The 108,748-nt window shown below is 67.2% G+C and carries 112 protein-coding genes and 1 pseudogene (1 of these 113 cut by a window edge); 53 read left to right on the top strand and 60 right to left on the bottom strand.

Features of this window, described 5'->3' with window-relative positions; translation table 11 throughout:
- A protein-coding gene (locus AC07PF_RS12020) for a sigma-54-dependent Fis family transcriptional regulator (RefSeq protein ID WP_494611984.1) crosses the window boundary here: on the top strand, positions 1–1,195 show its 3' portion. 695 nt of this gene lie to the left of the window's left edge; the window shows 1,195 of its 1,890 coding nt (coding positions 696–1,890); the start codon falls outside the window, past its left edge; the stop codon is at positions 1,193–1,195.
- A gap of 12 nt (positions 1,196–1,207) precedes the next feature.
- Here AC07PF_RS12020 and AC07PF_RS12015 read toward each other — a convergent pair whose 3' ends face one another.
- Both AC07PF_RS12015 and AC07PF_RS12010 read right to left on the bottom strand, forming a co-directional pair.
- The gene (locus tag AC07PF_RS12015) at positions 1,208–2,005 is read right to left on the bottom strand and encodes an isocitrate lyase/PEP mutase family protein (protein ID WP_494611983.1); all 798 of its coding nucleotides are present in this window, start codon (positions 2,003–2,005) and stop codon (positions 1,208–1,210) included.
- A gap of 21 nt (positions 2,006–2,026) precedes the next feature.
- Positions 2,027–2,764 carry an SDR family NAD(P)-dependent oxidoreductase gene (locus AC07PF_RS12010; protein WP_494611982.1) on the bottom strand — a complete coding sequence of 246 codons (738 nt, stop codon included), beginning with the start codon at positions 2,762–2,764 and terminating at the stop codon, positions 2,027–2,029.
- A 107-nt stretch (positions 2,765–2,871) separates the two neighbouring features.
- Here AC07PF_RS12010 and AC07PF_RS12005 point away from each other — a divergent pair, with 107 nt between their 5' ends.
- Positions 2,872–3,465, top strand: coding sequence for a TetR/AcrR family transcriptional regulator (locus tag AC07PF_RS12005; protein WP_494611981.1), 594 nt, complete (start codon positions 2,872–2,874; stop codon positions 3,463–3,465).
- Positions 3,466–3,504: 39 nt separating this feature from the next.
- On the opposite strand, the gene AC07PF_RS12000 is transcribed toward AC07PF_RS12005, so the two are convergent.
- Together AC07PF_RS12000 and adh are read right to left on the bottom strand one after the other, a co-directional pair.
- Positions 3,505–3,924, bottom strand: coding sequence for a DUF779 domain-containing protein (locus tag AC07PF_RS12000; protein WP_494611980.1), 420 nt, complete (start codon positions 3,922–3,924; stop codon positions 3,505–3,507).
- A gap of 11 nt (positions 3,925–3,935) precedes the next feature.
- On the bottom strand, positions 3,936–5,456 hold the full coding sequence (adh, locus tag AC07PF_RS11995; protein WP_494607418.1) for an aldehyde dehydrogenase: 1,521 nt from the start codon (positions 5,454–5,456) through the stop codon (positions 3,936–3,938).
- Between the two features lie 334 nt (positions 5,457–5,790).
- On the opposite strand from adh, the gene AC07PF_RS11990 reads away from it, so the two are divergent.
- Positions 5,791–7,131, top strand: coding sequence for a protein kinase domain-containing protein (locus tag AC07PF_RS11990; protein ID WP_145696471.1), 1,341 nt, complete (start codon positions 5,791–5,793; stop codon positions 7,129–7,131).
- Here the strand turns inward: AC07PF_RS11990 and AC07PF_RS11985 are convergent.
- Both AC07PF_RS11985 and AC07PF_RS11980 read right to left on the bottom strand, forming a co-directional pair.
- Positions 7,106–8,488: an MATE family efflux transporter gene (locus tag AC07PF_RS11985; protein WP_494611979.1), complete on the bottom strand. Its 1,383-nt coding sequence runs from the start codon at positions 8,486–8,488 to the stop codon at positions 7,106–7,108. The genes AC07PF_RS11990 and AC07PF_RS11985 overlap by 26 nt on opposite strands.
- Positions 8,489–8,490: 2 nt before the next feature.
- The gene (locus AC07PF_RS11980) at positions 8,491–8,934 is read right to left on the bottom strand and encodes a VOC family protein (protein WP_494607422.1); all 444 of its coding nucleotides are present in this window, start codon (positions 8,932–8,934) and stop codon (positions 8,491–8,493) included.
- 79 nt (positions 8,935–9,013) lie between these two features.
- Here AC07PF_RS11980 and AC07PF_RS11975 point away from each other — a divergent pair, with 79 nt between their 5' ends.
- A complete protein-coding gene (locus AC07PF_RS11975) occupies positions 9,014–9,667 on the top strand; it encodes a TetR/AcrR family transcriptional regulator (RefSeq protein WP_494607423.1) in 654 nt (217 codons plus the stop codon).
- A 6-nt stretch (positions 9,668–9,673) separates the two neighbouring features.
- Here AC07PF_RS11975 and AC07PF_RS11970 read toward each other — a convergent pair whose 3' ends face one another.
- Together AC07PF_RS11970 and AC07PF_RS11965 are read right to left on the bottom strand one after the other, a co-directional pair.
- On the bottom strand, positions 9,674–11,245 hold the full coding sequence (locus tag AC07PF_RS11970; protein ID WP_494611978.1) for an EAL domain-containing protein: 1,572 nt from the start codon (positions 11,243–11,245) through the stop codon (positions 9,674–9,676).
- 442 nt (positions 11,246–11,687) lie between these two features.
- Entirely contained in the window at positions 11,688–12,395 is a 708-nt protein-coding gene (locus AC07PF_RS11965) for an HAD family hydrolase (protein WP_494611977.1), read from the bottom strand.
- A 189-nt stretch (positions 12,396–12,584) separates the two neighbouring features.
- Here AC07PF_RS11965 and AC07PF_RS11960 point away from each other — a divergent pair, with 189 nt between their 5' ends.
- From AC07PF_RS11960 to AC07PF_RS11950, 3 genes are read left to right on the top strand one after another with little or no spacing between them, the layout of a single operon-like run.
- Complete coding sequence (locus AC07PF_RS11960) at positions 12,585–13,085, top strand: DUF2753 family protein (protein WP_007858861.1); 501 nt, start codon at positions 12,585–12,587, stop codon at positions 13,083–13,085.
- A gap of 57 nt (positions 13,086–13,142) precedes the next feature.
- Positions 13,143–13,766, top strand: coding sequence for a superoxide dismutase (locus AC07PF_RS11955; protein ID WP_494611976.1), 624 nt, complete (start codon positions 13,143–13,145; stop codon positions 13,764–13,766).
- 57 nt (positions 13,767–13,823) lie between these two features.
- Entirely contained in the window at positions 13,824–14,756 is a 933-nt protein-coding gene (locus AC07PF_RS11950) for a ZIP family metal transporter (protein ID WP_494611975.1), read from the top strand.
- A gap of 59 nt (positions 14,757–14,815) precedes the next feature.
- Here the strand turns inward: AC07PF_RS11950 and AC07PF_RS11945 are convergent, their stop codons facing one another.
- Positions 14,816–15,712, bottom strand: coding sequence for an NmrA family NAD(P)-binding protein (locus tag AC07PF_RS11945; RefSeq protein WP_494611974.1), 897 nt, complete (start codon positions 15,710–15,712; stop codon positions 14,816–14,818).
- A 121-nt stretch (positions 15,713–15,833) separates the two neighbouring features.
- Between AC07PF_RS11945 and AC07PF_RS11940 the strand changes: the two genes are divergently transcribed.
- Positions 15,834–16,805: an AraC family transcriptional regulator gene (locus AC07PF_RS11940; RefSeq protein ID WP_494611973.1), complete on the top strand. Its 972-nt coding sequence runs from the start codon at positions 15,834–15,836 to the stop codon at positions 16,803–16,805.
- Between the two features lie 146 nt (positions 16,806–16,951).
- Here the strand turns inward: AC07PF_RS11940 and AC07PF_RS11935 are convergent.
- From AC07PF_RS11935 to AC07PF_RS11925, 3 genes and pseudogenes are all read right to left on the bottom strand, one after another.
- Positions 16,952–17,139, bottom strand: a pseudogene (locus tag AC07PF_RS11935) (transposase); the annotation flags it as partial.
- A gap of 255 nt (positions 17,140–17,394) precedes the next feature.
- The gene (locus tag AC07PF_RS11930) at positions 17,395–19,689 is read right to left on the bottom strand and encodes an endonuclease (RefSeq protein ID WP_494611972.1); all 2,295 of its coding nucleotides are present in this window, start codon (positions 19,687–19,689) and stop codon (positions 17,395–17,397) included.
- Positions 19,690–20,021: 332 nt separating this feature from the next.
- Positions 20,022–21,251 (bottom strand): nucleoside recognition domain-containing protein, encoded by a 1,230-nt coding sequence (locus AC07PF_RS11925; protein ID WP_494611971.1) that lies wholly within the window; start codon positions 21,249–21,251, stop codon positions 20,022–20,024.
- A gap of 118 nt (positions 21,252–21,369) precedes the next feature.
- Between AC07PF_RS11925 and AC07PF_RS11920 the strand changes: the two genes are divergently transcribed.
- The 7 genes from AC07PF_RS11920 to AC07PF_RS11890 all read left to right on the top strand — a co-directional run bounded on the left by AC07PF_RS11920 (position 21,370) and on the right by AC07PF_RS11890 (position 26,130).
- Positions 21,370–21,762 (top strand): SMI1/KNR4 family protein, encoded by a 393-nt coding sequence (locus AC07PF_RS11920; RefSeq protein ID WP_494611970.1) that lies wholly within the window; start codon positions 21,370–21,372, stop codon positions 21,760–21,762.
- Between the two features lie 161 nt (positions 21,763–21,923).
- Positions 21,924–22,637 (top strand): YebC/PmpR family DNA-binding transcriptional regulator, encoded by a 714-nt coding sequence (locus tag AC07PF_RS11915; RefSeq protein WP_007858853.1) that lies wholly within the window; start codon positions 21,924–21,926, stop codon positions 22,635–22,637.
- 64 nt (positions 22,638–22,701) lie between these two features.
- Positions 22,702–22,986 carry a DnaJ domain-containing protein gene (locus AC07PF_RS11910; protein WP_007858846.1) on the top strand — a complete coding sequence of 95 codons (285 nt, stop codon included), beginning with the start codon at positions 22,702–22,704 and terminating at the stop codon, positions 22,984–22,986.
- Entirely contained in the window at positions 22,983–23,558 is a 576-nt protein-coding gene (locus tag AC07PF_RS11905; RefSeq protein WP_007858843.1) for a hypothetical protein, read from the top strand. Before AC07PF_RS11910 ends, AC07PF_RS11905 begins: the two co-directional genes overlap by 4 nt.
- A gap of 2 nt (positions 23,559–23,560) precedes the next feature.
- Positions 23,561–24,319, top strand: coding sequence for a hypothetical protein (locus AC07PF_RS11900; protein WP_494607442.1), 759 nt, complete (start codon positions 23,561–23,563; stop codon positions 24,317–24,319).
- 8 nt (positions 24,320–24,327) lie between these two features.
- Entirely contained in the window at positions 24,328–25,599 is a 1,272-nt protein-coding gene (locus AC07PF_RS11895; protein WP_494611969.1) for a hypothetical protein, read from the top strand.
- 45 nt (positions 25,600–25,644) lie between these two features.
- A complete protein-coding gene (locus tag AC07PF_RS11890) occupies positions 25,645–26,130 on the top strand; it encodes a DUF2199 domain-containing protein (RefSeq protein WP_494611968.1) in 486 nt (161 codons plus the stop codon).
- 47 nt (positions 26,131–26,177) lie between these two features.
- Here AC07PF_RS11890 and AC07PF_RS11885 read toward each other — a convergent pair whose 3' ends face one another.
- Positions 26,178–26,927 carry an AAA family ATPase gene (locus AC07PF_RS11885; protein ID WP_494611967.1) on the bottom strand — a complete coding sequence of 250 codons (750 nt, stop codon included), beginning with the start codon at positions 26,925–26,927 and terminating at the stop codon, positions 26,178–26,180.
- A 239-nt stretch (positions 26,928–27,166) separates the two neighbouring features.
- Here AC07PF_RS11885 and AC07PF_RS11880 point away from each other — a divergent pair, with 239 nt between their 5' ends.
- Complete coding sequence (locus AC07PF_RS11880) at positions 27,167–28,330, top strand: GGDEF domain-containing protein (protein WP_494611966.1); 1,164 nt, start codon at positions 27,167–27,169, stop codon at positions 28,328–28,330.
- A 30-nt stretch (positions 28,331–28,360) separates the two neighbouring features.
- Here AC07PF_RS11880 and AC07PF_RS11875 read toward each other — a convergent pair whose 3' ends face one another.
- The 4 genes from AC07PF_RS11875 to AC07PF_RS11860 all read right to left on the bottom strand — a co-directional run bounded on the left by AC07PF_RS11875 (position 28,361) and on the right by AC07PF_RS11860 (position 32,142).
- Positions 28,361–29,635: an amidohydrolase family protein gene (locus AC07PF_RS11875; protein ID WP_494611965.1), complete on the bottom strand. Its 1,275-nt coding sequence runs from the start codon at positions 29,633–29,635 to the stop codon at positions 28,361–28,363.
- An 82-nt stretch (positions 29,636–29,717) separates the two neighbouring features.
- Positions 29,718–30,164, bottom strand: coding sequence for a hypothetical protein (locus AC07PF_RS11870; RefSeq protein WP_494611964.1), 447 nt, complete (start codon positions 30,162–30,164; stop codon positions 29,718–29,720).
- A complete protein-coding gene (locus AC07PF_RS11865; protein WP_494611963.1) occupies positions 30,161–31,084 on the bottom strand; it encodes an ABC transporter permease in 924 nt (307 codons plus the stop codon). Before AC07PF_RS11865 ends, AC07PF_RS11870 begins: the two co-directional genes overlap by 4 nt.
- Positions 31,081–32,142: an ABC transporter permease gene (locus AC07PF_RS11860; protein ID WP_494611962.1), complete on the bottom strand. Its 1,062-nt coding sequence runs from the start codon at positions 32,140–32,142 to the stop codon at positions 31,081–31,083. The genes AC07PF_RS11865 and AC07PF_RS11860 overlap by 4 nt, the downstream gene beginning before the upstream one ends.
- A 137-nt stretch (positions 32,143–32,279) precedes the next feature.
- On the opposite strand from AC07PF_RS11860, the gene AC07PF_RS11855 reads away from it, so the two are divergent.
- Positions 32,280–32,819: a hypothetical protein gene (locus AC07PF_RS11855; protein ID WP_494611961.1), complete on the top strand. Its 540-nt coding sequence runs from the start codon at positions 32,280–32,282 to the stop codon at positions 32,817–32,819.
- A gap of 37 nt (positions 32,820–32,856) precedes the next feature.
- On the opposite strand, the gene AC07PF_RS11850 is transcribed toward AC07PF_RS11855, so the two are convergent.
- From AC07PF_RS11850 to AC07PF_RS11830, 5 genes are all read right to left on the bottom strand, one after another.
- Positions 32,857–34,425 carry an ABC transporter ATP-binding protein gene (locus AC07PF_RS11850; RefSeq protein WP_494611960.1) on the bottom strand — a complete coding sequence of 523 codons (1,569 nt, stop codon included), beginning with the start codon at positions 34,423–34,425 and terminating at the stop codon, positions 32,857–32,859.
- An 8-nt stretch (positions 34,426–34,433) separates the two neighbouring features.
- Positions 34,434–35,384: a 5'-methylthioadenosine/S-adenosylhomocysteine nucleosidase gene (locus tag AC07PF_RS11845; protein WP_494611959.1), complete on the bottom strand. Its 951-nt coding sequence runs from the start codon at positions 35,382–35,384 to the stop codon at positions 34,434–34,436.
- A 94-nt stretch (positions 35,385–35,478) separates the two neighbouring features.
- On the bottom strand, positions 35,479–36,489 hold the full coding sequence (locus AC07PF_RS11840; protein WP_007858824.1) for a BMP family protein: 1,011 nt from the start codon (positions 36,487–36,489) through the stop codon (positions 35,479–35,481).
- 202 nt (positions 36,490–36,691) lie between these two features.
- Entirely contained in the window at positions 36,692–37,333 is a 642-nt protein-coding gene (gene upp / locus AC07PF_RS11835) for a uracil phosphoribosyltransferase (RefSeq protein WP_494607467.1), read from the bottom strand.
- Between the two features lie 180 nt (positions 37,334–37,513).
- Complete coding sequence (locus AC07PF_RS11830; RefSeq protein ID WP_145696498.1) at positions 37,514–38,488, bottom strand: threo-3-hydroxy-L-aspartate ammonia-lyase; 975 nt, start codon at positions 38,486–38,488, stop codon at positions 37,514–37,516.
- 182 nt (positions 38,489–38,670) lie between these two features.
- Here AC07PF_RS11830 and AC07PF_RS11825 point away from each other — a divergent pair, with 182 nt between their 5' ends.
- Both AC07PF_RS11825 and AC07PF_RS11820 read left to right on the top strand, forming a co-directional pair.
- On the top strand, positions 38,671–39,438 hold the full coding sequence (locus tag AC07PF_RS11825; RefSeq protein WP_007858814.1) for a basic amino acid ABC transporter substrate-binding protein: 768 nt from the start codon (positions 38,671–38,673) through the stop codon (positions 39,436–39,438).
- A 102-nt stretch (positions 39,439–39,540) separates the two neighbouring features.
- Positions 39,541–40,311 carry an amino acid ABC transporter permease gene (locus AC07PF_RS11820; RefSeq protein WP_494611958.1) on the top strand — a complete coding sequence of 257 codons (771 nt, stop codon included), beginning with the start codon at positions 39,541–39,543 and terminating at the stop codon, positions 40,309–40,311.
- On the opposite strand, the gene AC07PF_RS11815 is transcribed toward AC07PF_RS11820, so the two are convergent.
- The 4 genes from AC07PF_RS11815 to AC07PF_RS11800 form a co-directional block, all read right to left on the bottom strand.
- A complete protein-coding gene (locus tag AC07PF_RS11815; RefSeq protein WP_494611957.1) occupies positions 40,308–41,159 on the bottom strand; it encodes an enoyl-CoA hydratase-related protein in 852 nt (283 codons plus the stop codon). The genes AC07PF_RS11820 and AC07PF_RS11815 overlap by 4 nt on opposite strands.
- A gap of 105 nt (positions 41,160–41,264) precedes the next feature.
- On the bottom strand, positions 41,265–42,587 hold the full coding sequence (locus tag AC07PF_RS11810) for a hemolysin family protein (protein WP_007858800.1): 1,323 nt from the start codon (positions 42,585–42,587) through the stop codon (positions 41,265–41,267).
- 128 nt (positions 42,588–42,715) lie between these two features.
- Complete coding sequence (locus AC07PF_RS11805) at positions 42,716–43,552, bottom strand: glycine-rich domain-containing protein (protein ID WP_494611956.1); 837 nt, start codon at positions 43,550–43,552, stop codon at positions 42,716–42,718.
- Positions 43,553–43,775: 223 nt separating this feature from the next.
- Entirely contained in the window at positions 43,776–45,296 is a 1,521-nt protein-coding gene (locus AC07PF_RS11800; protein WP_494611955.1) for a helicase HerA-like C-terminal domain-containing protein, read from the bottom strand.
- An 80-nt stretch (positions 45,297–45,376) separates the two neighbouring features.
- Here AC07PF_RS11800 and AC07PF_RS11795 point away from each other — a divergent pair, with 80 nt between their 5' ends.
- From AC07PF_RS11795 to AC07PF_RS11760, 8 genes are all read left to right on the top strand, one after another.
- Entirely contained in the window at positions 45,377–46,096 is a 720-nt protein-coding gene (locus AC07PF_RS11795) for a YebC/PmpR family DNA-binding transcriptional regulator (RefSeq protein WP_007858792.1), read from the top strand.
- 81 nt (positions 46,097–46,177) lie between these two features.
- Positions 46,178–47,458, top strand: a complete 1,281-nt coding sequence (gene purD / locus AC07PF_RS11790) for a phosphoribosylamine--glycine ligase (RefSeq protein ID WP_035205688.1) — start codon at positions 46,178–46,180, stop codon at positions 47,456–47,458.
- A 199-nt stretch (positions 47,459–47,657) separates the two neighbouring features.
- Positions 47,658–48,617: an oxygen-dependent coproporphyrinogen oxidase gene (gene hemF / locus AC07PF_RS11785; RefSeq protein WP_494611954.1), complete on the top strand. Its 960-nt coding sequence runs from the start codon at positions 47,658–47,660 to the stop codon at positions 48,615–48,617.
- 182 nt (positions 48,618–48,799) lie between these two features.
- The gene (rsfS, locus tag AC07PF_RS11780) at positions 48,800–49,624 is read left to right on the top strand and encodes a ribosome silencing factor (RefSeq protein WP_494611953.1); all 825 of its coding nucleotides are present in this window, start codon (positions 48,800–48,802) and stop codon (positions 49,622–49,624) included.
- Positions 49,625–49,680: 56 nt separating this feature from the next.
- Positions 49,681–50,148: a 23S rRNA (pseudouridine(1915)-N(3))-methyltransferase RlmH gene (rlmH, locus tag AC07PF_RS11775; protein ID WP_007858784.1), complete on the top strand. Its 468-nt coding sequence runs from the start codon at positions 49,681–49,683 to the stop codon at positions 50,146–50,148.
- A 91-nt stretch (positions 50,149–50,239) separates the two neighbouring features.
- The gene (locus AC07PF_RS11770; protein WP_007858781.1) at positions 50,240–50,854 is read left to right on the top strand and encodes a Maf family protein; all 615 of its coding nucleotides are present in this window, start codon (positions 50,240–50,242) and stop codon (positions 50,852–50,854) included.
- 28 nt (positions 50,855–50,882) lie between these two features.
- Positions 50,883–52,370: a ribonuclease G gene (rng, locus tag AC07PF_RS11765; protein ID WP_007858779.1), complete on the top strand. Its 1,488-nt coding sequence runs from the start codon at positions 50,883–50,885 to the stop codon at positions 52,368–52,370.
- A 22-nt stretch (positions 52,371–52,392) separates the two neighbouring features.
- Positions 52,393–52,722 (top strand): SHOCT domain-containing protein, encoded by a 330-nt coding sequence (locus tag AC07PF_RS11760; protein ID WP_494611952.1) that lies wholly within the window; start codon positions 52,393–52,395, stop codon positions 52,720–52,722.
- A gap of 6 nt (positions 52,723–52,728) precedes the next feature.
- On the opposite strand, the gene AC07PF_RS11755 is transcribed toward AC07PF_RS11760, so the two are convergent.
- Complete coding sequence (locus AC07PF_RS11755) at positions 52,729–53,598, bottom strand: SHOCT domain-containing protein (RefSeq protein WP_494611951.1); 870 nt, start codon at positions 53,596–53,598, stop codon at positions 52,729–52,731.
- Positions 53,599–53,714: 116 nt separating this feature from the next.
- Between AC07PF_RS11755 and AC07PF_RS11750 the strand changes: the two genes are divergently transcribed.
- Complete coding sequence (locus AC07PF_RS11750) at positions 53,715–54,245, top strand: SHOCT domain-containing protein (RefSeq protein ID WP_494611950.1); 531 nt, start codon at positions 53,715–53,717, stop codon at positions 54,243–54,245.
- 24 nt (positions 54,246–54,269) lie between these two features.
- Here the strand turns inward: AC07PF_RS11750 and AC07PF_RS11745 are convergent, their stop codons facing one another.
- Positions 54,270–55,205, bottom strand: coding sequence for an SHOCT domain-containing protein (locus tag AC07PF_RS11745; protein ID WP_494611949.1), 936 nt, complete (start codon positions 55,203–55,205; stop codon positions 54,270–54,272).
- Positions 55,206–55,223: 18 nt separating this feature from the next.
- Here AC07PF_RS11745 and AC07PF_RS11740 point away from each other — a divergent pair, with 18 nt between their 5' ends.
- From AC07PF_RS11740 to AC07PF_RS11730, 3 genes are read left to right on the top strand one after another with little or no spacing between them, the layout of a single operon-like run.
- A complete protein-coding gene (locus tag AC07PF_RS11740) occupies positions 55,224–55,709 on the top strand; it encodes a RidA family protein (protein WP_494611948.1) in 486 nt (161 codons plus the stop codon).
- Between the two features lie 49 nt (positions 55,710–55,758).
- Complete coding sequence (locus AC07PF_RS11735; protein ID WP_494611947.1) at positions 55,759–56,634, top strand: AraC family transcriptional regulator; 876 nt, start codon at positions 55,759–55,761, stop codon at positions 56,632–56,634.
- 52 nt (positions 56,635–56,686) lie between these two features.
- Positions 56,687–57,607, top strand: a complete 921-nt coding sequence (locus AC07PF_RS11730) for an SDR family oxidoreductase (protein WP_494611946.1) — start codon at positions 56,687–56,689, stop codon at positions 57,605–57,607.
- A gap of 22 nt (positions 57,608–57,629) precedes the next feature.
- Here AC07PF_RS11730 and AC07PF_RS11725 read toward each other — a convergent pair whose 3' ends face one another.
- The 6 genes from AC07PF_RS11725 to lptF form a co-directional block, all read right to left on the bottom strand.
- Positions 57,630–58,802: a pyridoxal phosphate-dependent aminotransferase gene (locus AC07PF_RS11725; protein ID WP_494611945.1), complete on the bottom strand. Its 1,173-nt coding sequence runs from the start codon at positions 58,800–58,802 to the stop codon at positions 57,630–57,632.
- A 56-nt stretch (positions 58,803–58,858) separates the two neighbouring features.
- On the bottom strand, positions 58,859–59,746 hold the full coding sequence (locus AC07PF_RS11720) for a class I SAM-dependent methyltransferase (RefSeq protein ID WP_494607489.1): 888 nt from the start codon (positions 59,744–59,746) through the stop codon (positions 58,859–58,861).
- 12 nt (positions 59,747–59,758) lie between these two features.
- Positions 59,759–60,700 (bottom strand): CysB family HTH-type transcriptional regulator, encoded by a 942-nt coding sequence (locus tag AC07PF_RS11715; protein ID WP_007858766.1) that lies wholly within the window; start codon positions 60,698–60,700, stop codon positions 59,759–59,761.
- Positions 60,701–60,773: 73 nt separating this feature from the next.
- Positions 60,774–61,148 carry a sirohydrochlorin chelatase gene (locus AC07PF_RS11710; protein WP_494611944.1) on the bottom strand — a complete coding sequence of 125 codons (375 nt, stop codon included), beginning with the start codon at positions 61,146–61,148 and terminating at the stop codon, positions 60,774–60,776.
- Positions 61,149–61,156: 8 nt separating this feature from the next.
- A complete protein-coding gene (lptG, locus tag AC07PF_RS11705) occupies positions 61,157–62,263 on the bottom strand; it encodes an LPS export ABC transporter permease LptG (protein ID WP_007858764.1) in 1,107 nt (368 codons plus the stop codon).
- Complete coding sequence (gene lptF / locus AC07PF_RS11700) at positions 62,260–63,354, bottom strand: LPS export ABC transporter permease LptF (RefSeq protein ID WP_145696513.1); 1,095 nt, start codon at positions 63,352–63,354, stop codon at positions 62,260–62,262. Before lptF ends, lptG begins: the two co-directional genes overlap by 4 nt.
- A gap of 23 nt (positions 63,355–63,377) precedes the next feature.
- Between lptF and AC07PF_RS11695 the strand changes: the two genes are divergently transcribed.
- From AC07PF_RS11695 to AC07PF_RS11680, 4 genes are all read left to right on the top strand, one after another.
- A complete protein-coding gene (locus AC07PF_RS11695) occupies positions 63,378–64,871 on the top strand; it encodes a leucyl aminopeptidase (RefSeq protein WP_494611943.1) in 1,494 nt (497 codons plus the stop codon).
- Between the two features lie 6 nt (positions 64,872–64,877).
- Positions 64,878–65,312, top strand: coding sequence for a DNA polymerase III subunit chi (locus tag AC07PF_RS11690; protein ID WP_145696515.1), 435 nt, complete (start codon positions 64,878–64,880; stop codon positions 65,310–65,312).
- Positions 65,312–66,031 carry a hypothetical protein gene (locus AC07PF_RS11685; RefSeq protein ID WP_494611942.1) on the top strand — a complete coding sequence of 240 codons (720 nt, stop codon included), beginning with the start codon at positions 65,312–65,314 and terminating at the stop codon, positions 66,029–66,031. The genes AC07PF_RS11690 and AC07PF_RS11685 overlap by 1 nt, the downstream gene beginning before the upstream one ends.
- Positions 66,032–66,162: 131 nt before the next feature.
- On the top strand, positions 66,163–67,293 hold the full coding sequence (locus AC07PF_RS11680; protein ID WP_007858759.1) for a branched-chain amino acid ABC transporter substrate-binding protein: 1,131 nt from the start codon (positions 66,163–66,165) through the stop codon (positions 67,291–67,293).
- A gap of 201 nt (positions 67,294–67,494) precedes the next feature.
- Here AC07PF_RS11680 and AC07PF_RS11675 read toward each other — a convergent pair whose 3' ends face one another.
- From AC07PF_RS11675 to lexA, 3 genes are all read right to left on the bottom strand, one after another.
- Positions 67,495–68,502, bottom strand: a complete 1,008-nt coding sequence (locus AC07PF_RS11675) for a D-2-hydroxyacid dehydrogenase family protein (protein ID WP_007858757.1) — start codon at positions 68,500–68,502, stop codon at positions 67,495–67,497.
- A gap of 216 nt (positions 68,503–68,718) precedes the next feature.
- Positions 68,719–69,120 (bottom strand): hypothetical protein, encoded by a 402-nt coding sequence (locus AC07PF_RS11670; protein ID WP_494611941.1) that lies wholly within the window; start codon positions 69,118–69,120, stop codon positions 68,719–68,721.
- Positions 69,121–69,258: 138 nt separating this feature from the next.
- Complete coding sequence (gene lexA / locus AC07PF_RS11665) at positions 69,259–69,933, bottom strand: transcriptional repressor LexA (RefSeq protein WP_007858753.1); 675 nt, start codon at positions 69,931–69,933, stop codon at positions 69,259–69,261.
- 83 nt (positions 69,934–70,016) lie between these two features.
- Here lexA and AC07PF_RS11660 point away from each other — a divergent pair, with 83 nt between their 5' ends.
- From AC07PF_RS11660 to AC07PF_RS11645, 4 genes are all read left to right on the top strand, one after another.
- Positions 70,017–70,970 (top strand): asparaginase, encoded by a 954-nt coding sequence (locus tag AC07PF_RS11660; RefSeq protein WP_494611940.1) that lies wholly within the window; start codon positions 70,017–70,019, stop codon positions 70,968–70,970.
- A gap of 38 nt (positions 70,971–71,008) precedes the next feature.
- On the top strand, positions 71,009–71,428 hold the full coding sequence (locus AC07PF_RS11655; RefSeq protein WP_471638512.1) for a hypothetical protein: 420 nt from the start codon (positions 71,009–71,011) through the stop codon (positions 71,426–71,428).
- 20 nt (positions 71,429–71,448) lie between these two features.
- Complete coding sequence (locus tag AC07PF_RS11650) at positions 71,449–71,928, top strand: DUF6152 family protein (RefSeq protein WP_494611939.1); 480 nt, start codon at positions 71,449–71,451, stop codon at positions 71,926–71,928.
- 120 nt (positions 71,929–72,048) lie between these two features.
- Positions 72,049–72,543, top strand: coding sequence for a DUF3617 domain-containing protein (locus AC07PF_RS11645; RefSeq protein WP_007858745.1), 495 nt, complete (start codon positions 72,049–72,051; stop codon positions 72,541–72,543).
- A gap of 90 nt (positions 72,544–72,633) precedes the next feature.
- Here AC07PF_RS11645 and adk read toward each other — a convergent pair whose 3' ends face one another.
- From adk to AC07PF_RS11615, 6 genes are all read right to left on the bottom strand, one after another.
- Positions 72,634–73,290 carry an adenylate kinase gene (gene adk / locus AC07PF_RS11640; protein WP_007858743.1) on the bottom strand — a complete coding sequence of 219 codons (657 nt, stop codon included), beginning with the start codon at positions 73,288–73,290 and terminating at the stop codon, positions 72,634–72,636.
- A gap of 320 nt (positions 73,291–73,610) precedes the next feature.
- Positions 73,611–74,405, bottom strand: coding sequence for a 3-deoxy-manno-octulosonate cytidylyltransferase (gene kdsB, locus AC07PF_RS11635; protein WP_494611938.1), 795 nt, complete (start codon positions 74,403–74,405; stop codon positions 73,611–73,613).
- On the bottom strand, positions 74,402–74,584 hold the full coding sequence (locus tag AC07PF_RS11630) for a Trm112 family protein (protein ID WP_007858740.1): 183 nt from the start codon (positions 74,582–74,584) through the stop codon (positions 74,402–74,404). Before AC07PF_RS11630 ends, kdsB begins: the two co-directional genes overlap by 4 nt.
- A 39-nt stretch (positions 74,585–74,623) precedes the next feature.
- Positions 74,624–75,694 carry a tetraacyldisaccharide 4'-kinase gene (gene lpxK / locus AC07PF_RS11625; RefSeq protein WP_494611937.1) on the bottom strand — a complete coding sequence of 357 codons (1,071 nt, stop codon included), beginning with the start codon at positions 75,692–75,694 and terminating at the stop codon, positions 74,624–74,626.
- Positions 75,695–75,699: 5 nt separating this feature from the next.
- Positions 75,700–76,143 (bottom strand): ExbD/TolR family protein, encoded by a 444-nt coding sequence (locus AC07PF_RS11620; RefSeq protein WP_494611936.1) that lies wholly within the window; start codon positions 76,141–76,143, stop codon positions 75,700–75,702.
- Positions 76,144–76,153: 10 nt separating this feature from the next.
- Positions 76,154–76,795, bottom strand: a complete 642-nt coding sequence (locus AC07PF_RS11615; RefSeq protein ID WP_007858736.1) for a MotA/TolQ/ExbB proton channel family protein — start codon at positions 76,793–76,795, stop codon at positions 76,154–76,156.
- Positions 76,796–77,148: 353 nt separating this feature from the next.
- Here AC07PF_RS11615 and xseA point away from each other — a divergent pair, with 353 nt between their 5' ends.
- Positions 77,149–78,462 (top strand): exodeoxyribonuclease VII large subunit, encoded by a 1,314-nt coding sequence (gene xseA, locus AC07PF_RS11610; protein WP_494611934.1) that lies wholly within the window; start codon positions 77,149–77,151, stop codon positions 78,460–78,462.
- 171 nt (positions 78,463–78,633) lie between these two features.
- Positions 78,634–79,215 carry a superoxide dismutase gene (locus tag AC07PF_RS11605; protein WP_007858734.1) on the top strand — a complete coding sequence of 194 codons (582 nt, stop codon included), beginning with the start codon at positions 78,634–78,636 and terminating at the stop codon, positions 79,213–79,215.
- A gap of 84 nt (positions 79,216–79,299) precedes the next feature.
- Here AC07PF_RS11605 and AC07PF_RS11600 read toward each other — a convergent pair whose 3' ends face one another.
- Positions 79,300–79,797 (bottom strand): DUF192 domain-containing protein, encoded by a 498-nt coding sequence (locus tag AC07PF_RS11600; protein ID WP_007858733.1) that lies wholly within the window; start codon positions 79,795–79,797, stop codon positions 79,300–79,302.
- 128 nt (positions 79,798–79,925) lie between these two features.
- Positions 79,926–80,138, bottom strand: coding sequence for a hypothetical protein (locus AC07PF_RS11595; protein WP_007858730.1), 213 nt, complete (start codon positions 80,136–80,138; stop codon positions 79,926–79,928).
- Between the two features lie 196 nt (positions 80,139–80,334).
- Here AC07PF_RS11595 and icd point away from each other — a divergent pair, with 196 nt between their 5' ends.
- On the top strand, positions 80,335–81,594 hold the full coding sequence (gene icd, locus AC07PF_RS11590; RefSeq protein WP_145696526.1) for an NADP-dependent isocitrate dehydrogenase: 1,260 nt from the start codon (positions 80,335–80,337) through the stop codon (positions 81,592–81,594).
- Positions 81,595–81,723: 129 nt separating this feature from the next.
- On the opposite strand, the gene AC07PF_RS11585 is transcribed toward icd, so the two are convergent.
- Positions 81,724–82,677, bottom strand: a complete 954-nt coding sequence (locus tag AC07PF_RS11585; protein WP_494611933.1) for an aldo/keto reductase — start codon at positions 82,675–82,677, stop codon at positions 81,724–81,726.
- Between the two features lie 312 nt (positions 82,678–82,989).
- Between AC07PF_RS11585 and AC07PF_RS11580 the strand changes: the two genes are divergently transcribed.
- The gene (locus AC07PF_RS11580; protein WP_494611932.1) at positions 82,990–84,009 is read left to right on the top strand and encodes a hypothetical protein; all 1,020 of its coding nucleotides are present in this window, start codon (positions 82,990–82,992) and stop codon (positions 84,007–84,009) included.
- Here AC07PF_RS11580 and AC07PF_RS11575 read toward each other — a convergent pair.
- Positions 83,997–84,596, bottom strand: coding sequence for a chromate transporter (locus AC07PF_RS11575; RefSeq protein ID WP_494611931.1), 600 nt, complete (start codon positions 84,594–84,596; stop codon positions 83,997–83,999). The two genes, AC07PF_RS11580 and AC07PF_RS11575, sit on opposite strands and share 13 nt — an antisense overlap.
- Positions 84,593–85,195 (bottom strand): chromate transporter, encoded by a 603-nt coding sequence (locus AC07PF_RS11570; protein WP_494611930.1) that lies wholly within the window; start codon positions 85,193–85,195, stop codon positions 84,593–84,595. Before AC07PF_RS11570 ends, AC07PF_RS11575 begins: the two co-directional genes overlap by 4 nt.
- A 137-nt stretch (positions 85,196–85,332) precedes the next feature.
- Here AC07PF_RS11570 and AC07PF_RS11565 point away from each other — a divergent pair, with 137 nt between their 5' ends.
- The 4 genes from AC07PF_RS11565 to AC07PF_RS11550 all read left to right on the top strand — a co-directional run bounded on the left by AC07PF_RS11565 (position 85,333) and on the right by AC07PF_RS11550 (position 89,643).
- A complete protein-coding gene (locus tag AC07PF_RS11565; RefSeq protein ID WP_494611929.1) occupies positions 85,333–86,178 on the top strand; it encodes a fumarylacetoacetate hydrolase family protein in 846 nt (281 codons plus the stop codon).
- A gap of 83 nt (positions 86,179–86,261) precedes the next feature.
- The gene (locus tag AC07PF_RS11560; protein ID WP_494611928.1) at positions 86,262–88,157 is read left to right on the top strand and encodes a CHASE2 domain-containing protein; all 1,896 of its coding nucleotides are present in this window, start codon (positions 86,262–86,264) and stop codon (positions 88,155–88,157) included.
- A gap of 38 nt (positions 88,158–88,195) precedes the next feature.
- On the top strand, positions 88,196–88,717 hold the full coding sequence (locus AC07PF_RS11555; RefSeq protein WP_145696532.1) for an SH3 domain-containing protein: 522 nt from the start codon (positions 88,196–88,198) through the stop codon (positions 88,715–88,717).
- Positions 88,714–89,643 (top strand): M48 family metalloprotease, encoded by a 930-nt coding sequence (locus AC07PF_RS11550; protein ID WP_007858716.1) that lies wholly within the window; start codon positions 88,714–88,716, stop codon positions 89,641–89,643. The genes AC07PF_RS11555 and AC07PF_RS11550 overlap by 4 nt, the downstream gene beginning before the upstream one ends.
- A 94-nt stretch (positions 89,644–89,737) precedes the next feature.
- Here the strand turns inward: AC07PF_RS11550 and AC07PF_RS11545 are convergent, their stop codons facing one another.
- On the bottom strand, positions 89,738–90,022 hold the full coding sequence (locus tag AC07PF_RS11545) for a 7(1) septoil knot domain-containing protein (protein WP_145696533.1): 285 nt from the start codon (positions 90,020–90,022) through the stop codon (positions 89,738–89,740).
- A gap of 170 nt (positions 90,023–90,192) precedes the next feature.
- Positions 90,193–90,810, bottom strand: a complete 618-nt coding sequence (locus AC07PF_RS11540) for a hypothetical protein (protein WP_494611927.1) — start codon at positions 90,808–90,810, stop codon at positions 90,193–90,195.
- 161 nt (positions 90,811–90,971) lie between these two features.
- Between AC07PF_RS11540 and AC07PF_RS11535 the strand changes: the two genes are divergently transcribed.
- Positions 90,972–92,342 (top strand): PQQ-dependent sugar dehydrogenase, encoded by a 1,371-nt coding sequence (locus AC07PF_RS11535; RefSeq protein WP_494611926.1) that lies wholly within the window; start codon positions 90,972–90,974, stop codon positions 92,340–92,342.
- A gap of 45 nt (positions 92,343–92,387) precedes the next feature.
- Here AC07PF_RS11535 and AC07PF_RS11530 read toward each other — a convergent pair whose 3' ends face one another.
- From AC07PF_RS11530 to AC07PF_RS11520, 3 genes are all read right to left on the bottom strand, one after another.
- The gene (locus AC07PF_RS11530) at positions 92,388–93,428 is read right to left on the bottom strand and encodes a phytanoyl-CoA dioxygenase family protein (protein ID WP_494611925.1); all 1,041 of its coding nucleotides are present in this window, start codon (positions 93,426–93,428) and stop codon (positions 92,388–92,390) included.
- Positions 93,429–93,511: 83 nt separating this feature from the next.
- Positions 93,512–94,495 (bottom strand): tripartite tricarboxylate transporter substrate-binding protein, encoded by a 984-nt coding sequence (locus tag AC07PF_RS11525; protein WP_494611924.1) that lies wholly within the window; start codon positions 94,493–94,495, stop codon positions 93,512–93,514.
- Positions 94,496–94,534: 39 nt separating this feature from the next.
- On the bottom strand, positions 94,535–95,203 hold the full coding sequence (locus AC07PF_RS11520) for a DJ-1/PfpI family protein (RefSeq protein WP_494611923.1): 669 nt from the start codon (positions 95,201–95,203) through the stop codon (positions 94,535–94,537).
- 105 nt (positions 95,204–95,308) lie between these two features.
- Here AC07PF_RS11520 and AC07PF_RS11515 point away from each other — a divergent pair, with 105 nt between their 5' ends.
- A complete protein-coding gene (locus AC07PF_RS11515; protein WP_494611922.1) occupies positions 95,309–96,319 on the top strand; it encodes a GlxA family transcriptional regulator in 1,011 nt (336 codons plus the stop codon).
- Between the two features lie 99 nt (positions 96,320–96,418).
- Here the strand turns inward: AC07PF_RS11515 and AC07PF_RS11510 are convergent, their stop codons facing one another.
- The 3 genes from AC07PF_RS11510 to AC07PF_RS11500 all read right to left on the bottom strand — a co-directional run bounded on the left by AC07PF_RS11510 (position 96,419) and on the right by AC07PF_RS11500 (position 98,812).
- Positions 96,419–96,622 (bottom strand): YjfB family protein, encoded by a 204-nt coding sequence (locus tag AC07PF_RS11510; protein WP_007858707.1) that lies wholly within the window; start codon positions 96,620–96,622, stop codon positions 96,419–96,421.
- A gap of 93 nt (positions 96,623–96,715) precedes the next feature.
- The gene (locus tag AC07PF_RS11505; protein WP_494611921.1) at positions 96,716–98,131 is read right to left on the bottom strand and encodes a dihydrolipoyl dehydrogenase; all 1,416 of its coding nucleotides are present in this window, start codon (positions 98,129–98,131) and stop codon (positions 96,716–96,718) included.
- Between the two features lie 90 nt (positions 98,132–98,221).
- Entirely contained in the window at positions 98,222–98,812 is a 591-nt protein-coding gene (locus tag AC07PF_RS11500; protein ID WP_494611920.1) for an IMPACT family protein, read from the bottom strand.
- A gap of 243 nt (positions 98,813–99,055) precedes the next feature.
- Here AC07PF_RS11500 and AC07PF_RS11495 point away from each other — a divergent pair, with 243 nt between their 5' ends.
- A complete protein-coding gene (locus AC07PF_RS11495) occupies positions 99,056–99,262 on the top strand; it encodes a hypothetical protein (protein WP_494611919.1) in 207 nt (68 codons plus the stop codon).
- 36 nt (positions 99,263–99,298) lie between these two features.
- On the opposite strand, the gene AC07PF_RS11490 is transcribed toward AC07PF_RS11495, so the two are convergent.
- A complete protein-coding gene (locus AC07PF_RS11490; protein WP_494611918.1) occupies positions 99,299–99,856 on the bottom strand; it encodes a GNAT family N-acetyltransferase in 558 nt (185 codons plus the stop codon).
- A 259-nt stretch (positions 99,857–100,115) separates the two neighbouring features.
- Complete coding sequence (locus AC07PF_RS11485) at positions 100,116–101,060, bottom strand: bifunctional helix-turn-helix transcriptional regulator/GNAT family N-acetyltransferase (protein ID WP_007858680.1); 945 nt, start codon at positions 101,058–101,060, stop codon at positions 100,116–100,118.
- A gap of 172 nt (positions 101,061–101,232) precedes the next feature.
- Here AC07PF_RS11485 and AC07PF_RS11480 point away from each other — a divergent pair, with 172 nt between their 5' ends.
- The 3 genes from AC07PF_RS11480 (at position 101,233) to AC07PF_RS11470 (ending at position 105,435) form a co-directional block, all read left to right on the top strand.
- The gene (locus AC07PF_RS11480) at positions 101,233–103,620 is read left to right on the top strand and encodes a YgiQ family radical SAM protein (protein ID WP_494611917.1); all 2,388 of its coding nucleotides are present in this window, start codon (positions 101,233–101,235) and stop codon (positions 103,618–103,620) included.
- Between the two features lie 21 nt (positions 103,621–103,641).
- Positions 103,642–104,412, top strand: coding sequence for a helix-turn-helix transcriptional regulator (locus AC07PF_RS11475; RefSeq protein WP_494611916.1), 771 nt, complete (start codon positions 103,642–103,644; stop codon positions 104,410–104,412).
- 63 nt (positions 104,413–104,475) lie between these two features.
- Positions 104,476–105,435 carry an EamA family transporter gene (locus AC07PF_RS11470; protein ID WP_494611915.1) on the top strand — a complete coding sequence of 320 codons (960 nt, stop codon included), beginning with the start codon at positions 104,476–104,478 and terminating at the stop codon, positions 105,433–105,435.
- Here AC07PF_RS11470 and AC07PF_RS11465 read toward each other — a convergent pair.
- Positions 105,384–107,804, bottom strand: coding sequence for an EAL domain-containing protein (locus AC07PF_RS11465; protein WP_494611914.1), 2,421 nt, complete (start codon positions 107,802–107,804; stop codon positions 105,384–105,386). The genes AC07PF_RS11470 and AC07PF_RS11465 overlap by 52 nt on opposite strands.
- A 295-nt stretch (positions 107,805–108,099) precedes the next feature.
- On the bottom strand, positions 108,100–108,564 hold the full coding sequence (locus AC07PF_RS11460) for a hypothetical protein (RefSeq protein WP_007851301.1): 465 nt from the start codon (positions 108,562–108,564) through the stop codon (positions 108,100–108,102).
- Positions 108,565–108,748 lie beyond the last annotated feature (184 nt).

Here is a 108,748-nt window from a genome sequence, read left to right as displayed (position 1 = left end):
CCAGTTCCAGCTGGGCCTGTCGCACAGCGCGCTGCAGGCCCATACCTTCGGCTCGCTGTTCGGTATCGACCTGGGGCAGGTGCTCGACCACAGCCGCAGGGACCCCACCGCGCTGCTCACGCTGCGCCTGCCGGGCGGCGTGACGGTGATGGCACGGCCCGCCTACCGGCCCCAGGCCGAGCGGCTATGGGTCGCCAGCCGGCCGGCCGAACCCGCGCGCGGCGCCGCCCGATCCTCCGGGCTCTCGGGCCTGCGCTACCTCAACACCGGCGACCCCGCGCTGGCCCTGGCCATAGCCCGCGTCACCAAGCTGTTGGGCCGCGATATCGCCACCTTGATCCAGGGCGAGACCGGCACCGGCAAGGAACTGCTGGCCCGCGCCATCCACCACGACGGGCCGCGCCGGCAGGCGCCCTTCGTTGCGGTCAACTGCGCATCCATTCCCGAGTCGCTGATCGAGTCGGAGCTGTTCGGCTACGAGGAGGGCGCCTTCACCGGCGCGCGGCGCAAGGGCAGCCCGGCCAAGATCGTGCAGGCCCATGGCGGCACCTTGTTCCTCGACGAGATCGGCGACATGCCCCTGGCCCTGCAGGCCCGCCTGCTGCGCGTGCTGCAGGAGCGCAGCGTGGCTCCGTTGGGCGGCACGCGCCAGGTCGAAGTGGACATCCAGGTGGTCTGCGCCACCCACCGCAACCTGCGCGAGATGATGGCCGAGGGCAGCTTCCGCCAGGACCTGTACTACCGCCTGAACGGCCTGGTGGTGCGCCTGCCCGCGCTGCGCGAGCGCAGCGACCTGGCGGCCATCGTGCAGCGCATCCTGCAGGCGGGCGCCGAGGGCGGCTCACCACCGCTGCCCGTGCGCCCCGAGGTCATGGATCTTTTCGCGCGCTGCGCCTGGCCGGGCAACCTGCGCCAGCTGACCAATGTGCTGCGCACGGCGGCGCTGATGGCCGAGGGCGATACGGTCATCCGGCGCGAGCACCTGCCCGAGGATTTTCTGGAAGCGTGCGAAGAGGTTGCCGCCATGCCCCCGGGGCCTGCAGCGGCACCGGCTGCGCAGCCCCTGCAGGCCATCACCGCCGCGGCCATCGCCCAGGCCCTGGCCGCGCAGGGCGGCAATGTGTCGGCCGTGGCGCGTGCGCTGGGCGTGTCGCGCAATACCGTGTACCGGTACCTGCGCGCCCAGGCCGCGTGATCGCAGTCCAGGTCAGCTGAACAGGCCCTGCATCTGCGCATAGGGGATCTGCCCCTGCAGCTTGTCCGATTCGCCGCCCTGCAGGAAATCCGTCGCCAGCTTCGCGGCCTGCCCCCACAGCACCTGTGGAATGCCCGATCCCGCGCTGAGCCGCTTCACGCCCAGGGCCTGCAGTTCGGTGGCATTGGCCAGGCCGCCCCAGGCCATCAGGTTCAGCGGCAGGTCGACACCGGCCACGATGGCCCTGATCTGCCCAGCATCGGTGAGCCCGGGGACGAACAGGCCGTCGACGCCCGCCTTGCGGTACAGCTGGCCGCGTGCGGTGGCTTCCCCGGCCTGGCTGCCCTCATCGACCAGTCGCTGCAGGACCACGTCCGTGCGCGCATTGACGAACAGGTCCAGCCCGTCCTTGGCCAGCCGCTCGCGGATCGCCTCGGCCTTGCGCGCCAGCAGCTCGGGGGGCTTGCGCCCGTCTTCGAGGTTGATGCCCGCAACGCCTTCGCCCGCCAGGCGCGCGGCCAGGTCGGCGACCTGGGCCGGGTCGTCGGAATAGCCGTCTTCCATGTCCACCGACAGGGGCACCTTGAGCACCCGCACCAGGTTCTTCGCGTACGCCAGCACCACGTCGACGGGCATGGCGTAGCCATCGGGGTAGCCCTGGGACCAGGCCACACCGGCGCTGGTGGTGGCGATGGCCGTGGCACCCAGGCTCTCGAAGAGCCGGGCGCTGGCGGCATCCCAGGCATTGGGCAGGCGCAGCAGGGTCGGGCTGGCATGCAGCGCGCGGAAAGTGGTGGCGGGTGCGGTCAAGGGGTCTCCTCCATTAAATCTTTACGCGAGCATACCGCCGTCGACCGTGAGCGCGGTGCCGGTGATGTACTGCGCCTTGGCGCTTGCGAGGAAGGCCACGGCGTGGGCGATGTCCTCGCCGCTACCGTACTTGCCGACCGCGATGGGCTGGCGGATCAGGTCGGACAGCGGCCCGGCGGCCGGATTCATGTCGGTGTCGATGGCGCCCGGCTGCACCAGGTTCACGGTGATCCCCTCGGGCCCGAGCTCGCGCGCGAGGCCCTTGGTGAACGAGGCCAGTGCGGACTTGGACATCGCGTAGATGCTCAAGCCCGGCCATTGCACCTGCTCGGCGAACCAGCTGCCGATGTGGATGATGCGCCCGCCCTGGCCCAGGTGGGGGATGGCCGCCTGGCTGGCGATGACCGGTGCGCGCACGTTCACGTTCAGGATCGCGTCGATGTCCGTCAGCGCGGCGTCCTTCACCGGGCCCATGTGGAAGATGCCCGCGTTGTTGACCAGGATGTCGATTCCGCCCAGGAAGGCCACCGCCTTCTGTACCGAGGCCTGCACGGCCGCAGCGTCGGCACTGTCGGCCTGGATGGCGGTGCCTCGTCGCCCCAAGGCCTCGATCTCGCGGACGACGCCAGCAGCCAGGTCGGCCGACTTTTCGTAGGTGATGGCGACGTCGGCGCCCTCGGCGGCCAGGGTCTTTGCAATCGCGGCGCCGATACCGCGGCTGGCCCCTGTGACGAGGGCGCGTTTGTTGGAAAGCAGCATGAATTGCCTTTTTGTGTTGATCGATACAGAATGATTGCGGCATTGATCTTTGCTGTCAATCGATTTATTGTGTCGATCAACACAAAAATGACGAAAGGATGGATTCCATGCCGGTTCTGGGCCGACCGAGAGCGTTCGACCGCGATGCCGCCCTGCAGGCGGCCGTGGAGGTTTTCTGGCGCCAGGGCTTCCTGGCCACCTCGATGAACGACCTGTGCGCAGCCATGGGCATCCGCTCGCCCAGCCTGTACGCGGCGTTCGGCAGCAAGGAGGCGCTGTATGCCGAGGCCATCGACCGCTACAGCGCGGCCGCCAACGAACTGATCTGGGACCGCATCGATGACGGCCCCACGGTGCGGGCGGGCATGCAGAAGGTGCTGCTGGCGGCAGCCCAGGTGGTGGCCGGCCGCGACGACATGCCTTCGGGTTGCATGGTGACGCTGGCCACAGGCGAGGAGTGCCCGGGCGGCTCGCCCGATACCGCCCGGCACGCCCGCGAGGGCTCATTGGCCAAGCTGCGCGCGGGGCTCCAGCGGGCGGTGACTGCGGGTGAGCTGCCGCCCTCCAGCAGCATCGACCGCCTGGCGCGCTTCTACCTGGGCGTGGTGCAGGGCATGGCCATCCAGGGGCGTGATGGCGCGGACCTGGCGGACCTGGAAGACATGGCCCGGACCGCCATGGCGGCCTGGCCGGAAAAATGAAGTCCCCCTGCGCCGCAGCGCGCGCCAGGGGGACTGGCGTCAAGCCACCGGGTGCAGCCTCAGTGCCTGCGACTCTTCGTCGGTGAACAGCCGCGAGCGGATCAGAAAGCGCAGGCCCGTGGGCCGCTCCAGCGAGAACATGCCGCCCCCGCCGGGCACCACGTCCACGGTGATCTGGGTGTGCTCCCACACCGCGAACTGCGGGCGGCTCATGTAGAAGGGCTCGCCGCCGATGTGGCCGAGCAGCACGTCCGAGTCGCCCACCAGGAACTCACCGCGCGCAAAGCACATGGGGGCGCTGCCGTCGCAGCAGCCGCCCGACTGGTGGAACATCAGCGGGCCGTGCTGCGCCTGCAGCCGGGCGATGAGTTCCAGGGCCTCGGGCGTGGCCAGGACGCGGGCCGGTGGGTCCGTGTCCTGGCCTTGCAAGGTGGCTTCGTGGGCCAGGGTGTCGGCCATGCCGCGCGTGCTCAGAAGAAGCCCAGGGGCGCCTGGGTGTAGCTCACCAGCAGGTTCTTGGTCTGCTGGTAGTGGTCCAGCATCATCTTGTGGTTCTCGCGGCCGATGCCCGACTGCTTGTAGCCGCCGAAGGCCGCATGCGCCGGGTACTGGTGGTAGCAGTTGGTCCACACGCGCCCGGCCTGGATGCCCCGGCCCATGCGGAAGGCGCGGTTGCCGTCGCGGCTCCAGACGCCCGCGCCCAGGCCGTACAGCGTGTCGTTGGCGATCTCCAGGGCTTCTTCCTCGGTCTTGAAGGTGGTGACCGACAGCACGGGGCCGAAGATCTCTTCCTGGAAGATGCGCATCTTGTTGTGGCCCTTGAACACGGTCGGCTGGATGTAGTAGCCGCCGGCCAGGTCGCCAGCGAGGTGGTTGCGCTCGCCGCCGATCAGGCACTGCGCGCCCTCCTGCTTGCCCAGGTCGAGGTAGGAGAGGATCTTCTCGAGCTGCTCCTGCGAGGCCTGCGCGCCGATCATGGTGCTCTTGTCCAGCGGGTGGCCCTGCTTGATGGCGGCTACGCGCTTGAGGGCGCGCTCCATGAAGCGCTCGTAGATCGATTCCTGGACCAGCGCGCGGCTCGGGCAGGTGCAGACTTCGCCCTGGTTCAGCGCGAACATGGCAAAGCCTTCGAGCGCCTTGTCGAAGAAGCCGTCGTCGGCATCCATCACGTCCTCGAAGAACACGTTGGGGCTCTTGCCGCCCAGCTCCAGCGTCACGGGGATGATGTTCTGGCTGGCGTACTGCATGATCAGCCGGCCTGTGGTGGTCTCGCCCGTGAAGGCGATCTTGGCGATGCGCGGGCTGCTGGCCAGCGGCTTGCCGGCCTCCAGGCCGAAGCCGTTGACGACGTTGAGCACGCCGGGCGGCAGCAGGTCGGCCACGATCTCCAGCAGCACCAGGATGGAGGCGGGCGTCTGCTCGGCGGGCTTCAAGACCACGCAGTTGCCGGCGGCCAGGGCCGGGGCGAGCTTCCATACCGCCATCAGGATGGGGAAGTTCCAGGGAATGATCTGCCCGACCACGCCCAGCGGCTCGTGGAAGTGGTAGGCCATGGTGTCGTGGTCGATCTCGCTGATGCCGCCTTCCTGCGCGCGGATGGCGCCCGCGAAGTAGCGGAAATGGTCGATGGCCAGGGGAATGTCGGCGGCCATGGTCTCGCGCAGCGGCTTGCCGTTGTCGATGGTCTCGGCCACGGCGATGGTCAAGAGGTTGGCCTCCATGCGGTCGGCGATCTTGAGCAGGATGTTGGCGCGGTCGGTGGTCGAGGTCTTGCCCCAGGCCGTTTTCGCCTTGTGGGCGGCGTCCAGCGCGGCGTTGATGTCCTTGTCGTTGGAGCGCGGGATGGCGGTGAACACCTGGCCGTTGATGGGCGAGCTGTTCTCGAAATACTGTCCGTCGATGGGGGCCACCCACTGGCCGCCGATGTAGTTGCCGTACTGCTTCTTGTAGGGGTTGGCGATGCCGAGGCTCGCGATTTCTGCCATGTTCATGCGTTTGTCTCCTGCGGTGGTTGGGTTGTGCCAGGCCCTGTCGTGGGGCCTGCAGCAGTAGATGGGCGCAATGCCCGTGCCAGCCGCAGCATGGGAGCGCTGGCAGCGCGCAAACCCAGCATCCATGCGGCTTTGGCCCCATCTGCCGCCAGCGCCCAGGCCGTGTGCACGGTGTGCCATGGCACAGCCCTTGTTCAGAAATGGAACAGCGGGCGGGACACTTGCGGCACACCACGGACCGCTGCCGGCGTGCAAAAAGCCACGCGTGGGGATGCCGCATGCGGTTGCAGGCCGCGGCTTTTGCCACAATGCGGGCATCGCCACCCGGATGCCCATGACCGCCACGCCCACCCTCATCCCCCCGACCATCGGCAAGTACCGCATCGAGCGCGAGCTTGGGCGCGGCGCCAGCGGCATCGTGTACCTGGGGCTCGACGGGTTCCGCGGCAAGCGCGTGGCCATCAAGCAGATGCACGCCCACCTGCTGGCCCAGCCCGACCAGGCCGAGCGCTACCGGCGCCTGCTGCGCAACGAGGCGGCCATGTCCGGCCGGCTCAAGCACCCCCACATCGTGCGCCTGCTCGACGCCGACGAGGACGCCGCCCAGCCCTACCTGGTGCTCGAATACGTGGACGGCCAGCCCCTGGCGGCCCATGCCCGGGCGGATGCGCTGCTGCCCGTGCCCCAGGTGCTGGACATCGCCTTCAAGTGCTGCAATGCGCTCGAATACGCCTACCGCGAAGGCCTGGTGCACCGCGACATCAAGCCCGCCAACCTGATGCTGGCCGCCAACGGCGACGTCAAGCTCACCGACTTCGGCGCCGCGCTGTCGCTGCGCAGCGATGCCACGCAGCTCTCGGGCATGGTGGGTTCGCCCTCCTACATGTCGCCCGAGCAGGTACGCGAGGAAGACCTCACACACCACAGCGACATGTTCTCGCTGGCCATCGTGGTGTACGAGCTGCTCACCGGCCGCCGCCCCTTCGATGGCGAGACCGACTTCGCCACGCTCTACAAGATCAGCCACGAAGAGCCCACGCCCCCGAGCCTGCTGCGCGTGTCGCTGCCCGGGCATGTGGACGCGGTGCTGCTGCGCGCCATGGCCAAGAAGCCGACCGACCGCTTTGCCACCTGGGGCGACTTCGCCCAGGCCCTGCTCGACGCCCACCGCGACCTGCCGCGCCAGCGCTCGCAGGACACCGAGGCCGAGCGCTTCGGCCGGCTGCGCGAGCTGCCCTTCTTTGCCGACTTCCACGACGTGGCGCTGTGGGAGCTGATGCGCCTGGGCAACTGGCGCCGGCTGGAGCAGGGCACGGTGCTCATGCGCGAGGGCCAGCCCGGCGACTCGTTCTGCATCCTCATCGAGGGCCAGGTGACCGTGAGCCGCCAGGGCTGGACGCTGAGCACCCTGGGCCCGGGCGTGACCCTGGGCGAGATGACCTACCTGCGCCCCGACAACCGCCTGCGCACGGCCACCGCCGTGGCCGAGACCGAGGTGCTGGTGCTCAAGATCCGCAACCCCGCGCTGCGCGAGGCGTCCGAAGACCTGCAGTCGCGCTTCGACAAGGCCTTCATCAAGCTGCTGGTGGGCCGGCTGGTCGCCGCCAACGAGCAGATCGCCGAATGGGACATGGTGGCCGGCCAGGTGTTCACGCCGGACGACGAGCAGGGCTGACGCTCTCCTGGAAACCCCGCAGCACCCACCGCAGCCTTGCGTGAAAGGCCGCAGCCAGCACCGCGCTGAGCAGCGCCGCCGCCATCCAGCCACCCCATGCGCCCCAGCCCAGGGCCGGCACGCTGGCGCCCAGCGCATCGAGTGACAACCATGCCGCCAGCGGCACGAACAGCAGCAGCGAGCACACGGTGTTGACGGTACTGGCCCAGCGCACGTCGCCCAGGCCGCGCAGGGCAAAGGCACTGCCCAGGTTGATGGCATCGAGCACCTGGTACGCGGCCACCAGCCCGAGCAGCGAGGTGGCCAGGGCCAGCGCGGCCTGGCCGCCGGCCCCGGCATCGCTGCCCAGCAGCGCCGCCAGCAGGGGCGGGCCGGCGAGCACCATGGCGGCGCCCACCAGGGCCATCCAGCCCGCCATCAGCCACAGGCTGGCGCGCACCAGGGGCGCTATCTGGTGGCGCTGGCCCGCTCCCATGGCATGGCCCACCAGCGTGGCACTGCCCGTGGCCAGGCCCAGCGCCGGCCAGAAGGCCAGGCCGGTGAGCGACAGCAGCAGCAAGGTGGCCGCACCCTCGGCGGGGCCGATGTGCGACATCAGGAGCTGGAACAACGCCATCGCCAGCACATCGGCCGCGGCGGCCACGCCGATGGGCAGGCCGGTGCGCAGCAGCTCCACGGTGCGGGCCCGCAGGGAGCCGAGGGACGATCTCCAGCCCGCGCGGGGAACCATGCCCAGCCCTGCCGCTACACCGACCAGGTTGGCCAGCGTGGATGCATGGGCAGAACCTGCGAGGCCCAGGCCCGCATCGAAGATCAGCCACTGGTTGAGCGGCACATTGGCCACGGCCGCCGCCAGGTTGGCCCCCAGGCTGGCCCGCGTGCGGCCCAGGCCGGCCAGGTAGCTCGACAGCGCAAACAGCAGCACCACCGATACCCCGCCCGCCATGCGCGGCTGCCAGTACTGCACGGCCTGCGCGGTGGACTCCGCGGGCAACTGCCACAGGGCAAACAGCCAGGGCCCGGCCCAGGCCAGCGCCCAAAAGCAGGGCAGGGTCAAGACGGCGGCCAGCAGGCCCGCGGGCAGGTAGGCCCGTGCGGCCTGCACCTGGCCGGCACCCAGGGCCTGGGCCACCGGCACCTGCACGGCAAACGCCACGCCGCCCAGCCCTACGAAGACCGCCAGGTTCAGAAAGGTCTGCGCCCCCAGCCCGGCCAGGGCATCGGCCGAGATGCGGCCGGCGAACCAGGTATCCGTCACGCCGACCACGGCCTGCAGCGAGTAGGTGGCGATCAGTGGCCAGGAGATGGCCAGCAGGGCACGCACGGGGCCCCGGGTGGTGCTGCTTGCTTCAGCCATGGTCAGCCAGCCATGTACGGGTCCCAGAAGCCCTCGGCGGGCTCGGCCTGCTCCACGATGTCGAGCACCAGGCCCGACGGGTCGCGCACCTGGAAGCGCACCTGGCCCCAGGGCTCGTGCTGCACGGCGTAGACGATTTCCACGCCGGCCGCGCGCAGGCGGGCTTCTTCGCGGCGGGCATCGTCCACCTGCAGGGTCAGCAGCAGGCCCTGGCCGCTGAAGACCTCGGGGCCCGGCGGGCGCGAGGGATGGTCGGGCGCCATGAAGGCGATGGACGCCGCACCGCCCTCGCTGCTGGTGCGCGACAGCAGCACGAACCACGAGGCTTCGAAGACCACCTCGAAACCCAGGTGCTGCACGAAGAAGTCGCGCGAGGCCTGGACGGTGGCCGTGGTGACCAGGGGATAGGCGGATGTCAGTTGCGAAAGGGGGGACGGGGTTGGCATGGTGGCTCCTGTTGCATCGGATGAACGCTGAGTACATACTGTCTGTATGTTCAATGAAATATAGATACGTACAGTCTGTATGTCAACAGGAAAATCCATTCCCAGCCCCGCCGCGGGCAATCGGCGCCTGGAGCAGGGCGCCCAGTCGCGCACCAAACTCATTGCGGCGGCGCGCGCGCTGTTCGAGAGGGACGGCTATGCCGCCACCTCCACCGAGGCGCTGCTGGTGGCCACAGGCCTCACGCGCGGCGCGCTGTACCACCACTTTCGCGACAAGAAAGACCTGTTCGTGGCCGTCTGCGAGGCCGTGCATGCCGAGCTCAGTGCCGCCATCGACGGGGCGGCCGATGCACAGGCGACCCCGCCGGACCAGTTGGTGGCGGGTGCATTGGCCTGGATCGATGCGGTGTCGCGGCCCGGCCCGCGCCAGGTGCTGCTGATCGACGGCCCCTCGGTGTTGGGCGCCCAGGCCTGGGCGGAACTCGACGGGCGCCATGGCTACCAGCAGCTGCATGCCGTGGTCGCCGAGATCCTGGCGCCCGCGGGCCTGGCACCGCTGGAGGTCGATGCCTGCGCCTCGGCCTTGAACGGTGCCATCAACGAGCTGGCGCGCTGGCTCGCGCGCCACCCTGCCGACGAGCACCCCGGCGCGCGCGATGCTGCCATCGCTGCGCTGCAGCGGGTGTGCGTGAGCGTGCTGCCGTCCGAAGGAAACGCGGGGAGGGGCGCCTGAGCGCGTCTATCCTTTGGCCTGGGCTTTCAGCCCCGCCAGCAGTTCGGCCAGTGGCATGGCCTTGGCAAACAGCCAGCCCTGCGCATGCCGCACGCCGCGCTCGCGCAGGAAGTCGGCCTGGAACTGGGTTTCCACGCCCTCGGCGATCAGGTCCAGCCCCAGCTTCTGCGCCATCTCGATGATGTGCGTGGTGACCGGGCTGATGGCGGCCTGCGCGCCGATGCTGGCGATGAAGATGCGGTCGATCTTGAGCGTGTCGATGTCGATGGATTCGAGCATGGACAGGCTCGAATAGCCGGTGCCGAAGTCGTCCATGGCGATGGACGCGCCGATCTGCCGGCCCGCCTGCAATGCGGGCCTGGCGGCCTCGACGTCCACCAGGCCGCGCTCGGTCACCTCCAGCATCAAGGCCCCCGGTGGCAGGTCCTGGGCGTCGAAGCGCTGCTGCAGGTATTGCACGGGCCCGTCGGCCACCAGGTCCTGGGGCGAGAGGTTCAGGCTGACGTGAAAGCCCGGGCTGGCCTTGAGCACATCGGGCAGGTCTTCGAGCACGCGGTCCATCACGTAGCGGGTGATGTGCGCCACTACGCCGGTGCGCTCTGCCTCGGCGATGAATTCGTCGGGCGGCACCAGGGTGGCGTTGGCCTTGCCGTTGCCACGGCGCCAGCGCAGCAGGGCCTCTGCGCCCACCCAGCGGCGGGTCTGCAGGTCCACGATGGGCTGGTACAGCACGAAGAACTCGCGCCGCCTGAGGCCCGCACGCAGCCGGGACCGGGAGGACAGCGTCCAGCGCGTGAGCGCCGCCACCCCCAGCGCCAGGGTGGCGCTAGCCACCAGCCCCAGCGGCGCCAGCACCAGCGCCTGGGCCGCCAGGCCCTCGTAGGCCAGGGCCTTGGGCGCGGCGGCCAGGGCCGCGATGTTGTTCTCCTGCGAGCTGCGAAACACGATGTGGTGCGTGTCGCTTTCCACCAGGCTGGGGGCGGGGGCCTGGTAGAGGTCCAGCCAGGCCTCCTGCAGCGGCCCGCGGGAGCGGATCAGTGCCTTGGGCGTGGTGATCGCCAGGCCCAGCGACACATCGGCATGCAGCACCGGCATGTCGATCACGATGCCGGGGTGGATGATCACCGCATGGCCGTTGCGCGCATAGATGTGGAAGGGCTGCTCGGGCGCGAAGGGCAGCCGCGCCCCGATCCAGCTGGAGATGCCCGAGGAGGTGACCATGGGCTTGCCGGCCAGTGCCACCGGACCGCTGCCCAGGGTGAGCGTGCTGCAGACCAGCATCCCATCCACCACCGAACCCATGCCCTGCAGGTAGAACGAGGTGCCCACCATCTGCTGCATGCGTGCCAGGCTGGCCTGGCCGCACGGAGGGCTGGGGTCCTTGTCGAGCTCGTTCAAGGCCGCCACCAGCTGCTGGCGCGAGGCGATGCCCCGGCGCAGCACCTCGTCCGCCAGCGACGTCAGGTAGGCCACCTGGTCATCCCGGGCCTTGCGCTGCGCCAGGTAGAGCGAGGCCGCGATGGGAATCAACGCCGCCAGCAGCAGGGGGACCGAGGCAACGACGTAGAAGCGTTTCATGGGTGCGGCGGTGAGGGGAGGTGCCTTGCAATGAGGGTCGATGCTGGCGTGTTTTGGGGTGGTGGGCAATCGGCCGTACCCTGCCATCGGATGGGTCTCAGTGTCCCGGATCGGCCTCTCACCTGGGCTCGAATGTTACTACTTGTTAATGGATAGGCCTGCTCCATGCCAGGTTTGACTTTCACACCATCAGCCTCAAGAACTTGGGGTGGTGCAGGTGACCCTCTTCGCTGCCGCATGGTCTTTCGTGAGAACCCATGTTCGCTGATTTGGCACCGACCTGGCCTGCGGGCTTTCACTGGGCCCTTGCGCGCCTATGGACCCCATCCAGCGTTGCGAGCACATGTTGGAGGTCAGGCCGGCCAGTTTCGCAACGTCGGATCGCAGCACCATCCGACCTTACCCCGACCTCACCCGGCTGTGAAGGCCTGTCGTCCGGGACTTACCCGCGCGCCGGGGTGGGCACCGCGGTCAGCGCAGCGATCGAGGGTATGCAGAAATCCGCCACATCCGCGCCGCCGCCGCAGGCCGTGACCCAGCAGGTTGCCATCCCCAGCGCCTTGGCTGGAGCAATATCCCGCTCAAGGCTGTCGCCGACGAACAGCACATCCTGGGGCGGCAAGTCCAGCATACCCAGCGCTTGCAGGAGTAGTCGGGGGGAGGGCTTGATGGACCTCGTGTCCGAAGAGAAGACTTGGCATTCCAGCACGGGCGCGACCTTCGACCGGCGCAGCTCGGGCTGCCAGTGGTGGAAGGGCGCCCAGAGGTTGCTCACCAACCCCATCCGGTGGGACCGGGCCAGCGTGAGGAGCACCTGTGCTGCCCATTTCGGGACCACGCCCACCTCGTGCCTTGCAATGACAAGCTCCAGAAGCCGGGCCTCGTGCCTGGACGGTATGCTGTGTTTGGCAAGCGTCTCTCGCAGGGACGGGAAGTCGTCGACAAGGGCAGGGTTGGTGTAGTCGGCAAGAAAGCCCGCCACGGCTGCGCCAACGCAATGCGCAACGGCTTCTGCAGACAGCGCAGCGCCGCCCACAGCGCGGTAGGTGGCATCGAAGTCTTCGCCGGGCCCCAGGCGGTCGCCGCCAAACATGAACGTTTCGTTCATGTCGAACAGCAGGGCCTTGTAGCGATGGAGAGGGGGAACCATGGAGGCAATGGTGCCTGATCCGTGCCACAGGTGGCTCGCAAAGACGGGCCGCACCGGGCTGTGCGCTTTCCCTGATGTGCCCGCCACAAAACCCCTCGCTGGACAATACGAATGAGAATGCATATCATTTTAATTGCCTGAGTACGCTACACCCGTCCACCGCAAAAGGCTCCCACCAGGAGCATTGCCATGGACCTGCGTCACGCATCCAGCCCTTCGATTGCCACCACCGCCCGGGACGCCCTGGCGCCCGAGCCCGCCACGCTGGCGCATTGGGAGCGCACGCTGCAGCGCGCCAATGCGGCGCTGCACATGGAACAGCCCGTGATGGCGCTGGCCTACCAGCAGCAGGCCTTGGTACTGGCGCTGCGCATCGTGCAGGCACCCCCCGCCGGCCGGGAAGACGACTGCATTGCCGCCCTGGTGGTCTCGCACCTGAACCTGGCCGACCTGCAGGCCGAAGCCGGCGCGCTGGACGCGTCTGCGCAGTTGCTGTGCAGCGTGCATGCCACGCTGCTGGGCCTGATGGCCGATGGCAGCCAGGGCACCGCCCTGCAGCGGGCGGCCTGGCGCCACAGCCGCGAATCCCATGCCGCGCTGCTGCGCCACGTGCAGGCCCATGGCCCGCACCCCGACACCACCGCCGTGCTGGCCGCCGCCTCGGGCGTGCTGCAGGGCACGGCGCATTGAGCTTCCCCGATTTTTTCCACTTGGCCATTGACGATTCACCCCACCTGAAAGGAACCCATGCCCTATTCGCTGCCTGCCTTGCCCTATGCCTATGACGCGCTGGAACCCCACATCGATGCCCGCACGATGGAGATCCACCACACCAAGCACCACCAGACCTACATCAACAACCTGAACGCCGCGCTGGACGGAACGCCCCACGCCGGCCTGCCGGTGGACGAGCTGGTGGCCGGCATTGCGCAATTGCCCGAGAACCTGCAGGGCCCCGTGCGCAACAACGGCGGCGGCCATGCCAACCACACGCTGTTCTGGACCGTGATGTCGCCCACGGGCGGCGGTGAACCGCAGGGCGCGCTGGCCGAGGCCGTCCAGGCGGACCTGGGCGGCTTCGATGCCTTCAAGGACGCATTCACCAAGGCCGCGCTCACGCGCTTTGGCAGCGGCTGGGCCTGGCTGTCGGTGAACAGCGCCGGCAAGCTGGTGGTGGAGAGCTCGGGCAACCAGGACAGCCCGCTGATGGCCGGCCTGCTGTCGGGCAACACCCCCATCCTGGGCCTGGACGTGTGGGAACACGCCTACTACCTGCAGTACCAAAATCGCCGCCCTGAGTACATCGCGGCGTTCTATAACGTGGTGGACTGGGCCGAGGTGGCCCGCCGCTACGCCCTGGCGCGCGGCTGAATCGATCCGCATTGCTGCGCCTTGCACCCTGACCCGATGCCTTCCGGAGCCGACACCATGCCCGTTCCCCCGCCGTCACCCGACAACGCCGCCTTGCCCAGCCCCCTGACCGAGACTGCCCGCCAGCCCTTGCACTGGCGCCAGTGGATCGGCCTGGCCATCGTGGTCACGGGGGGCGTGGTCGGCTCCCTGCAGATCTGGCAGTGGATCGCTGGCCAGCCCGTGGTGCTCGATGCCTGGATGGGCGGCATGGTGGCCGCACTGGCCACGGCCCTGGGCACGCTGCCCGTGATGCTCTCGCAGCGCATTTCCGAGCGCACGCAGGACACGCTGTTCGGCTTTGGCGCGGGCGTGATGCTGGCGGCCTGCTCGTTCTCGCTCATCATCCCGGGCATCAATGCCTCGCGCGCCGCCGGGGCCGGGGCCTGGGAGGCGGGTGGCACCATGGGTGCGGCCATCCTGCTCGGTGCGCTGGTGCTGCTGCTCATGGAGCGCCTGCTGCCGCACGAGCATTTCATCAAGGGCGTGGAGGGCCAGACCTCGCGCACGCTGCGGCGCACCTGGCTGTTCGTGTTCGCGATCGCGCTGCACAACCTGCCCGAGGGCTTGGCCATCGGCGTGGGCTATGCCAGCGGCGACACCATGCGGGCCGGCGCCCTGGCCACGGGCATCGCCATCCAGGATGTGCCCGAGGGCCTGGTGGTGGCCGTGGCCCTGCTGGCCGCCGGCTACAAGCGCTGGCTGGCCGTGGGCTTGGGCATGGCCTCGGGGCTGGTGGAGCCCATCGGCGCGGTGATCGGTGCCGCCGTGGTCAGCTACTCGGTGAGCCTCTTGCCCTGGGGCCTGGGCTTTGCCGCTGGCGCCATGCTGTTCGTGATCAGCCACGAGATCATCCCCGAGTCGCACCGCAAGGGTCACGAGGCCTGGGCGACCGGTGGGCTGATGCTGGGCTTCGTGATCATGATGGTGCTGGACACCGCGCTGGGTTGATCCCGCACGACCGTCCCCGAAGGCCACGGCAGTGAAGACTGCAGTGGCCTTTGGTTTTTTCAGGGCAGGGCGCCGTACGCTTCCTTGAGCGCCGGGGCCAGGGATTGCAGTGGGGTGGCGGTGGTATTGCGCGCATTGCGCCCCTCCACCGAGCGCACGCGCCCCTCGTTGAGGGCGCGCGCCATCTCGGCCAGCAGGTGGGCCAGGTCGGGCGCAATGCCGGCCTGGACCATGCCCTGGGCAGCGCCGTCGTAGGGCAGTTGCTGGTACGCCAGTGCGGGCTGGCCGATCACCCCGCCCACGAAAGTGGCGAGCTGCTCGTGGTTCAGGTCCCCGGGGCCCAGCAGCTCGCGCACGCTGTGGCCGGTCCAGCCGCGCTGGTCCAGCGCCGCGGTGGCCGCATCGGCAATATCGCGCGTGGCGATCATGGGGATGGGCAGATCGGGCGCAAAGGCATCGGCCAGGCTGCCGCCGTATTTCACGCCGGGCAGCAGGTTGAACAGGCCCTCGTAGAACATGGCCGGGCGCAGCCTGAGCACATGGCTGTGCTGCAGCGTGGCCAGGCGCTGTTCCTGCTCGTGCAGGCTGACCAGCACACCCGTGCCGGCAGGCTGCTCGGCCCCCAGGCTGCTGAGCGCCACCACATGCGGCACGCGCGCCGCCTGCAGGGCCGCCACGATAGCCTGGCCCTGGGTGCGCTGCAGCGCCACGAAACCGGGGGCCATGGGGTCGAAGGGCATCATGGCGTAGGCGGCGTCGGCGCCTTCGAAAGCGCGGGTGAGGTAGGCCGGGTCGGCGGCATCACCTACGTGCACCTGCGCACCCTGTTGCCGCAAGGCGTCGAGCCGCTCGGCCGAGCGGCCCATGGCGCGCACGCGGTGGCCCAGGGCAAGGAGGTTGCGGGCGATCACGCTGCCCGTGTGGCCGGTGGCACCCATCACTGCGATGTCTGACATGTGGAACTCCGAGGGGTTGTGGAACAAACAGGCGTCCAGTGTCTCGGCCAGCCCCAGGTATGCCAATGATGAATCAACGGTGTTTTTTGATTATTCGTCCAGACCGGATTAGGATGGCGGCATGGACATCCAGGTTGAAGCCGCCTCTGCCGCCACCGACCCGCTGGGCCGGGCCCTGCACCTGTTGCGCATGACGGGCGTGATCTACTGCTACTCCTACCTGCACCCGCCCCTGGGCATTGCGCTGCCGCCGATCCCGGGCTGCCTGATGTTCCACGCCATCACGGCCGGCGAATGCTGGCTGCGCGTTCCGGGCGCCGAGCCCGTGCTGCTGCGGGCCGGTGACTTCGCGCTGGTGCCGCGCGGTGAGGGGCACGACCTGCTGTCCACCGCCACCTCGCAGGCCGACGATTTCTTCGACCTGCCGCGCGTGCAGCTTGGCGGGCGCTTCGAGATCATGCGCCACGGCGAAGGCAGTGCGCCGGTCGCCCTGGTGTGTGGTGCCGTGCGTTTTGACGACGTGCTGGCCCGCCGCCTGGTGCATGCGCTGCCGCGCCAGATCGTGCTGGGCGGGCAGTCGCTGGGCCCATCGAACTGGCTCGCGCCCATCCTGGCGCTGCTGCAGGAGGAGGTCCAGCACCTGCGGCCCGGCGGCGAGGCCGTGGCCACGCGCCTGGCCGACGTGCTGGTGCTGCAGGCCATCCGCACCTGGCTGCAGAACGACCCGGGCGCGCGCACCGGCTGGCTGGGCGCCCTGCAGGACGCCCAGCTCGGGCCGGCCCTGGTGCTCATGCACGAGCAGCCCGGCACGCCCTGGACCCTGGCCTCGCTGGCCAGCGCCGTGGCCATGTCGCGCTCGGCCTTTGCCGCGCGCTTTGCGGCATCGGTGGGCATGCCGGTGATGCAGTACCTGACCCTTTGGCGCATGGCCCTGGCCCAGTCGCGCCTGCAGGAAGGGCAGGTGCGCCTGGCCGAGCTGGCCGACAGCCTGGGCTACCAGTCGGAGGCGGCGTTCAGCCGCGCGTACAAGCGCTGGTCGGGGCGTTCGCCGGGGAGTGAGCGGCGGGTGGAAGCCGCAGCGGCTCTCACTTAGAGAAGGTCGGCAAAACCTTGTTCGCCAGACCAGGGCAGCCCGATAGCCAATCGGCACTCGCCTCAATTCCCGCTCAATCTGCTTGTCCGGGCCAGGTTGCTCCCGTTTGCAGGCCTGTTTCAGGCCCTGGCACTCCTCAGGCGCACTTACCTCTTCATCGCCATGATGCCTTTCCTGGCCGTCCACAGGTTGCTCAGCGCAAACAGCATCGTCAGCCGCGCCGCGTTTTTTCCAACCCACGGTAACGCGCCTTGGCGTAGCCGAACTGCTGCTTGATCAACCGGAATGGATGCGCAACCCTGGCCCGTACGCTGGCCTTCAGTCGCTCGGCCTTGCAAGACTTCCTTGCCTAGCTTTCCGCTATCGGCCAAGACCAGCCAGTGACCACGAAAAGCAGACGCTCGACCTTCCAGTTAACCGGAGCAGGTGGGTGTGACGAATGGCTTTGAGATTTTTAACTGGCTGGCGAAATCGTTTTGCACCGCCAAGCGATCGCCGACTTGACGTCCAAAGCCGAGCCACTAGCGCTGCAAGCGTTGACCAACGCAAGAGCGCGATTGGGCGAGCCTGCAGACGCGCCGAACACAGCTCAGTCTGACAGCCCCATGGAGAAGTCAATATGGTCAATCCACCGGTCGTAATCGATGAGCGGATTGCGGTTGCCCTGGATCTCGAAAATTGCCTGGTTGCGATGCTGTTCGTATTCATCCACCGGATGTGTCTTGTGCCATTGCTTGAGCAGTTCGATTCGACCTGCATCCATCTTGCTCAGTTCGAGGTTAATCTTGCCGGGATACCTGAGCAAGAAATACAAGGTTGCGCGTGCAACTGCGCCCTTGCCCGCGCTGGGCTCGAATTGGTTGTTCTCTCGAACGCCGCAAAAATCTCGCGTGGCTTCGAGAGGAGGAAAATCGTAGTAAGCGTGGTTTCCTCTGAAGGAGTTGCAGCCGGACTCACATGCGAAAAGGTGGTGAATGTCTCCGCGCATGGGTTCACGCTTGCTGAACCACGACTGCGGTACTACGTGCTCGCAGTTGTAGGGCAGGCTTGCTTCCAGCAAACTGTCGATCGCCTGTGCGTCCGGATAAGCCTCCTGTTGCACCAGCATGGATCGCATGTCCTCGCGCCGTGCTTCGAGGGCAAAGGCTTCCTCAATGAAATCGCGTGGATCGTAGGTTTTACCGCTGTAGATACTCTGGATGACCAGGCGGCCGTGGTCTTTGCGAAGCTCAACCCAGGGATAAACATGCGTGGCAGGTTTGTAAGCTGGTTTCGTGGTGTGCGTGGTGGTCAGCAATTGGCTTAGCGCGGTAAAGGCTTGCTGAGGCGAGAGCTGCTCAGGTTCAACCCCTTCATAGTAGGCTTGCTTGTCGCTTTCGTCGCCGGCGTTGTTAAAGTATGGCTTTTGGCGCGAGCGTGCAGCCTCAAGCATCGAAAGCGCGGCGCTGCGCTCGGCAGCAAGCGCGGGCGAAAGCGCTGGTGTCGTCTGCGCGAGAGCGGTCGTCCCGAGCGCGACTTTGGTGCCCTTGAGGGCTGCCTTGTGCGAGCTTGCATCGGTTTGAGCGGTGCCCGTGTCTATTGGCTGCGATGCTTGCTGAGCCGCGGACGCAGTGTCCGACACTTGCGAGGCGCTGCCTCGCTCAGGTACGGCGATACCCGACGCGATACTGGAGATCAGATCGCCATCGAGTTCGATGGTTATCTTCAAAGGCAGTTTGAATTCAATACGGCCGGGCATGGCGCCTCCCATGTGGTGTTGGGGTGGGAGATTGACGGTGTCGGCGCCCGCTTGGCGCAGCATAGCCTCCTTGGCAAGCTGCACATAGTCGGGCCGGGCCGCGTGAAGGATGGTCTGTATCAGTTGAGCCTGCCTTCGGGTTTTTTGAGTGGAGCGGCGCCCTTCGATGTGCTTGACAAGGGCACTGACGCGAATTCCTTCATTACCCACCCAGTTGATGCGGCTGTCGTCCGAACCGAAGTACGGCTTTCCATCGATGTCCAGGATGTTCCCCTTGTCATCGATGTCAGGTATCGCCATATGGTGCAGAGCGAACACCTCCCATAGCTGGCTGCAAGTGGGCGATCCCGATGAGCCTCTGAGCGTGTCTGCCCTGTAGTGGGCAAAGATGGCAGGGTCGCGAAACCAGCCCAGCTTGGGCAAGAGGATCAAAGGGTTGTTGCGCAGCACCCATTGCTTTGGGCCGCCTTCTGGATGCTGGATCACGTTGACGGGATCTTGCACCTTGACCTTGCCTTGCGCTCCCACCAATGGCATCCAGCCGAAGCCCTCGATAGTGCCAGTGCCGCGCAAGCGCTCACCCACAGCGATGAGCGCAAAGTCCAGCTCCTTGTCGCTGATGAAAAGCGCTTCGGGATCCAACGAAAACTCGGTTGTGGGCAAGGGTTGGCCGCGCGAGTCGTTTTGGTAGTCGAAGGTGAGGGTGGCGCGCTGGGCGTCGGCGGCATCGCGAATGACGTGGTAGTTGGTCAGTACCACGCCTGGAGCAACCAGAAAGCCTGTGCCTTTGAAGACTTGGCCACTGCCTGAGTAAGTTACCGTGATCAGGCAGACCGCCCGGCCGATGGCCAGTCCAACTTCCAAAAAGCGCGGCTCATCGAAATCAGGGGCATCGATCAACCTCTCTTGCGCATTGTCTCGAAGCCAATCGGACACACCCTCAAGCCTTGCCTTGAGCGATTCCTGTACCAATGTCGGCGTCAATTCTCTCGCGTGGCGTTCCGCCATCATTTGACGCTCGGGTGTGTCTGGACTTTTGCCAGCGGTGATTACCGTCTGGCTTGCAGCGTGCGCGCTTTTCAGTTGGTGCCATCTCTTTGCGGCATCGAGCCGCATTTCGCGGCGCAGTTCTCCAGCATCGACCATGGCACCCCCTATTTGCGCGTCATGCGCTTGTTGCGGTAAACAGAAAGCTTACATATGCCGGCCTACTTTGACTTCACCCATTCGGACGAGGGTAATCGGGCGCGTGCGACACACGCTCGACACAAAGCCGCATCCTTTTCGATGAACGCTAGGGACGGGAAGCGCATCGTGGCGCTGCGGAGATAGGTGCGCCTGCGGGGTGCCAAAGGGCTTGAAACAGGCCTGCAAACGGGAGCAACCTGGCCCGGACAAGCAGATTGATCGGGCCTAAGGCGAGCGCCGATTGGCTATCTGGCTGCCCTGGTCTGGCGAACAGGGTCTGCAGACCCTCCTTAGCCAAAAAACCAATAGCACACCGCAATGGCGGCGATCACCCCCGCCAACTCCGCCAGCAGCGCACACGCCACCGAATGCCGCGCACGCTGGATACCCACGGCACCAAAGTACACCGCCAGCACATAGAAGGTGGTCTCGGTGCTGCCCTGGATGATGGCCGCCGCGCGTGCTGCAAAGCTGTCCACGCCCTGGGTCTGCATGGTCTCGATCAGCATCGCGCGCGCGGCGCTGCCCGAGAAGGGCTTGACCAGGGCGGTGGGCAGGGCGTCCACGAAGCGGGTGTCGGCACCGACCACCTCCACGCACCAGCGGATGGCATCGAGCACATAGCCCAGCGCGCCCGAGGCGCGGAACACGCCCACGGCGCACAGCATGGCCACCAGGTAGGGCAGCAGGCCCTTGGCCACGTCGAAGCCCTCGCGCGCGCCCTCGATGAAGGCCTCGTACACGGCCACCTTGCGCCAGGCGCCCAGCACCACGAACAGCACGATCAGTGAGAACAGCGTGAGGTTGCCCAGCAGCGAGGACAGGCTGGCCAGGGCCGCGGCGCTCAGCGTGGTCAACAGCGCCATGAAGCCGCCCAGCACCAGCGCGACGGGCAGCAGGTAGGCCAGCACCACGGGGTGCCACAGCGGCAGCCGCTGCACCACGGCCACGGCCAGCAGCCCGACCAGGGTGGAGACGGATGTGGCCAGCAGGATGGGCAGGAAGACCAGGGTCGGGTCCGGCGCGCCCTGCTGCATGCGGTACATGAAGATGGTCACCGGCAGCAGCGTGAGCGACGATGCGTTGAGCACCAGGAACAGAATCTGCGCGTTGGTGGCGGTGTCGGGCCGGGGGTTGAGCTCCTGCAGCGAGCGCATGGCCTTGAGGCCCATGGGCGTGGCCGCGTTGTCCAGCCCCAGCGCGTTGGCGGCGAAGTTCAGCGTGATCAGGCCCAGCGAGGGGTGGCCGCGCGGCACCTCGGGCATGAGCTTGGCGAACAGCGGCGCCAGCCAGCGGGCGAGGGCGTCGACGATGCCGGCCTTCTCCGCGATGCGCAAAAAGCCCAGCCACAGCGTGAGCGTGCCGAACAGCAGCACCATCACCTCGACCGAGAGCTTGGCCATGGCGAACAGCGCCTCGACCATGCTGCCGAAGATCTGCGCATTGCCACCCACCAGCCACTGGGCGAAGGCCGCCACGGCGGCGATGATGAAAAAACCCAGCCAGAGGGTGTTGAGCATCCGGTCTCCAGGAAATTGCAGCTCCCAAGGTTACCTTGGGTCGGTGCGAGCCAGCGGCACGGGCCTTGGCGATTTGCCCGGGTTCCCTGGGCTGGCGCGATCTGGTAGCGTGCCTGCCATGGCGCTTCCCACCACCGAAACCTTTGTCGCGGCCGCAGAGGCCCAATTGGGCCTTGCGCTGCCGCTCTGGCTGCGGGTGCGGCTGATGCAGGCCAATGGCGGCACCCTGGAGGCCGAGGGCGAGTACTGGGAGCTGTTTTCCGTGCCCGACACGAGGGACCGCAAGCACATCACCCGCTCCGCAACCCACATCCTTGGCGAAACGGCTGCGGCCCGCGAATGGACGGGGTTTCCGCCCCAGGCGATCGCCGTTGCCAGCAATGGCGGTGGCGACTACCTGATCCTGCTGCCCGACGAGCAGGCGCCCTCCCGGCTGCACGACAGGCCCTTCATCTGGCTGCACGGCGTGGACGAGGCACCGGTGCAGATCGATGTACCCATGCCCCCATAGTGCTTGCACCTTGGCGACAGTGGTACTCTATAGGGTTCGGCCAGAGACGGGGCTGCGGCGTTTTTGCAACGCTTTCAAGCCCGGATTCCTGGCCTGACAGGGCGCCTGCTTGAAGGGCAGGGCGCCCGACCAACCAAAACTCACCGAGGAAGAGGTCCAACATGGGCGCGCAGTGGAAAGCAAAAGGCAAGGCACAGGTCGCAGATGCCAAGGGCAAGCTGTTTGGCAAGCTGGTCAAGGAAATCATGGTCGCTGCGCGCGGCGGTGCCGACCCGGCCGGCAATGCACGCCTGCGCCTGGTGGTCGAGCAGGCCCGCAAGGTCTCGATGCCCAAGGACACGCTGGAGCGCGCCATCAAGAAGGGCTCCGGCACCGGCGCCGATGCGGTCAACTACGAACGCGTGATCTATGAAGGCTTTGCGCCCCACCAGGTGGCGGTGATGGTCGAGTGCCTGACCGACAACGTCAACCGCACCGCGCCTGAGATGCGCGTGCTGTTCCGCAAGGGCCAGCTGGGCACCTCCGGCTCGGTGGCCTGGGACTTCAACCACGTGGGCATGATCGAAGCCGAGCCCGCCAACGGCGATGCCGACCCTGAAATGGCCGCCATCGAGGCCGGTGCGCAGGACTTCGAGGCCGGCGACGAAGAAGGCAACACCACCTTCTGGACCGACCCGACCGACCTGGACCTGGTGAGCCGCGCGCTGCCGGCCCAGGGCTTCACGGTGCTGTCGGCCAAGCTGGGCTACAAGCCCAAGAACCCGGTGAACCCCGCCAACCTCACGGCCGAACAGCTCGAAGAGGTGGAAAACTTTCTGGCGGCCATCGACTCCAACGACGACGTGCAGAACGTGTACGTGAGCCTGGGCGGCTGAAGAAGCCCGCCGCCCTGGTGCCGGCGCCCGCTGTGCGCGCCGGCCACCGCACCACCTGGATTCCATGACTGCAGACCACTACGCCGCCCTCGGGCTGGCGGCCAACGCCTCGCTCGCCGACATCAAGAAGGCTTACCGCCAGAAGGCGGCCTTCTACCACCCGGACCGCAACCCGGCGCCCGACGCCGCGCAGCGCTTCCAGGCGGTGCAGAAGGCGTATGACGTGCTGTCGGACGATACGGCACGCCAGGCCTACGACGACAACCGCCGCCGCAACCTGCTCGACGACCCGCTGCAGACCGCCCAGGAAATCTGGCACACCTACACCCAAGGCATTCTTCCTTCGTGAAACTCTCTCCCTATTTCTATGACCTGCGTTCGGCCTACCAGGCCGAGCTCGATGACCTGACCCAGGATTCCGAAGGCAAGGACGTGCTGCGCAAGCGGCTGGCGCAAAAGCGCAACGAAATGGCCTTCCTCGTGCAGATGATGGAGCTGGCCCCCGAGATGGTGGCCGTGGTCTTCCACCAGGGCTTTCGCTTTGCGCGCCCCGCGGCGCTGGAGCACCTGATCGGCCGCGGCGTGGACGATCTGCCGGCCTGGAGCACCCTGGCCGATGGCGCCGTGCTGCTCGAGCCCTGGGCTGCCAGCCTCGCCAAGACGGTGCTGGCCGAGCCTGGCGGCGAGCGCTTCATGGCCGTGGCAGCGGGCCTCGAGTACCTGCAGGTGCATTCGCGCCTGGCGCCTGCGGCCCAGCAAGCCGACGCCGAAGATGAAGAGAACGACGAAGACGCCGCCGAGCACGACGACGGCTACGACAACCTGAGCGCCGACGATGCCGCCGACCCGCACAACGCCCGCTCGCGTGAGGAGGCCAGCGACAACTGGCTGTCCGACGTAGGCTTTGACCGCAAGGACTGACCATGAGCAGCAATACCCACCTGGCCCTCATCACCAAGACCACGGCCCTGATTGCGGCCGGTGACATCGTGGGCGCCGAATCGGCGTTGGCCGAACTGGCCGACACCGATGGCGACAACGCCCTGATGGTGGTGCTCGACCAGCTCGCGCCCAAGGACATCCTGGCCGTGATGCGCGAGTACGACGATTCCAAGGCCTCGGTGGTCAACCTGCTGGTCACGCCCGAGCAGTTCGCGCGCGCCATGGTGCTCGAAAAGCAGTACAAGGACCTCACCCACACGCACCTGCGCAACATGGTCAACGCCGTGGTGTTCCGCGACGATGCCGACCCGGTGGCGTTCCTCACCGCCATTGGCGACCTGGAGGGTGGCAGCGAAGCCCTGGCCAATTACTTTGCTGAAAAGTGGAGCCGCATCGAGGCCTTTGCCCGCACCGGCACCTTCGATGCGGTGGAGGACTACGGCCCCACGCTGACCGATGACGAACTGCTGGCTTCGGGCTACGTGCAGCCGCGCATCGACCAGGACGAAGTGGCCGACCGCGACTGGATGCAGATGGCCTGGCTGCTGCGCTACGAATGCCGCGACCTGTTCATCGAAACCCTGCTGGTGCTGCGCGCCAAGGCCCGCGCCTTCGACCTGGGTCTGGACGAAGGCGATGAGCCCGCCGAAGAGGATGACGGCAAGTTCGAGACCAGCGAGACCGACCGCGGCAAGGCCACGCCTGCCGCCCGTGCATCCGACGAAGAGTCGGCCATCTGACTTTCTTCATGTCCGAGCACGAAATGTCTTCTGCGCCGGCGGCCAACGCGCTGCAACTGCACGACGCGCGCCCCTTCTTCGAGAAGGCGCTGGCCCACGGCGTGGCGCACGGCATCATCGATGCGGCCAGGCTGGCCGCGATGAACACCGACGCCCCCAAGGGCATGGTGCAGATCGCGCGCTACTTCGGCAGCGAGTTCCTGCGGCCCGAGCTGGAGAAGGCCCGCGACCGCATGGTCAACCTGATCAGCCTGTACCTGCTGGACACCACGGGGGGTGACCTGCATGAGGCCGCGGTGTCGCTGCGCGACAACTCCTTCCTGTCGCGCTCCAAGGGCGGGTCGGACATGCTCAAGCGCCTGATCGCCATGCCCGAGAGCAGCAACTTCGGCATGGGCGGGTATGCCGATGCCGAAACGCCGCTGCTGGCCGTGTGGTCGCTGCGCAGCCATGCCGATTACCGCGCCGAGCTGGCGCGGCGCACGCAGATCCAGGCGGCCATCCGCGCTGCCCAGTGGCTGGCCGAACAGTACGACCTGGACGACGATGCGCTCGAAGAGTCGGGCGCCGACGCCGAGGCCGTTGTCCGCACCGGCCTGCTGCTGCAGGCCCTGGCCCCCAAGGTGGGCGACTGGCCCAATGCCGTGGTGTTCGAGAAGATCGCCACTGTCCACCGCAAGAAGAAGACCACGGCGGACCAGGTCAGGCTGTCGCTGCCGCCTGGCCTGCCTGCCGACCTGAAGGATGTGGTGGAGGCCCAGCGCGCCACGGTGCTGGCCGACCTGCCCAGGCTGCTCGACGCGGCCACGCCACTGCGCAACCTGCTGCGGCCCACCAGCGGTTTCCGTGCGCGCTACTTCCTGCTCGACGACCCGCTGGCCGAGGTGGACGACTACCACCGCAACCTGGCCGACCTGGACGAAGAGGGCGATGCGCCCCAGCCCGCCAGCAAGACCTGGACCAAGGCCGTGCAGGGCAACGAGGACGAGCCCAGCCTGCTGACCCTGTTCCTGTGCCTGGCCACCGGCACGCCCAAGAAGACGGTGCTGACCGAAAAGACTGCCGCCAGCCTGGTGCGCAAGCTGCGCAAGAGCGGCTGGCAGCCCGAGCTGGCCGCCGATTTCATCCGCGCGCATGCGCCCGGCGTGCGCCAGGCCGACTATGGGGACCTGTGGAACAGCTTCGTGCAGGAGTCGCAGGCCACACTGCTCAGCGACATGGACTACCAGATGCACGATGCCCTGGCGTTGCTGCGCCGGGAATGCAACGTGGTGGGTTGAAATTCCAGGGTTTACATTGCTGTCCTTCTCAATCGGGAGGTTCTGATGGCGTCCATCTGCAGCAGCTGCGGAAAAGTCCATGGCGAGATGTCTCGCTACTTCATGTGGCGTTTGCCCAAGCTGGGGTTCGCGTCTGCGCAGAAGCTGGTATCGGACGATGAGTACATGTGCCGCATCGGCAACAAGCGGCACTTCATCAGCTGCGAGCTGGCGCTGGCTTTCAAGGACCCATCGGAAAAGCCACTGGGCTTCATCGGCTGGGTAGAGGTTTCGCGCGCTGACTACGAGGCTTACCAGCGCTACCGCAGTGACGAGGAGAAACTGCCCCCTATGGCACGTTGGATAGAAGGTCGCCTCGCCAATCCTGTGCCGGCGGTGGCTGAATCGCTGGGTGTTTCGGTGCAATTCGAGGTGCTCTGTGGCGATCCCACGCCCTACATCACCTGGGTGCAGCCGGGTACTGCATTGGCTGCCCGTGTGCAGGAGGGCGCTACCCTGGCGTTCTGGCACGAGGCCGCCGGGCTGGTGTAGCACCCCGCACCTTCCAGGCGTTACGGTCTATGCCGCAGCGTCGGTACTCAGCCCCCGAGGAGCCCCTCCAGCATGCCCTCTGGGTCCATGAGAAAGTCGCGCGTCACCCGAAAGTGTTCGGTGTCCTGGTAAGCGATGGGCGCTATGCCGTCTTGGCCGCAGTGAAAGATGGTCGCGTCCGGGTAGGCCATGAGGATCGGCGAGTGCGTGGCGATGATGAACTGCGATTTCTCCTCCACCAGGTCGCGCATGCGTGCCAGCGCGGCCAGTTGGCGCCGGGGTGACAGCGCGGCTTCGGGCTCGTCCAGGATGTACAGGCCCTGGCCGCCAAAGCGCTCCGTCATCAGTGCCATGAAGGACTCGCCATCCGACTGCTCGTGCAGGGAGCGTCCGCCATAGGAGTTGATGATGGGCGGAGCCGGGCAGGGTATCTTGTCCATTTCCTCGATCTCTGTGGCTACGTTGAAGAAGCTCTCGGCGCGCAGGAAGTAGCCGTCCCTGGGCCGGCGCAGGCCCTTGGCGATGCGCAGGTACCGGTGCAGGTCGGAATGCGATGCGCGCGTGCCGAAGCTGAAGTTCTTCGATCCGCCCTCGGCGTTGAAGCCCAGCGACACGGCGATGGCCTCCAGCAGCGTCGATTTGCCCGAGCCGTTCTCGCCCACGAAGAAGTTCACGTGCGGGTGCAGGTCGATCTGCTCCAGGTCGCGAAGGACGGGCAGTGAGAACGGGTACTGGTCGAAGGACTCGACCTTGTCACGCAGCAGCGTGATCCGGCTGACGAACTGGGACGAGATCATGGCGGCAGGCAGGTAAGGGGGAGGCTGGCTGTACGGCGCGCGCCACACTTCGGGGCTGCTAGCGGGTTTCCTCGGGGCTGTGTCAGCCCTGGGTCATGGGGTAAGAGTAACATTGCCTGCATCCCAGCCTGCACGGGCCTTCCATCGCGCCCAAGAGCGCGCCTACCACCTGCCAGTCAGTTAGTCAGCCAGCTTCAGTGCACAGTCCGACACTCGTCATCCTCGCTGCCATTCTCGCAATGCTGCTCACCCTGGTGGTGTTCACCATGTGGCATTTCAACCGGAACATTCCCGGCCTGGGGTGGTGGATGCTGTCCTTCCTGTCGGCCGGGGTGTTCAGTGTGAGCCTGCTGGCGCGCGAGCACCTGCCCGAGCTGGTGTCGGTGGTCATCTCACAGTGCTGCATCTCGCTGGCGGCCTACATGTGCCTGCTGGGCAGCCGTGCCTACATGGGGCGGCCGCCGGCCTCCCATGCGTATGCGGCAGCCGCCATAGGGGCGCTGGTGCTGGCATCGGCCTACTTCACCGTGGTACAGCCCCACCTGGGCATGCGCTTCGTGTTCGCCGGGCTGGGTGCCGGTGTGTTCTTCCTGTTGACGGCGCGCACCCTGGCGCAAGGGGAGGCGCGGCTGGTGCCTGCGCGCTACCTCTTTGCGCTGGCGGCGGCTGCCCACGGCCTGTTCCTGCTGCTGCGCCCCTTGCTGTTCAGGCTGGGTGCCGGCACGGTGGAAGGCGGGATGGACGCGAGCCTGGTGGCCCGGCTGTCGCAGTTCGTTGTGCTCGAGTCGTTGATCGCGCTGGTGCTGTTCGCCTTCGGCGCGCTGATGCTGGCCAACGAATTCATCGCCAATGAACTGCGCCACCTGGCCGAGGTGGACCCGCTGACCAATGTGTTCAACCGCCGCGCCTTCCTGACGCTGCTGGACAAGGCCATGAGCAATGCCCAGCGCACCAGCGGTGCCGGCCTGCCGGTGCTGGTGATGGACCTGGACCATTTCAAGAAGGTCAATGACACCTGGGGCCACCAGTGCGGCGACGAGGTGCTGCGCCACTTCGTGCTGCTGGCCAACCGCTGCCTGCGCCGCGAGGACGTGCTGGGCCGCCTGGGGGGCGAGGAGTTCGCCATTGCCCTGCCCAACGCGGACCATGACGGTGCCCGCACCGTGGCTGAACGCCTGTGCGCCCTGGTGGCGGCGCAGCCGGCTCCCACCGAGCGCAGCGCCATTCCGATCACCGTGAGCATCGGGGTCACGCTGAGCATGCCGGGTGAAACCCCTGAGTCCGTGCTGCAGCGCGCCGATGAGGCCATGTACTTGGCCAAGAAGCGCGGTCGCAATCGGGTGGAGGTGCTCAGGGCGCCCGAGCGGGCAGTATCGGCCACGGTTGCGGTGCCTGCCCACTGACCCAGCCGCTGCTGTCGCAGCAGCCGATCTTTATTGCGCCAGGAACGCCGCGCTGTCCGGCCGGCCGGGCAGCGCCAGGCGGGCGACGGGGGCGGGGCTGCTGGAGATCTTCTTTCCGCGCCGGTACACCGCCAGCCGCGTGGACCGCAGGCGAATGGCCTCGACCGGGTTGCGCGCGTGCAGCAGCACGAAGTCGGCGTGGCAGCCGGCCGCCAGGCCATAGCTTTCCAGCCCCAGCAGTTGGGCCGGGTTGGTGGTGACCGCCTCGAAGCACTGGCGCATGGCGGCCTGGCTGGTCATCTGCGCCACATGCAGGCCCATGTGGGCCGCCTCCAGCATGTCGGCGCTGCCGCCACCGTACCAGGGGTCCATCACGCAGTCGTGGCCAAAGGCCACGGTGAGGCCCGCCGCCATCAGCTCGGGCACGCGCGTCATGCCGCGGCGCTTGGGGTAGGTGTCGTGGCGGCCTTGCAGGGTGATGTTGATCAGCGGGTTGGCGACCACGCCCAGCTGCGCCTCGGCCATCAGCGGGATGAGCTTGCTCACGTAGTAGTTGTCCATGCTGTGCATCGACGTGAGGTGCGAGCCCGCCACACGGCCGTGCAGGCCCAGGCGGTGGGTTTCGTGCGCAAGGGTCTCCACATGGCGCGAGAGCGGGTCGTCCGACTCGTCGCAGTGCATGTCCACGCGCTTGCCCAGCTGGGCGGCCAGCTCGCACAGGATCTTCACGCTTTCGGCCCCCTGGGCCATGGTGCGCTCGAAGTGCGGGATACCGCCCACCACGTCCACGCCCAGCTCGAGCGCGCGTGTCAGGTTGTCCAGCCCGCCGGGCGAGCGCAGCACCCCATCCTGCGGAAAGGCCACGAGCTGCAGGTCGAGGTAGGGCGCCACGCGCTGCTTCACGTCGAGCAGGGCGCGCACGGGCAGCAAGCTCGGGTCGCTGGTGTCCACATGCGAGCGGATGGCCAGCAGGCCCTGGGCCACGGCCCAGTCGCAGTATTGCAGGGCGCGCTGCACGATGGCCTCGTGCGTGAGCTGGGGCTTGAGCTCGCCCCACAGCGCAATGCCTTCGAGCAGGGTGCCGCTCTGGTTCACGCGCGGCTGGCCGTAGCTGAGCGTGGAATCCATGTGGAAATGGGCGTCCACGAACGGCGGGCTCAGCAGCAGGCCGCCGGCATCCACCGTTTCGTGCGCGGGGGCTGCGAGGCCCTCTGTCACTTCGGTGATGCGGCCATCCTGCACGGCCACGGACATGTGGGTGCGGCCGTCGGGCAGGGTGGCGTTGTGGATCAGCAGGTCGAGCATGGTGGTGCAGGGCGTTGTTCGTGTTCGGCGCGGGTGGGGGTATTTTGTCGCGGATTCGTGCCTGGATCCCGTTCCTGGTGGTTCAGCGCCCGGGGTGCGCGGTGTAGCGGTACACCCCAGGCCGATGGCCGGCGTCGATGGCAATGCTGCGCAGCTTTTCTTCATGCCCCGAGCTGGCCCGCGCCGTGATGCGGATGCCGGTGCGCGTGGCGTGGCAGGCGATGCGGGTCAGCGCGATCTCCGCATGGTCGTTGTTGAGTTCGCGGATGCCCTGGGTATGGACTGCCTGCAGAGTGCCATGGTCATCGCGCTGCATCCACTGCAGGTACAGGAAGGACTGCGCGTACTGCGTGCCATGCACGATGCGGTAGACGCCTTCGTTCTTGCGCACAGGCCATTGGCCGCAGACCTGCACCCAATCCACCGCGTCGGCAGTGGCAAAGCGTTCGTAGGGCACATCCATGCCCAGGGCGTGGGCCGAGGGGGCGCACGCCAGCGCCAGTGCAGCCAGCGCGATCGCTGTTTTCACCGCTCGCCCTTGCGGTAGGGCTTCATCAGCGCCTGCGGATACGCGGCCTTGCGCGCCACCAGCACCAAAGCCAGGATGGACAGCAGGTAGGGCAGCATCAGGTAGACCTGGTAGGGCAGCCAGGCATCGCCGGCCTGCTGCAAGCGCAGCTGGAGGGCGTCGAAGAACGCGAAGAGCAGGGCGCCCAGCAGCGCCTTGCCGGGCCGCCACGAGGCGAACACCACCAGCGCCACGCAGATCCAGCCGCGCCCGTTGACCATGTTGAAGAAAAAGGCGTTGAAGGCCGACAGCGTGAGGAAGGACCCCGCCACCCCCATCAGCGCCGACCCGGCCACGATGGCGCCGGTGCGCGTGGCCGCGACCGACAGGCCCTGGCCTTCGGCGGCCTGTGGGTTCTCGCCCACCATGCGCACGGCCAGGCCCAGCGGGGTGCGCATGAGCACCCAGGCCAGCAGCGGCACCAGGGCCAGTGCCAGCAAGGTGAGCGGCGTCTGGGCCGAGAGGATGGGAATGCCCAGCCATTCCATGGGCGCAAACGGCTCGATGGTGGGCGGTGTGTTCACCTTGGGAAAGCCCACGCGGTAGCCGTAGTAGCTCAGCGCCGTGGCCAGGAGCGTGATGCCCAGGCCCGAGACATGCTGCGACAGCGCCAGCCCCACCGTGAGCCAGGCATGCAGCAGCCCGAACACCGCGCCCGTGAACGCCGCCACCAGCACCCCGGTCCACAGGCCGTAGCCGGCATACACCGCGAGCCAGCCCGTGAAAGCGCCCGCGACCATGATGCCTTCGATGCCCAGGTTGAGCACGCCGGCGCGCTCGCACAGCAACACCCCGAGCGTGCCCAGGATGAGCGGCGTGGCCACGCGCAACGTGGCGATCCAGAAGGCCGGGTTGGCCAGGATGTCGAGCAGCTCGGTCATTTCCACTTCACCCGGTACTGTGTGAGGAGCGTTGCAACCAGTACGGCGATCAGCGAGGTGGCCACGATCACGTCGGCGATGTAGGTGGGTACGCCCACGGCGCGGCTCATGCTGTCGGCCCCCACCAGCACGCCGGCCACGAAGGTGCCGGCTGCTATCACGCCCAGCGGATGCAGCCCGGCCAGCATGGCGATCACGATGCCGCTGTAGCCATAGCCCGGCGACATGTCCAGCGTGACGTAGCCGGTGCGGCCCGCCACCTCGATGGCACCGGCCAGCCCTGCCAGCCCGCCCGAGAGCAGGGCCACCAGCACCACGGTGCGGGTGATGGGCACGCCGGCAAAGGCGGCAGCGCGCGCATTGGCACCGGCCGCGCGGATGTCGAAGCCTGGCACCGTGCGCCGCAGGATCGCCCAGAGGATGAGGGCGAGCCCGATGGCCCACAGTAGGCCCGTGTGCAGGCGCGTCTGTGGCACCAGCTTGGACAGCTCCAGATCGCCTTGTAGCGCGACGCTCTGTGGCCAGCCCATGGAGAGCGGGTCCTTCATGGGCCCGTCGAGCAGGGCGGAGACCAGCAGCAGGGTGATGAAGTTGAGCAGCAGCGTGGTCACCACCTCGTCCACTCCCAGGCGCGATTTCATCAGCGCCGGGCCCAGCAGCAGCAGGGCCCCGGCCAGGGCCGCCGCCAGCATCATCAGCGGGAACAGCAGCCAGGGCGACCATTCCAGCCCCGTGCCCCCATGCAGGCCGCCCACGGCCACGGCGGCCAGCGCGCCGGCGTACAGCTGCCCCTCGGCCCCGATGTTGAACAGCCGCGCGCGGAAGGCCACGGCCGCGGCCAGTCCGGTCAGGATCAGCGGCGTGGCGCGCGTGAGCGTTTCGGTCAGCGCGAAGACCGAGCCGAAGGCCCCCTGCAGCAGCAGCCCGTAGGTGCGGCCCACGGGCGCGCCGGCCCACAGCACCAGCAGGCCGCTGATGAGCAGGGTGAACACCACGGCGCCCACCGGCGCCGCCACGTAGGCGGCGGGGGAGATGTGGTTGCGTTTCTCAAGCCGCATGGGTCATCAGCGTGTGGAGGAGGGTGGGGTGCATCGGATTACCATGTGCAGAGCGGAGGCAGGGCCTGCAGCGCGCGGGGCCGCCAAAAAAAGAGAGGGGACGCATGAACAACCCGGTCCGGAGATGGTTTGGATGCATGGCTGTGGCATTCGCGCGTGGCGCAGCCATGCTGCTGTGTGGCGCTCTGATGCTGCCTTGTGCCGGGGCGGGCGCACAGCCCGGCGCGGCGCCGGCAACGGCTGCTTCGGCCGCCGCGTTGGACCTGCCACTCAAGAACGAAGCGGAATACACGGCCGAGCTCAATGCCGAGCTCCAGGCGGCCCACGAAGACCGGGAGCGGCGCAGGGAGCGGGCACGGTGGATTTCCGCGGTGACGCTGTCGTGCCTGGTGGCCGGCCTTGTCGCATTGGCCTGGTGGGCGCTGCGCAGCCGCCAGCCCCGGGCGGTGCGATGGAGCCGCCTGGCGCTCTGGACGCCCTGCCTGCTGCTTGCCAGCGCCTGGTTCTTCCCCTGGTCGCTGTATGCGGCCGCGGTATTTGCACCGGCCTTTCCGGTCGTGTGGTGGAGGAGGGCGCTGCCCTGGTGGGAGCTGGGCGTGGCATCGGTGCTGTACCTGCCAGCCCTGGTGTTCACCTGGTTTGTCTTCAGGACCTTGGCTGCCATGGGCGCCGGGTAAGGGGGGGTTGGGCGCTGCTGCATCGGCGCCTGCACTGTCACGGAGCCTCCTCCCCAGCTTTGACCGCCCCTGCCATGGCCAGCCCGATGGCCTCGCGGCTCCAGGCTTCGGCCGGCTGGGTGGGGGTGAGGTGCCCCTCGTGCATCACCGCCACGCGGTCGCCCAGGGCCAGCACTTCGTCGAGGTCGTCCGAGATCAGCAGCACGGCCGCGCCGCCGTCGCGGGCGTTGATGAGTTGCTGCTGCACGAAGGTAACGGCGCCGATATCAAGGCCCCAGGTGGGCTGGTGCGCCACGATGAGGCGCGGGGCCGGCGCGCTTTGCTGGGCATCATAGGGCGGCAGAAGGGCGCGGCCCAGGATGAGCTTTTGCATGTTGCCGCCCGAGAGCGAGCGCGCCGGGGTGTCGGGCCCGCCGCCGCGCACGTCGAAGGTTTCGGCCACGCGCTGGGCATGCTGGCGTGCCGCGCCGCGCTTGACCCAGAAGGCCCGGAACCAGCGGTGGGCGAACCAGTGGCTGCGCAGGCGCTCGGACACGGCGTTCTCCCACACCGGCAGGTCGCCCACCACACCCACGGCATGGCGGTCCTCGGGGATGCGGGCCACGCCCTGGTGCACGACCCAGGCTGGCTTGGCCTGCAGCGGTGCGCCGAGCAGCGTCACCTGGCCGGCCGTGGCAGCGCGCACGCCGCACAGCACATCGGCCAGCGCCACCTGGCCATTGCCCGAGACACCGGCAATGGCGACGATCTCGCCCGCATTCAGGGTGAGCGACACGCCCTGCAGCCGGTCGCGCCCGGTGGCGGCGGTGGACACGTCGGCCAGCGTGCACACCGGTGCGCCCACGCTTTTGGCGGGCCGGCGTTCGCTGACCTCGATGGCGTGGCCCACCATCCACTGCGCGAGCTGGCCTTGCGTGGTGCCCTGCGCGGGCGCCTCGGCCACGAGCTTGCCCTGGCGCAGCACGGCCACGCGGTGCGACACGCGCAGCACCTCGGCCAGCTTGTGGCTGATGAAGATGATGGACAGACCCTCGGCCACCATCTGCGACAGGGTGTGGAACAGCGCCTCGCTCTCCTGCGGGGTAAGCACGGCGGTGGGCTCGTCCAGGATCAGGATGCGTGCCCCGCGGTACAGGGCCTTGAGGATCTCGACCCGCTGGCGTTCTCCCACCGAGAGGCTGCCCACCCGCGCATCGGGCTGCACTGGCAGGCCGAACCGGGCGGACACGGCGAGCAGCTTTTCGCGCGCGGCGCTGCGGCGCGAGAAGGGCTGCCACAGCGGTTCGCTGCCCAGCAGCACGTTGTCCAGCACGGTGAGGTTGTCGGCCAGCGTGAAGTGCTGGTGCACCATGCCGATGCCGGCGGCCAGTGCCGCGCGCGGCTGGCCCGGGGGCAGGGGCTGGCCAAAGACCTCGATGCGGCCCTCGTCGGCCACATAGTGGCCGAACAGGATGGACATCAGCGTGGACTTGCCCGCGCCGTTCTCGCCCAGCAGGGCCAGCACCTCGCCGCGCGCCAGCGTGAGGCCGATGCCGTCATTGGCCACCAGCTTGCCGAAGCGCTTGGTGATGCCAGTGAGGCGAAGAACGGTTTCGGACGAGTCCATGGAACGTGCTACTTCCACGCGGCCAGAAAGGCCTGAAGGACCTTGGCCGAGTTGGCGGCCGCCAGGTGCATGAAGGTGTCCATTTCGTTGGCACCGTCGCCGCCGCCTGCCAGGTCGCTCAGCGAGCGGAAGGCGATGTAGGGCACGCCGTTGCTGTGCGCCACCATGGCCGTGGCAGCAGTCTCCATGTCGAGCACATTGGCCTCGAAGGTCTTGAACGCGTATTCGCGGAAGGCCTTGTTGTCCACGAAGGCCTGGCCCGAGACGCCGTTGCCGCCCACGACCATGCGCGGGCGCTCCTTCAGGCAGTGGCTGGCGTGGCAGTGTTCCAGGGGTACGGTGGCCAGGCCGCTGGCCACGGCCAGCATGCGCGGGTCGGCCTCGAACCAGAATTTCTGCGTGAGTTTCGGATTGGCGGCCGAGCGCACCTCCACCGGGCGCGGATGCATCATGCCGAAGGCGGGCAGGGTGAGTTCGGCCTGCATCCAGCCTGGCGCCGAGTACTTTCCAGGCTGGTCCTCGCGCGCCATGAGCCATTCCAGGTACTGGCCCCAGCGCGCGGGCACGGTCACATCGCCGATGTGGAGGCCCGGGTTCACGCCGCCGGCAATGCCGGAGAAGACGATGTGGCTCACGTTGAAACGGTCCAGCACCAGTTGCGTGTTCATGGCCGCATTCGTCATGCTGATGCCCGAGAGGAACACCACCACGGGCTTGCCCTGCAGCGTGCCGGTGGTGAATTCCACGCCATTCACGCTGTGCTTGACCGGCTGCTGCACCTGGGGCAGCAGCACGGTGAGCTCGGGCGCAAAGGCCGAGATCACGGCGATGCGCGGCGTGCTGTCAAGGCGCGTGCCCTGGACTGCGGGGCTGAATGCGCAGCCCGCCAGGGCACCGGCCAGGGCCAGCGTGCCGAGCAGTTGTGCGATGCGACGGGGGAGCAATGCGGTGAACGTCATGGGCAACAGGGTAAGCGATGGACAGTACCAATGAAAAGGGCCACCGCAGTGAAGTAGGTGGCCCCGAATGGCGCACGCAAGCGCCGCCTGCAGCTTACTTGGCCGTGGACTTGGGTTGGCTGTCGTCCACCTTCACGGTGAATTTGCCGGCGAGGATCTCGGCCTCCCTGGCCTTGACCTTGGCCACGATGTCGGCCGGCACCTTCTTCTCGAAGGTGCCCAGGGGCGCGAGTTCCGAGCCCTTGTGCTTCATCATCGAATACGGGCCGTAGTCCTCGGGCGTGAACTTGCCTTCCTTGACCAGCTTGAGCGCGCGGTCGATGCTGGGCTCCATGTGCCACAGGGCCGATGCGACCACCGTGTCGGGGTACTTGTCCTGGGTGTTGATCACGTTGCCGATGGCGAGCTTGCCCTTTTCCTTGGCAGCATCGCTCACGCCGAAGCGCTCGGCGTAGAGCACGTCGGCACCCTTGTCGATCATGGCGAAGGTGGCTTCCTTGGCCTTTGGTGGGTCGAACCAGCTGTTGATGAAGCTCACGGTGAACTCCACCTTGGGGTTCACTTCCTTGGCACCGGCCATGAAGGCGTGCATCAGGCGGTTCACCTCGGGGATGGGGAAGCCGCCCACCATGCCGATCTTGTTGCTCTTGGTCATGCCGCCGGCGACCATGCCCGACAGGTAGGCCGGCTCCTGGATGTAGTTGTCGAACACGCTGAAGTTGGGCGCCTGCGGCTTGCCCGAGGAGCCGAGCAGGAACGAGGTCTTGGGGAAGTCCTTGGCCACCTTGCGGGCGGCGGCTTCCACCGCGAAGGCCTCGCCCACGATGAGCTGGTTGCCGCCGGTGGCGTACTCGCGCATCACGCGCTCGTAGTCGGCGTTGGTCACGTTCTCGCTGGACTTGTACTCGATCTCGCCGCGTGCCTCGGCCGCCTTGAGGGCCTTGTGGATGCGGCTGACCCACTGCTGCTCGTAGGGCACCGTGTAGATCGCCGCCACCTTGGTCTTGGCCTGCGCCATCGCGGCGCCGGGCGCCAGGCCGATCATGGCCGACAGTGCCAGGGAGGTGGAGAACAGGTGGCCGGTGAAGATGCGGCGTGAGGTCATGAGGTTATTCCTTCTTCGGATGGAGGACGGGCGATCGGATCTGGCGTTGTCTCAAGCAATTAGTGCGCCAATGGATGGCAGGCGCTGGCATGCAGTCTGCCAGAAGAAAGCCACCAGTTGGTAAAAATTCGCACCGGCTTGGGGCGTAAAAAAGCCGCCCAAGGACTGGGTCCCTGCGGCGGCTGTTCGATCTGGCCCGCTCTTACTTGGTGCCAAAGATCCGGTCGCCGGCATCACCCAGGCCCGGCAGGATGTAGCCATGGTCGTTGAGCTCGCGGTCGATGGCGGCGGTGAAGATCGGCACGTCCGGGTGCGCCTTCTGCAGCGTGGCCACACCCTCGGGCGCGGCCAGCAGGCAGACGAACTTGATGGAACGCGGGTTGAGCTTCTTGAGCCGGTCCACGCAGGCGGCGGCCGAGTTGCCGGTTGCCAGCATGGGGTCGACCACGATGATGTCGCGTTCGTCCATCTCGGACGGCATCTTGAAGTAGTACTCCACCGGCTGCAGCGTGGCCGGGTCGCGGTACAGGCCGATGTGGCCCACGCGCGCGCCAGGCACCACATTGAGCATGCCGTCGAGAAAACCGTTGCCCGCGCGCAGGATGGAGACCAGCACCAGCTTCTTGCCGTCGATTACCTGGCTGGTCATGGTCTCCAGCGGGGTCTCGATCTCGATGTCCTGCAGCGGCATGTCGCGCGTGACCTCGTAGGCCATGAGCGTGCTCAGCTCGCCCAGCAGGCGGCGAAAGCTGTTGGTGCTGGCGTCCTTCCTGCGCATCAGCGTGAGCTTGTGCTGGACGAGGGGGTGCTTGATAACGGTGACGTTGGTGGTAGCGGGGCTCATGGCGCGGCCTTTGTTATGTGGCGGTGAATGTGAATGGCGGTGACGGTATTTTGACGTCCCTTTGAGCCTGCGGGCGTGGAAACTGGCAAGGCCACATGCCAGAGACCCCGTGGAGCCGGCTTTGCCGGGCCACTGGAGGCGCCACCTGAGGGGGAGGCGACGCAGTCGCTTCGGGGGGAGTCAATCCGCCAGAAAGCGCGCGTACCTTGCCATGTCCACGTTGCCCCCGCTGATGAGGATGCCGACCTTTGCGCCGTGCACGTCCACGCTGCCGTGGCGTGCACCGGCAAAGGCCAGGGCGCCCGTGGGTTCCACCACCAGCTTCATGCGCTCGGCAAAGAAGCGCATGGCCTCGACCAGTTGCTCGTCGGTGGCGGTGACGATGTCTTCCGCCAGGCGCTGGATAATGGGGAAGGGGATCTGCCCGAGCGATCGGGCCTGTGCGCCGTCGGCAATGGTGTGCGGCGTGGGGATCTGCACCAGCTGTCCGCTGCGCAGCGATTGCTGGCCGTCGTTGCCGGCCTCGGGCTCCACGCCGACCACGCGGCAGCTCGGCGCCAGGGCCTCGGCGGCCAGCAGGCTGCCGGCGAGCAGGCCGCCGCCGCCCACGCAGACGAAGAGGTAGTCCAGGTCGGGTACCTCCTCCAGGAATTCCTTGGCGGCCGTGCCCTCGCCGGCGATCACGTGGGGGTGGTCGAAGGGCGGCACCAGTGTCATGCCGCGCTCCTGGGCCAGCCTCTGGCTGATGGCCTCGCGGTCCTCGGTGTAGCGGTCGTAGGTGACGACCTGGGCGCCGTACTCGCGCGTGGCGGCCATCTTGGTCGTTGGCGCGTCCTCGGGCATCACGATCAGGGCCGGCATGTCCAGCAGCCGGGCCGACAGCGCGATCGCCTGCGCATGGTTGCCGGCCGAGAAGGCCAGCACGCCGCGTTCGCGCTGTTCGTCGCTGAACTGCGAGAGGGTGTTGTAGGCCCCGCGGAACTTGAACGAACCCGTGCGCTGCTGGTTTTCGCACTTGAAGAACACCTGGGTGCCCAGCAGCGCGTCGGCCATGTTCGAGCGCAGCACGTGCGTGCGGTGGGCCACGCCAGCGAGCCGCTGTGCGGCAGAAACAACATCCGCGTAGGTGGGCGGGGCAAGGCTGGCGTTGCTCATAGTGGAATCTTTCAGGGATGAATGGGCTCAACTATTCCACCCATCATAAAACTGCCTGACTATTGGCCACAGGGGGCGCGCAAGGCCCAAAAACAGGGCGTGCACCGCTATGAATATTGATGCCTGTGCCCCTGGGGCATGGATATACTGCCCTTTTTCCCGACTTTCCCCAAGAGCCCACCATGTCCATTTCCCGCCGCATTGCCACCCTGGGCCTCGGCCTGGCCGCCTCGTTCGGTGTCTCCCTGGCTGCCCACGCGCAGGCCCGCGAGCTCACCGTGGCCTCCAGCGCGACCTATGCACCGTTCGCGTTCGAGAACAAGGACAAGCAGATCGTCGGCTTCGACATCGACATCATCAACGCCATCGCCAAGCACCAGAACCTCAAGATCAAGGTCGTGAACACGCCCTGGAGCGGTATCTTCGCGGCACTGAACAATGGCGACGTGGACCTGGTGATCTCGGGCGTGACCATCAACGACAAGCGCCGCCAGAGCTACGACTTCTCGGCCCCGTACTTTGCGGCCCACCAGCTCATCGCCGTGCCCAAGAACAGCACCGTGGCCTCGCTCAAGGACCTGGCGGGCAAGAAGATCGCCGTGGTGAACGCCTCCACGGCCGACGACGTGGCCTCGCGCGAATTCGGCAAGACCAGTGCCAACATCCGCCGCTTCGAGAGCACGCCGCTCATCATCTCCGAGCTGGCCGGCGGCGGCGTGGATGCCGCCATCGGCGACAACGGCGTGATCGCCTACCGCGTGAGCCAGAATGCAGCGCTCAAGACGGTGGAAGACCCTTCCTTCCCCGAAGAAGGTTTCGGCATCGTTGTCAAGAAGGGCGACAAGGCCCTGCAGGACAAGCTGAACGCCGGCCTGGCTGCGGTGCGTGCCGACGGCAGCTATGGCGAGATCTACAAGAAGTGGTTCGCAAAAGAGTACAAGGCCCGCTGAGGCCGGTTCTGGCTTGAGTCACTTGCAGCGGCCGCCAGCGGCCGCTTTTTTGTTTTCTGAAGGGTGGCCGCGTGTGCGGCCGTGAAAGAGGGGAGACGACACATGGAACAACCCGAATTGTGGTTTGGCTGGTTCCGGCCAGACATCCTGGTGGAGTACCGCGAGCTGTTCTTCAAGGGCGCGTGGATGACCCTGTGCATGACGGTGGTCTGCGTGCTGATGGGCGGCACCTGGGGCCTGGTGCTGGCCCTGGCGCGGCTGGCGCAGGCGCGCCATGCGCCGTGGAACTGGGTGTGCCGCTTTCTGCTGCGCTGGCCGTCCACGGTGTACGTGAGCTTTTTCCGCGGCACGCCGCTGTTCGTGCAGATTTTGCTCATGCACTTCGCGGTGATGCCGCTGTTCATCCACCCGGTATCGGGCCTGCTGGTGGACGGCGACCTGGCGCGCACGCTCAAGCAGGAGCATGGCGCGCTGATCTCGGGCATCGCGGCGCTCACGCTGAACTCTGCCGCGTACATCTCGGAGGTGTTCCGCGCGGGCATCCAGTCGATCTCGCGCGGCCAGTCCGACGCCGGGCGCTCGCTGGGCCTCACCCCCATGCAGGTGCTGCGCTACGTGGTGCTGCCCCAGGCCTTCAGGCGCATGCTGCCACCGCTGGGCAACAACATGATCGCGCTGCTCAAGGACACCTCGCTGGTCTCGGCCATCGGCCTGGCCGAGATGGCCTACGCCGCGCGCACCGTGGCGGGCGCCTATGCGCGCTACTGGGAGCCGTACCTGGCCATCTCGCTGGCCTACTGGTGCATGACGCTGGCCCTGACCACCCTGCTGCGCCGGCTGGAGCACCACATGGCGCGCAGCGACCGGGGTTAGCCCAGCTCCGAGAAACGCTGCAGCGGGGTGAGGGCAGGGAAGTCCCCCGCGCGCTTTTGCTTCATCGCTGTGACCGACTCCTGCACGTGGCGGTTGCTCCAGATCGCGCCCTGCAGCCAGCCCATCTGGCGCAGGCTGTCTTCCACCGAGTGGTCGCGCGCATAGTTCACGGCCTGCTTGGTGCCCCAGATGGCCACCGGCGGCTTGCTGGCGATCTCCTGAGCGCACTGCAGGGCTGCGGCCACCATCGCCTCCTGCGTGTCGAAGACCTCGTTGACCAGGCCGTAACCCAGCGCTTTCTGGGCGGGCATGCGCCGGCCGGTGTAGGCCAGCTCCTTGACCACGCCCAGCGGCACCAGCTTGGGCAGGCGCTGCAGGGTGCCCACGTCGGCCACCATGCCGATGTTGATTTCCTGGATGCAGAAGAAGGCGTCGGCCGTGGCGTAGCGGATGCAGGCCGCCGTCACCATGTCCACTGCACCGCCGATGCAGCCGCCGTGGATGGCCATGATCACCGGAATGCGCAGCTCCTCCAGCCGGGTGAAGGTGCGCTGCATGTCGGTCAGCAGGTCGAAGATGGCGGCGCGCCCCTCGGGGCTCTGGTCGTCCATGGTGATGGCACCGCCGAAGGTCTCCAGCGCCATGCCCGCGCTGAAGTGCTTGCCGGTGCTGCTGATGACCAGGGCCCGCGCCGCGCCCGCCTGGTGCAGGTGCACCAGCACCGCATCCAGCTCGCGCCAGAACGTCGGGTGCATGGTGTTCATGGCCTCGGGCCGGTTCATCACCAGGTGGGCCACATGGCCGGTGGTGGTCAGGGAAAAGCAGGTGAGGGTGGGAGCAGTGTTCATGGGCGAACACTGTAGGCCGCACGCCCGCGCCGCCATCGTCGCGTGGGTGACTATGCGCGGGTTTTGCCCGAGCCCGCCCCGTGGCAGGTGGGGCAGGGCGGGGGCTCAGCCGTCGGTGGTTTCCGTGGCGTCGGCAATCTCGGGCACGGGCAGGCGGCTGGCCAGGATCTTGTCGATGGTCTTGCCGTCCATGTCCACCACCTCGAGCTTCCAGCCTTCCCATTCCACGGTGTCGGTCACCTTGGGCAGGCGGCCGGTCAGCAGCATGATCATGCCGCTCAGGGTGTGGTAGCGTCCGCGCTCTTCCTCGGGCACGGCGTCCAGGTTCAGCCGGTCCTTGAGTTCGGGCACGGGGATGTGGCCGTCCAGCAGCCAGCTGCCGTCCTCGCGCTGCAGCGCCCACGAGGTCTCGGGGTCGCGTGGCTGGAATTCGCCGGTGATCGCCTCGATCAGATCCTGCAGCGTGACAATGCCCTGCACCTCGCCGTACTCGTCGATCACGAAGGCCATGTGCACGTCCGACAGGCGGAAGTTGTCGAGCAGCTCCATGCCGGTGATGGTCTCGGGCACGTACAGCGCCGTCTGCAGCGGCTGGTCGGAGAGGCTGTGCGCCTTGTCGCGGATGGTGCGCGAGAGCCACTGGCGCGCGTTGAGCACACCGCGGATGTTGTCCATGCCGCCGCGCACCACCGGGAAGCGGGCGTGGTCCGATTCCTCGATGCGCTTGAGGTTCTCCTCGAACGTGAGGTCCAGGTCCAGGCAGACCACGTCGCCGCGCGGCACCATCAGCGAGCCGATCTGGCGGTCGTCCAGGCGGAACACGTTGCGCACCATGGTGTGCTCGTGCGATTCGATCACGCCGGCGGTCGTGCCTTCGACCAGCATGGCGTGGATCTCTTCCTCGGTCACCGGGCTGCCGCTGGTCTCCTTCACGCCCAACAGGCGCAGCAGCGTGCGCGTGGAGGTGGACAGCAGGATGACGAAGGGCTTGGTCGCCACCGCCAGGAAATTGATGGGGCGCGAGACCAGGCGTGCAAAGGTTTCGGGGTGCGACTGGCCGATGCGCTTGGGCACGAGTTCGCCCACGACGATGGAGAAGTAGGTGATCAGCACCACCACCAGGCCCGTGGCGGCATAGCCACCATAGGGGGCGGGCACGCCCAGCGCCGCCAGCCAGGCGGCCAGGGGGGCTGCCAGGGCGGCTTCGCCCACGATACCGTTGAGCACGCCGATCGACGTGATGCCGATCTGGATGGTGGAGAGAAAGCGGGTGGGGTCTTCGCCCAGCTTCACGGCGGCGGCGGCGCCGCTATCGCCCTCATCAATCAGCTTTTGCAGCCGTGCCCTGCGTGCAGTGACCAGAGCGATCTCTGACATGGCGAACAGCCCGTTCAAAAGGATGAGGGCGAACAGTATTGCGATTTCCATAGACAGGGGACACACGGTCCCCTTGAAGTTCAGAAGCTGTCCATTGTAGGGGTGTGGTTATTGCCGTGGTCCCAAACGGCTATTGGGGCCGCACTTCTCGTCAGTTGCCGGTCAGAACCAGCGGGCCTTCAGTCGCCCCCGCCACCACCGCAACCCCCGCCCCCGCAACTGCCCCCATCGCTCCCGCCATCGCTGGAACTGTCACTGCTGCTACTGCTGCTGGAGTGGTCGGCCCCGCCGAAGTCACTCGAGCTGCCGCTGTGGCTGCCGTCGGCAAAACTGGTGCCGCAGTAGGTGCCGCTGGCATCGCCGCCCGCAGCGTTCTTGGCCAAGATGCTGCTGCAGTCGGCCACGTAGGTGAAGCCGCCGGCGATCGCCATCTTGGCGTCCAGCGCAAACAGCAGGGGCAGCCGGCTCGGGGCCTTGGGGTTGATGGCCTCGTCCTTGCAGGCCCAGAACCAGGCGCGGCGCAGGCCGTCGTTGTTCTTGGCCTTGGCACCCAGGGCTTCGGCAGGGGTGTGGTGCAGGAAGAAGCCCAGCGCGTTGTGGCACCAGGTCTTGTAGGCCTGGGTGTGCAGGATGAATTCGTGCCACAGCGCATCCACCGCCTTCGACGGCATGGCCACGAACTGCTTGCGGCTGCGCATGCAGGCCATGAAGAACTGGCGCAGCCCGCGCTCCACGAGCTCGCAGTCCTTCTGGGACAGGTGCGGGTAGGCTTCGCGCAGCTTGCGCTTGAGGTAGGCGGGCAGGCGCGCCTCGCGGATATAGCGCTCGCGCACCGTGCGTGTCCATTGCACCAAGATGGCGGTGACCACCACCGTGCACACCAAATAGGCGGCCCAGCGCCAGTTGGGCCGCAGCAGCCCCGCGAAGGCCGCCACGCCGGCCAGCACCCACACTGCAATCGCCAGTTGCACCACGTTGCCGCCGTAGCGCACCAGCAGCCTGTCGATCTTGCCCATCGGTTTCCCCCTTTGTTGTATGTCTGTTTTCCGGGGTTGTACCTCTTTTTCGAGGCTATGGGATGGCTTTTATCGATCCGTTGCCAGGTTTCACCCGCTTGAATCTGGCGTGGCCCAGGCCAGTGCCCCCGCGCAAGGGTCGCCCCGCCGCGCAGGCGGCGTATCCAGCGCTTGCGCTGGGGGCGTCCCCTTCAAGGGGGAAGGCGCGAAGCGACTCAGGGGGTTACCTTTTCCTGCCACCGAAGACGCTGCCCAGCACGCCGCGCAGGATTTCCTTGCCCAGCGTGGTGCCCATGGTGCGCACGGCGGACTTGGCCATGGTCTGTGCCAGCCCATCGCGCTTGCCGCCGCGCGGGCCGGTGGAGCCAAAGAGCACGTCGTTGAGGCCACCGAGCAGGCCGCCGCCTTCCTCGGCAGGTGCCGCCACGGCGCCGCCCTTGCCGGCAGGGGCCTGGGCGGTGCCCGCATCGGCCGTGCGGCCCTTGAGCTTTTCGTAGGCCGATTCGCGGTCCACCACCTTTTCGTACACGCCCGCCACCAGCGAGCCGGCCATCAGCGCCTGGCGCTGCTGCGGCGTGATGGGCCCGAGCTGGCTGCCCGGCGGCAGCACGAACACGCGCTCGGTCACGCTGGGACGGCCCTTGGCGTCGAGAAAGCTGATCAGCGCCTCGCCCACGGCCAGTTCGGTGATGGCGGTCTCGATATCCAGGCCCGGCTTTTGCCGCATGGTCGTGGCCGTGGCCTTCACGGCCTTCTGGTCGCGCGGGGTGAAGGCGCGCAGCGCATGCTGCACGCGGTTGCCCAGCTGGGCGAGCACGCTGTCGGGGATATCCAGCGGGTTCTGCGTCACGAAATACACGCCCACACCCTTGGAGCGCACCAAGCGCACCACCAGCTCGATGCGCTCGACCAGCACCTTGGGCGCCTCGTTGAACAACAGGTGGGCCTCGTCGAAGAAGAACACCAGCTTGGGTTGCTCGGGGTCGCCGATCTCGGGCAACTGCTCGAACAGCTCGGACAGCATCCACAAGAGGAAAGTCGCGTACAGGCGCGGCGAATTCATGAGCTTGTCGGCCGCCAGGATGTTGATTACGCCATGGCCGTCCACCGTCTGCATGAAATCCTGGATGTTGAGCATGGGCTCGCCGAAGAACTGCGTGCCGCCCTGCTGCTCGATCTGCAGCAGCCCGCGCTGGATGGCGCCCACGCTGGCGGCGCTCACGTTGCCGTACTCGGTCGTGAATTCCTTGCTGTTGTCACCCACATACTGCAGCATGGCGCGCAGGTCCTTGAGGTCGAGCAGCAGCATGCCGTTGTCGTCGGCGATCTTGAACACCAGGTTGAGCACGCCCAATTGCGTCTCATTGAGGTTGAGCATGCGCCCCAGCAGCAGCGGCCCCATGTCCGACACCGTGGCGCGCACCGGGTGGCCCTGCTCGCCGAACACGTCCCACAGCGTCGTCGGGCAGGCCAGCGGGGCGGGCAGCTCCAGGCCGCGCTCCTTGAGCGTGGCGGCCAGCTTGTCACCGATCTTGCCGGGCTGGCTGGCGCCCGTGAGGTCGCCCTTGACGTCGGCCATGACCACCGGCACGCCGATGCGCGAGAAATTCTCGGCCAGCGTCTGCAGCGTCACCGTCTTGCCGGTGCCCGTGGCCCCGGTGATCAGCCCGTGGCGGTTGGCCAGCCCCGGGAGCAGGTGGCATTCGGTGGTGTCGTGCTTGGCTATCAGAAGTGGTTCGGCCATTTCGGGTTTCCTCGGGGATGCTGGGTTCGGCAAAAGTAAAATCGCGTGCAGTAGATTAAATCAAGACCAAAGGACTTCCCGTGGCAGGACACAGTAAATGGGCGAATATCCAGCACCGCAAGGGGCGGCAGGATGAAAAACGCGGCAAGATCTGGACCCGCATCATTCGCGAAATCACCGTGGCGGCCCGTGCGGGCGGCGGGGACCTGTCTGCCAACCCCCGCCTGCGCCTGGCGGTGGACAAGGCCAAGGCGGCCAACATGCCGGCCGACCGCATCAAGTACAACATCGACAAGGCCACGGGCAACGCCGAAGGCCTGACCTACGAGGAAATCCGCTACGAAGGCTATGGCATCGGTGGCGTGGCCATCATGATCGACACCATGACCGACAACCGCGTGCGCACGGTCGCCGAAGTGCGCCATGCCTTCAGCAAGCACGGCGGCAGCATGGGCACCGAGGGTTCGGTGGTGTTCCAGTTCAAGCACTGCGGCCAGCTGATCTTCGCGCCCGGTACCGACGAGGACAAGGTCATGGAGGTGGCGCTGGAGGCCGGCGCCGAGGATGTGCTGACCGATGAGGACGGTGCCATCGAGGTGCTGACCGCACCGGCCGACTTCGAGGCCGTGAAGAACGCCCTGGAGGCCGCCGGCCTGGCGCCGGAGGTGTCCGAAGTCACCATGCGCGCCGAAAACACCATCGAGCTGGAGGGTGACGACGCTGTGCGGATGCAAAAATTGCTCGATATCCTGGAAGACCTGGACGATGCCCAGGAGATCTACCACAACGCTGCGCTCTGAGACGCTGCCACGATTGAATTCACAACATTGTCTCTGTAACGGTGCCTTGCACCCCCTGGAGACAGGTTCTAATAGGCCAGTATGAAGGTTCTTGTAATTGGTGGCGGCGGCCGTGAACACGCAATGGCCTGGAAACTGAGCCAGTCTCCCAAGGTCACGAAGGTGTATGTGGCGCCCGGCAACGGGGGCACGGCCTTGAACTCCAAGCTGGAGAACGTGGCCATCACCGACGTGCGCGAGCTGCGCATCTGGGCGCAGGCCGAGAAGATCGCCCTGGCCGTCGTGGGCCCCGAGGCCCCGCTGGCCGCCGGCGTGGTCGATGAATTCCGCGCGCACGGCCTGCGCGTGTTCGGCCCCACGCAGGCGGCCGCGCAGCTCGAAAGCTCCAAGGCCTTCTCCAAGGCCTTCATGCGCCGCCACGGCATCCCCACGGCGGACTACGACACCTTCACCGACCCGGTGGCAGCCCACGCCTTCGTGGACCGCCTGGGCGCGCCCATCGTGATCAAGGCCGACGGCCTGGCAGCCGGCAAGGGCGTGGTCGTGGCCATGACGCTGAAAGAGGCGCACGATGCCGTCGATTTCATGCTGGTGGACAACAAGTACGGCGTGACCCACAACGAAGGCGGTGCCCGGGTGGTGATCGAGGCCTTCCTCGAAGGCGAGGAAGCCTCCTTCATCGTGCTGTGCGATGGCAAGAACGTGCTGGCCCTGGCCACCAGCCAGGACCACAAGCGCCTGAAGGACGGCGACGAAGGCCCCAACACCGGTGGCATGGGCGCCTATTCGCCCGCGCCCGTGGTCACGGCCGACGTGCATGCCCGCGCCATGCGCGAGATCATCCTGCCGACCATCCGCGGCATGGAAAAGGACGGCATTCCCTACACCGGCTTCCTGTACGCGGGCCTGATGATCGACGCCAAGGGCCAGCCCAAGACGCTCGAGTTCAACTGCCGCATGGGCGACCCCGAGACCCAGCCCATCCTGATGCGCCTGAAAAGCGACCTGGCCGACGTGCTGGGCGCCGGCGTGGACGGCAAGCTCGACCAGATCGAGCTGCAGTGGGACCGCCGCACCGCGCTGGGCGTGGTGATGGCTGCCCACGGCTACCCCGAGAACCCGCGCAAGGGCGACGTGATCACCGGCCTGCCGGCCGATGCGGACGATGCCGTGGCCTTCCATGCGGGCACGGCCCTCAAGGATGGTGTGGTCAGCGTGACGGGTGGCCGCGTGCTGTGCGTGACGGTGCTGGCCGACAGCGTCAAGCAGGCGCAGCAGCGCGCCTACGATGTGGCGCGGGGCATCCAGTTCGACGGCGCCCAGTACCGCCGCGACATCGGCTTTCGCGCCGTCAAGGCCTAAGAAGGTGTGAACGAACCCGCCATGCCCGCTCATGCCGCCAAAACACGCGCGCTCGTCGTTGCAAATGCTCGCCATAGCCCGAGCTATGGCTGTGCTTTGCGCCTAGATCGCACGCGTTTTGGCGGCCTGCTCGGACACGCCGGGTCCCTTCACACCTTCTGAGCGCACACCCATGCATATGACTGCCGGATCTGGGTTGATGCCCACGGATCTCCCTCTGAATGCCGCCGACACGGTGGCGCGGGTGCGCAGCTACCTGCAGGGACTGCAGTTGCGCATCACCGATGCGCTGGAGGCGGTGGAAGGCGAGGGCGGGGCCCGCTTCCTGGCCGATGCCTGGCGCAAGGAGCCCGGCGAGACCCTGCAGGGCGATGGCGTGACGCGCATCCTCGAGGGCGGCCGCGTGTTCGAGCGCGCAGGCTGCGGTTTCTCGCATGTGCGCGGGCCGCTGCTGCCGCCATCGGCCACCCAGCACCGGCCCGAGCTGGCGGGTGCGCCGTTCGAGGCCATGGGCGTGTCGCTGGTGTTCCACCCGCGCAATCCCTATGTGCCCACGGTACACATGAACGTGCGCATGATCGCCGCAGGCCACCCCGGGCAGCACCCGACCTGCTGGTTCGGCGGGGGCATGGACCTCACGCCGTACTACGGCTTCGAGGAGGATGCGGTGCATTTTCACCGCAGCTGCCGCGATGCGCTCGCGCCCTTTGGCGATGACAAATACCCGCGCTTCAAGCAGTGGTGCGATGAATACTTCTTTCTCAAGCACCGCAATGAGCAGCGCGGCGTGGGTGGCGTGTTCTTCGACGACTTCTCCGAGTTGGGCTTCGAGCAGAGCCTGGCCATGACGCAGTCGGTGGGCGATGCCTTCCTGTCCGCCTACCTGCCCATCGTCGAGAAGCGCCGGGGCATGCCCCATGGCGAGCGCGAGCGCGACTTTCAGCTCTACCGCCGCGGCCGCTATGTCGAGTTCAACCTGGTGTGGGACCGGGGCACGCATTTCGGCCTGCAATCGGGAGGGCGCACCGAGTCCATCCTGCTGTCCATGCCGCCGCTGGTGTCCTGGTCCTACCAGCGCCAGGAGGGCGCCGGTTCGCCTGAAGCAGCGCTGGCCGAGCGCTTCCTGGTGCGGCGCGACTGGCTTGCGGATACCGTCTGAAACGGCCGCTGTTCGCAAAAAGCTATAATTTCAATAGCTGCCCGCGCTTTTGGCGCCAGCAGCGAAGGGTTCCAACACCCTTTACCGCCTGAGCGCCACCGCGCAACACCCGAGGCCCAGCCCACTGGCTGCACGCCCGGTTGCGCGCTATATTGATTCCATTCCTTATAAATCACCGCCTGATGACCACATCCACCAAATCGGAAACCGCCGCCAAGAAAGACGTCACCAAACTCCAGCGCGCCATCGTCGATGGCCTGGAAGACGTCAAGGCGCAAGACATCCAGGTCTTCAACACCGAGCATCTCTCGCCGCTGTTTGAACGGGTCATCGTGGCATCGGGTACTTCCAACCGCCAGACCAAGGCGCTGGCCGCCAGCGTGCGCGACGCGGTGAAGGAAGCCGGGTTTTCCAAGCCCCGCATCGAAGGCGAGGACAACGGCGAATGGATCATCGTGGACTGCGGCGCCGCCGTGGCGCACATCATGCAGCCCGCCATCCGCCAGTACTACCGTCTGGAAGAACTCTGGGGCGAGGTGCCCGTGCGCATGAAGCTGGGTGCGGCCAAGCCGGCATCGTCGGCAGCCACCGAGCTGGCCGAGAAGAAGTCGGCGCAGAAGGCTGCGAAGTCCGATGCCAAATCCGCCGCCAAGAGCGGTATCTCGGCCCGCCCCGCGGCCAAGAAGGCGGCAGCACCTGCCAAGTCGTCTGCCCGCCCCGCCGCCAAGTCTGCGGCCAAGCCGGCAGCCAAGGCCCCTGCCAAGGCACCGAGCCGCGCCCCCGCAAAGACCGGCACGGCCTCCAAGGCCGCACCGGCCAAGTCCGCCGTGAAGACCAGCCCTGCAGCCAAGAAGCCCGCTGCCACCAAGGCCCCGATCAAGACCATCGTGGTCAAACCATCGGTGCCGCGCAGCAAGGCCAATGCCGAGGCCGCCAAGCCCGCTTCGCGCGGTGGTGCGCGGCCAGCCGCCAAGGCCCCCGCCAAAAGGGCGCCGGGCCGCAAGTGAGGCGATGGAGGCGGGTTCCGGCCCGTCTCCCGCAATCTCCTGGCGCCTGAATTGCCATGAAACTGCTGATCGTGGCCGTGGGCCAGCGCGTGCCCGATTGGGCGCAGACCGCCTACGACGACTATGCCAAGCGCTTCCCGCCCGAGCTCAAGGTCGAGCTCAAGGCAGTGAAGACCGAGCCGCGCGGCTCCAAGACCCTGGAGACCTTGTACGCCGCTGAGCGTGAACGCATCGAGGCCGCCATCCCGCGCGGTACCCGCGTGGTCGCGCTCGACGAGCGTGGCACGAACCTCACCACCAAGGCCCTGGCCGAGCGGCTCAAGGGCTGGCAATTGGGCGGGGACGACGTGGCCCTGGTCATCGGCGGGCCCGACGGGCTCGACCCGGCCTTTCGCCAGGCGGCGCACGAGCGCATCCGCCTGTCTGACCTGACCCTGCCGCACGCCATGGTGCGGGTGCTGCTCATCGAGCAGCTGTACCGCGCCTGGTCGGTGAACGCCGGCCATCCGTACCACCGCGAGTAGCGGCCCGGCGTGATTTGCTGCGCGCCTGCGCTGCAAACGAGGTAGGCGGGGCCGGATCGATCACTCTTTCTTGGTTATCCTTGATCCCACCATGCCGGACTTCATCTACCTCGCCTCCCAAAGCCCCCGCCGCCGCCAGTTGCTCGACCAGCTGGGTGTGCGCCATGAACTGCTGGTACCCAATGTGGACGGCGACATGGGCGAGGACGCTGAGGCCATCGAGGAAGTGCGCCCCGGCGAGGTGCCGACGGCCTATGTGCAGCGTGTCACCGGCCTCAAGCTCGATGCCGCCATGGCGCGCCGCGCACGCCGAGGCCTGCCCGAGGCGCCCATCCTGTGCTCCGACACCACGGTGGCCCTGGGCCGCGCCATCTACGGCAAGCCCGATGATGCCGCGCACGCCGCGCGCATGCTGGCCGAGCTGGCGGGCCGCACGCACCGCGTGCTCACGGCGGTGGCGCTGCAGATGGGTACGCGCCGCGTGGCGGCGCTGTCGGTGTCGCGCGTGACCTTCGCGGCGCTCACGCCGCAACAGGTCGATGACTACGTGGCCACCGGCGAGCCGCTGGGCAAGGCCGGTGCCTATGGCGTGCAGGGCCGCGCGGCGGCCTTCATTCCCCAGCTGAGCGGCAGCTATTCGGGCATCATGGGGCTGCCCATGTACGAAACGGCGCAGCTGCTGCGCGCTGCCGGCTTCCCCGTCTGAAGAACCAACACAAAAACCGCTGACGACCATGCAACAAGACATCCTCATCAACTGGTCGCCGCAGGAGACACGCGTCGCCATCGTCGAGCACGGCGCCGTGCAGGAACTGCACATCGAGCGCACGCTGGAGCGTGGCCTGGTGGGCAACGTCTACCTGGGCAAGGTCTCGCGCGTGCTGCCCGGGATGCAGTCTGCCTTCATCGACATCGGTCTGGAGCGTGCGGCCTTCCTGCACGTGGCCGACGTCTGGCAGCGCCAGCCCGACGGCGAGCCGCCGGCCTTCGCGCGCAAGGGCGAGCCGCAGGTGCCCATCGAAAAGCAGGTGTTCGAAGGCCAGTCGCTCATGGTGCAGGTCATCAAGGACCCCATCGGCACCAAGGGTGCGCGCCTGTCCACGCAGATCAGCATCGCCGGACGCCTGCTGGTGTTTCTGCCGCAGGACGACCATGTCGGCGTTTCGCAGAAGATCCCCTCGGCCGAGCGCGATGCGCTGCGCGCGCGCCTGCAGGCCCTGGTGGGCGACAAGTCCACGGGCGGTGGCGGCGGCTTCATCCTGCGCACCAATGGCGAGGATTCAACCGACGCCGAGCTGGCCGAGGACATCGCCTACCTGCGCAAGACCTGGGCACGCATCAAGGAGGCATCGCTCAAGCTGCCGCCCATGTCGCTGCTGCACCAGGACCTGGACCTGCTGCAGCGCGTGCTGCGCGACCTGGTGGGCGACCACACGCAGACCATCCGCCTCGATTCGCTGGAGCAGTTCCAGCGCCTGCGCGCCTTCGGGCAGGAATTCATGCCGGCCGCGGCGCCCAAGCTGCAGCACTACAAGGGCGAGCGCCCCATCTTCGACCTCTACTCCATCGACGAGGAAGTCGCCAAGGCCCTGGGCCGGCGCGTGGACCTGAAATCGGGCGGCTACCTGATCGTGGACCAGACCGAGGCGCTCACCACCATCGATGTGAACACCGGCGGCTACGTGGGTGCGCGCAATTTCGACGACACCATCTTCAAGACCAACCTGGAGGCCGCCCAGGCCATCGCCCGCCAGCTGCGCCTGCGCAACCTGGGGGGCATCATCATCGTGGACTTCATCGACATGGTGCAGGCGGGCCACCAGGAGGCCGTGCTCTCCGAGTTCAAGAAGCAGCTGGCACGCGACCGCGTCAAGACCATGGCCGGCGGCTTCTCGCAGCTGGGCCTGGTGGAGATGACGCGCAAGCGCACGCGCGAATCCCTGGCCCACATGCTGTGCGAGCCTTGTGAGGCCTGCCAGGGCAAGGGCAGCGTGAAGACCGCGCGCAGCGTCTGCTACGACATCCTGCGCGAGATCCTGCGCGAGGCACGCCAGTTCAACCCGCGCGAGTTCCGTGTGGTCGCCTCGGCACGCGTGGTGGAACTGTTCCTCGACGAGGAAAGCCAGCACCTGGCAGGGCTGTCGGATTTCATCCGCAAGCCGATCTCGCTGCAGTCCGAAAGCGCGATGGGGCAGGAGCAGTACGACATCGTGCTGCTGTGAGGGCATAGGCGCGGGCTGCGGCATGTCCGCATCCGCTGCATTGCCGAACGGGCTTGCCCGCGTCTCGCAGGCTGTGCGGCCTGTGAACAATCACAACAACAGGGGAGTAGCCATGCCAGCGTTGCGCGTCGGAATTTTTTTGCTGCTTGTCCTCGGGTTGGTCGCCTGCAGGCACCGCGTGCCGCAGACGGTCTCCCGCATGCCCTCCGTGCCGGCAACACAGGCCCCTGCCGTGGCCCCGAAGCCCTCGGTGCAAACCCAGCTCGAAGCGCTGCGGCGCATGCATGCCGACGGACTGATCACCCAGCAGGAGTACGACACCAAGCGCAAGAAAGCCCTGGAAGGAATTTGACAGCCGCTATATCTCCTCGACGATCTTCTTTCGCTTGTCTTCGAATTCTTCAGGGGTGATGAGCCTGCTGTCGAGCAGGTTCTTCAATTGGCGCAGGCGCGCCTCTGCTGATAAAGGCGTGGTGTTGGCGCTGACCGCAGGGGCTTGCATGCGGGCGGCCACCGGTTGCGTGCCCGCAGGGGCTGCCACGAACGCCGGAAGCTCCGGCAGTTTGCCCTGAATGCTCGGCCGGGTGACCATGGCAGAGAGCGAGGCGACCGTCTGGCGCCCCCAGGCTTCTGCGGCAGACGCGGAGCTTGTGTCTCCAGCGAAGTACACATTGAGCCTGAAATAGTCGCCCTGGTGGTGCTTGGTGTAGAACACCCGCAGCATCGAGCGGGGGAGCGCGTACCCATTGTCCTGGGCCCAGCGCACCAGCTCCTTGTGGGTGGCGCTGGCGGCATCGAAAGTGCCTGCGGCCTGGTTGGCAACGACAAAGCACTCGGGCATGTTCACGGTCTGCTGGAGCGTGCTTTTGACGATGAAGGCAGTTTCTTCCTTGCACGGGTCATCTCTCCACCGCGTGACGTAGTAAAAACTGCGTGCGGGCGCACTGAAGACGACGATGGCGGAGAGGGTCTTGTCGTGTATCTGGACAGCGGCAAACCTGTGCCGCGGTGGTGAATCTGAATTGGTCTGGATTCGACCGTTCTCTTCCGTCTTGGCGGCCAGGATCCATTCGCCTGCGGGGAGCTGCATCGACAATTTGCCGATGGTCAATGTGCGATCCGCAATAGGTTGCCCAACGACCGCATCCTTGAATTCAATGGCGTGTGCGGCGGAAAGATGCGCCGCAAGGATGATGGCAGCACCGAGGGCGAGGCGGAATTTCTTCATGAATACAAGTCTACCGTCAGATCCTGCAATGACCCTGGGCCATCACGTCACCTTTGTGCCGGAGCTTGCTTCGCATATGCTCTTGCCATTCAAACATCAACATTCTGGAGGGCTTGATGGTAGTGCTTCGCGTGGGAGTTCTGGGGTTTGCCATTTGCTTGACCGCATGTGCCAATCGGCCGGCCAGCATCAAGCCGTCGTTTGTTTCCCATGAGCGGTTTATCGCGCTGGAATGCCCCGCCATTCAGGAGCGCCTGGTGTCTGCGCGCAGCGATCTGGCCCGCTACTCCGTCATGCAGGAGCAGAAGGCCAACAACGACGCTGTGGGTGTTTTTTTGCTGGGAGTGCCTTTCAGCAAGATGTCCGGAGACCATGAGGCCGATGTCGCACGTGCGAAGGGCGAGATCGAAGCGTTGGAGACCGCGCAGATCAAGAACCGGTGCGACACCTTTGCCGCTCCTCGTATCCAGGCGGCGCCAGCGCCGGCAGCACAAGCTGCCGCAGCACCGATGCAGGCAACCCCGGTTGCAACCTCCCCGTCCTCGGTTCAAACCCAGCTCGAAGCGCTGCGGCGCTTGCATGCCGATGGATTGATCACGCAACAGGAATACGACGCCAAGCGCAAGAAAGTGCTGGACGGACTGTGATGCCGTCTGGCGGTTGAAGCCCGTCTACATCTCGTCGACGATCTTCTTTCGCTTGCCTTCGTACTCTTCGGGGGTGATCAGCTTGCTGTCGAGCAAGGACTTCAGCTGTCGCAGGCGCGCTTCAGCCGAACCGGGGGCGGCAGCGGTCGCGCTGCCGGCCATGGATTGTGCGGCGACAGGTTGTGTGGCCCCTAGAGTGGACGCGAATGCCGGGAGCTCGGGCAACTGTGCCAGGGGAGTGGCCCGGGTGATCATGGCGGTGAGAGACGAGGCCGCCTCGCGTCCCCAGGCTTCTGCGGCAGGTGCGGAGTCGAGGCCTCCCGCGAAGTGCGCGTTGAGTCTGAAGTAGTCGCCCTTGTGGTACTTGGTGTGGTGCACCTGAAGCATGGGGACGGGGAGCGCATAGCTGTTGCTGTGGGCCCAGCGTGCAACCTCCTTGTGGGTGTCCGACAAGGCTTCAAAAGCGCCTGCATTCAGGTTGGCAACCACAAAGCATTCGGGCATGGCCCTGGTCTGGTTCAATGTGCTTTTGACGATGTAGGAGGTCACGTTCTTGCACGGCTCATCGCTCCACTGGGTAACGGCATAGCTCCAGGCGGGCCCGCTGAACATGATGACAGCGGAGATGGTCTTGTCGCGTACCTGCACCACGGCGAACCTGTGCAATGGTGGTGCAGGCATGTTGGGCTGTGATCCGCCTCCCACTTGCGCCTTCGCGGCCAAAATCCACTCGCCGCTCGGGAGTTGCATCGACAATTTGCCCACGGTCAAGGTGCGATCCGCAATGGCCTGGCCAATCACCGCGTTCTTGAACTCGGTCGCATTTGCAGTAGAAAATTGAGCAGCCAGTACGATGGCAGCACCGAAGGCAAGACAGGTCTTTTTCATGCAGGCAAGTCTACCGTCAGACTCTGCAGTTGCTTTGCCTGCCTCCAAGGAGATGACGATGTTGGTCTGCATTCACCCGGAGTACCGTCCATGGCACTGATCGAACAACGCCTCGCGCAACTCGGGCTTCGCCTGCCGGCGCAGATCCAGCCTCCGCCGGGCGTCGCCCTGCCGTTTGCCTTCGTGCAGATCCAGGGCACGCGGGTGCTGTTCTCCGGCCATGGGCCGTTGAACGACGATGGTTCGATTGCCGGGCCGCTGGGCAAGCTGGGTCAGGATTTGACCGTCGAGCAGGGCTATGAGCAGGCGCGCAGGGTGGCGCTGTCGGTCCTGGGGAGCCTGAAGAGGGCGCTCGGCGACCTGGACCGGATCTCGGCCTGGACTCGCGTCTTTGGCATGGTGAATTGCACGCCCGACTTTGCGGCCCAGCCCGCGGTCATCAACGGTTTTTCGCACCTCATCCTGGAGCTGTATGGCGAAGATCGCGGCATGCACACGCGCAGTGCGGTGGGCATGGCGGCGCTGCCGTTCAACATCCCGGTCGAGATCGAAGGGGAAGTGGCGCTCTACGGCTGAGGCTGGCCGACGTGCAGTGGATTAGGATGCGCCATCTGCCGCATCCCCCATGACCGAGCGCCTCTTTCTTCGCCTCGATGGCGACACCGTGCACGGGCCGGAAAGCACCGTACCTGTCGATACGCTGCGCGCCTTTTCGGTGGGCGCGCGCCTGGCGCCCCATGTCTCCCAGATCCTGCGGTACCGCGAAACCTTTGCCGAGGGTGCCGGGGTGGCCGAGCGCGTGCTGCCCGATGGGGCCGTTCGCCTGGTGGTCCATCTGGAGGATGGCACGCCAGCAGGCCCGGCGGGTGAGTCCCAGGGCAGCGTGGCCATCGGTTCCGCCACGGCACCCGTGCTGCTGCGTTGGCGCGGTGGCAGCCGCATGCACAGCATCTCGGTCGCGCTGCGCCCCGGCGCCGCATCGGCCTTGCTCGGGTTGCCGGCCGGGGAGCTGCAGGGCATGGCGGTGCCGCTGGAGGCGCTGTGGGGCAGGGACTTCGCCGAATTGCGCGAGCGCATGGCCGAGCAGCCGGACGATGGGGCACGGGTGGCCGTGCTGCAGGCCGCGCTGGCGCAACGCCTTGCGCGCGGCACCATGCCTGCAAACCCCTGCGCCGCGCAGGCCGCCGCCTTGCTGACGGCATCGGCAGGCCGGATGCGCCCCCGGGAGGTGGCCCGTGCCGTGGGTGTGGGCGAGCGGCGCCTGCAGCAGATCTTCCGTGCCGAGGTGGGCATGTCGCCCAAGGCCTGGGGTCGGCTTGCGCGCCTGCATGCCTGCCTGCGCGCGCTGCGCGGCGGTCCCTCTGCGCCGCCGTGGGCCGCTCTGGCAGCCGATGGCGGTTTCTACGACCAGGCGCACCTGGCCAACGAGTTCCGCGTGCTCTGCGGGCTCTCGCCCACCGAGTTCCTGCAGCGCGGCGTTTCGCTTTCTTCCAAGACATAGACCGCTGGCGTCGGTACCGTGGCATCCATCGAAGGAAAAAAGGACGCAACGCATGAATCCGACACACAACTCCCTCAGGGGAAAAGTCGCCCTCGTGGCGGGAGCCACCCGGGGTGCCGGCCGTGGCATTGCCGTGCAACTCGGAGCGGCAGGCGCCACCGTCTACGTGACCGGCCGCTCATCGGGCGCGCAGCGCTCCGAGATGGACCGGCCCGAGACCATCGAGGAGACCGCGGCGCTCGTGGACCAGGCCGGTGGCCAGGGCATTGCGGTGCGGGTGGACCACCTGGTGCAGGATGAGGTGCGCGCCCTGGTGGCACGCATCGAACGCGAGCAGGGCGCATTGCACCTGTTGGTGAATGACATCTTCGGCGCCACCCATATCGAATGGAACAAGACCGTGTGGGGGTCCGACCTGGACTATGGCCTGCGCACCCTGCGCCTGGCGGTGGACACGCATGCCATCACCAGCCATTTCGCGCTTCCGCTGCTGCTGAAGTCACCCGGCGGGCTGGTGGTGGAAGTCAACGATGGCACGGCCGAATACAACGGCACGCGCTACCGCAACTCCTTCTTCTACGACATCGCCAAGGCTGCGGTGCTGCGCATGGGATTTGCGCTGGGGCATGAGCTGGCGCCGCACGGCGCCACCGCCGTGTCGCTGTCGCCCGGCTGGCTGCGCTCGGAGGCCATGCTGGAGGCCTTTGGCGTCACGGAGGCCACCTGGCGCGATGCGATCACCCGGGTTCCGGGCTTTGCGGTGGCCGAAAGCCCTGCTTATGTGGGCCGCGCCGTGGTGGCCCTGGCGCAGGACCCCGCGGTGGCGCGCTGGAACGGGCAGTCCCTGTCCAGCGGGCAGCTGGCGCGGGTCTATGGCTTCACGGACCTCGATGGCAGCCAGCCCGATGCCTGGGGCCACATGCTGGCCGAGGAGCGGGCGGGCAAGCCGGTGGATGTGGCGGGCTACCGATGACGGCTCGCAGGCCGCCCACAGGTCACAGCTTGCGCAGCCGCTCCAATGCAGCGCGCAGGGTGTCGTCCTTCTTGGCGAAGCAGAAACGCACCACGCGCTGGTCGAAGCCGTCGCCGTAGAAGGCCGACAGCGGGATCGCCGCCACGCCGATCTCGCGCGTGAGCCACTGGCAGAAGTCCGATTCATTGAGATCGCTCACGGCCGAGATGTCCACGCACTGGAAGTAGCTGCCCGTGCTGGGCAAGAGCTTCAGGCGCGAGCCGGCCAGGCCTTCGCGGAACAGGTCGCGCTTGGCCTGGTAGAAGGCGGGCAGCTGCAGGTAGGGGGCGGGGTCCTTGAGGTAGGTGGCCAGGCCGTACTGCACGGGGGTGTTCACCGTGAACACGTTGAACTGGTGCACCTTGCGGAACTCGGCCGTCAGCGCGGCGGGCGCGGCCACCGTGCCCACCTTCCAGCCCGTGACGTGGAAGGTCTTGCCAAAGCTCGAGACGATGAAGGCGCGCGCCGCAAGGCCCGCAAAGCGCGCAGCACTCTGGTGCTGGCCGCCGTCGAACACCATGTGCTCGTAGACCTCGTCGCTGATCAGCAGGATGTCGGTGGGGGCGAGCAGGTCCTGCAAGGCCTGCATGTCCTCGGCGCTCCAGACGGTAGCGCTGGGGTTGTGCGGGGTGTTGATAAGGATGGCACGCGTGCGTGGCGTGATGGCGGCGCTGATCTTGCCGAAGTCGGGCCGGAACGTGCCGGGCGTGAGCGGCACGCGCACCGCGCGGCCGCCGGCCAGCTCGATGTTGGGCACATAGCTGTCGTAGCAGGGGTCGAGCACGATGACTTCATCGCCCGGGTGCACGATGGCCAGGATGGCGGTGATGATGGCCTGCGTGGCGCCGGCGGTGATGGTGATCTCGCTCGCCGGGTCGTAGCGGCGGCCGTGCAGGGCCTCGATCTTGGCCGACACGGCCTCGCGCAGTGCGGGCACGCCGGTCATGGGCGGGTACTGGTTGTGGCCGGCCTGCATGGCGGCGGTAACGGCATCGACCAGTGCCGGGTCGCAGGCGAAGTCCGGAAAACCCTGGCCCAGGTTCACGGCGTCGTGCTCGGCGGCCAGCGCCGACATCACGGTGAAGATGGTGGTGCCCACCTGGGGCAGCTTGCTGGCAAGGGCAGGGGTGCGTGCGGTGTCGGTCGCGAGGGTCATTGGAAGGAACGAAAAGAGAAGAAAAACAGGGAATGGAGGGGGTAAGGAAACAGGACCTACGTGGCCCCTTTGCGGAAGATCACCACGTCGATGTCGCTCGGCGCGCCCCAGCGTACCAGCGGGTAGGCCGCCACGATGGACAGCCAGATCAACGGTGCCAGCCAGCGCAGGCCCGACTTCACATAGGCAATGCGTGCGTACAGGCCGCCCAGGTGGATGCTTGCCAGGTGGGCCGAGTCGACCAGGGTGAGGCCGTGCCGTGCACTCAACTGGGTGAGGTTGCGGGCATGGAAGTAGTGCAGGTGCGGCGAGGGCATGTCTTTTTGCCAGAGCCGGTCGAAGAAGGCACCCGCGCCGAAGCGGTGCAGCAGTTTGCTGGTGCGGTAGAAGATGCCGCGGCTGGAAGGCAGGTTCAGCACCAGCAGGCCCCCTGGGGCCAGCCGTGCCATGCACTGGGCCAGCAGGGTGTCGGAATGCGGAATGTGCTCGAACACGTCGTTGAAGACGATCACCTCGAACTGCTCGCCCTCGGCGAGCACATCGGGAAAGAAGCCCTCGCGCACCAGCGCACCGGTACGCTGCGCCTGCTCGCAGACGGCACGGTCCGGCTCCAGGCCCAGGGCGCTGAATCCCCGGCCTGCTGCGGCCTTCACGAACCAGCCATGGGCCGCACCCACGTCCAGCAAGCGGCTACCCGCAGGGGCGACGTGCTGGCCGATGCGGTCCAGCAGTTGGCGGAAGTTGAGCTCGCGCAGGCTCTTGAGGCCGGTGTCGCGCCGGGCTTCATCGACCTTCTGGTGCGATGCGGCCTGGTTGATCGCTGGCGCGAGCTGCGCGGACTCGTAGCCGCACAGGGCGCACACCTGGTGCCATTTCTCGAGTCCGGCGCGCAGAGCCTGGCCACAGCAGACACAAGGCGGTGCTGCCGAAGAAATAGCATCCATGGTGCCTCCCCATCAGAGTTCGTAGTCGTTCACATGGCCACTCATCGCGCGGGCAATCAACTCGCGGCTCAGGCGGTCGCTCAGCAGTTCTGCGAATTTGTACACGAAATTGCGCAGGTAGGCTCCGCGCTTGAAGGCCACGCGCGCCACGCTCTGGCCGAACAGGTGGCCCACGGGGCGCACCACCAGGTCGCCCACGGGGTCGTCGCGCATGGCCATCTCGGCCACGATGCCGATGCCCAGGCCCAGGCGCACATAGGTCTTGATCACGTCCGAGTCGATGGCCTCGAGCGCGATGCGCGGCTGCAGACGGCGCGCGGCGAAGGCGTGGTCGATCTTGCCGCGGCCGGTGAACGAGGGGTGGTAGGTGATGAGCGCCTCGTGCGCGATGTCATCGAGGCCAATGCGTTCCTTTTGCGCCAGCGGGTGGCCGGGCGGCAGCACCAGCACGTGCTCCCACTCGTAGCAGGGCAGGGTGACGAGTTCGGGGTAGTCGGCCAGGGACTCGGTGGCCATGCCGATCTCGGCCACCTCGTCGATGACCATGCGCGCCACCTGGTCGGGCGTGGCCTGGTGCAGGCTGATGTTGACCTTGGGGTAGGCCTCGCGCAGGCGTGCCACTGGCACGGGCAGCACGTAGCGGGCCTGGGTGTGGGTGGTGGCGATGCTCAGCGTGCCGTTGTCCTGGGCGCTGAACTGTTCGCCGATGCGCTTCAGGTTGCCCACCTCGCGCATGATGACCTCGATGCTCTTGAGCACATGCTGGCCGGGCTCGGTGATGCGCTTGAGGCGCTTGCCGTGGCGCGCGAAGATGTCAACGCCCAGCTCTTCTTCCAGCTCGATGATGGCCTTGGAGACGCCCGGCTGCGAGGTGTGCAGTGCCTTGGCGGCTTCGGTCAGGTTCAGGCCGCGCCGCGCGGCCTCCTGGACAAAGCGGAATTGGTGCAGATTCATATCTGATATCGCCTAAAGAGTTGCATCATTATGCTGCAAGCATCTAAGGGATATGCGGCGAGGTTGCAAAAACTCAGCTCTGAGACGACTCGCAGGCGATTTCCGCCATGAGTGCGGTCATGCGCGGGTCCTCGCCAATGGCCGTCTGCACGTTGAACTGCACGCCCGTGTGGGCGGTGCGCAATTGCTGCACCAGCACGGGCAAGTCCTCGCGCGCATGCTTTCCGGTGCCCAGGAACATGGGCACCACGGTGACCTGCCGGGCACCCTGGGCTACCAGTTGCGCCACGGCATCGGGCAGGGCGGGGGCGCACAGCTCCAGGTAGGCGCAGGCCACGGGCCGGTGGGGTTGCTGCGCCGCTATGCGTGCAGCCACGGCTTCCATGGGCGCGCGCCACAGGGGGTCGCGCGAGCCGTGGGCGAAAAGAACGATGGCGTGGTTGGTCATGGGTGTGGCTAGCGTCTGAGTACCAGCCAACTGAAGGCGCCCAGCGACAGCAGGGAGTAGATCAGCCCCGGCGCCGCAGCCGTGAGCCAGGGCGACCAGTTCTGCAGGTTGCCGGCGTAGCCGAACACGTTGTTGAGCAGGAAGAAGCTGATGCCGGCCATGACGCCGCCGAATACATAGCCGGCGATGCCGCCCGAGCGGAAATGCAGGTAGGCAAAGGGCAGGGCCAGCACCACCATCACCAGGCAGGACAGGGGGTAGAACACCTTGCGCCAGAATTCGATCTCGTAGCGCTGGGCCGACTGGCCGTTGCTGTCCAGGTGGCGGATGTACTGGAACAGGTCCACCGTGGCCATGCGGTCGGGCTTGAGCAGCGAGGCCGCCACCATGTCGGCGCTGATGCGGGTGGGCCATTGCAGTGCGGGCACGTCCAGCCGGTCCACTCGCGCCTGGTCTTCGCCGCGCTGCAAAAAGCTGCTGCGCTGCACGCCGGTGAGCTCCCAGGCACCGCCGTCGCCGAAGCGCCCCGATGCGGCGCGGGTCTGCGAGGCGAGCAGGCCCTTGGCGTTGAATTCGAAGATGCGGATGTCCAGCATGCCGCCATCGGGCGTGAGGGCGCGCACATTGACTGCGTAGGAGTGGTCGTTCTGGCGTTCCTTGAGCCACGCGCCGGTGGCACCCGAGGTGAGGCGCCCCAGGTGGCGCACCTTGATGAGTTGCGCGGCCTTGTCGCTCAGGGGCGCGATGTAGTCGCCCACGGCAAAGGTCAGCACCACGAAGAACCCGCCCAGTGTGAGCAGGGTGCGCATGGCGCGCCAGGGCCCCATGCCGCTGGTGCGCATGATGGTGAATTCGGAGCTCTGCGCCAGGCGCGCCATCACGAAAATGGTGCCGATCAGCACCGTGATGGGCAGCAATTCGTACAGGTGGCTCGGGATGCTGAGCACCACGAACAGCATGGCGTGCGAGAGCTGGTAGCCCTGGGGCCCGGTGCGGCCCACCCAGCGCAGTTCATCGACCAGGTCGAAGAAGAAGAACAGGGCCAGGAAGCCGATGGTGACGTAAGCCACCGCGAAGAAGGCCTCGCGGTGGATCAGGCGGCGGATGGTTTTCATGCGGGGCTCCGGCGCTGCCACAGGCGGCGCAGGCTCCAGTTGTTGTGGCGTGCGGTCAGTACCAGCAGCGAGAAGGCCAGGGTGCCGCCGTGCAGCATGAGCATGAAGCTGCCAAGGCCCAGGCGCCCGGCGCCGACCCAGCTGGTGCCCAGGGTCATGAGGTTGTAGTAGACGATGAAGGCGAAGAGCGCGAACACCAGGCTGGTGCTGCGCCCGGCACGCGGGTTGACCGTGGCCACGGCCAGGCCCAGGACCACGAAGTTCAGCGCCGCCAGGGCCAGGCCGATGCGCCAGCCCAGCTCGGCCCGGTAGGCGGGCAGGGGCTGCATCAGCAGCTCATGGGTGGCACGGGTCTTGACCGACAGCTCCTCGGCGGAGCCGGCGGGGGCCGAGCCGATGCGGGTGGTGTATTCCTCGAACTCGCTGATCTTGAGGCCGGGCTTGTCGTGCTCGGTTTCCAGCCGCTGGCCCTGGACCAGCGTGGCGATGCGCTCGCCGTCCTTGGTTTCCAGCCGGGCGCTGCGCGCGGAGGTGACCGTTTCCTTCTTGGCCACGTTGGTGGCGATGAAGATGTTGTTGCCGGCCAGGTTGTCGGGGCTGTCCTTGTCGATGAAGAACACCCGGCTGCCGTTGGCCGACTCCTGGAACTCACCGGGGGCGATGCGGTCGATGTCGCTGCGCTGCTCGTAACGGGTCTTGAGCTCCTGGATCTGGGTGTTGGCCCAGGGCCATACCAGCAGCGAGAGCACGGAGATCACCAGCATGGACGGCCAGGCAAAACGCAGCAGCGGGCGCAGCAGGCTGGTCAGGCCGCGACCGCTGGCGAACCAGATCACCATCTCGCTGTCGCGGTACATGCGCGAAAGCGTGCTGACCACGGCGACGAACAGGCTCAGCGTCAAAATGGTGGACAGCTGGCCCAGCACGGTGAAGCCCATGACCAGCATCACGTCGGACGGGCTCACGCTGCCACGCGAGGCCTGGCCCAGCGTGCGGATGAGCATCATGGTCATCACCACGGTGACCAGCACCACCAGTGTGGCCCCGAAGCTGCGCGCCAGCTCCTTGCGGATGGATGAATCGAATAACATTGGCTCTGAGGAAAACACCGATTATGAACTTTGATCTGAAGACCCTTGAGTTGCCGGCAGCTGCTTTGGAAAAATGCGACCTGCTGGTCGTGTTGGTTCCGGAGGGCTTCAAGCCCGGGCGCGATGCCCTGTCCACGCTGGCGGCCCTGGCGCTCAAGCAAGGCGATTTTTCCGCCAAGCCCGGCAAGAGCCTGCCGCTGTACCAGGTGCCTGCCGTGGCAGCGCGCCGCGTGCTGCTGCTGGGCGTGGGCGATGGCGCGGCCCGTTCCGTGCGCCAGGCCCTGGGCGCTGCTGCGGGCGCGTTGAAGACACCCCAGACCAAGCGCGTGGTGCTGTGCTTTGCCGGCAGCGCCCAGGCCGACGCGGTGTGCGCCGCGGTGCAGGCCGTGGCCGATGCCAGCTATGTCTACACCACGACCAAGCCCAAGGCCGAGGCGCGCAGCCTCTCCCGCCTGGTGGTGGGCGTGCCCGACCCCTCCGAGGTGCGCGTGGCCTTCTACCAGGGCGTGGCCCTCGTCGAAGGGGTGGAGTTTGCCCGCGAGTGGGGCAACCGCCCTGCCAACCATGCCACGCCCACCCTGCTGGCCAATGCCGCCAAGACGCTGGCCAAGCAGCCGCGCATCCAGTGCAAGGTGCATGGCCCGGCCGAGGTCGAGCGCCTGGGCATGGGTTCCTTCATGGCCGTGGCCAAGGGGTCGGAAGAGCCGCTGCGCTTCATCGAGCTGCGCTACAGCGGCGGTGCCAAGGACCAGGCTCCCGTGGTGCTGGTCGGCAAGGGGATCACCTTCGATACCGGGGGCATCTCCATCAAGCCTGCGGCCGAGATGGACGAGATGAAATTCGACATGTGCGGCGCCGCCAGCGTGCTGGGCGTGTTCCGTGCCCTGGGCGAGCTGCAGCCGGCCATCAACGTGGTGGGCCTGATCCCCGCCTGCGAGAACATGCCCGACGGCCGTGCCGTGAAGCCCGGCGATGTGGTGACCAGCATGAGCGGCCAAACCATCGAGGTGCTCAACACCGACGCCGAAGGCCGGCTGGTGCTGTGCGATGCGCTGACCTATGCCGCACGCTTCAAGCCGGCGGCGGTGGTGGACATCGCCACGCTCACCGGTGCCTGCGTGATCGCACTGGGTGGTGTGCGCAGCGGCCTGTTCAGCAACAACGAAGGCCTGGCCCAGGCGCTGCAGGCGGCGGGTGAGGCGGCGCAGGACCCGTGCTGGCGCATGCCGCTGGATGACGACTACGCCGACGGCCTGAAGAGCAACTTTGCCGACATGGGCAACGTGGCTGGTCGCGCGGGCGGTGCCATCACGGCCGCCAAGTTCCTGCAGAAGTTCGTGGGCGACATGCCCTGGGCGCATCTGGACATCGCCGGTACCGCCTGGAAGGGCGGGGCGGCCAAAGGCTCCACCGGCCGCCCGGTCGGCCTGTTGGTGCAGTACCTGCTGGACCGGGAGGCGCAAGCGTCCGAGGCGCCCAAGCCCGCCGCCAAGCGTGCGCGCGCCAAGGCCGCCTGAGCCCCGATGACCGAGGTCGCCTTCCATTTCAACGCGCCGGACAAGGTGGCCTACGCCTGCCGGTTTGCGCGCAAGGTGCTGCGCAGCGATGCCCGCCTGGTGATCGCCGGTCCGGCCCATGTGCTGGCGGCCCTGGACCGGCAGATGTGGAGCATGGCGCCGCAGGATTTCGTCGCCCACTGCACCGACGCGGCCGACGAGGAGCTGCGCCTGGCTTCGCCGGTGCTGCTCACGTCCGATGTGCAGGGTGCTCCGCACCACGAGGTGCTGTTGAACCTGGGCGCCGAGGTGCCTGAAGGTTTCGGGCGCTTCGAAAAGCTGATCGAAGTGGTCAGCGCCCATGACGAGGAAGACCGGGGGCAGGCGCGCAACCGCTGGCGCCACTACGCTTCGCGCGGCTACGCCATCGTGCGCCACGATCTGGTGCTGAAAGGCGCTTGATGGCCACCATGCCGCCCCGTACGCCGCCCCGTTTCGTACCCACGCTCACTGAAGTGGTGCAGGCGCCGGGTGCCATGCCCGTGCCGCTGGTGGCCAAGCCGCCAGTGCCTTCGGCGGCGCCTGCGCGCCCGCTTACTGCAGCGGCCCCGGATGGCCCCGTTGCCAGCCGCGGCGCCGCGCCGCAGAGCGCTCCGGCGCGCCCGCCTGCCGCCGCCACTCCCGCAGCGTCTTCGCCGGTGGCGCAGGCGGCCGGCCGTGCACTGGAGGCCCTGGCATTGCGGCGCGCGCAGATTGCAGCGGCAGCAGTTGCCCCCCCGGCACCCGTGGTCGCTCCTGTCGCCACGCCGGCTCCCGCGCCTGCAGTACCTGCCGCTTCCGTGCCTGCCAGGCCTTTGGTCGCTGCGCCTGGGCCTGTTGCGGCACCGCTTGGCGTGCCCGCCGCGGCAGCTGCACCTGCCGTGCCGAATGTGGGGCAGCCGGCGGCCGCGCGTGCACTGCCAGAGGGCATGGAGGAGTACATGGTGCACCGGGTCATGCAGCGGGTGGACGTGGCACTGGACCAGCGCCTGCGCGATGCCATCGCCACTGTGGTGCAGGAGCAGACGCGTTCAGTGCTTCCGCGCCTGCGCGAGGAGATCGAATCCGTGGTTCGCCACGCTGTGTACGAGGCTGTGGCCGATGAGCTTGCCGGCGGCCAGCCCACGCCCACCAAGGGATGACAGGGTATTCCCCTGTGGTTTCTCCCACATTTAATCGTGTTCCCTAATGATCTGGCCCGTAAATTGCGATATGTTCGCCTGCGTTGAGACACAAGAACATTTCTCAGCGTTTATCTTTACTGGAGATTGATATGCAATTGAAGTTGAAACTGACCGTGGTTGCTGCTATCGCGGCTGCTGCTGGTGTGGCCTCTGCACAAGAGCAGGTGGTCAAGATCGGCCACGTGGCTCCGGTTTCCGGCGCCCAAGCCCACTACGGCAAGGACAACGAAAATGGCGCCCGCATGGCCATTGAAGAGCTGAACGCACAAGGCGTGACGATCGGCGGCAAGAAGATCAAGTTCGAGCTGCAGGCTGAAGACGACGCTGCGGATCCGAAGCAGGGCACGGCTGCTGCACAGAAGCTGTGCGACGCCAAGGTTGCTGGCGTGGTCGGTCACCTCAACTCCGGTACCACCATCCCCGCTTCCAAGGTCTACAACGACTGCGGCATCCCCCACGTGACCGGCGCGGCCACCAACCCCAACCTGACCAAGCCAGGCTACAAGACCACGTTCCGCATCATCGCCAACGACAACGCCCTGGGCGCTGGTCTGGCTGCCTACGCCGTGGACACGCTGAAGCTCAAGTCGGTCGCCATCATCGACGACCGTACCGCTTACGGCCAGGGTGTGGCCGACGTGTTCAAGAAGACCGCAGCCGCCAAGGGCATGAAGGTGGTGGACGAGCAGTTCACGACCGACAAGGCCACGGACTTCATGGCCATCCTGACCGCCATCAAGGCCAAGAACCCCGACGCCATCTTCTACGGCGGCATGGACCCCCAAGGTGGCCCGATGCTGCGCCAGATGGAACAGCTGGGCATGGGCAACGTGAAGTACTTCGGTGGTGACGGCATCTGCACGGCCGAAATCGCCAAGCTGGCTGCCGGCGCCAAGACCCTGGCCAACGTGATCTGCGCCGAAGGCGGCGCATCGCTGGCCAAGATGCCTGGCGGCACGGCCTGGAAGGCCAAGTACGACGCCAAGTACCCCAACCAGTTCCAGGTGTACAGCCCCTACACCTACGACGCCACGTTCCTGATCGTGGACGCCATGAAGCGCGCCAACTCGGTCGACCCCAAGGTCTACACCCCCGAGCTGCTCAAGTCCAGCTTCAAGGGCGTGACCTCGACGATCGCCTTCGAACCCAACGGCGAAATGAAGAACCCTGCCATCACCCTGTACAACTACAAGGACGGCAAGAAGACCCCCCTGAACTAAGGCACGGACTTGCCTTCAACCGGCTAACGTCGTTGGGGAGCCTTGCCGTGCTACAGCACTGTCTGCGGCTCCCCGCCTAGTTATCCGGTCGAATGCAATCCGTGTGGGAGCGCTGCCTTCGGGCGGCGCACCACAGGGCAAAAAAGGCTTCCCTCGGGAAGCCTTTTTTATTGGTGCTCGCTGCGTTGCAGCGCTCAGTTGCTAGCGTCGCACCTGCAGAGAACCTGGATTCACGATATTGGTCGGCGTGCCCTTGATGAAGTTCACCACGTTGTCGAAGGCCGCACCAAAGTAGAGCTCGTAGCTGTCCTGCTCCACATAGCCGATGTGCGGCGTGCAGATGCAGTTCTCCAGGCGCAGCAGGGCATGGCCCTGCAGGATGGGCTCGCTCTCGAATACGTCCACGGCCGCCATGCCGGGGCGGCCCCGGTTCAAGGCGGCGATCAGGGCGTCGGACTCGACCAGTTCGGCGCGCGAGGTGTTCACGAACAGCGAGGTGGGCTTCATGCACGACAGGTCTTCGAGCGAGATGATGCCGCGTGTCTCATCGTTCAGGCGCAGGTGCACCGAGATCACGTCGCACTGCGAGAAGAACTCCTCGCGCGTGGTGGCTGCCTGGTAGCCATCGGTCAGGGCCTGGGCGCGCGATGCCTCGCGGCCCCAGACGCGCACGTTCATGCCGAAGGCGCGGCCATAGCCGGCCACGAGCTGACCGATGCGGCCGTAGCCCCAGATGCCCAGCGTCTTGCCGCGCAGCACCGTGCCCAGCCCGAAGTTGGGCGGCATGGACGCGGTCTTGAGGCCCGACTGCTGCCAGGCCCCATGCTTGAGGTTGGAGATGTACTGCGGCAGCCGGCGCGTGGCGGCCATCACCAGTGCCCAGGTGAGTTCGGCCGGTGCCACGGGTGAACCGACGCCCTCGGCCACGGCAATGCCACGCTCGGTGCAGGCTGCCACGTCGATGTGGTTGCCGATCTTGCCGGTCTGGGCAATGAGCTTGAGGCGCGGCAGCTTTTCGACCAGCTGGCGGGTGATCTGGGTGCGCTCGCGCACCAGCACGATGATGTCGGCGTCCTTGAGCCGTATCGACAGCTGGCCCAGGCCCTTGACGGTGTTGGTATAGACCTTGGCGGTGTAGGCGTCGAGCCGGGTGGCGCAATGGAGCTTGCGCACTGCGTCCTGGTAGTCGTCGAGGATCACGATGTTCATCCCGACATTGTGCCTTGGCGGGCCGCAGTCTTTGTGCCCCAAGCCCCGTCGGGCGTGCAGCATTTGCAACGCTGCGTGAATGCCACATGCCTCGACGGCCTGGGTGCATGCGCAATACCGGTGCCCGCGGCCGTTGCGGCGGGCTCTGCGCAGTCGCTGGCCGGCCGTTGCAGGCCATGGTGGCCGTGTCCCCGCGCCAGCCCGCAGGCCGCGTGCTCAGTGTTGCAGCAGCGCCTCGCGCGCGGCCATGCGGTCCAGCTCCGCGCAGACATCGGCCATGCGGCCCGAGATCACCAGGCGCCCGGCATCGGCGCCCGAGGTGGTCGTGCGCAGCACGCGCACCACGCGGCGTGCCTGGACATGGTTGCACAGGGGGTCGGCGCCGGGGGCAGGGTGCAGGCTGCGCGTGCCCGTGGCCGGCAGTGCGATCTCGTCGCGTGGCGTGCGGGCCGTGGTGGGCCATGCGGGTGCCGCATGGGCGGGCACTGGCGCCTTGCAGGTGCGCAGCCGTGCCGCAGCGCTGTCGTGCCCGCCCTGCACGGCGATGGGCTGCAGCCAGCGTGTCAGCGCATGCAGCGGGTGGGAGAAGGCCGAAAAGGTCAAAGAAGCAATTCCCATGTGAAGACTCCGAAGGTCGGTGGTGAACACAGGCAGGATTGCAACGAACATGGCGCGGCCCAGGGCTGACCAGCGGCGGTGCCCGATACCCGGCACCCCGCCCGTCAAACGCCCGCCACCTGGGCAGCGCGACGGCAATTACATGAGCATGGTGTTGCGGATCAGGCCGACTGCCAGGCCTTCGATCTCGAAGGCTTCGCCGGGCTGCACGGTGATCACGGGGTAGTCCGGGTTCTCGGGCAGCAGCTCGATGCCGGTGGCCGTGCGGCGCAGGCGCTTGACGGTGACGTCGTCGCCCAGGCGGGCCACGATGATCTGGCCATTGCGCGCCTCGCGCGTGGACTGCACGGCCAGCAGGTCGCCGTCCATGATGCCGGCGTCGCGCATGGACATGCCGCGCACCTTGAGCAGGTAATCAGGCTTGTGCTGGAACAGGCTGTTTTCCACGCTGTAGGTCTGATCGACATGCTCCTGCGCGAGAATGGGCGAGCCCGCTGCGACCCGGCCGATCAGCGGCAGCATCAGCTGCGACAGGCCGGGAATGGGCAGGCTGAACTGGGTGCCGCGTGCTGCGTTGATGGAGCGCACTGTCTCGCCGCGCAGGCGAATGCCCCGCGAGGTGCCGCTCACCAGCTCGATCACGCCCTTGCGGGCCAGGGCCTGCAGGTGCTCTTCTGCCGCATTGGCGGACTTGAAGCCCAGCTCGGTCGCTATCTCGGCGCGGGTAGGGGGGGCACCGGTGCGCGCAATGGCGGTCTGGATCAGGTCCAGAATCTGTTGCTGGCGGGCAGTGAGCTTGGGGTTGTCGAGCATGGTGGTTTCCAGTGTGTGCCGGTACAGTGGCAAATAACTGTTTTTTAATCCAGTAGCTGTATTTTTCACCAGTTTTTCGGAGTATGCAAGTGAGTGCGCAAAAAATTGTGGTTCTGGGTACGGGCGGCACCATTGCCGGCACCGCTGCGCAGGTGGGGGACAACATCGGCTACACGGCCGCGCAGGTGGGGGTGGGCGAGCTGCTGGCGGCCGTTCCAGGGCTCCAGGCGCTGGCCGGTGGTCCCCTGGTGGTCGAGCAGGTGGCCCAGATCGACAGCAAGGACATGGAACATGGCGTGTGGCGGGCCCTGGCGCTGCGCTGCGCCGAGTGCCTGGCCGACCCCGCCGTGCGCGGAGTCGTCATCACCCATGGCACCGACACGATCGAAGAGACGGCCTGGTTCCTGCACTCCGTGCTGGATGCGACCAAGCCCGTGGTGCTGACCTGCGCCATGCGCCCCTCGACCGCGCTGGTGCCCGATGGCCCGCAGAACCTGCTCGACGCCGTGGCGGTGGCGGCCAGCGCTGGTGCGCAGGGCGTGGTGGTGGTGGCTGCCGGCACCATCCATGGCGCGCAGCGCGTGCACAAGGTGCACCCCTACCGGGTCGACCCGTTCAGCTCCGGTGATGCCGGGCCGCTGGGCTGGGTGGAAGAGGGCGCCGTGCGCCTGGTGCACGGCTGGCCCGCCGTCTCGCAAGGCAAGGGTCTTGCAGCCATGCAGAACCAGACCGCCGACGCACCCTGGCCCTGGGTGGAACTGGTGGTAAGCCATGCGGGCGCCAGCGGTCGTGCGGTGGACGCGCTGGTGCGCGATGGTGTCCAGGGTCTGGTCGTTGCCTGCACCGGCAACGGCACCCTGCACCACGCGCTGGAGGCCGCGTTGCTGCGGGCCCAGGCCGTGGGTGTGCGCGTGCTGCGCGCCACGCGCTGCCCCGAGGGGCAGTTGCTGCCCACGCCGGGCAATGCCCTCGTGGCCGCGCCCGGTCTGTCCCCCGTGAAGGCCCGCATCAGCCTGGTGCTCGATCTGCTGGGCTAGGAAGTCCTGAGCCAACCCACAACGCCAGGAAGCCCCGCATGTTCGCTGCCCTCCGATCCCATGTTTGGGCCTATCCGGCACTGGAGGTGGTGCACATCGTGGGCATTGCACTGCTGCTGGGCAACCTGGTGCTGCTGGAGCTGCGGGTGTTTGGCTGGGGTGCCGCGCTGCCGCCCCGGGACCTGGCGCGACTGAGCCTGTCGCTGGCACTGTGCGGCTTTGGCATGGCGGCCCTGTCCGGCCTGGTGATGTTTGCCACGCAGCCCCAGGAATTGCTCGCCAACCGGGCCTTCACCCTGAAGATGCTGTTGTTGATGCTTGCCGGCTGCAACGCGGCGTGGTTTCATGGGCGCGGTTCGCTCGCTCGGCTCGATGGCCTGGCGCGGGCGCAGATGCTGCTGTCCACTCTGATCTGGCTGGCCATCGTCGCCTGTGGTCGCTGGATAGCGTACCTCTGACATTCGAAAGGAAAAACTCCATGCCTTTGCAGCGTCGCCAGATTCTCACCGTGGCCAGTGTCCTTCCCCTTGTTCCCCTGGCGTCCCATGCGCACCACGGCTGGAGCAGTTTCGATGCGGACCGCCCGATCTACCTCGAAGGCACGGTGCGCAAGGTGCGCTGGCAGAACCCGCATGCCGAACTGGAGCTGGAGCTGCCCGCCAACCTGGCCTTGCCGCCCAACCTGGCACAGCGCGCAGTGCCCGCACAGACGGCACCGGTCGATGGCAAGGCCCTGCTGGCCCGTGCCGTGCTGCCGACGCGCAGGGACCGGATGTGGGAGGTCGAGCTGGCGCCGCTGACCCGCATGCAGGCCTGGCAGGTGGCCGAGATCAAGCCGGGCACGGCTATCTCGGTACTGGGCTTCACGTTGCGCGAGGAGAAGGGCGATCCGGTGCTGCGCGCCGAGTACCTGTTCGTCGATGGCAAGGCCTACGGCCTGCGCTCGAGTCCGGCCTGAGGCCAGAAGCGGCGCGCGCGTCGATTAGTGCACGTTTGGTTGCACAGCTTTTAGCCGCGCCATTGGTTCTGCGCGGGAGCGCAACTATCATCCGGCGCATCACTTTGCAGGAGTTGTCCCATGCGTTTCGTTTCCCTCTCTCTCGTGGCCGCAGCCGTGGCACTGGCAGCCCTGCCTGCGCAATCCCAGGACATGCCCAAGCGCAAGGCGGGGCTGTGGGAGATCAAGGCCACATCCAGCCCAGGCACGCCGCCCACCGTGATGCAGCAGTGCACGGATGAGGCCTTCGAGGCCCAGATGCAGAAGACGGCCCTGGAGCAGTCCAAGACCATGTGCAGCAAGAACGACATCAAGCGCAGTGGCAACACCATCACTGCCGATGCGGTCTGCAAGATCGGTTCGACCACGGTGACCTCGCAGTCGGTGAGCTCGGGCGACTATTCCAGCGCCTACAAGGTCGAGGTCAAAAGCACGTTCAACCCGCCGCTCATGGGCAAGGCCAGCGACAATACCGTGATGGAGGCCCGTTACCTCGGCCCCTGTGCCGCCGGCCAGAAGCCCGGCTCCATGACCATGCCCAACATGCCCATTCCTCCTGCCCCGAAGACCAAGTAAGCTGCGCGGCAGGCAGCGCCTCCAAGGCGTGCAGAAACGACAAAGCCGGGCATGCCCGGCTTTGTTGTTGGTGTGGCCGCAGCCGAAAAATCAGCTGGCCAGGGCTGCGAAGGCGCGCTGCGTGATGTCGTCCACGCTGCCCATGCCGCTGATGGCGCGGTACTGGGGGGCGGCTGCCGGTTCGGCCTTGGCCCACTGGCTGTAGTAGTCCACCAGGGGGCGGGTCTGGTCGCTGTAGACCTGCAGGCGCTTCTTGACGGTTTCTTCCTTGTCGTCGTCGCGCTGGATCAGGTCTTCACCGGTCACGTCGTCCTTGCCTTCCACCTTGGGTGGGTTGAACTTGACGTGGTAGGTGCGGCCGCTGGCGGGGTGCGAGCGGCGGCCGCTCATGCGTTCGATGATGGCCTCGAAGGGCACGTCGATCTCCAGCACGTAGTCGAGTTTCACGCCTGCGGCCTTCATCGCGTCGGCCTGGGGAATGGTGCGTGGGAAACCATCGAACAGGAACCCCTTGGCGCAGTCGGGCTGGGCAATGCGTTCCTTGACGAGGTTGATGATCAGGTCGTCGCTGACCAGGGCACCCGACTTCATGATCGCATCGGCCTGCAGGCCCAGCGGCGTGCCGGCCTTCACGGCAGCGCGCAGCATGTCGCCGGTGGAGATCTGCGGAATGCCGTACTTCTGGCAGATGAACGTGGCTTGCGTGCCCTTTCCGGCGCCGGGCGCGCCCAACAGAATCAGTCTCATGAAGGTCCTCGAAGGTTAGAAATCGGCTGGCACTGCTGGCAGGGGCGGATCGCGCGCCAGCGCAGAGGTCACCGCCGTGGCAGCAAAAAAAGACCGCAGTGCTCCACGGATGGGCAGGGGCTGCGGGGTGGTGTGCTGCTACGTCAGTGCTCGCGCAGGCGCTTGTGGGGCCCAGGATGCAATGCTCTCGTTGCGTCGAGGATAGCATGTGACCGCCTTGCACTGGCTTACACGCGCGATATGACGTGCGTATAAATGCGTAGGATGGGGCACCGTCGCACCAGATCAGTGCGCCCAGCCGCCTTGCAGCCCCTTTGGCGTCAGGCCAGCAGGGCGCGCACGCGCTCCAGGTCCTGCGGGGTGTCCACGCCGGGGCCGGGTGCCGTGTCCGTGACATGCACGGCAATGCGGTGGCCGTGCCACAGCGCACGCAACTGCTCCAGCGCCTCCATGACCTCGGTGGGTGCCTGGGTCAGCGTGGGAAAGGCGCGCAGAAAGCCTGCACGGTAGCTGTAGATGCCGATGTGGCGCAGCGGTGCGAAGCCTGCCGGCACTGCGCCCGTTGCGCTTTCCCACCAGGCCGTGCCCGCATGGTCGCGCGCCCACGGAATGGGGGCGCGGCTGAAGTAGTGCGCCAGGCCGCGGGCATCGAGCACCACCTTTACCACGTTCGGGTTTTCGTAGTCGGCCAGGGTGTGGATGGTGTGCGCAGCCGTGCCCATGCTGGCCTCGGGCCGCGCTGGCAACAGGGCCGCCACGGCGTCGATGAGGCTCGCGTCCATCAGCGGTTCGTCGCCCTGCACATTGACCACGATGTCGTCGCCTGCCAGGCCCAGTTGCTCGCAGGCCTCGGCCAGCCGGTCGCTGCCGCTGGCATGGTCGGTGCGGGTCAGGATGGCGGGCACGCCATGCGCCTGGCAGGCGTGCAGCACGCGCGCGTCATCGGCCGCCACCACCACGCGGGCGGCGCCGCTCAGCGCCGCGCGCTGGGCCACGCGCACCACCATGGGCAGGCCGGCGATGTCGGCCAGGGGTTTGTCCGGCAGCCGGCTCGATGCCATGCGCGCCGGGATCACGACCGTGAAGGGCGCGGATGCGGGCACCACCGCGCTCATGCCTCGACTTCTTCGTCGGTCAGCGTGCGCGCCTCGTTTTCGAGCAGCACGGGGATGCCGTCGCGCACCGGGTAGGCCAGGCGCGCGCTGCGCGAGACCAGTTCCTGGTGCTCGCGGTCAAAGGTCAGCGGGCCCTTGGTGACGGGGCAGACCAGCAGTTCAAGCAGTTTGGGGTCCATGGCGGCAGCTTTCCGGCAAACGTTGGTTCAGTCAGTCAATCAATCGCCTGATGGGCGGGCAGGGGGCGATGATAGCGAGGCGGCGGCCAGCAAAACAGCCAGGCGGGCGTCGAGGGCTGCGAAAAAGCCCGGGTCCACACGCACTTCGAGCGGAACGGCCAGCGCATCGGGGCGCAGGCTCCAGAGCTTCACGGCGTCCTTGGCCGTGCACAGCAGTGGCAGTTGCGCGCCCGGTGCCGGCCCATCGCTCGGGTCGGTGAAGCCGGTGAAGTCGTGGTGGTCGGGCAGTGCGGTGGTGCGCGCCAGGGTCAGCCCCTGGGCCCGCAGCATGCCGAAAAAGTCTTCGGGCCGGGCAATCGCCGCCAGGGCATGCACGGGTTGGCCGCGCAGCGATGGCAGCGGCACGCTGCTGCCATCGGCGCGCACGGCATGGTTGGCCAGGCCGCGCTGCAATGCAAACGCGGGTGCCGTGCCGGCCGGGGGGGGTGTGGTGTCGGGATGCAGCACCCAGTCCACCTTGCGCGGCCAGGGCTCGCGCAGCGGCCCTGCGGGCAGCAGAAAGCCGTTGCCCACCCCCTGGTCGTTGAAGACGCAGACCTCCAGGTCGCGCTGCAGTGCCAGGTGCTGCAGGCCGTCGTCGCAGATGATCACGTCGATGCCTGGATGGCGGGCCAGCAGCGCCCGTGCCGCGCTGGTCCGCTGGCGGTCCACGAAGACCGGCACGCCGCAGTTGCGCGCGATCAGGGCGGGTTCGTCGCCGACCTCGCTGGCCGGGCTGTCGGCCAGCACCTCGCGGCAGTCGGCGGTGCTGCGGCCATAGCCGCGCGAGACAACCCCGGGCTTGAGCCCGCGGGCCTTGAGATGCTCCACCAGGGCCATCACCACGGGGGTCTTGCCGGCGCCGCCGGCAATCACATTGCCCACCACGATGGTCGGCCGCCCGGGGTGTTCGGAGCGCAGCGCGCCATTGCGGTACAGGGCGCGGCGCAGCCGCACCAGGGCACCGTAGGGCAGGGAGACGGGCCACAGGGCCCAGGCAGCAAGGCCCCGGGATTGCCAGGTCCTTGTCAGACCGGCAGAAGAGGGCGGCTGCGGCCCTGGGGCAGCCATGTCCGCTAGCGGGCGCCGTTGCCTGCGCGCGCGCCAGCCGATGACTGGGTGGCAAAAGTGATCTGCGTCAGGCCCACGCGGCGCGCAGCCTCCATCACCGTCACCACGGCCTGGTGGGGCGACATCGCATCGGCGCTGATGATGACCACGCTGTCCTTGCCGATGGTGGTGGCGGCCTCGCGCAGGGCGCGGGCCACGGCGTCGACGCTCTTGCCGTCCACGCCGGCCTTGTTCACCGCATAGCGGCCATCCGCCGCCACCGCGACCACGACTTCCTTGGGGTGGTCGCGCTGCTGCTCGGTGTCGGCCACGGGCAGGGTCAACTGCAGCTCGGTGAACTTGCTGTAGGTGGTGGTCAGCATCAGGAAGATGAGGATCACCAGCAGCACGTCGATGAACGGGATCAGGTTGATCTCGGGTTCTTCCTTGGTGCGGGGGCGGAAGTTCATGGCCGCCCCGTCACTTCTTGTGGCGCAGGATGTGGCGCACGAACTGCTCGGAGGCGAGTTCCAGGGTCAGCAGGTAGGCATCGACGCGGCCGCGGAAGTAGCGCCAGAAGATCAGCGCCGGGATGGCCACGATCAGGCCGAAGGCCGTGTTGTACAGCGCAATCGAGATGCCGTGTGCCAGCCGGGCCGGGTTGCCCCCGCCCATGGCCTGACCCACGCCACCGCCGCCGGCCTGGGAGCCGAAGATCTCGATCATGCCGATGACCGTGCCCAAGAGGCCCAGCAGGGGCGCCGCCGAGGCGATGGTGGCCAGGGCCGCAAGGTATTTTTCGAGCCGGTGGGCCACGGAGCGGCCCGTGCCTTCCATGGCGGCGCGCAGGTCGGCCTCGCTGCACTGCGGGTTGCTGTTGAGCGTGCGCAGGCCACTGGCCAGCACCTCGCCCAGGGCCGAGTTCTGGGCCAGCTGGTTCACCACGTCGGGCGTGGGCAGGCTTTTGGACGAAACGGTGATGGCTTCATCGAGCAGCTTGGGGGGGGCTACACGGGCCGTCTTGAGGGCCACGAAACGTTCGATGACCAGGGCCATTCCGAGGATGGAACACAGGATCAGCGGCCAGATCGGCCAGCCTGCGGCTTGTATGATGGACAGCAAATCTCTCTCCGCGCAGATGAGGGGCAATCGGTGATTATGGCCCAGCTTCTTGACAGCTTTTGGTCACAAACCGTTACCTTGGCGGATGCTTTTTCGGGCCGGTGCGTCACCCACAAAAACTGTGGATAACTTTGTGGGCAACCGGGCTGTCCAGGCCCGCAAAGTGGCTTGGCGCCGTGCTTGCAACAGATTGATGAAAAATTGTGCAGTGAAAAATCCTTATAAATCAATGACTTGCACGTGCTTGCGTAGCGTTTGGGGCGAGAATGCTTCTCAGGCAATGCGGAGCGCTGCATCGCCGTTTCTGTGGAAGACTCGGCCTGTCAATGGGGCGCCAATGGCCGCCATTGCTCATGTTTGAACGCGCAAACCCCATGGTGGCGCCCCGCGTATGGGAAGTTGGCGCGCTGTGCCGCGCCATTGCTGATGCGCTGGAGGCGCGCTTCAATCCTGTCGCGGTGCGCGGCGAGATCACGGGCTTCTCGCGCGCATCCAGCGGGCATTGCTATTTCTCGATCAAGGACCCCCAGGGCCAGCTGCGTTGCGCCATGTTCCGCCGCGCGGCCAGCCTGCTTGACTTTTCGCCGCGCGATGGTGAATTGGTGGAGGTGCGCGGCAAGCTCGGTGTCTATGAGGCCCGGGGCGACCTGCAGTTCATTGTGGAAAGCATGCAGCGTGCGGGGCAGGGCGCGCTGTTCGAGCAGTTCCTGCGCCTGAAGGCCCAGCTCGAGGCCGAGGGCCTGTTCGACGCGGCGCGCAAGCGGCCGCTGCCCGTGCAGCCGCGCGGCATTGGCCTCGTGACCTCGCTCGGGGCGGCCGCGCTGCACGACGTGGTGACGGCCCTGCGCCGCAGGGCGCCGCACATTCCCGTGGTGCTGGCCCCGGCGCAGGTGCAGGGCGCGGCGGCGCCGCAGTCCATTGTCTCGGCGCTGGCGCGGCTGTACCGGCTGGCGGAGCAGGGGCCTGCGGGCGGCCAGCCGCACATCGACACCATCCTGTTGGTGCGCGGTGGCGGCTCCATCGAGGACCTGTGGGCCTTCAACGACGAGCAGCTCGCCCGCACCATCGTGCAAAGCCCGGTGCCGTTGGTCAGCGGTGTGGGGCATGAGACCGATTTCACGATTGCCGATTTCTGCGCCGACCTGCGCGCACCCACCCCTACGGCGGCGGCCGAGTTGGTGGCGCAGCCGCGCGAGGTCTGGCTGGGGGCCCTGGATCTGATCGAAGGCCGCATCGCCGATGGCATCCAGCGCCTGCTGGACGTCCGCCACCAGCGGCTGGACCAGGCCGCCGCGCGCCTGGGCCGCCCCTCGGGGCTGGTGGCGCGCGAACAACTGCAGATGGCCCGCACGGCCCAGCGCATGCGCCATGCCGTGCTGCTGCGCCTGCAGCGCATGGAGCAGGCCCAGCAGGCGGCCGCAGCCGCCTTGCCGGTGCAGGTGCAGCGCCGCATCGATGGCCTGCGCGAACGGGTGGACCGTGCCGCGCTGCGCCTGGAACTGCTGGACCCGCGCCTGGTGCTGCAGCGCGGCTACGCCCTGCTGGCCGATGCGGAGGGCCGCGCCGTCACCAGCGTGCGCCAGGCCCGTCCGGGCGACGCCCTGCGCGCGACGCTGGCCGATGGGGCGGTGGACGTCACCGTGGCGGCCCAGCCCCGCCTGTTGTAGTCATGGCGCTGTAGGATCAGCGCGCATCTCGGCACGGCGTGGCACGATTGCTTGCCAACTTCGCTGCAGAGGTCACACGATCTTCCTACAATGCCCGTTCGCCTGCAGGTTCGCCTGCCCGCTTCACGGCCGGCGAGTCCGCCACAATTCAAACCACCACGAGGAAACACCATGGAACATACCCTTCCCCCGCTGCCCTATGCCATCGACGCGCTGGCGCCCCATTACAGCCAGGAAACGCTGGAGTACCACCACGGCAAGCACCACAATGCCTACGTGGTGAACCTCAACAACCTGCAAAAGGGCACGGAGTTCGAGTCGCTGTCCCTGGAAGAAATCATCAAGAAGTCCAGCGGTGGCATCTACAACAACGCCGCCCAGATCTGGAACCACACCTTCTTCTGGAACTGCATGGCACCCGCCGGCGGCGGCGAGCCATCGGGCGCGCTGGCTGCGGCCATCACCGCCAAGTGGGGCAGCTACGCCGCCTTCAAGGAAGCCTTCGTCAAGAGCGCCGTGGGCAACTTCGGTTCGGGCTGGACCTGGCTGGTGAAGAAGGCCGACGGCAGCGTCGACATCGTGAACACCGGCGCGGCCGGCACGCCTCTGACCACGGCCGACAAGGCCCTGCTGACGGTGGACGTGTGGGAGCATGCCTACTACATCGACTACCGCAACCAGCGCCCCAAGTTCGTCGAGACCTTCCTGGACAAGCTGGTCAACTGGAAGTTCGCCGAAGCCAACTTCGCCTGATTGCCTGGGTGCAATCCTCGCGCCCGTTCAGCGGGCAGCAAAGAAAAACGGCCCTCGGGCCGTTTTTTCATGGGCGCAGGCAACTCACTTCTTCGCGAAGGGGGCGCCGCCGAGCCTGGAGCCGGCCTTGATGCCCTTCTTGGCAAACCAGCCCTGGTTCATCTCCAGCACGAAGCGCACGGGCTTCTTGGAGCAGTGCGAGTCCAGGGTCTGTGGCTTCATGTCCTCCAGGTTGACGATGGTGCCGTCGTCCGCGACGAAGGCCGCCGTCAGCGGCAGCAGCGTGTTCTTCATCCAGAAGCACTGCTGGCTGGGCTGCTCGAAGATGAACAGCATGCCCTCGTGCTGGGGCATCTCGGGCCGGTTCATCAGGCCGATCTGGCGCTCCAGTGGGGCCGCGGCCACCTGGGCATCGATGCGGTGCATGCCGGCGGTCAGTTCCACGCGCTGCAGGTTCAGTTGGGGGCCTTCCTGGGCCTGGGCGGCAGGCGCCAGGGCCGCGAGCGACATGGCGAGCAAGGCGGTCAGGTGGAGGCGGCGGTGCAAGGAGGAGAGGGGTGTGGCAAGGCTCGGGCTGGGCATGGACAGGGTTCTTTCGGTGGGAAAGACAAGAAGGGGGCGCCAGAAACAAAATCGCCCGCGGATGCGGGCGATTTTGAAGCAAACCGGAAAGGGTGGGGGTCAGAGTTCCGCACAGACCCCCAGCACCATCAGGCGGCAGCCTTCTTGGGGTGCTTCTTGGTCTTCTTTTGCGCCACTTTCTTGGACTGCTTGTGGGCGGGTGCGGCCTTGGCCGCAGGGGCCGGGGCTGCTGCCGGAGCAGCGGCAGGGGCTGGGGCGGCAGCAGGGGCGGCTGGAGCCTGTGCGAAGGACGCACCGGCGGAGAACAGACCAGCCATCAGGACAGCGAGGAGTTTTTTCATATGTGCCATTTCCTAGACGAACTATCGGGTTGAGGGCTCCGCAAAATATTCACGAAGCTCCACCTGCAACGATAGCAGCCCGTACGCGGTTGACAGGGGTTTCCGGCATTTTTTTGTCTATAGAATCTTTGTGATCAGGTGCGCCCCGCCCGGCACGCTGCATTGTGTTTCAGATATCCAACGGAGACTCCCGCCCATGACCAGCTACCAGCACATCAAGGTGCCCGCCCAAGGCCAGAAAATCACGGTCAACGCCGACATGTCGCTGAACGTGCCGGACGAGCCCATCATTCCCTTCATCGAAGGCGATGGCACCGGCCTCGACATCACGCCGGTCATGATCAAGGTGGTCGATGCCGCGGTGGCCAAGGCCTATGGCGGCAAGAAGAAGATCCAGTGGATGGAGGTCTACGCCGGCGAAAAATCCACCAAGGTCTACGGCCCCGACGTGTGGCTGCCCGAGGAGACGCTGGCCGTGCTGCGCGAGTACGTGGTGTCCATCAAGGGCCCGCTGACCACGCCCGTGGGCGGCGGCATCCGCTCGCTGAACGTGGCCCTGCGCCAGGAGCTCGACCTGTACGTCTGCCTGCGCCCCGTGCAGTACTTCAAGGGCGTGCCCTCGCCCCTGAAAGAGCCCGAAAAGACCAACATGGTCATCTTCCGCGAGAACTCGGAAGACATCTACGCCGGCATCGAGTTCGAGGCCGAGTCCGACAAGGCCAAGAAGCTCATCAAGTTCCTGCAGGACGAGATGGGCGTCAAGAAGATCCGCTTTCCCAACACCTCGGGCCTGGGCGTCAAGCCCGTCTCGCGCGAGGGCACCGAGCGCCTGGTGCGCAAGGCCATCCAGTACGCCATCGACAACGACAAGCCCAGCGTGACCATCGTGCACAAGGGCAACATCATGAAGTACACCGAAGGCGGCTTCCGCGACTGGGCCTACGCCCTGGCGCAAAAGGAATTTGGCGCCCAGTTGATCGACGGCGGCCCCTGGTGCAAGTTCAAGAACCCCAAGTCGGGCAAGGAAATCACCATCAAGGACAGCATCGCCGATGCCTTCCTGCAACAGATCTTGCTGCGCCCCGCCGAGTACTCGGTGGTGGCCACGCTCAACCTCAACGGCGACTACATCTCTGACGCGCTGGCCGCCCAGGTCGGCGGCATCGGCATCGCGCCGGGCGCCAACATGTCCGACTCGGTGGCCTGCTTCGAAGCCACCCACGGCACGGCGCCCAAGTACGCCGGCAAGGACTATGTGAACCCCGGCTCCGAAATCCTCTCGGCCGAGATGATGCTGCGCCACATGGGCTGGGTCGAAGCCGCCAACCTGATCATCAGTTCGCTGGAAAAGTCGATTGCGTCGAAGAAGGTGACGTATGACTTCGCGCGCCTGATGGATGGCGCCACGCAGGTGAGCTGCTCGGGCTTTGGCCAAGTGATGATCGACAACATGTGATTGCGTTTGCCGGGGGGGCTTGATGACCCTGAAAGCCAGCCCGTCACTGTAGTGACGGGCTTTTTCATGCCTGCTGCCGGGTTTGCATCAGCCCCACGGTGTGTGCTGCTCCCGTAGGGCCTGGCCCGTTCATTCTGCGCTTGCTGCGCCCAAGGTCGCAAGGGCCTCGGCGTCCAGTGTGAGCTGGCTGGCCTTCACCAGGTCCTGCAGCTGCGCCAGCGAGGTGGCGCTGGCGATGGGCGCGGTGATGCCCGGCTGCACGATCTGCCAGGCCACCGCCACCTGGCCCGGCGTGGCGTCCAGGCGCGCGGCCACGGTGTCCAGCGCGGCCAGGATGCGCAGGCCGCGTTCGTTGAGGTACTTGGCCGTGGTGTTCTTGCCGCGGGCGCTCTTGGCGGCGTCGGCCTCGGTGCGGTACTTGCCGGTCAGAAAGCCCGCCGCCAGCGCATAGAAGTTGATCACGCCCACGTTGTGCTCCACGCACAGCGGCTGCAGTTCCTTCTCGAACACGGCGCGGTCGTACAGGTTGAACAGCGGCTGCAGGCTCTCGTAGCGGGCCAGGCCCAGGTTGTCGCTGGTCTTGAGAGCCTCTGCCAGGCGTGCCGCCGTGAAGTTGGAGGCGCCGATGGCGCGCACCTTGCCGGCCTTGATGAGGTCGCTGTAGGCGCCCAGCGTGTCGGCCAGCGGCACCGTGGCATCGTCGTCGTGCGACTGGTAGAGGTCGATGTGGTCGGTCTGCAGGCGCTTGAGCGAGGCGTCCACCGCCTGGCGGATGTATTCGGGGCGCAGGCCCACCTTGCCGTCGCCCATGTCCTTGCCGACCTTGGTGGCCAGCACGATGCGGTTGCGCTTGCCGTTCTGCTTGAGCCAGCGGCCGATCACGGCCTCGGACTCGCCGCCCGTGTGGCCCGGCACCCAGCGCGAATACACATCGGCCGTGTCGATGAAGTTGAAGCCTGCGTCCACCCAGGCGTCGAGCAGCCGGAACGAGGTGGCCTCGTCGGCTGTCCAGCCGAAGACATTGCCGCCAAAGCACAAGGGGGAGACTTGCAGGCCCGAGCGGCCCAGGGAACGGAGATTCATGGAGCGGGATTCCTTGGATGGGAAGGTTGAGCACTTGGCCAGCGGCATTGTTGCCGCTTTTGGCGAGCGCTGCAGGCGGACAGCGCCGTTGGCCTCGAGAGGCGGGTGGCATGCGGCCGGCTTGTGCGTGATGTTGTTCACGGCAGGGGCATCTGCCGTCCTGGCGGTCTATGGACTGCAGGGTCCTGCGAAGAGGACACTTCGCCCAGCCGCAGGGAACCCGTGCCCTGCAGGCCTTGGCTGGTACCCACGGGGATATCTGGCAAGCCCGGATCTGCAGAGCTCCTGGTCTACGCCTTCACTGGAGAAACCATGATGCGATCATCTATCAGGCGCTTTGCAGCGCTGGCACTCGGCGTATCGGTTGCCGCCACCGCCCAGGCGCAACTGTCGGTACGTCCTTCCAGCCGCGACGCGGCGCGGCAATGGCTTGAAAGTTCGTTCCCCTCCCTTTTTCCATCCGGCGCCGGGCAGGACGGAATGGCCGGGCCCTATGCCTACCGGTTCTACCCATCGGTAGGCAATGCCTTTGCCTTCAGCGAGGGCCGGTTTCTCGTGGCCAGCCAGACCCAGACTGCGGGGCAGATCGTGGACCTCACGGCCGCCATGTGCCAGCTCAACGCCGCGCTGTGCGAGACCACGTACGTGCCGTCCCCGGGCACGGGCACCGGGGCCGCCTCGGATTGCTTCAACCCGGTGCTGTTGCAGCAGGGCACGACCTACCGCTGGGACTGGCAATCCAGCGACGGCGCCGTGCAGTTCAGCACCGAGGGCCGCATCAACGGCCCCGCCAGCTTTGCCGGGCAGTCGGGGCTGATCGAGACCGAGCGCACGGTCCTGGTGAGCAAGGCGGGCGTCACCTCGTTCAATGCCCGCGTGTGGGAGTACGACAAGCTGGAAAGCACCCCGCAGGGACCGGTGCTGCTGCGCTACGGCAGCACCGCCCGCGTGGAAGCGCCGATTGCCGGGATGAGGACCACCATGGTGCTCGACCCGGTCAACCGCGTGCGCGACTTTGCGCTGGCGCTCAACGAGAGCTACACGATCAACGAGGTGCGCCAGACCACCATGGAACTCCCCGGGCTGCCGACCCAGACCAGCACCCTGCGCGAAGCCCAGACCATCACCTACCGCGGCCAGGAAAGCGTGACCGTGCCCGCCGGCACCTACATGGCCTGCAAGTTCGAATGGACCAACGGCGCGCGTGTGTCGGCAGGGTGGACGGCCAAGGGCACCGGCCTGCCCCTGGTGATCACCGGCGACGATGGCGCAGGCAACCCCATCACGCTGTACATCAAGTCCAGCTCGCACATCAACGGTCACCCCATATAGCCGAGCGCGCCCAGCAGGGCGCCGGCGCCCAGCATCCACAGCAGGTGCAGGCGCGTCTTCCACACCAGCAGCATGGTCACCACGGTCGCCAGCCACAGCGGCCAGGCGCTGGCCAGGCCACCGTGGGCCTGGGCCAGCACCCAGGTGGTGGCCAGCAGCAGGCCGATCACCACCGGCACCATGCCCTGCTTGAAGGCGCGCACGCCACGGCGCTCGCGGTTGCGGTGGCCCCAGCGCGTGGCCAGCCAAGTCAGCAGGCTGCTGGGCAGCATCACGCCCAGCATGCACAGCCCCATGCCCAGGGCACCCAGGGCCCAGCCCAGCGGGCCCGTGCCGCCCGCGTTCAGGCCCACATTCCAGCCCAGCAGCGCGATGAAGAGCACGTTGGGCCCGGGCGCGGCCTGGGCGATGGCAATCGAGGCGTTGAACTGCGGGTCGGCCAGCCAGGCCTGCTTGTCCACCAGGAAGCGGTGCATGTCGGGCGCGGTGGCGATGGCGCCGCCCACGGCCAGCAGGGACAGCGACATGTAGTACAGGAACAGCTGCAGCCAGTCGGCCCAGCCCATGTGGATGGTGGCGCCCGTCATGGTGCGAGCTTTCGCCAGGTGAGCAGGCAAGCCGTGCCGCCCAGCAGCGGCAGGGTCCACACCAGCGGCCAGCGCAGCACGGCCATGGCCACCACCGTGAGCACCGTGATCACCGAGCACACGGCAGGGCCCAGCGGGTGGGTGCGCAGCGTGGCCGACAGCTTGAGGCCCGTGCCCGCGATGAGGCCTGCGGCCACCGCGCCCATGCCGCGCAGGGCGCCGGCCACCGCCGGGTGGCTGGCGAACTGGGCATAGACCACGGCCAGCGACAGCACCAGCATGAGCGGAAACAGCAGCATACCGGCCAGCGCCGCCAGCGCGCCACGCCAGCCGAAGTAGCGGTCGCCGATGGTGATGGAGAGGTTGACCACATTGGGGCCCGGCATGATCTGGGCCACGGCCCATTCCTCGACGAACTCCTCGTTGGTCATCCAGCGCTTGCGCTCCACCAGCTCGCGCTGCACCACGGCCAGCACCCCGCCAAAGCCCTGCAGCGCCAGCCAGGTGAAGGACCAGAACAGGTCGGTGCAATTGCGGGGAGCCGGGCGCGGCTCTGCCAGGAGGGGTGGGACGGGGGAGGGCGGGGTGGCTGGGGCCATGGGGAGCGGGGCAGGCAGGGCAGGAGGCAGGAGACCGGGCGCCATCGCGGCGCCAGGCTGCGATGTTAAACGCCCGGACGGGGAATTGCCCTGCGGGGTATGCTGGCGCCCCTTGCATTTTCGCGACCCATTCCGACATGAAACTCCTCCGCTACGGCCCGCCCGGTGCAGAGCGCCCCGGCCTGCTGGACGCCCAGGGCGTGCTGCGCGACCTCTCCATGCTGTTGCCCGACCTGGGGCCAGCCCAGCTCAACCCGCGCACGCTGGCGGCCCTGGCCGCCATCGACGCCACCCGCCTGCCGGCCGTGGAAGGCACGCCGCGCCTGGGCTCCCCCGTGGGCGGGGTGGGCAAGATCGTCTGCGTGGGCCTGAACTACGCCGACCATGCGGCCGAGGCCGGCATGCAGGCGCCGGCCGAGCCGGTGCTGTTCATGAAGGCCGTCACCTCGCTCAGCGGCCCGAACGACGCGGTGCGCATTCCGCCCGGTTCGCAGAAGACCGACTGGGAGGTGGAGCTGGGCCTGGTCATCGGCACACGCGCCAGCCACGTCAGCGAGGGTGTTGCGCTGCAGCACGTCGCGGGCTATGTGCTGGCCAACGACGTGTCCGAGCGCTCCTACCAGATCGAGCGCGGCGGCCAGTGGGTCAAGGGCAAGAGCTACGACACGTTCGCCCCCATCGGCCCCTGGCTGGTGACGGCCGACGAGGTGGCCGACCCGCACGCGCTGGACCTGTGGCTCGAAGTCAATGGCCAGCGCGTGCAAAACGGCAACACGCGCAACTTCATCTTCGGCCTGCCCACGGTGATCTGTTACATCAGCCAGTTCATGACGCTGGAGCCCGGCGACATCGTGCTCACCGGCACGCCCGCCGGCGTGGGCCTGGGCCAGAAGCCCGCGCCCTGGTTCCTCAAGCCCGGCGACGTGGTGCGCCTGGGCGCCACTGGGCTGGGCGAGCAGCGGCAGGTCTGCTCGGGCGGTTGATGGCCTTGGGGGAGTAGGGCGGGCACAACGCGCAGGGTCGATGCGCTTGCGGCCCGCAAAGCGGGGCGTGGATACTCTCGGCTGTGTCCTCTGCCCCATCCCCCCATTCCTCGTCGGTGCTCACCCGGCTGCGCCAGCGCTTCGGCCGCAGCGCGCTGTATGCCGGGCTGTGCCTCATGCTCTGCGCGCTGGCGCTGTTCGAGGTGACCACCTGGCACAAGCTCGATGCCCTCGACAACCGGGTGGGGGACGCCTTGCTGCGCTGGCATGCGGACAGCCGCACGCCGCCGGACGACATTGTCGTGGTCGATATCGACCAGGTGTCGTTGGTCAATCCACAGATGCTCGACGTGGCCGGCAAGTGGGTGTGGCCGCGGGTCATCCATGCGGAAATGATCTCGGCGCTGGTGGCCCAGCAGCCGCGCGCCATCGTGCTCGACCTGATCCTGACCCAGCCGGACCGTTTCCGCCCCGAAAACGACGTGGAGCTGGCCAAGGCCCTGGCATTCGAGCATGCCTTCATCCCCATGGTGCTGGAAGAAAACACCGAGCAGAAGGCCCCGCTGACGATGGCGCCGCCGGCCATGGGCATACGCCCGCTGGAGAACGCGGACCCTGAAGCGGCCTATGGGATCGAAGGCCCGCTCTCGCTGCCGGCCGAGGTCTGGCGCACGGGGTACATCAATTTCATCAAGGACCGAGACGGTATCGGTCGCCGCACCGAGGTGGGCCGGGAAACCCAGGGGTGGTGGATTCCGCACATCATCGGCCGGGTTGCCGATGCCCTGCAGCTGCCCCAGCCCAGAAAGCCGGGCTTTCGGCTGAACTGGTATGGCTCGGAATTCACGCGCATTTCCTACGCCGATGCCTACCTGGCCACCCAAACGGGTGATCGCAAGCTGCCTTTCGACGCGCGGGGCAAGATCATCGTGATTGGCGCAACGGCCAGCGGCATTCTGGATTTCGTGCCCACGCCCATGGATGCCACCACGCCAGGGCCCTTCGTGCTGGCGACTGGGCTGGCCAATCTGCAGAACAACGAATGGTTGCGCGAGGCACCGGACTGGGCCAACCCGACCCTGGTGCTGATCCTCATCTTCGGCCTGGCGCTGGCCTTCGTGGTGCGCGTATCACCCACTTGGGTGGTCATGGGCTACGGGGCGCTTGCTGCGGCGGCCATCGGGGGAAGCGTCGTGGCTTTGCAGGAAGCGAATGTGTATTGGATGCCCGTGTCCTCCCTGGTGCTGGGCGCCGTCGCGCTGCTGGCCTTCGGCTTGCTCTCGTCGCGGCTGGAGATGGGGCAGCGGCGCCACGTACAGGCCATGTTCTCGCGCTTCGTTGACCCCCGCATCGTGCAGGATCTGTCAGAAACGGTGGCCGAAGCCGAGGTGTCCGCCAGCCGCGAGATCACGCTGCTGTTCTCGGACATCCGGGGCTTCACCAGCCTGTCGGAACACCGCAAGCCCGAGGAGATCGTGAACATCCTCAACCGCTACTTCGAGATGCAGGTGGAGGTGATCTTTCGCTACCAGGGCACGCTCGACAAGTTCATCGGCGATGCCATCATGGCCTTCTGGGGGGCACCCATCGCCCAGCCCAACCACGCCGTGCTGGCCGTGGAGGCGGCGCTGGGCATGGCCGACGCGCTGCAGCGCTTTGCCGACGACATGGCGCGCGAGGACCCGACGGCCAAATTCGACATCGGCATCGGCGTGCACACGGGCTCGGCCGTGGTGGGATTCCTGGGCACTTCGCGCCGGCTGGACTACACCGCAATCGGCGATGCCGTCAACCTGTGCAGCCGCATCGAAGGTTGCACAAAAGGGATAGCCCGGGTTTTGGTTTCCGAGTCGACAAGAGCACAATGTGGGGAAACATTTGTTTTCATTGACCGCGGCGATTTCGAGGTGAAAGGCCGCGACCAGGCGGTGCGGCTTTTCGAGCCGCAGCGCAGGTCCAGTGGAGGGGCGCCGGAATGATCTGGCGCATAGGTATCGTCATACAGAGGAGAAGGAAAGTGAACACATCATTCGTGGGCCTGTTGAAGGGCCTGCTCATTGCGCTGCTGCTGGGGTTGGGCCTCGGCGCGCATGCCCAACAGCTGGAAGTCACCGTGGCCACCGAGCTGCGCGCGACGCCGGCGCTGGACGGCAAGGTCCTGGTCAAGCTGGCCAAGGGCAACAAGCTCGAACAGACCTCGGCACAGGAGGGCTGGGTCAAGGTCAAGTTCGGCCGCACCGAAGGCTGGGTGCGCGTGACCCATGTGAAATCCCTGGAAGCTGCGGCCCCCGCCGCGTCCGCCCCCGCCAGCTCGGGCACCAACCTGGCGAGCATGTTCTCGGCTCCCAGCCGCGGTGCAACGGCAACCACCGGAACCCGAGGCCTCACCGAAGAACAGCTGGCCAATGCCCAACCTGCACCGGCTGAAATGGCCCAGTTGGAGAAGTACGCCATCAACATGGGCCAGGCCGAAGCCTTTGCGCGCAGTGGCAAGGTTGTGGCACAGAAGATTGACGCCTACACCGGAGCAGAAAAATGAAGATCCAACGCTTGAAGGCCGCCGCGCTGGCGCTGGCCACGGTCGTGCTGCTGACCGGTTGTGAAACCATGCCGCAGGCTGGCGGCTCTGGTGGCCTGAATGTTCTTTCGTCCGCGCTGGGCGGTGGCTCCGGCGGTGGTTCGCGTGCGGGCGGCGTGCTGGATGTCATCCAGGGCGCGTCGGCCGCGTTCAAGGACTACACCGCAGAAGAGCAACGTGCACTGGGCAATGACTTCTCGTCCGTGCTGCTGGGCGCACGCCCCCTGCTGCGCAACGAGGCCGTGCAGCGCTATGTGAACCAGGTCGGCTGGTGGGTGGCGGCGCAGGCAGAGAAACCCAAGGACAAGGACGGCAAGGAGATCCAGTTCGCCTGGCGCTTTGGCGTGATCGATTCCGACGCCGTGAATGCCTATGCCACGCCTGGTGGCTTCGTGTTCGTGACCGTCGGCCTGATGCGCCAGCTCAAGTCCGAATCGGAATTGGCAGGCGTGCTGGGCCACGAGATCGCCCACGTGACGCGCGGCCACTACCTGGCTGCGCTCAAGAAGGGCGGTTTTGCCCAGGCGGTGGGTGGCGTGGTGCAGGCCCGCTCTGGCAATGCCATGGTGAGTTCCGCCATGGTGAATTTTGCCAAGAACCTGTATTCCAAGGGCTTGGACCAGGGTGACGAGTTCGACGCTGACCGCCAGGGCGTGCTGTATGCCGCCCGTGCTGGCTATGCACCCGTCGGCCTGCCCACGGTGCTGAACATGTATGCGACCGGCTCCAGTGCCGACCAGAACTTCACGCTGCTGTTCAAGACCCACCCCGCGCCCAAGGACCGTCTGGAGAAGCTGCAACCCTTCATGAGCAGCAAGTTCTCGACCGTGGCATCGAACGTGAGCAACGAAGCACGCTACGACGCCATCAAACGCCAGCTGCGTTGATTCCTCGCAGGGGCGGCCAGCCGGTCGCCAATGGCAAAAACCCCTGCCGGGCAATGCGTGGCAGGGGTTTTTCTTTTGGCGCGGGCAATGGTGCTCAGCCCATCTTGCCTACAAACTTGTGCGCCGCATTGCGCCAGCCCGCCTGCTCGGGGTACTTGACCTGGAAGGCCTTGATGTCGGCCTGGCCCTCGTACTTCACCTTGAAGATCTTGAAGCTGGCCTGGCTGTCGTAGTCGACGAAGAGCCACTTGGCATCGCCCTGGGCCTGCTGTTCGTACGGCGTTTCGTACCAGCACAGATCGGCCTGGCTTTCGTAGGCCACTTCGCAAACGGTTGCATCGGCCTGGTTTTCGTACTTGGTGACCAGAATCTTCGCCATGGAGGTTCCTCTGTGCAGGCTGTGGTGTGGCAGCTTAAAAGTCACGGAGGCGAGAGCGCTCCGTCCACCAAAGATTATCCAAAAAACCGTGAAATATTCCACGGACCCGCCATGCGTCACATCTGGATACTTTGTGGCCGTTTTTTTGTCTTTTTTGCGCCGCCCCGCACCTATTCGACTTGCGCCGTCTCCACATAGATCAGCTCGCACGAGTTGGCGCCGGAATCGCCGCGGGTGAGCGAACTGGTCCAGCGCCAGCCGCCTGGGTGCGTGACTTCCACCAGCTGGCCGGTGATGCGGACGAAACTGCCCTTGCGCGCTTTCTTGAGCGCCCGCTCCACGGCCGCGTTGGCAGGGATCAGGTGCATGTTGGCCGAGGATTCGATGATCTCCTGCAGCGGAATCGGTGGCTGGTTGGACCAGGAGTAGCGGTACCAGCGCCCGCCCTGCGTGATGTTCAATGGCTCGTAGACAGCGGGTTCGGCCATGCGCCGCCAGCCCAGGGCCAGGTCCACGGGGGAGAGATCGGCTTCGCGGCCAAAGGAGTACTCCTCGCGCCCCAGCACCCGCGCCCGGATGGCGAATTGGGCGAGCGGCCTGACCTGGTATCCCTGCAGCGCAAAGGGGGCGGAGCTGGTGGCGGTCTGCTGCGGCACCTCGGCAAACACCTGCTGCGTGGCCGACTGGCCCTGCAGCTTCCTGTCCACCCGGCCCAAGCGCAGCTTCTCGACGGCGAAAAAGCCGATGAACAGGATGATCGCCAGCAGGACAACGGTCTTGAGTCTCATGGAAGCTTCTTGCGGCAGCGCAAAGCAAAGGGGGCTGGGCGCTGGGGGTGGCGGAAATAAATGTAACGCGGGGCTGCGCATTTTGCGCGATCGGCTGACAGGGCGTGCCTGCCTGCCCCTGCACACTGCCCCCATCCCCCGCCACCAGAAAGCCCGCCGCCATGCCACCTCTCTCTTCCCCGACATCGCGCTCTTGGCCGGTGTTGCTCACGGGCACGGTGCTGGCAGCCAGTCTGGCCGCTTGCGGTGACACCGCCATCCTCTCGCCCGAGCAGGGCATGGGCAAGTCGCCCACCCTGCCGGCGCCCCACCAATCGCTGATCCCCACGCTGCACATCGCCCCGGCCAAAGGCTGGCCCGAGGGCACCATGCCCAGCGCCAGCCTGCCGGGCCTGTCGGTCACCCCGCTGGCCACCGGGCTGGACCACCCGCGCTGGGTGCTGGTGCTGCCCAATGGCGACGTGCTGGTGGCCGAAAGCCAGGCGCCGCCCAAGGGCGAGGGTGCCCCTTCGGGCGGGGTGTTCGGCGCGGTCCGGGGCTGGGTCATGAAGACCGTGATGGGCAAGGCCGGCTCGGGAAAACGCCCCTCGGCCAACCGCATCACGCTGCTGCGCGACGCCGATGGCGACGGCAAAGCCGAAACCAGGAACGTATTCCTGCAAGACCTGAACTCGCCGTTCGGCATGGTCTTGGTGGGCAAGGAACTCTATGTGGCGAATGCCGATGCGGTCGTGCGCTTTCCCTACGAACCCGGCCAGACCCGCATCACGGCGGCGGGCACCAAGCTGGTGGACCTGCCCGGCGGCCCCATCAACCACCACTGGACCAAGAACCTCATCGCCAGCGCCGACGGCAGCAAGCTCTACGTCACCGTGGGTTCCAACAGCAACGTCGGCGAGAACGGCATGCAGGCCGAAGAGGGCCGTGCCGCCATCTGGGAGGTGGACCGGGCCAGCGGCTCCCACCGCATCTTTGCCAGTGGCCTGCGCAACCCCAATGGCCTGGGTTGGGCGCCGGGCAGCGGCGCGCTATGGACGGTGGTCAACGAACGCGACGAGATCGGCAGCGACCTGGTGCCCGACTACCTCACCTCGGTGAAGGACGGCGCCTTCTACGGCTGGCCCTACAGCTACTACGGCCAGCATGTGGACGAACGCGTGAAGCCGCCGCGGCCCGACCTGGTGGCCAAGGCGGTGGCACCCGACTATGCCCTGGGCTCGCACGTCGCGCCGCTGGGCCTGGCGTTCGCGCAAGGGCCGGCCCTGGCGCCCCAACTGGCCAGTGGCGCCTTCGTGGGCGAGCATGGCTCCTGGAACCGCAAGCCGCGCAGTGGCTACAAGGTGGTGTTCGTGCCCTTTGCTGACGGCCAGCCTGCGGGCCTGCCCATCGACGTGCTTGCGGGCTTTGTCAGCCCGGACGGCGATGCCTATGGCCGGCCGGTGGGTGTAGCCATGGATGCGCGCGGCGGCCTGCTGGTGGCCGATGACGTGGGCAATGCCGTCTGGCGCGTGGGTGCTGTGCCGTCGAAGTAAGGCAACCGGCAACCCTGGCCGGGAGGGGCGGCCCTTGCCGGATGGTCACACCCAGTCGTCGCTGGCCGGTACCTCTGCCGGGAACATGTTGATGTACTGCACCAAGCGGGGTTGGGTGGCCCGATTCGGGCTGGGCCCGTGGGGCAGGGCCTGGTGCCAGATCACCAGATCGCCCGCTCCCGCACCGATGGGGCGGGCGCCAAGGGCGTTGAAGTCCTGGCGGCGCGGGTCGGCACCCGGCGGCAGGCTGGCCAGCCACGGACCCACCCGGCGGTGGAAGCCGGGCACCACGGTCAGGCCGCCCTGTTCCGGCAATGTGTCCGTGAGGTAGAGGATGCCCTGCGTGCAGAACGGTATCGGCTGCGCCAGGCTCACGTCCCAATGCATGCCCTGGGCGCTGTAGGTATGGCCTGGGCGCTCGGGCGGATTGAAGCCGCAGCGGTCCGTGCTGCGCCACAGGTCGGCTGTGCCCCACAGCTGGGCAAAGGCCTTGTGGATGCGCAGCGAACGGCGGTTTTTCTCGAAGGCCGGGTGCTGGAACAGCTGCACCATGACATTGCGCGGGGCGTTCGGGTACCAGGAGTCCACATCGCCCGGGGTGGCGCCCACGGCATCCCACACCACCTGCGCGGCAGCCGCGCTGTCATCGGCCGGCACGGCCTGCCGCAGGACCACGTAGCCATGTTCTTCCCAATGGGCCAGGTCGGCCGCGCCGAGCACGGGCGGCATGGCGTCGATCCGGGCATGCAGCTCCAGGATGGCGTCGGGTTGCGGGCCCCCATCGACCAATGCCTGGATGCGCGCCACGGTGGCGGCATCGGGGGCTCCCGCGGTGTGCACGATCCAGTCTTCGAAACCGGCGAAATCCGGTGCCTCGCGCAGCACGTGCTGCATGGCCTGCTCCAGCCCCAGGCCCATGGCGGCCAGAACGACCTGGGTGCGGTGCGCCTCCTGCATGCCTGTTCCCGCCTTGCCCTGGCGCGCCGCCATGAGGCTGGACCAGCAGCGCTTGAGGTAGGGCACCTGCAGGATGCCACGGTCATGGGCGGAGCAAAGGGGATCAGTGGAATGGGGTGCTGGGGACATGCAAGGCTCAAAGGCGGGTGGTGGTGCGGGCACTCCTTTGTAGCAGCCTGCGCATGTCCGGCCAAGCAATGCACCCAGACCGCTTACTGGGGCACGAACCCGCTTTGCGCGACCAGCGCCCCCAGGGCTTTGGACACCTGCGCCAGGCGCTGGGCCTGCTCGGCGGGTGTGCCTGCGGCCGGCGTCATGGCGCTGGCCTGCAGCTTGGCCACCACCTCGGGCAGGGCCAGCACCTGGTTCAACGCCGTGTTGTAGCGCGCCACGGTCGCATCCTGGAGCCCGGCGGGGGCGTACAGGCCCAGGAAGTCGCTGGTTGCATCCAGGCTCGCAAGGCCCGCCTGTGCGAAGGAGGGCACGCCGGGCAGCAAGGGGGTGGCGCGGCTGACCGCCAGAATGCGCAGCTTGCCCGCCTTCTGGTGCTGCAGGAAGTCCGAGATGCCTGACACACCTGCCGAAATCTGCCCTGCCAGCAGGTCGGTCACCATGGGCGTGGCGCCGCGATAGGCCACGGGCACGATGTCGGCCTTGAGGTGGCGCGCCACTTCGCCAGCGATGAACTCCGGCGCGGACGCCGGCGCCGGCACGCCGATGCTGGCGTCGCTGCGGCGGCTGGCGAACCAGGTGCCCAGTTCCGCCAGATTGCTCGCCCCGGTCTTGGGGTGCACGGCCAGCGCCAGTTCGAAGTTGGCCACTGCGCCCAGGGGCCGGAAGTCGGTGGTGGGCGCAAATCCCGGCGCCTTCATGGTCAGCGGCACCATGGCCACCGTGTGCGTGTTGCTCAGGAAGACCACCGACCCGTCCGCAGGCGCCGCCTTGAGCGCCTGGGCCGCAATCTGACCACCCGCGCCGGGCTTGTTGTCCACCAGCACGGGCTGGCCCAGTTGCACGGCCAGCTTTTCGGCCACGATGCGTGCCGCCGTATCGGCCGGGCCACCGGGTGGGTAGCCCACCAGCATGCGGATGGGGCCGCTGTAGGTTTGCGCGGCGGCCGACAGGGGCAGTGCCAGCAGCGCCACCTGCAGGCAGCGGCGGCGGGACAGGGCGAGGGGGGCATCAGGGTGGAGCATGGCGTTGTTTCTCTCTCTGGCAAGGGGCGTTGTGTCGGATCAGGCGGCCTGGCGCTCGGTGAGCAAGGCGCGGCGCCGTTCCACGATGGGGTGCAAGCGGGCCCGGGCGGCTTGCACCAGGGGCGCGGGCGCCTTGTGCGGCGATCCGGTGTCGAAAGGCGGCTTGGGGTCGTACTCGGCAAACAGCTGGATGCCCTGGGCCACGTCGGCGCTGCTGGCCAGTGCAATGGCCTGCAGCGCGCAGTCGATGCCCGAGGTCATGCCGGCACCGGTGAGGCGGTTGCGGTCTACCACCACGCGCTCGTCCACCGGCGTGGCGCCCACCAGGGAGAGCAGGGCGTGCGATCCCCAGTGGCAGGTGGCGCGGTAGCCCTGCAGCAGGCCGGCGGCACCCAGCACCAGCGGGCCCGTGCAGATGCCCACGATCCACTGCGCGCCCGCAGCCTGCTGCGCCAGGAAGGCCAGGGTTTCCTCGTCGCTGAGCAGGGCCTCGATGCCTGGCCCGCCGGGTACCACCAGCATGTCGAGTGGGCCGCAGCTGTCAAAGGATGCCGTGGGGCGGAATTCCCAGCCCAGCTCGGTGCGGATCGGGTCGGTGTGCTTCCACACCAGGTGCAATTGCGCGCCGGGTATGCGCACCAGCAGGTCGGCGGGCGCGACGTAGTCGATGGCGGTGATGTCCGGGAATACAAGCATGCCGATGTTCATGGTGTTGGCTTTCGTTGGTGTCGGGATGGCTCCACTGTAGGATCGGGTGGTTTGTCCGTCAGGACGCAAGCACCACGATTTCTGCCAACCCGGATCGCGACTTCCATGGACAAACCCCTGCACCAGGTCTGGTTCCTCGTGTTCGACCAGTTCCAGCTGCTCGATGTGAGCGGGCCGCTGCAGGTGTTCGCCACGGCCAACGACGAGCTTCGGCTGGCGGGCCGGCCGGCGCTGTACGAGACGGGCGTCTACGGGCTCGAGGGTGGCGCGACCCGCAGCTCCAGCGGGGTCGAGGTGCTTGCGCGGCCCTTGCCGAAGCGGCTGTCCCGAGCCGTGCAGACCCTGGTGGTGCCCGGGGGGCCCGGGGTGTTCCGGCCGGCGGCACCGTCGTGCGAAGCCGCCGACATGCCTGCGGCAGCCGCCCTGGCGCGGTGGATCCGGCTGGCGTCACCGCGCATCGAGCGGCTGGCGTCGGTGTGCACGGGCGCCTTCGTGCTGGCGCACACCGGCGTGCTCGATGGCGCCGGTGCGGTGACCCACTGGGCCGCCTGCGAGCACCTGTCGTCCCGATTTCCAGCCGTTGCGGTGCAGCCCGATGCCATTTATTTCCGCCAGGGGCGGGTGTGGACCTCGGCCGGGGTCACAGCCGGCATCGACATGGCGCTGGGCATGGTCGAGGCCGACGTGGGCCGCGACATCGTGATGGCCGTGGCCAAGAAACTGGTGGTGTTCTACAAGCGCCCGGGCGGGCAGTCGCAGTTCAGCAGCGCGCTGCTGGAGCAGACCGCAGGCGACGAGCGCATCTCACGGCTGCATGCCTGGATTGCCGAGCACCTGCGCTCCGACCTCAACGTGGCACGCATGGCCGACCAGATGGGCATGACCCTGCGCACCTTTGCGCGTTTTTACACCGCCCAGACCGGCACCACGCCGGCCCATGCGGTGGAGCGCATCCGCCTGGAGAAGGCCTGCCGCCTGATTGAAGCCCACCGGCACAGCAACAAGGCCATTGCCGTGCAGTGCGGCTTCAATTCGGAGGAAGTGATGCGGCGCATGTTCATGCGCCACCTGAATGTCTCGCCCAAAGGCTACCGCGAAAGGTTTGCGCCAGCGTGACGGCCCAGGTGACGCAGGCCAAAAAAATGCCGCCTCTAGGGGCGGCTTTTGAGGGGCTTACCTTGGAGAAAAAGGGAAGATTCCAGTTCGGCGGAGGGATCAGGCGAAGGTATTGAGCTGGGTGCCCAGCGTGCCCGAGGTGGCCAGTGGCGGTTGGGGCAGGGCCTGCAGCAGCGTGGCGGCGGAGTTGGCCTGGATGTCCAGCGCCTTCTTGAGCACCCGAATATTCAGGGCATCTGAATTTTCGCGGCTGGCCAGGGCCGTGGCGGTGCTGACGATGCTGTTGCTGAGTGCGACATCCATGGGGGTTCTCCGTTGCTTGCCGGATTTATCGACATTCTGCTCCCGAAATGCAGTGCGTTTGCGAACTGTTACATCCTGGGGCGGCAGCTCCTGTCATTCCAGCGCGGGTACGCCCAGGGGTTTGCAGGCGGCCAGGTCCGATTCGCTGATCTCGGGCAGATGCCGGGCCGCATTGCGCAGGGCGGTGCGCAGGCCTTCCTCCAGCACCGGGTGGTAGATGGGCATGCCCAGCAATTGGTGCACCGTGAGCTTTTGCTGAATGGCCAGGGCCAGCAGGTGTGCCAGGTGCTCGCCATCGGGGGCACACATCTCGGCCCCCAGCAGCCGGGCATTGCCCTTGTCGGCATACACGCACAGGCGCCCCTGGTTGCGCAGGGCGGCGCGGGCCCGGCCGTGGTGGTCGAAGTCCACGGCGCCCACCACAGTGTGGGCTGGGTCGAGTTTGTCGAACGGCGTGCCCACGACTGCGATGTTGGGGTCCGAGAACACGATGGACAGCGGGGTGCGGCGCACGAAGCGCGTGGGCTCGGCTGCCAGCGCGTTCATGCCGGCGATGTGGCCTTCGTCCGCGCCCTCGTGCAGCAGCGCCGCATCGTCGTTGGCATCGCCCGCCAGGAACACGTGCAGCTGGCCGATCTGCTGGGTCTGCCGGTCCACCCGGGGCCTGCCGCGTTCATCCAGCGGTTCGCCCAGGGTCTCCAGCCCCAGGTGCTCGATGTTGGGCGTGCGGCCCATGGCGGCGATCACTTGATCCACCACCACGCGGTTGGCGCCGCTGCTGACCTCGATGCCGCCGGGTACTTCGCGCAACTCGGCCTTGGCATGGGTGTGCAGCACCATTTCCTTTTTCAACAGTGCCGCCAGTTCAGCGTTCAGGGTCGGGTCGCTCAGGCCACCCAGGGCATGGCCGGTGGTGAAGGCCGCCACTTCCAGGCCCAGGCGCGCCAGGGCCTGCGACAGCTCCACGCCGATGGCGCCCATGCCGATCACGGCCACGCGCGGCCCCAGGGTGGGCTGCTCGAACAGGGTGTCGGTGGTCAGGATGCGGTCGCCAAAGGCCAGCCATTCCTCGGGAACCACGGGTCTGGAGCCGGTGGCGAGGATGATGCTGTCGGCGTGGTAGTGGATGCCGCCCACATCCACCGTGTGGGCGTCCAGCAGCACGGCGCGGCCCGAGAGGCTGGCGCCGCCCAGGTCGTCGGTGGCCCGCATGGCGCCGGCCACGAAGTCATCGCGCAGCGCACGCACGCGCTGCAGCACGGCAGGGATGTCGGCCCGCAGGTCAGCGCCGCCCCGGATGCCGAACTCCTCGAACGCATGGCGCCGGTGGAAGGCGTTGGCCGCTTCGATCAAGGTCTTGGACGGCATGCAGCCCACGCGCGCGCAGGTGGTGCCCCAGGGCCCGTCATTGACGATCAGGTAGCGCTCGGTGCGTTTGCGCACCTCGCGCAGGGCGGCCAGGCCGGCCGTGCCTGCGCCGATGATGATGGTGTCGAGCGGCTGGCCCATGTCTCGCGTCTCCCAGGGTTGCGTTGAGGCCTAGTGTGCAGGGCATGGGCCCGCGCGCATGTAGGCGGGTTGCCCAACCATGTCCGGCGTTCAGGCTGGGTCCACCCAGCCCACGCGCCCCTGGCCCTGGTCGTTGATGCGCTGAACGAAAGCGTCGGCCTGGGCCTGGGGCAGCCGCAGTTGCAGGGTGACCAAGGTGCCGTGCTGCACATCGACCAGTTCGGCGCCTGCGGCCTCGATCTCCCGGCGCAGCAGGCCTTCCAGCGCGTACGGCACCATGCATTGCCGTGTGGCCATGCGCTGCAGGACGATCTTGGGGGCCGTGAGCAAGGCCTGGGCGATGGTGTCGGTGTAGGCGCGCACCAGCCCGCCCGCGCCCAGCTTCACACCGCCGAAGTAGCGCACCACGGTGGCCTGCACCCCCTCCAGGTCCTGGTGGCGCAGCACGTCGAGCATGGGCCGGCCGGCGGTACCGCCCGGCTCGCCATCGTCCACCGCGGCCGATTGGCCGCCCGCCAGCAATGCCCAGCAGACATGCGCAGCGCCCGGGTGCTGCTTGCGCAGCGCGTCCACCACCGCTTGCGCACTGGCGCGATCGGCCATGGGCTGCACGCAGCCGATGAAGCGGCTCTTCTTGATGACGAGCTCGCTGTGGGCGGGGGCTGCAAGGGTCTGTGGCATGGGGCGCCGAGCTTATCAGCGTCGCCCGCCCGCCAGGTTGTGGCGCAAATGCACCACCCGGGGCCCCACGCGGGTGGCAGTTATGTGACGCCTGTCACAGCCGCGCGCCCGCTGATCGGGCTTGGGCCTGTAAGTGTGCGTTCTGTCACAAGCGCAGACGCGGTGCGTTCCTACACTTGACCCCATAGCCGATAACTATTCTCGGCAGACAACAAGCAAACGACTCGCACCCAAGGACCCGCCATGTTCGCACTGCCATTGACCGCCTCCCTCCCCAGCACGCTGGCCAGCCACGTGTTCGGCCGCTTCGCCGCCTCGTCGGCAGCATCGTCCATGCCCCGCATGGCCATGCCATCGCCCAGCGTGGCCACCAGCGCCGCGGCGACGGGTTCCGAAGAGGAAGAAGAGTTCGACCTGGCCCAGCGCGTGCGCGAAGTGGGCGAGTGGTAAAAACTATCGGCGCCTGGCGCTCGGCGTAGCCGTGCCTCAGGCGTCCACGGGGCGTGCCATGAGCACGCTGGTGTAGTTGGTGAGCGGCCTCCAGTCGCACTCGCCGACCACCCGGTAGCCCCAGGATTCGTACATCGCAATCAACGCATGGGCCGGTTCGGCCGTGTCCAGTGCCAGGGTGGCGGCCCCGGCACTGCGCGCCCTGGCCAGCAGTTCCCCGTGCAGCAGTTTCCCCAGGCCCAGGCCCTTGAACCGGGGCGCCACGCAGAACTGCGTGATCGACCACACCGTGCTGTCGCGGTACAGCGCCACCTTGGACTCGGGTTGCGGGGCGCGCAAGGTCGCCGTGGCCGCATAGTCACCTTCGATTTCCATGACCAGTGCCAGGCCCGAGGCCAGGCGTTTGGCCGTGTCCTCCACCGTCTGGTGGGTGGCCCAGTAGCGCAGGCCCTTGGCGGCGTGCGGGGCGTAGGCCGCATGGATCAGCGCGGTCAGCCGCTCCAGGTCATCGTGCGGGGTGAGCAGGCGCAGGGTGGGTTCTGAAGGCGGGCTGGTGGTCACGGCATCGGTCCGGGCAGGGGTAGGGCGTGTCATCATTCATTTCGCCCCCGCGCTGGCCCCGGCATGAGGATGGATGCGCGAAGCGCGGCGCAGCCAATAGCGGGCTATTGGCAAGCCGTGCGACAAAGCAGACGCCGCATGCCGGGGCCAGCCCCAAGGGAAAGCCTGCGGCGCGGCACATTGCGGTGTTGCCCTTCGCTTGTGTAGCCGTGCTACACGGCACTCAGGGCGCCTTGCACTGCACCGCGCTGCAGGCTTTCGCGGGGGCGAAATGAATGATGACACGCCCTGGTCATAGCTTGAGCGACCAGGTTTCTCCCACCAATTGTTGCCCGAAGTCCTCGTAGGGCTCCGACTTGTCGAGCACAAAACCCCGTTTGGCATAGATGGAACGTGCGGTGGTGAGACAACTGTTGGTCCACAGCACCATTTTTTTGTAACTCTTGGCACGCGCAAAGGCGATGCATTCGTCCGTCAACCGCGCTCCCAGGCCCATGCCACGGGCCTTGGGCGAGAGGATCAGCATGCGCAGTTGGGCGGTGCTGGCGGATTTGCGCACCACGAAGATGGCGCCCACGCGCTCGCCGTCGAGCTCGGCGATCCAGCATTTTTCCCATTCAGGCTGGAACTTGCGCACGAACTGCGCGGCGATATCGGCCACCAGGGCCTCAAAGCGCAGGTCCCAGCCGTATTCCCGCGCATAGATTTCGCCATGCTGCTGCACCACCCAGCCCATGTCGCCAGGCACCGGGTCGCGCAGCACGGCCACCCTGGCAGGCCCGCTGGTGGCGGCAGCGGGCTCCAGCAGCGCTTCGATGCGCTCCATGGCCTGCACCAGCTCTGCCTGGCGCGGGGCGGGCAGGGGGGCGAGCAGCGCGGCCGCTTCGTCGCGCGAGCGCTGCTGCAGCGGCGCAAAGGCAGCATGCCCGGCAGGCGTCAACGTGAGCTCGCTCTGGCGCGCATCCCTGGCGCTCGGTGCCCGGCTGATCCAGCCCGCGCCCTCGAAGCGCCGCAGGATGCGGCTCAGGTAGCCGCCATCCAGCCCCAGCTCGCGCGCCAGTTCGCTGGCCACCAGGGCGTCGCGGTGGGCCAGTTCATAGAGCACGCGCACGTCGGTCAACGACAGCTCGCTGCCCAGGTAGGGGTCGAGCACGCCGATGCGGCGCGTGAAGAAGCGGTTGAAACGGCGCACGGCCTTGACGGCACCTGCCGGGGCTTCGGCGGTCGGGGTTTTCATGATTGATTGCCTTTGTCATGCAATTGATTGACTTTGGCAAGTATATATCTGCCAGGGCATGGCCGGACAATGGGTAGGACAAACCGATGCGGGGCGACAAAACGGGCTTGCCAACGTAAAATCGCGGGTTATCCATAACGGCCTCGCCCATTCGAGGTCTCGCACCCCCCACATGAACGCCCCCGTCGACGTCTCTTTTTTCGCGCGCGCAGCCAAGCCGCTGACCAGCTATCGCCCCTACTGGGCGAAGCGCTTCGGCACGGCCAAGTTCCTGCCGATGAGCCGCGCCGAGATGGAGCAACTGGGCTGGGACAGCTGCGACATCATCCTGGTCACGGGCGATGCCTATGTGGACCACCCGAGCTTCGGCATGGCCGTGATCGGCCGCACGCTGGAGGCCCAGGGCTTTCGCGTGGGCATCATCGCCCAGCCCGACTGGCAGAGCGCCGAGCCCTTCAAGGCGCTGGGCAAGCCCAACCTGTTCTGGGGCGTGACCGCGGGCAACATGGATTCCATGATCAACCGCTACACGGCGGACCGCAAGATCCGCAGCGATGACGCCTACACCCCGGGTGACATCGGCGGCAAGCGCCCCGACCGTGCGGCCATCGTCTACAGCCAGCGCTGCCGCGAGGCGTACAAGGACGTGCCCATCATCCTGGGCGGCATCGAAGGCAGCCTGCGCCGCATCGCCCACTACGACTACTGGAGCGACAAGGTGCGCCGCTCGGTCGTGGTCGATGCCAAGTGCGACCTGCTGCTGTACGGCAATGCCGAGCGCGCTCTGGTCGAGGTGGCGCACCGCCTGGCCGCGCGCGAGCCCGTGGAGCAGATCACTGACGTGCGCGGCACGGCCTTCGTGCGCCGCTCCGACGACGAAACCGGCAAGGGCTGGTTCGAGATCGACTCCACCAGCGTGGACGAGCCGGGCCGGGTCGAGGCGCACATCAACCCCTACATGACCACCAGCGAGCAGGCCGCCGCCCAGGGCAGCACCTGTAGCAAGGAAGATGGGACCCTGGATGCCGAGGCCGGCGCAGCCGCTGCGGCCGAGCCCAACCCCGCCATCCGGCCCATGCTGTTCGTGGCCAACCCGGCGCTCAAGGCCAAGCTCAAGGTGCCGCCGCGCGACCGCAGCGTGATCCGTTTGCCGAGCTACGAGCAGGTCAAGAGCGACCCGGTGCTGTATGCCCACGCCAACCGCGTGCTGCACCTGGAGACCAACCCCGGCAATGCCCGGGCCCTGGTGCAGGCGCATGGCGAGGGCGTGACCGCGCGCGACGTGTGGATCAACCCGCCGCCCATCCCGCTGACCACGGCCGAGATGGACTACGTGTTCGACCTGACCTACGCCCGCGGCCCGCACCCGAGCTATGCCGACGAGAACGGTAGCCACGAAGGCGCGACCAAGATCCCGGCGTGGGAGATGATCCGCTTTTCGGTCAACATCATGCGCGGCTGCTTCGGCGGCTGCACCTTCTGCTCCATCACCGAGCACGAGGGCCGCATCATCCAGAGCCGCTCCGAGGATTCCATCATCCAGGAGATCGAGGACATCCGCGACAAGGTGAGCGGCTTCACCGGCACCATCTCGGACCTGGGCGGCCCCACGGCCAACATGTACCGCCTGGGCTGCAAGAGCCCCGAGATCGAGGCCGCCTGCCGCAAGCCGAGCTGCGTGTACCCGGGCATCTGCTCCAACCTGGGCACCAACCACGACCCGCTGATCAAGATCTACCGCCGCGGCCGCGCGCTCAAGGGCATCAAGAAGATCCTGATCGGCTCGGGCCTGCGCTACGACCTGGCCGTCAAGAGCCCTGAGTACGTCAAGGAGCTGGTGCAGCACCACGTGGGTGGCTACCTCAAGATCGCGCCCGAACACACCGAGCAGGGCCCGCTCACGAAGATGATGAAGCCGGGCATCGGCAGCTATGACAAGTTCAAGCAGATGTTCGAGAAGTTCAGTGAAGAGGCGGGCAAGAAGCAGTTCCTGATCCCGTACTTCATCGCCGCGCACCCGGGCACCAGCGACGAGGACATGATGAACCTCGCCATCTGGCTCAAGAAGAACGGTTTCCGCGCCGACCAGGTGCAGACCTTCTACCCGAGCCCCATGGCCACGGCCACGGCCATGTACCACAGCAACAAGAACCCGCTGCGCAAGATCACGCGCGACAGCGAGGGCGTGGACATCGTGCGCGGCGAAAAGCGCCGCCGCCTGCACAAGGCCTTCCTGCGCTACCACGACCCGAACAACTGGCCGCTGCTGCGCGACGCGCTCAAGGCCATGGGCCGCGCCGACCTGATCGGCAATGGCAAGCACCACCTGATCCCGACCTTCCAGCCGCTCACGGATGGCGGTTACCAGAGTGCGCGGCGCAAGAACTCCACGCCCGGCGGTGCCAAGGCGGCCACTCCGGCGACGGCATCCAAGTCCTCACAGGGCGTGGCGCTCAAGTCCACGCAGCCGCAAAAGGGCCGCATGCTCACGCAGCACACCGGCCTGCCACCGCGTGTGACCGGCTCGGCCAAGCCCTCGGCCGGCCGCAAGGGCCGCTAGCGCGCCCACACGGCCCCGTCCATGCCGCAGGACCGCATCCTCTACGCCGACACCGCTGCGTGGCGGGTGGAGCGGGTGGTCAAGCCCGCGGGCGTGGCCCATGCCGGCGGCGCCGTCTACCAGGTGGCTACGCCGCGCTGGGTCTTCCCGGTGTGCGGCGTGTCCGAGTTCCACCTGGAGGGGCGGCAGGTGCTGCTCGACGGGCTGACCGTGGTGGCCCTGCCCACCGGGCTGCCCTACCGTATCCATGAGTGGCAGCCCGCGCCGCGCAGCCACATGGTGGTCAGCATGCAGCCGGGCGCCCCATCGGCCGGCAGCCCCGGCCATGCACTCGCCTGGATGCTGCCACCCCGGGCCCTCTGGCAGCTGCGCCTGCACTGGCGCGCACTGGCGCAGGGGCGAGAGCAGGTCGAAGAGCCCGTGCTCGGGCAGGGGGTGTTGTGCGACAGTGCCATGGCCCATGTGGCGGTGGCCCGTGCAAGGCGCTTCATGGCCACGCGCACCGCGTCTGCCGATGGCCTTCACTGGTCGCTGCACGACGTGGCCGATGCGGCGTGCTGCTCCTACTTCCACCTCGCGCGCCTGTTCCGTACCCATACCGGCCTGGGCCTGCACGCCTACCGCGAGCAACTGCGGCTGGCCGCGGCACTGCAGCGCCTGGAGGAGGGCGAGGCCGACCTGGCTGCGCTGGCGCACGACCTGGGCTACAGCAGCCAGAGCCATCTGGGGGCTGCGTTCCGCCGCGCCATCGGCGTGACGCCGGCACAGGCCCGGCAGGCACTGCGCACCTGACTGCAACTGACCTGGGCAGGATTCTGATAGCCGGGCCGGGGGTGCTGCGCCGAGACTGCGGGCATGCCTGCTTTCGCCCCCTCCTTTCGCCGCCTGTGTTCCTCCATTCCATCGCCCTGGGTCGGCTGGCTGGCCGCGTTGGCTGCCGCGCTCATCGGCAGCGGCTGGCAGATCGCCTCGCGCCATGGTGTCACCACTACGCTGGGGCCGGTCGAGCTGGCCGTGCTGCGCTATGCCGTACCGGCCCTGGTGCTGGCGCCGCTGTGGCTGCGGCGCAGCGGGTGGCCAGCCGGCCTGTCCCGCCTGCGCTGCGCGCTGCTGGTGTTGTGCGGTGGCCTGCCGTTCGGCCTGGTGGTGCTGGCCGGCGCGCGCTGGGCGCCAGCCGCGCACATGGGCATCTTCGTGGCGGGCAGCCTGCCGGTGTTCACCGCGCTGGGTGGCTGGCTGGTGGCCGGGGAGCGGCCTCCAACCCCAAGGCTGCTGGGTCTGGCGCTGATCGTGGCGGGCATGGCGGTCTTTGGCGCCGCCGGCTGGCGCACGGTGGAGGGGGCCTGGCGCGGCGACCTGCTGTTCCTGCTGGCGGCGCTGCTGTGGGCGGTGTACACCCTGGCGTTTCGCGGCAGTGGCCTCACGCCCTGGCAGGGCGCTGCCGTGGTGAACCTGGGCTCGGCCCTGCTGTTGCTGCCCGTGCTGCTGGTGGTGGGCGCTCCGCGCCTGCTCTCGGCACCCTGGACCGATGTGGCCTGGCAGGCGCTGGGGCAGGGCGTGGCGGCCGGGTTGCTGGGCCTGGTGGTCTACAGCGTAGCGATTGCGCGGCTGGGCGCGGCACGTGCGGCGCTGTCTGCGGCGCTGGTGCCGCTGCTCACGGCCGCGGGTGGCGCCTGGCTGTTGGGCGAGCCCGTCTCGGGCGCCTTGCTGGCCGCGGTGCTGCTGGTGGTGCCCGGCCTAGCGCTGGGCAGCGGGGCCCTGGCTCAGCCGCTGCGCAGGCAATCGGCCAGCGGGATGGGGCGCGAGAGCGCATAGCCCTGTGCATGGTCGACGCCGATGGCGCGCAGCGCGTCAACGATGTCCATCGACTCGGCAAACTCCGCGATGGTCTCCTTGCCCATGACATGGCCGATGTGGTTGATCATCTCCACCATGGCCCGGTTGGTCGGGTCGTCCAGCAGGTCGCGCACGAAGCTGCCGTCGATCTTGAGGTAGTCCACCGGCAGGTGCTTGAGGTAGGTGAAGGAGGACATGCCGACGCCGAAGTCATCGAGCGCGAAGCGGCAGCCCAGCTGCTGCAGGTCCTTCATGAGCCGCACCGCGCTGGGCAGGTGCGAGATGGCGCTGGTCTCGGTGATTTCGAAGCACAGCTGATGGGGATCCACGCCCGACTGCTCGATTTCGGTGTGGATGTACCTGAGCAGGCTTTCGTCGCCCAGGCTGGTGCCCGAGAGGTTGATGGCGCAGGTGTGCACGGCCGGGCCGCCGCCCGCGGCCTGGTGCTGTGCCAGGGCGCGCAGCGTGTGTCGCACCACCCAGCGGTCGATGGCGGGCATCATGCCGTAGTGCTCGGCCGCGGGGATGAAGCATCCCGGGGCGATGAGCTCCTCGGTGTTTTCGGCCAGGCGCAGCAGCACTTCCAGGTGCAGCCCCGCTCCCGCCCCTTGCAGCGCGGTGATGGTCTGGGCATGCAGACGAAAGCGGTCGTGCTCCAGCGCCAGGCGCAGCCGCCGCACCCAGTCCATGTCGCCTTCGCGGCGGCTCATCTCGATGTCTTCCGTCTGGTAGATGAAGACCTGGTTGCGGCCGGCCTCCTTGGCGCGGTAGCAGGCCATGTCGGCCACGCGCATGGCTTCCTGGATGGTGCTGAGCGCCGGTATCAGCTGCACCATGCCGATGCTCAGGCCGGTGCCCAGCTGCCGACCTTCCCAGAGCACGCGCAGCTCATGCCCCGCCTGGCGCAACTGCTCGGCAATGCGTGCCGAGGGGCCGGGCGGGCAGTCCCTGAGCAGGATGCCGAATTCGTCGCCGCCCAGCCGTGCCAGCGTATCGCCCTCGCGCAGGTGGCTTTGCAGCATGCGGCAGACCTCGCGCAGCATCTCGTCGCCCGCCTGGTGGCCGCAGGTGTCGTTGATGAGCTTGAACTGGTCCAGGTCCACGAAGAGCAGGGCGCCCTCGCGCCCCACCGCGCGCGGCTGGCCGAGCAGCACTTCCAGCCGGTGCTCGAACTCGCGCCGGTTCACCAGGCCGGTGAGCGCATCGTGGCTGGCCTGCCATGACAGCTGCTCCACATAGTGCTGTTCGCGCGTCACGTCGTGCAGCACCAGCACCACCCCCTTGGGGCGGCCCAGGTGCTCGATCGGCGAGCCCATGAGCTTGATGGGGACCATGCTCTGGTCCGGGCGCACCACGGTCGGCGTGAAGCCATCGCGGTGCGTGGGGCCGCCGCGCAGCACCCGCTCCACCAACTGGTCGGCGCCCAGGGGGCCGGTGCCGTCATTGAGTTGCAGCACCTGGGCCAAAGGGTGGCCGGTAGCTTCCTGGGCCGGCAGGCCCACCAGGGCTTCGGCCGCGGGATTCAGGTACAGCACCTGGCCCTGCAGGTCGGTGGTCACGACGGCGTCGCCGATGGCGGCCAGCGTGATGCGCGCCTGTTCGCGCTCGGCATCGAGCGCCAGTTCCGCGCGCTGGCGCTGCGCCAGCAGGCTGCGGGTGTGCCAGGTGGTCAGCAGGATGAGCACGGCGGCCATGCCCGCGTTGGCCCAAAGCAGCCATTGCACGATGCGCCGGGAGCTGTGCCCGAGCGAGGCGCTGAAGGCGCGGGCCGCCGGCGTCGCACCCGCGTTGATGGCGCGGATGCTGGCCTGCCAGTCCCGGCGCGTAGCGGCGTCCACCATGCCGCTGGTATGGCCGTGCTGGATCTCCTGCGACAGCTGCAGCAGGTTGTCGATATGGCGGTCTCCGACCCGCCAGTGCACCAGCGGCTGCTGCACGATCTCGTAGCGGTTGAACCAGCGCAGCAGCCAGACCAGGCTGTCGATGTCCTCGGGATGGTTCTCTCCGCGAGCGAATCCCTCGTGCGCGGCGTTCAGGTCGATGGGGTCGGATTCGAGCAAGGCCAGCCGGGCCGCCTTGTCGCCCAAGGGCACGTCGATGGCCTTCCTGAATTGCACGTAGGCATCGGGGGAGCCCGTGGCGGCATAGCGGTCCAGGAAGTAGATGGCGTCCTTCTGCCCCTTGGTCCAGAGGCTCTCGCCAGCGACGAAGGCCCGCACGGCCGACAGCACATACAGACTGCCCGATGCACAGGCCGCCAGCAAAAGCACCATCAGCAGGAAGGGCCAGGTGATCCGCAGCGTGGAGCGCAGCGGTCCCTGGCCTGGTGGCTCGCGCGCGTCGCTCATGTACCGCTGCCGCCGGTGCGTCAAGGCCGTGCGGCCTGGCGCGCCTTGAGCGGGTTTCTGTGGCCGAACAACCCCATTCCGATTCCTCCCGTGCGGTGGGCCGCGTGGGCTCCCCTGGCCGACAGGCCGGTGGGCGAGCGTGCTGGCCTGCCTTGCAGAACCACTATATCGGTAACCAGGCGGCTTCGCAGCAAATCCTTGGCTGTGGCGGCCGGCATGAAAAACCCGCGTGCCTTGCGGAACGCGGGTTTCGTGGGGTGGTCGCCCGATGCCGCAGGGCGGCTGGGGGGCGTGCTCAGTTCGTCGCGGCGTGCGTGCCGACCACCACGGACTGGGTCTTTTCGTCCGGCACGGGCGGTGTCACCAGGTCTTCGATGATGAAGGTGCGGTAGTAGAAGGCCGTTGCCGCACCCTGCGGTGTGATGGCCTCCACCACCGTGTCGGGCTCGTCCTTGCTGTCCATCTGGACCAGCAGGCCATGGTGGCCGGTGCTGGCCAGATCGGCGATGCGGCGCACCATGTCGCCTTCGGCGCCCACGGAGGGCAGGGGCGCATCGGCCGTGCCCAGCGTGCGCACGATGTCGGCCATGATGGCTTCGGGGCTGGCATAGGCCAGTTCGCCCTTGTGGCCGGCGGCCTCCAGCGCGGTGGCGGCCTGGCGCACGCAGTCCTCGTCGGGGAACAGGGCGAACACATGCCCGGTGGGGTAGAACACGCCGCCCATATTGGTCATGGTGGAGTCAAGAATCATTGGCTTCATGGCCGTCTCCTTTGGAGGGGGTGGATACGCCTTCCATTGAAGCCGCTGGCCGCTGCAATGCGTGTAGTCCCGGGGGGCATCCCTATGTCATCCGTGGGCACCTTTCTGCACTTCGCCATGCGCGAGAGCGCGGCGGATTTCACGCCATATCGTTCGAAGTTGTATCTGCTGCTGCCCATTAGTT

It is taken from the genome of Acidovorax sp. GW821-FHT10A04 (assembly GCF_059415825.1).
Note: the sequence above shows the minus strand (reverse complement) of the source record. Positions and strands in the feature narration are given on the sequence as shown.

Bases quoted from the DNA above. Each gene is read 5' to 3' on its own strand.
- purD (WP_035205688.1), top strand. From the start codon at position 46,178: ATGAAGGTTCTTGTAATTGGTGGCGGCGGCCGTGAACACGCAATGGCC.
- rng (WP_007858779.1), top strand. From the start codon at position 50,883: ATGCAACAAGACATCCTCATCAACTGGTCGCCGCAGGAGACACGCGTC.
- AC07PF_RS11855 (WP_494611961.1), top strand. From the start codon at position 32,280: ATGGCTGTGGCATTCGCGCGTGGCGCAGCCATGCTGCTGTGTGGCGCT.
- AC07PF_RS11600 (WP_007858733.1), bottom strand. From the start codon at position 79,797: ATGCCCAGCCCGAGCCTTGCCACACCCCTCTCCTCCTTGCACCGCCGC.
- AC07PF_RS11875 (WP_494611965.1), bottom strand. From the start codon at position 29,635: ATGCTCGACCTGCTGATCCACAACGCCACCCTGCCCGACGGCCGCACC.
- AC07PF_RS11975 (WP_494607423.1), top strand. From the start codon at position 9,014: ATGTCAACAGGAAAATCCATTCCCAGCCCCGCCGCGGGCAATCGGCGC.
- AC07PF_RS11525 (WP_494611924.1), bottom strand. From the start codon at position 94,495: ATGCTCCACCCTGATGCCCCCCTCGCCCTGTCCCGCCGCCGCTGCCTG.
- AC07PF_RS11680 (WP_007858759.1), top strand. From the start codon at position 66,163: ATGCAATTGAAGTTGAAACTGACCGTGGTTGCTGCTATCGCGGCTGCT.
- AC07PF_RS11885 (WP_494611967.1), bottom strand. From the start codon at position 26,927: ATGATCTCGTCCCAGTTCGTCAGCCGGATCACGCTGCTGCGTGACAAG.
- AC07PF_RS11685 (WP_494611942.1), top strand. From the start codon at position 65,312: ATGGCCACCATGCCGCCCCGTACGCCGCCCCGTTTCGTACCCACGCTC.
- AC07PF_RS11770 (WP_007858781.1), top strand. From the start codon at position 50,240: ATGCCGGACTTCATCTACCTCGCCTCCCAAAGCCCCCGCCGCCGCCAG.
- AC07PF_RS11815 (WP_494611957.1), bottom strand. From the start codon at position 41,159: ATGAACACTGCTCCCACCCTCACCTGCTTTTCCCTGACCACCACCGGC.
- AC07PF_RS11965 (WP_494611977.1), bottom strand. From the start codon at position 12,395: ATGGTTCCCCCTCTCCATCGCTACAAGGCCCTGCTGTTCGACATGAAC.
- AC07PF_RS11860 (WP_494611962.1), bottom strand. From the start codon at position 32,142: ATGCGGCTTGAGAAACGCAACCACATCTCCCCCGCCGCCTACGTGGCG.
- AC07PF_RS11545 (WP_145696533.1), bottom strand. From the start codon at position 90,022: ATGGCGAAGATTCTGGTCACCAAGTACGAAAACCAGGCCGATGCAACC.
- AC07PF_RS11750 (WP_494611950.1), top strand. From the start codon at position 53,715: ATGGTAGTGCTTCGCGTGGGAGTTCTGGGGTTTGCCATTTGCTTGACC.
- AC07PF_RS11520 (WP_494611923.1), bottom strand. From the start codon at position 95,203: ATGAACATCGGCATGCTTGTATTCCCGGACATCACCGCCATCGACTAC.
- AC07PF_RS12010 (WP_494611982.1), bottom strand. From the start codon at position 2,764: ATGCTGCTTTCCAACAAACGCGCCCTCGTCACAGGGGCCAGCCGCGGT.
- AC07PF_RS11675 (WP_007858757.1), bottom strand. From the start codon at position 68,502: ATGAACATCGTGATCCTCGACGACTACCAGGACGCAGTGCGCAAGCTC.
- AC07PF_RS11920 (WP_494611970.1), top strand. From the start codon at position 21,370: ATGGCGCTTCCCACCACCGAAACCTTTGTCGCGGCCGCAGAGGCCCAA.
- AC07PF_RS11620 (WP_494611936.1), bottom strand. From the start codon at position 76,143: ATGAACTTCCGCCCCCGCACCAAGGAAGAACCCGAGATCAACCTGATC.
- AC07PF_RS11510 (WP_007858707.1), bottom strand. From the start codon at position 96,622: ATGGATGTCGCACTCAGCAACAGCATCGTCAGCACCGCCACGGCCCTG.
- AC07PF_RS11490 (WP_494611918.1), bottom strand. From the start codon at position 99,856: ATGACACGCCCTACCCCTGCCCGGACCGATGCCGTGACCACCAGCCCG.
- AC07PF_RS11580 (WP_494611932.1), top strand. From the start codon at position 82,990: ATGATGCGATCATCTATCAGGCGCTTTGCAGCGCTGGCACTCGGCGTA.
- AC07PF_RS11660 (WP_494611940.1), top strand. From the start codon at position 70,017: ATGCAAGTGAGTGCGCAAAAAATTGTGGTTCTGGGTACGGGCGGCACC.
- AC07PF_RS11720 (WP_494607489.1), bottom strand. From the start codon at position 59,746: ATGGATGCTATTTCTTCGGCAGCACCGCCTTGTGTCTGCTGTGGCCAG.
- AC07PF_RS11650 (WP_494611939.1), top strand. From the start codon at position 71,449: ATGCCTTTGCAGCGTCGCCAGATTCTCACCGTGGCCAGTGTCCTTCCC.
- AC07PF_RS11655 (WP_471638512.1), top strand. From the start codon at position 71,009: ATGTTCGCTGCCCTCCGATCCCATGTTTGGGCCTATCCGGCACTGGAG.
- AC07PF_RS11470 (WP_494611915.1), top strand. From the start codon at position 104,476: ATGCCTGCTTTCGCCCCCTCCTTTCGCCGCCTGTGTTCCTCCATTCCA.
- AC07PF_RS11670 (WP_494611941.1), bottom strand. From the start codon at position 69,120: ATGGGAATTGCTTCTTTGACCTTTTCGGCCTTCTCCCACCCGCTGCAT.
- AC07PF_RS11505 (WP_494611921.1), bottom strand. From the start codon at position 98,131: ATGGGCCAGCCGCTCGACACCATCATCATCGGCGCAGGCACGGCCGGC.
- AC07PF_RS11710 (WP_494611944.1), bottom strand. From the start codon at position 61,148: ATGACCAACCACGCCATCGTTCTTTTCGCCCACGGCTCGCGCGACCCC.
- adk (WP_007858743.1), bottom strand. From the start codon at position 73,290: ATGAGACTGATTCTGTTGGGCGCGCCCGGCGCCGGAAAGGGCACGCAA.
- AC07PF_RS11495 (WP_494611919.1), top strand. From the start codon at position 99,056: ATGTTCGCACTGCCATTGACCGCCTCCCTCCCCAGCACGCTGGCCAGC.
- lexA (WP_007858753.1), bottom strand. From the start codon at position 69,933: ATGCTCGACAACCCCAAGCTCACTGCCCGCCAGCAACAGATTCTGGAC.
- AC07PF_RS11760 (WP_494611952.1), top strand. From the start codon at position 52,393: ATGTCCGCATCCGCTGCATTGCCGAACGGGCTTGCCCGCGTCTCGCAG.
- upp (WP_494607467.1), bottom strand. From the start codon at position 37,333: ATGAGCCCCGCTACCACCAACGTCACCGTTATCAAGCACCCCCTCGTC.
- AC07PF_RS12000 (WP_494611980.1), bottom strand. From the start codon at position 3,924: ATGGCCGACACCCTGGCCCACGAAGCCACCTTGCAAGGCCAGGACACG.
- AC07PF_RS11985 (WP_494611979.1), bottom strand. From the start codon at position 8,488: ATGGCTGAAGCAAGCAGCACCACCCGGGGCCCCGTGCGTGCCCTGCTG.
- AC07PF_RS11930 (WP_494611972.1), bottom strand. From the start codon at position 19,689: ATGGTCGATGCTGGAGAACTGCGCCGCGAAATGCGGCTCGATGCCGCA.
- AC07PF_RS11645 (WP_007858745.1), top strand. From the start codon at position 72,049: ATGCGTTTCGTTTCCCTCTCTCTCGTGGCCGCAGCCGTGGCACTGGCA.
- AC07PF_RS11745 (WP_494611949.1), bottom strand. From the start codon at position 55,205: ATGCAGACCAACATCGTCATCTCCTTGGAGGCAGGCAAAGCAACTGCA.
- AC07PF_RS11695 (WP_494611943.1), top strand. From the start codon at position 63,378: ATGAACTTTGATCTGAAGACCCTTGAGTTGCCGGCAGCTGCTTTGGAA.
- AC07PF_RS11485 (WP_007858680.1), bottom strand. From the start codon at position 101,060: ATGAAAACCCCGACCGCCGAAGCCCCGGCAGGTGCCGTCAAGGCCGTG.
- lptF (WP_145696513.1), bottom strand. From the start codon at position 63,354: ATGTTATTCGATTCATCCATCCGCAAGGAGCTGGCGCGCAGCTTCGGG.
- AC07PF_RS11915 (WP_007858853.1), top strand. From the start codon at position 21,924: ATGGGCGCGCAGTGGAAAGCAAAAGGCAAGGCACAGGTCGCAGATGCC.
- AC07PF_RS11540 (WP_494611927.1), bottom strand. From the start codon at position 90,810: ATGAGACTCAAGACCGTTGTCCTGCTGGCGATCATCCTGTTCATCGGC.
- AC07PF_RS11880 (WP_494611966.1), top strand. From the start codon at position 27,167: ATGCTGCTCACCCTGGTGGTGTTCACCATGTGGCATTTCAACCGGAAC.
- AC07PF_RS11595 (WP_007858730.1), bottom strand. From the start codon at position 80,138: ATGAAAAAACTCCTCGCTGTCCTGATGGCTGGTCTGTTCTCCGCCGGT.
- AC07PF_RS11725 (WP_494611945.1), bottom strand. From the start codon at position 58,802: ATGACCCTCGCGACCGACACCGCACGCACCCCTGCCCTTGCCAGCAAG.
- AC07PF_RS11480 (WP_494611917.1), top strand. From the start codon at position 101,233: ATGAACGCCCCCGTCGACGTCTCTTTTTTCGCGCGCGCAGCCAAGCCG.
- AC07PF_RS11865 (WP_494611963.1), bottom strand. From the start codon at position 31,084: ATGACCGAGCTGCTCGACATCCTGGCCAACCCGGCCTTCTGGATCGCC.
- AC07PF_RS11945 (WP_494611974.1), bottom strand. From the start codon at position 15,712: ATGTCAGACATCGCAGTGATGGGTGCCACCGGCCACACGGGCAGCGTG.
- AC07PF_RS11565 (WP_494611929.1), top strand. From the start codon at position 85,333: ATGAAACTCCTCCGCTACGGCCCGCCCGGTGCAGAGCGCCCCGGCCTG.
- AC07PF_RS11800 (WP_494611955.1), bottom strand. From the start codon at position 45,296: ATGGCCGAACCACTTCTGATAGCCAAGCACGACACCACCGAATGCCAC.
- AC07PF_RS11730 (WP_494611946.1), top strand. From the start codon at position 56,687: ATGAATCCGACACACAACTCCCTCAGGGGAAAAGTCGCCCTCGTGGCG.
- AC07PF_RS11895 (WP_494611969.1), top strand. From the start codon at position 24,328: ATGTCCGAGCACGAAATGTCTTCTGCGCCGGCGGCCAACGCGCTGCAA.
- AC07PF_RS11475 (WP_494611916.1), top strand. From the start codon at position 103,642: ATGCCGCAGGACCGCATCCTCTACGCCGACACCGCTGCGTGGCGGGTG.
- AC07PF_RS11980 (WP_494607422.1), bottom strand. From the start codon at position 8,934: ATGCCAACCCCGTCCCCCCTTTCGCAACTGACATCCGCCTATCCCCTG.
- AC07PF_RS11630 (WP_007858740.1), bottom strand. From the start codon at position 74,584: ATGGACCCCAAACTGCTTGAACTGCTGGTCTGCCCCGTCACCAAGGGC.
- AC07PF_RS11535 (WP_494611926.1), top strand. From the start codon at position 90,972: ATGCCACCTCTCTCTTCCCCGACATCGCGCTCTTGGCCGGTGTTGCTC.
- icd (WP_145696526.1), top strand. From the start codon at position 80,335: ATGACCAGCTACCAGCACATCAAGGTGCCCGCCCAAGGCCAGAAAATC.
- AC07PF_RS11530 (WP_494611925.1), bottom strand. From the start codon at position 93,428: ATGTCCCCAGCACCCCATTCCACTGATCCCCTTTGCTCCGCCCATGAC.
- AC07PF_RS11910 (WP_007858846.1), top strand. From the start codon at position 22,702: ATGACTGCAGACCACTACGCCGCCCTCGGGCTGGCGGCCAACGCCTCG.
- AC07PF_RS11805 (WP_494611956.1), bottom strand. From the start codon at position 43,552: ATGGGCAAGATCGACAGGCTGCTGGTGCGCTACGGCGGCAACGTGGTG.
- AC07PF_RS11515 (WP_494611922.1), top strand. From the start codon at position 95,309: ATGGACAAACCCCTGCACCAGGTCTGGTTCCTCGTGTTCGACCAGTTC.
- adh (WP_494607418.1), bottom strand. From the start codon at position 5,456: ATGAACATGGCAGAAATCGCGAGCCTCGGCATCGCCAACCCCTACAAG.
- AC07PF_RS11845 (WP_494611959.1), bottom strand. From the start codon at position 35,384: ATGACGTTCACCGCATTGCTCCCCCGTCGCATCGCACAACTGCTCGGC.
- AC07PF_RS11820 (WP_494611958.1), top strand. From the start codon at position 39,541: ATGGAACAACCCGAATTGTGGTTTGGCTGGTTCCGGCCAGACATCCTG.
- AC07PF_RS11900 (WP_494607442.1), top strand. From the start codon at position 23,561: ATGAGCAGCAATACCCACCTGGCCCTCATCACCAAGACCACGGCCCTG.
- AC07PF_RS11570 (WP_494611930.1), bottom strand. From the start codon at position 85,195: ATGGCCCCAGCCACCCCGCCCTCCCCCGTCCCACCCCTCCTGGCAGAG.
- lptG (WP_007858764.1), bottom strand. From the start codon at position 62,263: ATGAAAACCATCCGCCGCCTGATCCACCGCGAGGCCTTCTTCGCGGTG.
- AC07PF_RS11465 (WP_494611914.1), bottom strand. From the start codon at position 107,804: ATGAGCGACGCGCGCGAGCCACCAGGCCAGGGACCGCTGCGCTCCACG.
- AC07PF_RS11970 (WP_494611978.1), bottom strand. From the start codon at position 11,245: ATGAAACGCTTCTACGTCGTTGCCTCGGTCCCCCTGCTGCTGGCGGCG.
- AC07PF_RS11940 (WP_494611973.1), top strand. From the start codon at position 15,834: ATGGACATCCAGGTTGAAGCCGCCTCTGCCGCCACCGACCCGCTGGGC.
- kdsB (WP_494611938.1), bottom strand. From the start codon at position 74,405: ATGAGCGCGGTGGTGCCCGCATCCGCGCCCTTCACGGTCGTGATCCCG.
- xseA (WP_494611934.1), top strand. From the start codon at position 77,149: ATGTTTGAACGCGCAAACCCCATGGTGGCGCCCCGCGTATGGGAAGTT.
- AC07PF_RS11990 (WP_145696471.1), top strand. From the start codon at position 5,791: ATGACCGCCACGCCCACCCTCATCCCCCCGACCATCGGCAAGTACCGC.
- AC07PF_RS11850 (WP_494611960.1), bottom strand. From the start codon at position 34,425: ATGGACTCGTCCGAAACCGTTCTTCGCCTCACTGGCATCACCAAGCGC.
- AC07PF_RS11840 (WP_007858824.1), bottom strand. From the start codon at position 36,489: ATGACCTCACGCCGCATCTTCACCGGCCACCTGTTCTCCACCTCCCTG.
- AC07PF_RS11740 (WP_494611948.1), top strand. From the start codon at position 55,224: ATGGCACTGATCGAACAACGCCTCGCGCAACTCGGGCTTCGCCTGCCG.
- AC07PF_RS11460 (WP_007851301.1), bottom strand. From the start codon at position 108,564: ATGAAGCCAATGATTCTTGACTCCACCATGACCAATATGGGCGGCGTG.
- AC07PF_RS11955 (WP_494611976.1), top strand. From the start codon at position 13,143: ATGCCCTATTCGCTGCCTGCCTTGCCCTATGCCTATGACGCGCTGGAA.
- AC07PF_RS11950 (WP_494611975.1), top strand. From the start codon at position 13,824: ATGCCCGTTCCCCCGCCGTCACCCGACAACGCCGCCTTGCCCAGCCCC.
- hemF (WP_494611954.1), top strand. From the start codon at position 47,658: ATGCCCACGGATCTCCCTCTGAATGCCGCCGACACGGTGGCGCGGGTG.
- AC07PF_RS11890 (WP_494611968.1), top strand. From the start codon at position 25,645: ATGGCGTCCATCTGCAGCAGCTGCGGAAAAGTCCATGGCGAGATGTCT.
- AC07PF_RS11960 (WP_007858861.1), top strand. From the start codon at position 12,585: ATGGACCTGCGTCACGCATCCAGCCCTTCGATTGCCACCACCGCCCGG.
- AC07PF_RS12005 (WP_494611981.1), top strand. From the start codon at position 2,872: ATGCCGGTTCTGGGCCGACCGAGAGCGTTCGACCGCGATGCCGCCCTG.
- AC07PF_RS11925 (WP_494611971.1), bottom strand. From the start codon at position 21,251: ATGCTCAACACCCTCTGGCTGGGTTTTTTCATCATCGCCGCCGTGGCG.
- lpxK (WP_494611937.1), bottom strand. From the start codon at position 75,694: ATGGCTGCCCCAGGGCCGCAGCCGCCCTCTTCTGCCGGTCTGACAAGG.
- AC07PF_RS11500 (WP_494611920.1), bottom strand. From the start codon at position 98,812: ATGCCACAGACCCTTGCAGCCCCCGCCCACAGCGAGCTCGTCATCAAG.
- AC07PF_RS11605 (WP_007858734.1), top strand. From the start codon at position 78,634: ATGGAACATACCCTTCCCCCGCTGCCCTATGCCATCGACGCGCTGGCG.
- AC07PF_RS11755 (WP_494611951.1), bottom strand. From the start codon at position 53,598: ATGAAGAAATTCCGCCTCGCCCTCGGTGCTGCCATCATCCTTGCGGCG.
- AC07PF_RS11825 (WP_007858814.1), top strand. From the start codon at position 38,671: ATGTCCATTTCCCGCCGCATTGCCACCCTGGGCCTCGGCCTGGCCGCC.
- AC07PF_RS11585 (WP_494611933.1), bottom strand. From the start codon at position 82,677: ATGAATCTCCGTTCCCTGGGCCGCTCGGGCCTGCAAGTCTCCCCCTTG.
- AC07PF_RS11550 (WP_007858716.1), top strand. From the start codon at position 88,714: ATGAAGATCCAACGCTTGAAGGCCGCCGCGCTGGCGCTGGCCACGGTC.
- AC07PF_RS11810 (WP_007858800.1), bottom strand. From the start codon at position 42,587: ATGGAAATCGCAATACTGTTCGCCCTCATCCTTTTGAACGGGCTGTTC.
- rsfS (WP_494611953.1), top strand. From the start codon at position 48,800: ATGACCACATCCACCAAATCGGAAACCGCCGCCAAGAAAGACGTCACC.
- AC07PF_RS11830 (WP_145696498.1), bottom strand. From the start codon at position 38,488: ATGAGCAACGCCAGCCTTGCCCCGCCCACCTACGCGGATGTTGTTTCT.
- AC07PF_RS11715 (WP_007858766.1), bottom strand. From the start codon at position 60,700: ATGAATCTGCACCAATTCCGCTTTGTCCAGGAGGCCGCGCGGCGCGGC.
- AC07PF_RS11735 (WP_494611947.1), top strand. From the start codon at position 55,759: ATGACCGAGCGCCTCTTTCTTCGCCTCGATGGCGACACCGTGCACGGG.
- rlmH (WP_007858784.1), top strand. From the start codon at position 49,681: ATGAAACTGCTGATCGTGGCCGTGGGCCAGCGCGTGCCCGATTGGGCG.
- AC07PF_RS11575 (WP_494611931.1), bottom strand. From the start codon at position 84,596: ATGACGGGCGCCACCATCCACATGGGCTGGGCCGACTGGCTGCAGCTG.
- AC07PF_RS11690 (WP_145696515.1), top strand. From the start codon at position 64,878: ATGACCGAGGTCGCCTTCCATTTCAACGCGCCGGACAAGGTGGCCTAC.